At 58.5% G+C, this 113,131-nt stretch carries 106 protein-coding genes and 1 pseudogene (2 of these 107 only partly in view); 62 read left to right on the top strand and 45 right to left on the bottom strand.

Features of this window, described 5'->3' with window-relative positions:
* A protein-coding gene (locus tag HCI85_RS08185) for an arsenic resistance protein (RefSeq protein WP_167143944.1) crosses the window boundary here: on the top strand, positions 1-199 show its 3' end. It extends 770 nt beyond the left edge of the window; only the last 199 of its 969 coding nucleotides appear in the window; the start codon falls outside the window, past its left edge; it ends in the stop codon at positions 197-199.
* Positions 200-305: 106 nt separating this feature from the next.
* Here the strand turns inward: HCI85_RS08185 and HCI85_RS08180 are convergent, their stop codons facing one another.
* The 4 genes from HCI85_RS08180 to HCI85_RS08165 all read right to left on the bottom strand — a co-directional run bounded on the left by HCI85_RS08180 (position 306) and on the right by HCI85_RS08165 (position 6,806).
* Positions 306-3,428, bottom strand: a complete 3,123-nt coding sequence (locus HCI85_RS08180; RefSeq protein ID WP_090256270.1) for an efflux RND transporter permease subunit — start codon at positions 3,426-3,428, stop codon at positions 306-308.
* A gap of 11 nt (positions 3,429-3,439) precedes the next feature.
* A complete protein-coding gene (locus HCI85_RS08175; protein ID WP_090256271.1) occupies positions 3,440-3,781 on the bottom strand; it encodes a P-II family nitrogen regulator in 342 nt (113 codons plus the stop codon).
* Positions 3,782-3,795: 14 nt separating this feature from the next.
* A complete protein-coding gene (locus tag HCI85_RS08170) occupies positions 3,796-5,385 on the bottom strand; it encodes an efflux RND transporter periplasmic adaptor subunit (RefSeq protein ID WP_167143941.1) in 1,590 nt (529 codons plus the stop codon).
* Positions 5,386-5,537: 152 nt separating this feature from the next.
* A complete protein-coding gene (locus tag HCI85_RS08165) occupies positions 5,538-6,806 on the bottom strand; it encodes a TolC family protein (RefSeq protein ID WP_090256272.1) in 1,269 nt (422 codons plus the stop codon).
* 570 nt (positions 6,807-7,376) lie between these two features.
* Here HCI85_RS08165 and HCI85_RS08160 point away from each other — a divergent pair.
* The 14 genes from HCI85_RS08160 to HCI85_RS08100 all read left to right on the top strand — a co-directional run bounded on the left by HCI85_RS08160 (position 7,377) and on the right by HCI85_RS08100 (position 24,802).
* Positions 7,377-8,051: a heavy metal response regulator transcription factor gene (locus tag HCI85_RS08160; protein WP_090256273.1), complete on the top strand. Its 675-nt coding sequence runs from the start codon at positions 7,377-7,379 to the stop codon at positions 8,049-8,051.
* Positions 8,048-9,451: a heavy metal sensor histidine kinase gene (locus HCI85_RS08155; RefSeq protein WP_167143938.1), complete on the top strand. Its 1,404-nt coding sequence runs from the start codon at positions 8,048-8,050 to the stop codon at positions 9,449-9,451. Before HCI85_RS08160 ends, HCI85_RS08155 begins: the two co-directional genes overlap by 4 nt.
* 128 nt (positions 9,452-9,579) lie before the next feature.
* Positions 9,580-10,839 (top strand): OprD family porin, encoded by a 1,260-nt coding sequence (locus HCI85_RS08150; protein WP_167143935.1) that lies wholly within the window; start codon positions 9,580-9,582, stop codon positions 10,837-10,839.
* Positions 10,840-11,052: 213 nt separating this feature from the next.
* A complete protein-coding gene (locus HCI85_RS08145) occupies positions 11,053-11,952 on the top strand; it encodes a LysR family transcriptional regulator (RefSeq protein ID WP_090256319.1) in 900 nt (299 codons plus the stop codon).
* Positions 11,953-12,309: 357 nt separating this feature from the next.
* Positions 12,310-12,954, top strand: coding sequence for a DUF6088 family protein (locus HCI85_RS08140; protein WP_167143932.1), 645 nt, complete (start codon positions 12,310-12,312; stop codon positions 12,952-12,954).
* Entirely contained in the window at positions 12,903-13,922 is a 1,020-nt protein-coding gene (locus HCI85_RS08135) for a nucleotidyl transferase AbiEii/AbiGii toxin family protein (RefSeq protein ID WP_167143929.1), read from the top strand. Before HCI85_RS08140 ends, HCI85_RS08135 begins: the two co-directional genes overlap by 52 nt.
* Before the next feature lie 174 nt (positions 13,923-14,096).
* The gene (locus tag HCI85_RS21155; RefSeq protein ID WP_342636220.1) at positions 14,097-14,375 is read left to right on the top strand and encodes a BPSL0761 family protein; all 279 of its coding nucleotides are present in this window, start codon (positions 14,097-14,099) and stop codon (positions 14,373-14,375) included.
* Between the two features lie 512 nt (positions 14,376-14,887).
* The gene (locus tag HCI85_RS08130) at positions 14,888-16,177 is read left to right on the top strand and encodes an OprD family porin (protein WP_167143926.1); all 1,290 of its coding nucleotides are present in this window, start codon (positions 14,888-14,890) and stop codon (positions 16,175-16,177) included.
* A 189-nt stretch (positions 16,178-16,366) separates the two neighbouring features.
* Positions 16,367-16,852 (top strand): hypothetical protein, encoded by a 486-nt coding sequence (locus tag HCI85_RS08125; protein ID WP_241693740.1) that lies wholly within the window; start codon positions 16,367-16,369, stop codon positions 16,850-16,852.
* A 90-nt stretch (positions 16,853-16,942) separates the two neighbouring features.
* Positions 16,943-18,205: a TolC family protein gene (locus HCI85_RS08120; protein ID WP_167143923.1), complete on the top strand. Its 1,263-nt coding sequence runs from the start codon at positions 16,943-16,945 to the stop codon at positions 18,203-18,205.
* Positions 18,202-19,662: an efflux RND transporter periplasmic adaptor subunit gene (locus HCI85_RS08115; protein ID WP_167143920.1), complete on the top strand. Its 1,461-nt coding sequence runs from the start codon at positions 18,202-18,204 to the stop codon at positions 19,660-19,662. The genes HCI85_RS08120 and HCI85_RS08115 overlap by 4 nt, the downstream gene beginning before the upstream one ends.
* Complete coding sequence (locus tag HCI85_RS08110; RefSeq protein ID WP_167143917.1) at positions 19,659-22,787, top strand: efflux RND transporter permease subunit; 3,129 nt, start codon at positions 19,659-19,661, stop codon at positions 22,785-22,787. The genes HCI85_RS08115 and HCI85_RS08110 overlap by 4 nt, the downstream gene beginning before the upstream one ends.
* A 186-nt stretch (positions 22,788-22,973) precedes the next feature.
* On the top strand, positions 22,974-23,306 hold the full coding sequence (locus HCI85_RS08105; RefSeq protein ID WP_167143914.1) for a DUF2790 domain-containing protein: 333 nt from the start codon (positions 22,974-22,976) through the stop codon (positions 23,304-23,306).
* Positions 23,307-23,479: 173 nt separating this feature from the next.
* A complete protein-coding gene (locus HCI85_RS08100) occupies positions 23,480-24,802 on the top strand; it encodes an OprD family porin (protein ID WP_167143911.1) in 1,323 nt (440 codons plus the stop codon).
* 386 nt (positions 24,803-25,188) lie between these two features.
* On the opposite strand, the gene HCI85_RS08095 is transcribed toward HCI85_RS08100, so the two are convergent.
* The 7 genes from HCI85_RS08095 to HCI85_RS08065 form a co-directional block, all read right to left on the bottom strand.
* On the bottom strand, positions 25,189-25,674 hold the full coding sequence (locus tag HCI85_RS08095) for a toll/interleukin-1 receptor domain-containing protein (protein WP_241693762.1): 486 nt from the start codon (positions 25,672-25,674) through the stop codon (positions 25,189-25,191).
* Between the two features lie 543 nt (positions 25,675-26,217).
* Positions 26,218-26,673 carry a DUF411 domain-containing protein gene (locus HCI85_RS08090; RefSeq protein WP_167143908.1) on the bottom strand — a complete coding sequence of 152 codons (456 nt, stop codon included), beginning with the start codon at positions 26,671-26,673 and terminating at the stop codon, positions 26,218-26,220.
* Entirely contained in the window at positions 26,663-27,526 is an 864-nt protein-coding gene (locus HCI85_RS08085; RefSeq protein WP_167143905.1) for a c-type cytochrome, read from the bottom strand. The genes HCI85_RS08090 and HCI85_RS08085 overlap by 11 nt, the downstream gene beginning before the upstream one ends.
* Before the next feature lie 9 nt (positions 27,527-27,535).
* Positions 27,536-28,570, bottom strand: a complete 1,035-nt coding sequence (locus HCI85_RS08080) for a copper resistance protein B (RefSeq protein WP_167143902.1) — start codon at positions 28,568-28,570, stop codon at positions 27,536-27,538.
* Positions 28,560-28,859, bottom strand: coding sequence for a hypothetical protein (locus tag HCI85_RS08075; protein WP_090250704.1), 300 nt, complete (start codon positions 28,857-28,859; stop codon positions 28,560-28,562). Before HCI85_RS08075 ends, HCI85_RS08080 begins: the two co-directional genes overlap by 11 nt.
* Before the next feature lie 12 nt (positions 28,860-28,871).
* The gene (locus tag HCI85_RS08070) at positions 28,872-30,749 is read right to left on the bottom strand and encodes a copper resistance system multicopper oxidase (protein WP_090250702.1); all 1,878 of its coding nucleotides are present in this window, start codon (positions 30,747-30,749) and stop codon (positions 28,872-28,874) included.
* 197 nt (positions 30,750-30,946) lie between these two features.
* Positions 30,947-31,153 (bottom strand): co-regulatory protein PtrA N-terminal domain-containing protein, encoded by a 207-nt coding sequence (locus HCI85_RS08065; protein WP_090250699.1) that lies wholly within the window; start codon positions 31,151-31,153, stop codon positions 30,947-30,949.
* 314 nt (positions 31,154-31,467) lie between these two features.
* Between HCI85_RS08065 and bufA2 the strand changes: the two genes are divergently transcribed.
* The 3 genes from bufA2 to HCI85_RS08050 are packed head-to-tail and all read left to right on the top strand — an operon-like array spanning position 31,468 to position 33,386.
* The gene (gene bufA2, locus HCI85_RS20970; RefSeq protein ID WP_090250697.1) at positions 31,468-31,728 is read left to right on the top strand and encodes a BufA2 family periplasmic bufferin-type metallophore; all 261 of its coding nucleotides are present in this window, start codon (positions 31,468-31,470) and stop codon (positions 31,726-31,728) included.
* Between the two features lie 45 nt (positions 31,729-31,773).
* Positions 31,774-32,616 (top strand): MNIO family bufferin maturase, encoded by an 843-nt coding sequence (gene bufB, locus HCI85_RS08055; protein WP_167143899.1) that lies wholly within the window; start codon positions 31,774-31,776, stop codon positions 32,614-32,616.
* Positions 32,607-33,386 (top strand): HvfC/BufC N-terminal domain-containing protein, encoded by a 780-nt coding sequence (locus tag HCI85_RS08050; protein WP_167143896.1) that lies wholly within the window; start codon positions 32,607-32,609, stop codon positions 33,384-33,386. Before bufB ends, HCI85_RS08050 begins: the two co-directional genes overlap by 10 nt.
* Positions 33,387-33,575: 189 nt before the next feature.
* Here HCI85_RS08050 and HCI85_RS08045 read toward each other — a convergent pair whose 3' ends face one another.
* Positions 33,576-33,968, bottom strand: a complete 393-nt coding sequence (locus HCI85_RS08045; protein WP_167143893.1) for a VOC family protein — start codon at positions 33,966-33,968, stop codon at positions 33,576-33,578.
* 56 nt (positions 33,969-34,024) lie between these two features.
* Positions 34,025-36,595 carry a heavy metal translocating P-type ATPase gene (locus tag HCI85_RS08040; RefSeq protein WP_167143890.1) on the bottom strand — a complete coding sequence of 857 codons (2,571 nt, stop codon included), beginning with the start codon at positions 36,593-36,595 and terminating at the stop codon, positions 34,025-34,027.
* Positions 36,596-36,979: 384 nt separating this feature from the next.
* On the opposite strand from HCI85_RS08040, the gene HCI85_RS08035 reads away from it, so the two are divergent.
* The 3 genes from HCI85_RS08035 (at position 36,980) to HCI85_RS08025 (ending at position 41,210) form a co-directional block, all read left to right on the top strand.
* On the top strand, positions 36,980-37,585 hold the full coding sequence (locus HCI85_RS08035; protein ID WP_167143887.1) for a DUF6088 family protein: 606 nt from the start codon (positions 36,980-36,982) through the stop codon (positions 37,583-37,585).
* A gap of 104 nt (positions 37,586-37,689) precedes the next feature.
* Positions 37,690-38,673, top strand: a complete 984-nt coding sequence (locus tag HCI85_RS08030; RefSeq protein ID WP_167143884.1) for an AAA family ATPase — start codon at positions 37,690-37,692, stop codon at positions 38,671-38,673.
* Positions 38,674-38,861: 188 nt separating this feature from the next.
* Entirely contained in the window at positions 38,862-41,210 is a 2,349-nt protein-coding gene (locus tag HCI85_RS08025) for a S8 family peptidase (protein ID WP_167143881.1), read from the top strand.
* A 97-nt stretch (positions 41,211-41,307) separates the two neighbouring features.
* Here the strand turns inward: HCI85_RS08025 and HCI85_RS08020 are convergent, their stop codons facing one another.
* The 6 genes from HCI85_RS08020 to HCI85_RS07995 all read right to left on the bottom strand — a co-directional run bounded on the left by HCI85_RS08020 (position 41,308) and on the right by HCI85_RS07995 (position 46,149).
* Positions 41,308-41,508 (bottom strand): heavy-metal-associated domain-containing protein, encoded by a 201-nt coding sequence (locus HCI85_RS08020; protein ID WP_167143878.1) that lies wholly within the window; start codon positions 41,506-41,508, stop codon positions 41,308-41,310.
* A gap of 157 nt (positions 41,509-41,665) precedes the next feature.
* Entirely contained in the window at positions 41,666-44,032 is a 2,367-nt protein-coding gene (locus HCI85_RS08015; RefSeq protein ID WP_167143875.1) for a heavy metal translocating P-type ATPase, read from the bottom strand.
* Between the two features lie 5 nt (positions 44,033-44,037).
* On the bottom strand, positions 44,038-44,283 hold the full coding sequence (locus HCI85_RS08010; RefSeq protein WP_167143872.1) for a DUF2933 domain-containing protein: 246 nt from the start codon (positions 44,281-44,283) through the stop codon (positions 44,038-44,040).
* Between the two features lie 103 nt (positions 44,284-44,386).
* The gene (locus tag HCI85_RS08005; protein WP_167143869.1) at positions 44,387-44,920 is read right to left on the bottom strand and encodes a cupredoxin domain-containing protein; all 534 of its coding nucleotides are present in this window, start codon (positions 44,918-44,920) and stop codon (positions 44,387-44,389) included.
* A 148-nt stretch (positions 44,921-45,068) separates the two neighbouring features.
* A complete protein-coding gene (locus tag HCI85_RS08000; protein ID WP_167143866.1) occupies positions 45,069-45,626 on the bottom strand; it encodes a cupredoxin domain-containing protein in 558 nt (185 codons plus the stop codon).
* Positions 45,627-45,789: 163 nt separating this feature from the next.
* A complete protein-coding gene (locus tag HCI85_RS07995; RefSeq protein ID WP_167143863.1) occupies positions 45,790-46,149 on the bottom strand; it encodes a co-regulatory protein PtrA N-terminal domain-containing protein in 360 nt (119 codons plus the stop codon).
* Between the two features lie 206 nt (positions 46,150-46,355).
* Here HCI85_RS07995 and HCI85_RS07990 point away from each other — a divergent pair, with 206 nt between their 5' ends.
* From HCI85_RS07990 to HCI85_RS07970, 5 genes are all read left to right on the top strand, one after another.
* Positions 46,356-47,039 carry a heavy metal response regulator transcription factor gene (locus tag HCI85_RS07990; protein ID WP_167143860.1) on the top strand — a complete coding sequence of 228 codons (684 nt, stop codon included), beginning with the start codon at positions 46,356-46,358 and terminating at the stop codon, positions 47,037-47,039.
* The gene (locus HCI85_RS07985) at positions 47,036-48,427 is read left to right on the top strand and encodes a heavy metal sensor histidine kinase (protein WP_167143857.1); all 1,392 of its coding nucleotides are present in this window, start codon (positions 47,036-47,038) and stop codon (positions 48,425-48,427) included. Before HCI85_RS07990 ends, HCI85_RS07985 begins: the two co-directional genes overlap by 4 nt.
* Positions 48,424-48,621 (top strand): hypothetical protein, encoded by a 198-nt coding sequence (locus tag HCI85_RS07980; RefSeq protein ID WP_167143854.1) that lies wholly within the window; start codon positions 48,424-48,426, stop codon positions 48,619-48,621. Before HCI85_RS07985 ends, HCI85_RS07980 begins: the two co-directional genes overlap by 4 nt.
* A 9-nt stretch (positions 48,622-48,630) precedes the next feature.
* Positions 48,631-49,365: a helix-turn-helix domain-containing protein gene (locus tag HCI85_RS07975; protein WP_167143851.1), complete on the top strand. Its 735-nt coding sequence runs from the start codon at positions 48,631-48,633 to the stop codon at positions 49,363-49,365.
* A 129-nt stretch (positions 49,366-49,494) separates the two neighbouring features.
* On the top strand, positions 49,495-50,352 hold the full coding sequence (locus tag HCI85_RS07970) for a sterol desaturase family protein (RefSeq protein ID WP_167143848.1): 858 nt from the start codon (positions 49,495-49,497) through the stop codon (positions 50,350-50,352).
* 67 nt (positions 50,353-50,419) lie between these two features.
* Here HCI85_RS07970 and HCI85_RS21095 read toward each other — a convergent pair whose 3' ends face one another.
* The 3 genes from HCI85_RS21095 to HCI85_RS07960 all read right to left on the bottom strand — a co-directional run bounded on the left by HCI85_RS21095 (position 50,420) and on the right by HCI85_RS07960 (position 51,388).
* Entirely contained in the window at positions 50,420-50,626 is a 207-nt protein-coding gene (locus tag HCI85_RS21095; RefSeq protein WP_167143845.1) for an MbcA/ParS/Xre antitoxin family protein, read from the bottom strand.
* Positions 50,627-50,696: 70 nt separating this feature from the next.
* Positions 50,697-50,864 carry a CopG family transcriptional regulator gene (locus HCI85_RS20960; RefSeq protein ID WP_241693739.1) on the bottom strand — a complete coding sequence of 56 codons (168 nt, stop codon included), beginning with the start codon at positions 50,862-50,864 and terminating at the stop codon, positions 50,697-50,699.
* A gap of 290 nt (positions 50,865-51,154) precedes the next feature.
* Positions 51,155-51,388, bottom strand: a complete 234-nt coding sequence (locus HCI85_RS07960) for a helix-turn-helix domain-containing protein (protein ID WP_167143841.1) — start codon at positions 51,386-51,388, stop codon at positions 51,155-51,157.
* 102 nt (positions 51,389-51,490) lie between these two features.
* Between HCI85_RS07960 and HCI85_RS07955 the strand changes: the two genes are divergently transcribed.
* Positions 51,491-52,081: a hypothetical protein gene (locus tag HCI85_RS07955; protein ID WP_167143838.1), complete on the top strand. Its 591-nt coding sequence runs from the start codon at positions 51,491-51,493 to the stop codon at positions 52,079-52,081.
* The gene (locus HCI85_RS07950) at positions 52,078-53,478 is read left to right on the top strand and encodes a DEAD/DEAH box helicase (protein ID WP_167143835.1); all 1,401 of its coding nucleotides are present in this window, start codon (positions 52,078-52,080) and stop codon (positions 53,476-53,478) included. Before HCI85_RS07955 ends, HCI85_RS07950 begins: the two co-directional genes overlap by 4 nt.
* 711 nt (positions 53,479-54,189) lie before the next feature.
* Here HCI85_RS07950 and HCI85_RS21260 read toward each other — a convergent pair.
* Positions 54,190-54,933 carry a response regulator transcription factor gene (locus tag HCI85_RS21260; RefSeq protein WP_167143831.1) on the bottom strand — a complete coding sequence of 248 codons (744 nt, stop codon included), beginning with the start codon at positions 54,931-54,933 and terminating at the stop codon, positions 54,190-54,192.
* Between the two features lie 371 nt (positions 54,934-55,304).
* On the opposite strand from HCI85_RS21260, the gene HCI85_RS07940 reads away from it, so the two are divergent.
* Positions 55,305-55,697 (top strand): helicase, encoded by a 393-nt coding sequence (locus HCI85_RS07940; protein WP_167143828.1) that lies wholly within the window; start codon positions 55,305-55,307, stop codon positions 55,695-55,697.
* Positions 55,698-55,776: 79 nt separating this feature from the next.
* Positions 55,777-56,514, top strand: a complete 738-nt coding sequence (locus HCI85_RS07935; protein ID WP_160086040.1) for a hypothetical protein — start codon at positions 55,777-55,779, stop codon at positions 56,512-56,514.
* Between the two features lie 56 nt (positions 56,515-56,570).
* Here HCI85_RS07935 and HCI85_RS07930 read toward each other — a convergent pair whose 3' ends face one another.
* From HCI85_RS07930 to HCI85_RS07920, 3 genes are all read right to left on the bottom strand, one after another.
* Positions 56,571-57,977 (bottom strand): aminoacyl-tRNA deacylase and HDOD domain-containing protein, encoded by a 1,407-nt coding sequence (locus HCI85_RS07930; RefSeq protein WP_167143825.1) that lies wholly within the window; start codon positions 57,975-57,977, stop codon positions 56,571-56,573.
* 352 nt (positions 57,978-58,329) lie between these two features.
* Entirely contained in the window at positions 58,330-60,405 is a 2,076-nt protein-coding gene (gene recG / locus HCI85_RS07925) for an ATP-dependent DNA helicase RecG (RefSeq protein ID WP_176600619.1), read from the bottom strand.
* An 8-nt stretch (positions 60,406-60,413) separates the two neighbouring features.
* Complete coding sequence (locus HCI85_RS07920) at positions 60,414-61,340, bottom strand: hydrogen peroxide-inducible genes activator (RefSeq protein ID WP_090250610.1); 927 nt, start codon at positions 61,338-61,340, stop codon at positions 60,414-60,416.
* 266 nt (positions 61,341-61,606) lie between these two features.
* On the opposite strand from HCI85_RS07920, the gene HCI85_RS07915 reads away from it, so the two are divergent.
* From HCI85_RS07915 to HCI85_RS07850, 14 genes are all read left to right on the top strand, one after another.
* Positions 61,607-62,020: an NADH-quinone oxidoreductase subunit A gene (locus tag HCI85_RS07915; RefSeq protein ID WP_090250607.1), complete on the top strand. Its 414-nt coding sequence runs from the start codon at positions 61,607-61,609 to the stop codon at positions 62,018-62,020.
* A gap of 10 nt (positions 62,021-62,030) precedes the next feature.
* Positions 62,031-62,708, top strand: coding sequence for a NuoB/complex I 20 kDa subunit family protein (locus HCI85_RS07910; RefSeq protein ID WP_090250605.1), 678 nt, complete (start codon positions 62,031-62,033; stop codon positions 62,706-62,708).
* Positions 62,709-62,764: 56 nt separating this feature from the next.
* A complete protein-coding gene (nuoC, locus tag HCI85_RS07905) occupies positions 62,765-64,546 on the top strand; it encodes an NADH-quinone oxidoreductase subunit C/D (RefSeq protein ID WP_090250602.1) in 1,782 nt (593 codons plus the stop codon).
* A 2-nt stretch (positions 64,547-64,548) separates the two neighbouring features.
* Positions 64,549-65,043 carry an NADH-quinone oxidoreductase subunit NuoE gene (nuoE, locus tag HCI85_RS07900; protein ID WP_446730774.1) on the top strand — a complete coding sequence of 165 codons (495 nt, stop codon included), beginning with the start codon at positions 64,549-64,551 and terminating at the stop codon, positions 65,041-65,043.
* Complete coding sequence (gene nuoF / locus HCI85_RS07895; protein ID WP_167143819.1) at positions 65,040-66,395, top strand: NADH-quinone oxidoreductase subunit NuoF; 1,356 nt, start codon at positions 65,040-65,042, stop codon at positions 66,393-66,395. The genes nuoE and nuoF overlap by 4 nt, the downstream gene beginning before the upstream one ends.
* A 96-nt stretch (positions 66,396-66,491) precedes the next feature.
* A complete protein-coding gene (gene nuoG, locus HCI85_RS07890; RefSeq protein ID WP_167143816.1) occupies positions 66,492-69,212 on the top strand; it encodes an NADH-quinone oxidoreductase subunit NuoG in 2,721 nt (906 codons plus the stop codon).
* Positions 69,209-70,201, top strand: a complete 993-nt coding sequence (nuoH, locus tag HCI85_RS07885) for an NADH-quinone oxidoreductase subunit NuoH (protein WP_167143813.1) — start codon at positions 69,209-69,211, stop codon at positions 70,199-70,201. Before nuoG ends, nuoH begins: the two co-directional genes overlap by 4 nt.
* A gap of 13 nt (positions 70,202-70,214) precedes the next feature.
* Positions 70,215-70,763: an NADH-quinone oxidoreductase subunit NuoI gene (gene nuoI, locus HCI85_RS07880; protein ID WP_160086025.1), complete on the top strand. Its 549-nt coding sequence runs from the start codon at positions 70,215-70,217 to the stop codon at positions 70,761-70,763.
* A gap of 9 nt (positions 70,764-70,772) precedes the next feature.
* Positions 70,773-71,282 carry an NADH-quinone oxidoreductase subunit J gene (gene nuoJ / locus HCI85_RS07875; RefSeq protein WP_090250589.1) on the top strand — a complete coding sequence of 170 codons (510 nt, stop codon included), beginning with the start codon at positions 70,773-70,775 and terminating at the stop codon, positions 71,280-71,282.
* Positions 71,279-71,587 (top strand): NADH-quinone oxidoreductase subunit NuoK, encoded by a 309-nt coding sequence (gene nuoK, locus HCI85_RS07870; protein ID WP_167143810.1) that lies wholly within the window; start codon positions 71,279-71,281, stop codon positions 71,585-71,587. Before nuoJ ends, nuoK begins: the two co-directional genes overlap by 4 nt.
* Positions 71,584-73,434, top strand: a complete 1,851-nt coding sequence (gene nuoL / locus HCI85_RS07865) for an NADH-quinone oxidoreductase subunit L (RefSeq protein ID WP_167143808.1) — start codon at positions 71,584-71,586, stop codon at positions 73,432-73,434. The genes nuoK and nuoL overlap by 4 nt, the downstream gene beginning before the upstream one ends.
* A 15-nt stretch (positions 73,435-73,449) precedes the next feature.
* On the top strand, positions 73,450-74,979 hold the full coding sequence (gene nuoM / locus HCI85_RS07860) for an NADH-quinone oxidoreductase subunit M (protein WP_167143805.1): 1,530 nt from the start codon (positions 73,450-73,452) through the stop codon (positions 74,977-74,979).
* Between the two features lie 7 nt (positions 74,980-74,986).
* Positions 74,987-76,462, top strand: coding sequence for an NADH-quinone oxidoreductase subunit NuoN (nuoN, locus tag HCI85_RS07855; protein ID WP_090250578.1), 1,476 nt, complete (start codon positions 74,987-74,989; stop codon positions 76,460-76,462).
* A 29-nt stretch (positions 76,463-76,491) separates the two neighbouring features.
* Positions 76,492-77,343 (top strand): SDR family oxidoreductase, encoded by an 852-nt coding sequence (locus tag HCI85_RS07850; RefSeq protein ID WP_167143801.1) that lies wholly within the window; start codon positions 76,492-76,494, stop codon positions 77,341-77,343.
* A gap of 18 nt (positions 77,344-77,361) precedes the next feature.
* Here the strand turns inward: HCI85_RS07850 and HCI85_RS07845 are convergent, their stop codons facing one another.
* From HCI85_RS07845 to HCI85_RS07820, 6 genes are all read right to left on the bottom strand, one after another.
* Complete coding sequence (locus tag HCI85_RS07845; RefSeq protein WP_167143799.1) at positions 77,362-78,096, bottom strand: hypothetical protein; 735 nt, start codon at positions 78,094-78,096, stop codon at positions 77,362-77,364.
* Between the two features lie 48 nt (positions 78,097-78,144).
* Positions 78,145-78,525 carry a RidA family protein gene (locus HCI85_RS07840; protein WP_090250570.1) on the bottom strand — a complete coding sequence of 127 codons (381 nt, stop codon included), beginning with the start codon at positions 78,523-78,525 and terminating at the stop codon, positions 78,145-78,147.
* A gap of 146 nt (positions 78,526-78,671) precedes the next feature.
* Complete coding sequence (spoT, locus tag HCI85_RS07835) at positions 78,672-80,780, bottom strand: bifunctional GTP diphosphokinase/guanosine-3',5'-bis pyrophosphate 3'-pyrophosphohydrolase (RefSeq protein ID WP_090250567.1); 2,109 nt, start codon at positions 80,778-80,780, stop codon at positions 78,672-78,674.
* A 60-nt stretch (positions 80,781-80,840) separates the two neighbouring features.
* Positions 80,841-81,104 carry a DNA-directed RNA polymerase subunit omega gene (gene rpoZ, locus HCI85_RS07830; RefSeq protein WP_090250565.1) on the bottom strand — a complete coding sequence of 88 codons (264 nt, stop codon included), beginning with the start codon at positions 81,102-81,104 and terminating at the stop codon, positions 80,841-80,843.
* A 114-nt stretch (positions 81,105-81,218) separates the two neighbouring features.
* The gene (gmk, locus tag HCI85_RS07825; protein WP_090250563.1) at positions 81,219-81,839 is read right to left on the bottom strand and encodes a guanylate kinase; all 621 of its coding nucleotides are present in this window, start codon (positions 81,837-81,839) and stop codon (positions 81,219-81,221) included.
* Between the two features lie 49 nt (positions 81,840-81,888).
* Positions 81,889-82,752, bottom strand: a complete 864-nt coding sequence (locus HCI85_RS07820) for a YicC/YloC family endoribonuclease (protein ID WP_167143796.1) — start codon at positions 82,750-82,752, stop codon at positions 81,889-81,891.
* Between the two features lie 140 nt (positions 82,753-82,892).
* On the opposite strand from HCI85_RS07820, the gene rph reads away from it, so the two are divergent.
* Both rph and HCI85_RS07810 read left to right on the top strand, forming a co-directional pair.
* Positions 82,893-83,615 (top strand): ribonuclease PH, encoded by a 723-nt coding sequence (rph, locus tag HCI85_RS07815; RefSeq protein WP_090250558.1) that lies wholly within the window; start codon positions 82,893-82,895, stop codon positions 83,613-83,615.
* Positions 83,616-83,655: 40 nt separating this feature from the next.
* Positions 83,656-84,027, top strand: a complete 372-nt coding sequence (locus HCI85_RS07810) for a DUF4870 domain-containing protein (protein ID WP_160086001.1) — start codon at positions 83,656-83,658, stop codon at positions 84,025-84,027.
* 60 nt (positions 84,028-84,087) lie between these two features.
* Here the strand turns inward: HCI85_RS07810 and HCI85_RS07805 are convergent, their stop codons facing one another.
* On the bottom strand, positions 84,088-84,867 hold the full coding sequence (locus tag HCI85_RS07805; protein WP_090250555.1) for an exodeoxyribonuclease III: 780 nt from the start codon (positions 84,865-84,867) through the stop codon (positions 84,088-84,090).
* A 93-nt stretch (positions 84,868-84,960) separates the two neighbouring features.
* Between HCI85_RS07805 and pyrE the strand changes: the two genes are divergently transcribed.
* Both pyrE and HCI85_RS07795 read left to right on the top strand, forming a co-directional pair.
* On the top strand, positions 84,961-85,602 hold the full coding sequence (pyrE, locus tag HCI85_RS07800) for an orotate phosphoribosyltransferase (RefSeq protein ID WP_167143793.1): 642 nt from the start codon (positions 84,961-84,963) through the stop codon (positions 85,600-85,602).
* A 23-nt stretch (positions 85,603-85,625) separates the two neighbouring features.
* On the top strand, positions 85,626-86,219 hold the full coding sequence (locus HCI85_RS07795) for a DUF4124 domain-containing protein (RefSeq protein ID WP_160085997.1): 594 nt from the start codon (positions 85,626-85,628) through the stop codon (positions 86,217-86,219).
* A 2-nt stretch (positions 86,220-86,221) separates the two neighbouring features.
* Here the strand turns inward: HCI85_RS07795 and HCI85_RS07790 are convergent, their stop codons facing one another.
* The 5 genes from HCI85_RS07790 to coaBC all read right to left on the bottom strand — a co-directional run bounded on the left by HCI85_RS07790 (position 86,222) and on the right by coaBC (position 92,075).
* Positions 86,222-86,668 (bottom strand): acyl-CoA thioesterase, encoded by a 447-nt coding sequence (locus tag HCI85_RS07790; RefSeq protein ID WP_167143790.1) that lies wholly within the window; start codon positions 86,666-86,668, stop codon positions 86,222-86,224.
* Between the two features lie 133 nt (positions 86,669-86,801).
* Positions 86,802-87,707, bottom strand: a complete 906-nt coding sequence (gene argB, locus HCI85_RS07785) for an acetylglutamate kinase (protein WP_090250547.1) — start codon at positions 87,705-87,707, stop codon at positions 86,802-86,804.
* 31 nt (positions 87,708-87,738) lie between these two features.
* Positions 87,739-90,339 (bottom strand): phosphomannomutase/phosphoglucomutase, encoded by a 2,601-nt coding sequence (locus tag HCI85_RS21255; protein WP_167143787.1) that lies wholly within the window; start codon positions 90,337-90,339, stop codon positions 87,739-87,741.
* Between the two features lie 45 nt (positions 90,340-90,384).
* Complete coding sequence (gene dut / locus HCI85_RS07775) at positions 90,385-90,840, bottom strand: dUTP diphosphatase (protein WP_090250542.1); 456 nt, start codon at positions 90,838-90,840, stop codon at positions 90,385-90,387.
* A 26-nt stretch (positions 90,841-90,866) separates the two neighbouring features.
* On the bottom strand, positions 90,867-92,075 hold the full coding sequence (gene coaBC, locus HCI85_RS07770; RefSeq protein ID WP_167143784.1) for a bifunctional phosphopantothenoylcysteine decarboxylase/phosphopantothenate--cysteine ligase CoaBC: 1,209 nt from the start codon (positions 92,073-92,075) through the stop codon (positions 90,867-90,869).
* Positions 92,076-92,265: 190 nt separating this feature from the next.
* Between coaBC and radC the strand changes: the two genes are divergently transcribed.
* Positions 92,266-92,940, top strand: coding sequence for a RadC family protein (gene radC / locus HCI85_RS07765; protein ID WP_167143781.1), 675 nt, complete (start codon positions 92,266-92,268; stop codon positions 92,938-92,940).
* On the opposite strand, the gene HCI85_RS07760 is transcribed toward radC, so the two are convergent.
* Positions 92,937-94,526, bottom strand: coding sequence for an ABC transporter substrate-binding protein (locus HCI85_RS07760; protein WP_167143778.1), 1,590 nt, complete (start codon positions 94,524-94,526; stop codon positions 92,937-92,939). The genes radC and HCI85_RS07760 overlap by 4 nt on opposite strands.
* A 347-nt stretch (positions 94,527-94,873) precedes the next feature.
* Here HCI85_RS07760 and rpmB point away from each other — a divergent pair, with 347 nt between their 5' ends.
* Positions 94,874-95,110 (top strand): 50S ribosomal protein L28, encoded by a 237-nt coding sequence (rpmB, locus tag HCI85_RS07755; protein ID WP_090240685.1) that lies wholly within the window; start codon positions 94,874-94,876, stop codon positions 95,108-95,110.
* A gap of 10 nt (positions 95,111-95,120) precedes the next feature.
* Positions 95,121-95,276, top strand: a complete 156-nt coding sequence (gene rpmG, locus HCI85_RS07750; protein ID WP_022960960.1) for a 50S ribosomal protein L33 — start codon at positions 95,121-95,123, stop codon at positions 95,274-95,276.
* A 136-nt stretch (positions 95,277-95,412) separates the two neighbouring features.
* On the opposite strand, the gene HCI85_RS07745 is transcribed toward rpmG, so the two are convergent.
* Positions 95,413-95,778: a cupin domain-containing protein gene (locus HCI85_RS07745; protein ID WP_160085985.1), complete on the bottom strand. Its 366-nt coding sequence runs from the start codon at positions 95,776-95,778 to the stop codon at positions 95,413-95,415.
* A 260-nt stretch (positions 95,779-96,038) separates the two neighbouring features.
* Between HCI85_RS07745 and HCI85_RS07740 the strand changes: the two genes are divergently transcribed.
* Positions 96,039-97,532 carry an aldehyde dehydrogenase gene (locus HCI85_RS07740; RefSeq protein ID WP_167143775.1) on the top strand — a complete coding sequence of 498 codons (1,494 nt, stop codon included), beginning with the start codon at positions 96,039-96,041 and terminating at the stop codon, positions 97,530-97,532.
* A 236-nt stretch (positions 97,533-97,768) separates the two neighbouring features.
* Positions 97,769-98,917, top strand: coding sequence for an MFS transporter (locus tag HCI85_RS07735; RefSeq protein ID WP_167143772.1), 1,149 nt, complete (start codon positions 97,769-97,771; stop codon positions 98,915-98,917).
* Here HCI85_RS07735 and HCI85_RS07730 read toward each other — a convergent pair.
* Positions 98,907-100,364 (bottom strand): aminotransferase-like domain-containing protein, encoded by a 1,458-nt coding sequence (locus HCI85_RS07730; RefSeq protein WP_167143769.1) that lies wholly within the window; start codon positions 100,362-100,364, stop codon positions 98,907-98,909. The genes HCI85_RS07735 and HCI85_RS07730 overlap by 11 nt on opposite strands.
* Positions 100,365-100,546: 182 nt before the next feature.
* Between HCI85_RS07730 and HCI85_RS07725 the strand changes: the two genes are divergently transcribed.
* Positions 100,547-100,789, top strand: coding sequence for a DUF1127 domain-containing protein (locus HCI85_RS07725; RefSeq protein WP_167143766.1), 243 nt, complete (start codon positions 100,547-100,549; stop codon positions 100,787-100,789).
* A 42-nt stretch (positions 100,790-100,831) separates the two neighbouring features.
* Here HCI85_RS07725 and HCI85_RS07720 read toward each other — a convergent pair whose 3' ends face one another.
* Positions 100,832-102,145 carry an NAD(P)/FAD-dependent oxidoreductase gene (locus HCI85_RS07720; RefSeq protein WP_167143763.1) on the bottom strand — a complete coding sequence of 438 codons (1,314 nt, stop codon included), beginning with the start codon at positions 102,143-102,145 and terminating at the stop codon, positions 100,832-100,834.
* Positions 102,146-102,320: 175 nt separating this feature from the next.
* On the opposite strand from HCI85_RS07720, the gene HCI85_RS07715 reads away from it, so the two are divergent.
* The gene (locus tag HCI85_RS07715; protein WP_167143760.1) at positions 102,321-102,674 is read left to right on the top strand and encodes a YkgJ family cysteine cluster protein; all 354 of its coding nucleotides are present in this window, start codon (positions 102,321-102,323) and stop codon (positions 102,672-102,674) included.
* Positions 102,675-102,677: 3 nt separating this feature from the next.
* On the opposite strand, the gene dadR is transcribed toward HCI85_RS07715, so the two are convergent.
* On the bottom strand, positions 102,678-103,166 hold the full coding sequence (gene dadR, locus HCI85_RS07710; protein WP_090250512.1) for a transcriptional regulator DadR: 489 nt from the start codon (positions 103,164-103,166) through the stop codon (positions 102,678-102,680).
* A gap of 155 nt (positions 103,167-103,321) precedes the next feature.
* Here dadR and dadA point away from each other — a divergent pair, with 155 nt between their 5' ends.
* The 5 genes from dadA (at position 103,322) to HCI85_RS07685 (ending at position 107,434) form a co-directional block, all read left to right on the top strand.
* Positions 103,322-104,620 (top strand): D-amino acid dehydrogenase, encoded by a 1,299-nt coding sequence (gene dadA / locus HCI85_RS07705; protein WP_090250509.1) that lies wholly within the window; start codon positions 103,322-103,324, stop codon positions 104,618-104,620.
* A complete protein-coding gene (locus HCI85_RS07700) occupies positions 104,595-104,945 on the top strand; it encodes a RidA family protein (protein ID WP_167143757.1) in 351 nt (116 codons plus the stop codon). The genes dadA and HCI85_RS07700 overlap by 26 nt, the downstream gene beginning before the upstream one ends.
* An 88-nt stretch (positions 104,946-105,033) precedes the next feature.
* Positions 105,034-106,107: an alanine racemase gene (gene alr, locus HCI85_RS07695; protein WP_167143754.1), complete on the top strand. Its 1,074-nt coding sequence runs from the start codon at positions 105,034-105,036 to the stop codon at positions 106,105-106,107.
* Between the two features lie 245 nt (positions 106,108-106,352).
* The gene (locus tag HCI85_RS07690) at positions 106,353-106,901 is read left to right on the top strand and encodes a cupin domain-containing protein (RefSeq protein ID WP_090250501.1); all 549 of its coding nucleotides are present in this window, start codon (positions 106,353-106,355) and stop codon (positions 106,899-106,901) included.
* A gap of 110 nt (positions 106,902-107,011) precedes the next feature.
* Positions 107,012-107,434 carry a c-type cytochrome gene (locus tag HCI85_RS07685; RefSeq protein WP_090250499.1) on the top strand — a complete coding sequence of 141 codons (423 nt, stop codon included), beginning with the start codon at positions 107,012-107,014 and terminating at the stop codon, positions 107,432-107,434.
* Positions 107,435-107,529: 95 nt separating this feature from the next.
* Here HCI85_RS07685 and HCI85_RS07680 read toward each other — a convergent pair whose 3' ends face one another.
* Positions 107,530-108,102 carry a xanthine phosphoribosyltransferase gene (locus tag HCI85_RS07680; protein WP_090250497.1) on the bottom strand — a complete coding sequence of 191 codons (573 nt, stop codon included), beginning with the start codon at positions 108,100-108,102 and terminating at the stop codon, positions 107,530-107,532.
* Between the two features lie 118 nt (positions 108,103-108,220).
* Complete coding sequence (rep, locus tag HCI85_RS07675) at positions 108,221-110,230, bottom strand: DNA helicase Rep (RefSeq protein ID WP_167143750.1); 2,010 nt, start codon at positions 110,228-110,230, stop codon at positions 108,221-108,223.
* A 265-nt stretch (positions 110,231-110,495) separates the two neighbouring features.
* Between rep and HCI85_RS07670 the strand changes: the two genes are divergently transcribed.
* Positions 110,496-112,166 carry a putative bifunctional diguanylate cyclase/phosphodiesterase gene (locus HCI85_RS07670; protein ID WP_167143747.1) on the top strand — a complete coding sequence of 557 codons (1,671 nt, stop codon included), beginning with the start codon at positions 110,496-110,498 and terminating at the stop codon, positions 112,164-112,166.
* A 246-nt stretch (positions 112,167-112,412) separates the two neighbouring features.
* Positions 112,413-113,131: pseudogene (locus tag HCI85_RS21250) on the top strand (Cache 3/Cache 2 fusion domain-containing protein) (its annotated part continues 421 nt past the right edge of the window); the annotation flags it as partial.

The raw sequence follows: 113,131 nt of genomic DNA, 5'->3' as shown, positions 1-113,131 counted from the left end.
CTCGACGGCGAGAGCGGTTACTTTCAGTACCGCCACACGTAACTCGTTGGTGGTTCTTCCGCTGGCCCTGGCATTACCTGAAGAAATACGAGGGCTTGCAGCCGCAGCGGTCATCACCCAGACACTGGTTGAGTTGGTGGGTGAACTTGTCTACATCCGGGCAGTGCCGATTCTCATCTGGCGTAAAAAAAGCCGCTGAGGACGTCACGGCACAGTCACCGCCCACATTGAGCGGTATTTACGGTAAGCAAAAAGCCCCGCTCAAGAGCGGGGCTTTTCAGTTGCAAACGAATAGCGCTGTGAACTTAGCGCAGACGATGGGCCAAGCGGTAGAGCAATGGCAAAACCAGCAGCGTCAGCGCTGTTGAGGACAGAATTCCGCCAATCACTACCGTCGCCAGAGGGCGCTGAACTTCCGCGCCCGTACCGATGGCAGTGGCCATTGGAATAAAGCCCAGAGACGCCACCAAAGCAGTCATCAGCACTGGCCGTAGGCGCGTCAATGCGCCTTCGCGGATGGCCTCGTCCAGCCCCATGCCGTTCTCACGCAAACTGCGAATGAAGGAAATCATTACCAGGCCGTTGAGCACCGCCACGCCCGACAAAGCAATGAAACCCACGCCCGCGGAGATCGAGAGCGGAATATCTCGCAGCCACAAGGCCATGATCCCGCCTGTCAGCGCGAAGGGCACGCCGGTGAACACCAGCAGGCCATCTTTGACATTGCCGAACATCATAAAGAGCAGTGTGAACACCAGCAGCAATGAGACCGGTACGACAATCTGCAGGCGCTTGGCCGCCGACTGAAGCTGCTCGAAGGTGCCGCCCCAGGTCGTCCAGTAGCCTGTAGGGACGCTAACCGCCTGGGCGATCTTGCTCTCGGCCTCGGCGACAAATGAGCCGATATCGCGACCGCGAACGTTAGCGGTGACCACCACGCGGCGCTTGCCACTTTCACGGCTGATCTGGTTCGGCCCCGGTGCGGACACCACACTCGCCACATCAGCCAAGCGCACAAACCCTGGGCCATCCAACCCATCGCCATTGGCCAGACGAATAGGTAGCTGCTGGATCTTGTCGACATCATTGCGCCACTCGTCCGCCAGGCGAACTTGGATATCGAAACGCCGGTCACCTTCAAACAGTGCACCCGCCTCGCGCCCGCCGATGGCGGTGGAAATGGCGTCCTGAATCTCCGAGACATTCAAACCGAATCGTGCGGCTTTCTCACGGTCGATTTGTACGCTGAGCATCGGCAGACCGGTGGTCTGTTCGACCTTCACATCAGCTGCTCCTGGAATACCCTCCAGCACCTCAGCGATTTGCTCGGCGGTCTCGTTCATCACATCCATGTCATCGCCAAACACTTTCACTGCGACGTCACTGCGTACGCCGGAGATCAGCTCGTTGAAGCGCATCTGAATGGGCTGAGTGAACTCATAGTTGTTGCCGGAAACCTGTTCAACCGCCTCCTGCATCGCCGCAACCAAATCGGCTTTGCTGCGATCAGGATCGGGCCACTGGTCGCGCGGCTTTAGCATGACAAAGTTGTCCGCCACGTTCGGCGGCATTGGATCGGTTGCGACTTCAGCAGTTCCAAGCTTGGCGAACACCGTATCAACCTCGGCAAAGGATTTGATTCGTTGTTCGAGTTGCACCTGCATTTCAATTGCTTGCGAAAGGCTAGTGCCAGGAATACGCAGGGCATGCAAAGCGATATCGCCCTCATCCAGGCTCGGCACGAACTCACTGCCCATCCGCGAAGCAGCTAAACCAGAAAGCACCATGATGACTGTCGCAATGGTCAGCACTAACGGCTTGCTGACCATGACCCAATCTAGCAACGGCGCGTAGCCTTGCTTGACCCAGGCCATTAGCCGATTTTCTTTTTCACTGACGTTGCCATTGAGGAACAGTGCAACAGCTGCCGGGACGAATGTCACCGAGAGGATCATGGCTCCGAACAGGGCTGTCACCACGGTGAACGCCATTGGGTGGAACATCTTGCCTTCCACGCCGGTGAGCGCAAATATCGGCAGGTACACCACCATAATGATCAGTTGGCCGAACAGCAGTGGACGACGCGCCTCCTTCGACGCCGCGAACACCTCATGGAAGCGCTCATTACGGGTCAACGTTCGGCCTGCTGCGGCCTGGGCGTGAGCCAAACGACGCACGCAGTTCTCTACGATCACCACGGCACCATCGATGATGATGCCGAAATCGAGTGCGCCAAGGCTCATCAGGTTCGCGCTGACCTTGTTGCTGACCATGCCCGTAAAGGTGAACAGCATCGACAGCGGAATCACCATTGCGGTGATGAGGGCCGCCCGAATGTTACCCAGGAACAGGAACAGGATAGCGATAACCAGCAGAGCGCCTTCGATCAGATTCTTCTTCACCGTATTGATGGCCTTATCGACCAATACAGTGCGGTCATAGACCGTCTTCGCTATGACTCCTTTCGGCAGGTTGCGATTGATCTCCTTTATGCGCTGGTCGACAGCCTGCGATACATAGCGGCTGTTCTCACCAATCAACATAAAGGCAGTGCCGAGCACCACCTCCTGGCCGTTCTCAGTAGCGGCCCCGGTGCGCAGCTCCTTACCCAGGCCAACCTCGGCCACATCACCGATGCGCACAGGAACACCATCGGTGTTCTTGATGATGATGTTGGCGATGTCAGCGATATTGCCGACTTGTCCCGGAGCGCGGATCAGGTACTGCTCGCCGCTGCGTTCGATGTAGCCCGCACCAACGTTGGCATTATTGCTCTCCAACGCAACCACAATGTCCTGCAGGCTGAGGCCATGTGCGACCAGGCGCTCCGGCTTGGGTGAAACCTGGAACTCCTTGGCATAACCGCCAATGGTGTTGATCTCGGTAACACCTTTGACGGTTCGCAGTTGCGGCTTGACGATCCAGTCCTGAATCTCACGCAAATCCATCGGAGTATAGGCGCTGCCATCCGGCTTCTTCGCACCGTCTTGCGCCTCGATGGTCCACATGTAGATCTCGCCCAGACCAGAAGCGATTGGCCCCATGCTCGGCGACAGATCACTGGGTAGATTGCTACGCGCTTCCTGTATCCGCTCATTCACCAACTGACGAGCGAAGTAGATGTCTGTGCCGTCTTCGAAAATGACGGTGACCTGCGACAACCCGTAGCGTGAGATTGAACGCGTTTCCTGTAAGTTGGGCAGCCCAGCCATTACCGATTCAATCGGAAAGGTCACGCGTTGCTCAGTTTCCAGTGGCGAGTAGCCCTTTGCCTCGGTATTGATCTGCACCTGCACGTTGGTGATGTCGGGAACCGCATCAATCGGCAACTTCTGGTAGCTGTAAACACCCAACGCCGCCATGCCGAGCACAGCCAGCAAGACTAGCCAGCGCTGGTCGATGGCGAAGCGAATTAATCGTTCGTACATGTCAATTTCCCCTAAAGCGCAGCATCACCGCGCTCTCCAGTACGGATGCGCAATGCGTCGGTCAAAGGGGCCACGGCGACGATTCCATCACCGGGAACACCTGTGTGGGCGGCCTTCTCGATGGCATGGACGATCTCATCGGCAACCTCATCGGAGCAGAACGCCAGCAGCACGAGATGCTGATGGGCGTCTGGATTCCATTCGTCTGCGATATATCCATGATCCTTGCCGTGACCACGCGGATGACCATGGGCTGGCAGGATGGTGAATCCTGGTAGATGCGGCAGTGCGTGCAGCGCTTGCTCGACGGCTTCAAGCCGGATCGGACGAAAAATAGCTGTAACTTGTTTCATAGCTCGACTCCGAATTAGTGGTCATGGCTCGCGCCGGCTTTGCCAAGCTCAGCTTTGATCAGGAAGCTGTTCTTCAGCGCGTATCGATCGCCCGCCTTCAGACCCGAGATAACCTCGACGAAGTGGCCGTCGGATTTGCCCAGCTCAAGAGGCCGAGCTTCTAGCTGGTTATCGAAGCGGCCGAACACTACCTGCCAATCGCGAACGGTCTGGATCGCTTCGACCGCTACTGCAACGGGAACGTCGTTCTCCTCGGCAATCACCTCGACCGTCACTGGCAAACCAGGCCGCCATATCCGATCTGGGTTGGCTAGCACGATGCGAGCAGTCGCCGAGCGGGTTTGCGCCCCAACCAGAGCGCTGACATAGGAAATGGAGCCCTTAGCCGTGGCGGCGAATGCGCTGGAGCTCACGACAACGTTTTGCCCTTCGGCGATTACGCCCAAGTCTTTCGCCGCGACGGTTGAGTCCACCCATACGGTCGACAAATCCGAGACGGTAAAGACTGCGGAGTCCTCTTTGAGTACTTCACCAACAGAGATGCTTTTGCTGGTTATCACGCCATCGATAGGGGCACGAATCTCGAATTCGGTGAGATTCTGGCCTTTGGCCGGGGCACCGCCCAGCGAAGCGATTTGTTGCTGGACGCGCTGCACTGCGATAGCAGCTTCCTGCATGGCAACTTGCGCCTGCAGGAAGTCCTGCTCGGCGGAAATCTTCTCTTCCCACAATTGCTTTTCACGTGCATAGGTCGTGCGGGCAAGCGCAGAGCGTTGCTGGGCGGCCATTAGCTCGCCACGCAGTTCGGCCAGCGCCTGGCTGGAGATTTTGGCCAATACCTGACCCTTGCTGACCGTATCGCCAGCACTAACCGCCACCGAGTCGACGCGCCCGGCAAGTTGCGGGGTCACCTGAACCGTGCGGTCACCGTTGTAACGAACCTCGCCGAGCACTTGCAGCGTGGAGGCGATTTTCGCTGGACCAGCAGTGGCGAGCGTGACGCCACCCTGCTCAAGCTGCGCATCCGTCATCGTCACGCGGCCCTCAACCTGCTCGTAACCGAACGAATAGCTCTTGCCACTGTGCTTGGCGCTGATGGAAACCTGGAATGAATGCGGCTCTACAACCGCGGCATCGCCACGTAGGTAGTCATTCTCTTTGCTGAAATTGATGATTTGCGCAGGTTGGCCAAGACGCAACAAGGTCACCTGTACCGTGCTTTCAGTAGGATTTAAAAGCTTACCGTCCAGGTAGGTATAGAGCCTGAACTGAGGCTCTACGCCCTCCTCAAAAATCGTCACTTCAAGTGCATAATCACCCTCGGTGAAAAGCTTGCCGCCATGCTCGCCCTTGGTGGGTTCTACAGTTTCATGGTGCTCTTTATCTGCATGCTCATCGGCCTCTTCATGCTCGTCGGCCGAAGCCTCCCCGTGGTGCTCGGGATCTGCGTGAGCCGATACATCCTCATGACTCTCATCATGGCCATGGCCTTCCTCCCCGGACTTACCAGGGCTACCACTTAGAATCAGACCCGCCACGGCTAAACCGATGACGACAACAGCCACAATCATCAGCCACTGCTTTCTGGGAGTTGTTGATGCCATTGGTAACTCCAAATTATCAAAAGTATTGAATTTGACTCATGCCCAGGCGGCGACTAAACGCGCTCAATAAACATGCAGCCGCCAGGAAAGCAGGCGAGGCTTCATGTCGCATGACGCGACCATCTAAGGCGTTATGTAGGTGTGAGAGATGCTTATTTTTTGAATTCGATGTTGAGTTGGGAGCCGTAAATCTTCTCCAAGCTCACCCAGGCCGAAATAGCTTCATCCAGGGTATTCAGGTATTGGGAGCGCATGCTTACGAGGGTGCGCTGAGCATCGAGTACATCGATAAAGGCAAACTTGCCCATCTCGAATCCACGTACTGCGCCCTCTACTGCTTGCTGCGCGGTCGGCAGCAGTGTGCCGCTGATCGAGTCGACTTCACTTCTAGCGCTTTCCCACTGCTCAAATGCCTGCTGGGCTTCCGCGCGCAGGCGGAGCTCTGCGGCATTGCGCAAATCCCGCGCTTGGTCAGCTCCTTGAGCAGCGGCCAGCACATTGCCTTGGTTGCGGTTGAACAACGGAATAGGCATCGACAAGCCGAGCAAATTGACGCGCTCGCCAAGCCCTTCGTCGTACTGGCTGCCAACGCTGACGGTGAGGTCTGGAATGCGCTGCGACTTTTCGAGTTCCAAGGAAGACTCGGCACGCTGGATTTGCGTGTTGGCCAGCCGTAGGTCCGCTGTATCTGTTATGCGTGCAAGCATCTCAGCCTGCGACGGCAGGTACGGCAGGCGCTCAAGATCACCCTCGACATGCGCGAAGTTCGGTGTCTTGGCACCCGTTATGAGCGCCAGTTGCTTGTAGGCATTGCTTTGATTGAGGCGTGCGCGATTCAGCTCCAGTTGAATTTCCGAAAGCTGCACCTGAGCACGCGAAATTTCGATTGGCGAAGCCTTGCCGGCCTTTACGCGCCCTTCGACCACCTGAAGTCCGCGACGGGCAAGGTCTAACGACTGTGTGGAAAGCTGCAGTCCTTCCTGGGCACGCAGAGCTGAGTAAAAGGCCTGGATGACCTCAGCGCGCAAGATGTTTTTCTTACGCTCCAGATCAATCGCCACCGCGTCCTGATCACGCTCAGACACATCAATACGCGCGCTACGCTTGCCGCCCAGCTCAATTGGCTGAGATACCTGAATGCTGGTAACGCGCGACTCACTGCGCGTGTCCTCAACGCTCCAGGACAACTCAGGATTCGGGATCAGCCCAGCTTGAGTACGAGCACCTTCGGCAATACCTGTATTCCATTGTGCTGCAGCGAACTCCTGGTTCTCAGTGAGCGCTTGCGCAAACGCCTCATCAATCGTTATTGACTGCCTTGTTGATTCGGCAGCAGTTGTTGGAACTGGAGCAATTAACAATGCAGCCAGTAGCCCTGAAAATACACAGAATTTACCTATTCCAACTCCATGTCCGGCCATTGTTTTTACATGCACTTAAAGTCCTCCACAGAACTAGCTCTGCTGGAATATAATGAAGGCCTTTATATTTATTAATCCCGAGGGATATCGAGGATTATCGCTTGGGAAAATAAGTAGAAAGCCAATTCCCGGCAGAATGTAGTGCTCCATGCCTATCAGCAAGGTGACTGGAAAATTACAAATACGTTATCCAGCACTTTTCCAAGTAGGCCTGTATTAGTATTGGCAGCGCTCAAGAGAGCAGGCAATTTAGCGCCCAGCAACAACTAGAAACAAACACAGTTAAATAGCGGTTGCCTCGCGGGTAGCGCCCCCGGGCAGCCCTGCCAGTCAAAAGTTGGGTGTTTTGGATAAGGACAAGTACTGCGACATGTTGTCGCTTAACCCCTTTGAGCCATGCGAAATAGGCATTACAGCTTGACCCTAAAGCCGCTTCAGGCTTTAGCCTTGGAGCAACCTGAAAAGCCGTAGGTCATATCCGTGACCGCCGATGAAAGAATTAAAACCACTCCGCAGCCATAACAAAAAAATATCTAAAAATACTGGCCGCATATTTTAAGGTGAATTTTTATGCGAATCCTTATTGTCGAGGACGAGCCCAAGACTGCCGAATACTTACACCAAGGTTTAAGCGAAAGTGGCTATGTAGTTGATAAGGCCGCCACTGGCGTGGACGGTCTCCACCTTGTTAGGCAGCACACTTACGACTTGGTAGTGCTTGATGTAAACCTGCCTGGAATTGATGGTTGGGGCGTGCTTGAGCATATACGCAGTAACAGCAGTACTCGCGTGATAATGCTGACTGCACGCGGGCGCTTAGTGGATAAAATTAAAGGCCTGGATTTGGGGGCGGATGATTATTTAGTCAAACCGTTCGAGTTCCCTGAGTTACTTGCGCGAATTCGTACGTTGCTACGGCGAAGCGAGCAAATTCCAGTACCGGAAGTGCTGCGGGTAGCCGACCTTGAGCTTGATCCGGCGAGGCACCGCGCGTTCCGTGGTGAGCAGCGCATCGACCTGACCACTAAAGAGTTTGCGTTGCTGCACCTACTGATGCGCCGCTCTGGGGAAGTGCTATCGCGCACCCAGATCATTTCGCTGGTCTGGGATATGAATTTTGACTGCGACACCAACGTCGTCGAAGTCTCCATCCGCAGACTACGCGCCAAAATTGATGACCCGTTCGATAACAAGCTGATTCACACCCTCAGGGGTGTCGGGTACGTGCTTGAGGAACGTGCATGAAGCCGACCAGTCTATCCATGCGCCTTGGCCTGTCGGTCAGCGTGATGGGGGCGGCACTGGTTGTTCTGCTAGCAGCACTCGCCTACTTCGCGCTTACCCATGAGCTGGACTCGTTGGCCAAGCAGAGTCTTGACGGCAAACTTGAGCAGATTCAGCACAATCTCGCCGAAGACATGAGCGCACATGCAATTGCCCAGCAACCTCACGAGCTGCTGGATCTGGTCATGGGGCATGACAATCTGCACCTGACGATCTACGGGAAAAAGTCAGGCACCAAATTACTCCTGAATCTGGGTGAGAAATCCAGGGAGCCCATTCTTGCCAACATACCAGCAGGCGATACCCCTATTTACCAAAGCTGGTCGGATGCTGAGGGAAACAACTTCCTGACCGCATCCAAGGTGATGCTGCTCAACGACGGCGACCACGTCAGGGTCTTACTCTCAATTGATCGATCTGCCGACGAAGCACTGCTCAGTGCCTACCTCAAGTCAACGTTGATCGCGCTCCCTCTTCTTCTGGCGCTAATTGGCATGGGCGCATGGTGGATTGTACAACGGGGCCTTTCTCCGCTCCGGCAATTTCGCCAGGTTGCATCGCTGATATCCACGCAGGATCTGACCCATCGGATTTCCGTCGACAAACTTCCACAAGAACTCAGCGCGCTGGCCCACGGCATCAACTTCATGCTGCATCGTCTTGATGGTGGCGTTCAGCAGCTATCGCAGTTCTCTGATGACCTGGCCCATGAGTTGCGCTCACCTATCACCAACCTGATGGGTAAAGCGCAGGTAACGCTCTCAAGAGAGCGTCCACCTGAGGAGTACAAAGCCGTACTGGAATGCTGCACAGAAGAGCTGGAGCGCGTCACCCGAATCGTGTCCGACATGCTGTTTCTCGCTCAAGTCAGCCACCCCGCATCCCTGGTTCCCTTCGAGAAGATTGCACTGGAGGACGAGGCAAGACGCGTTGTGGATCTGTTCAGCATCTCCGCTGAAGAGAAACAGATCAGCCTGAGCATTTCCGGGGCCGGCCGAACCTTCGGTGATCGGCTGATGGTACAGCGCGCCATTTCAAACCTCTTGTCCAATGCGATTCGGCACAGCCCCATTGGCGCAAACATCTCGCTGCTGATCGAGAAGCACAGCGAAACCGTGTCGTTCTCGGTGGGAAACCCGGGGATTGGCATCCCCGCACAGCACATCCCTCATTTGTTCGAACGCTTCTACCGCGTCGATACCAGCCGCTCTCGTGCCGAAGGTGGGACAGGGCTGGGCCTGGCAATTGTTCGCTCGATCATGAGCCTGCATCAGGGCACGGTCGAGGTCAGTAGCCTGCCAGGCAGCTTCACCGTATTCCGTTTGATCTTCCCCAAAGTCCGCAATGGTTCCTCGACCTAGACCTGCAGGCGTACAGGCATAACGACCAGCCGAAGATTGGCCGCAGAGGAACCCGCCCCTATTCGGAGAGCACGGCATACAGCGACGGCTCCCCGATATGCCACCCCCCTGAACATGGATAAACAACAATGAAGAAGACCCTCTTGGCAGTCGCGGTGAGTACTGGGGTACTCAGTCTTAGCCAGCCAGCCGCAGCTGAGTTTTTCGCAGACAGCAAAGCCGGGCTGGAAGCGCGTAACTTCTATTTCAATCGCGACTTCCGCCAAGACTCAGCCAGCCAATCAAAGCAGGAAGAATGGGCCCAGGGCTTCCTGCTGCGCTACGAATCCGGGTTCACCGAAGGGACAGTCGGCGTGGGCATCGACGCCATTGGCATGCTTGGCCTCAAGCTGGACTCTAGCGCCGACCGCTCAGGCTCGGGCCTGCTCAAGCGCGATAAAGAAGCACCTCGTGCCGCGCAGGATGAATATGGTGAGATGGGCTTAACCGCGAAGCTGCGCGCCTCAAACAGCGTGCTGAAACTGGGCACGCTGCAACCTAGACTGCCAACCGTCCAAGCAAACGATTCGCGCCTGCTGCCACAGACCTTTCAAGGCGGGCACCTGAATTCGCTGGAGATTGACGGGCTTACCTTCGATGCAGGCCAGCTCAAGCAAGTAAGTCAGCGCGACTCATCCGATAGCGAAGACCTCAGCATTACCAGCGGCGCAGCCCGCGCTATCAGCGGCGGCGGAACCCAGACGAGCGATGAATTCAACTTCGCCGGGGCGACCTACAAATGGAACAGCAACCTGGCTACCGGCTACAACTACGGCAATCTGGATGACTTCTATAAGCAGCATATTTTCACGGTCCTGCACACCTTGCCGTTGGGTGATAAACAGTCGCTGAAAACTGATCTGCGCTACGCCCGCTCTACCGACGAAGGTAACAGCAACGTCGACAACAAGGCATTCGGAGCAATGTTTACCTACGCCTTTGGTGGCCACGCCCTCGGCGTTGGCTACCAGAGCATGAGCGGAGACACCGGTTACGCCTACATCAACGGCACCGATCCGTTCCTGGTCAACTATGTACAGATCGGCGACTTCGCTAACAAAGACGAAACCTCATGGCAGGCCCGCTATGACTTCAACTTTGCCAGCGTTGGCATCCCTGGCTTGACGTTCATGACCCGTTACCTGACTGGTGACAATATTGATCTAGGCGCAGGCAAAGCCGATGGTAAGGAGTGGGAGCGCAACACTGACATCGCCTATGTCTTCCAGGACGGCGTACTGAAAAACCTGGGCGTGAAATGGCGCAACGCCACGCTACGTTCGACCAATTTCGGCAACGATGTTGACGAGAACCGCCTGATCGTCAGCTACACACTTCCGCTGTTGTAATCATCAAACCTCAGCGCGGAGCTAGTAGTCGAGTGCCGCGCTGAGAACCGCCCGCGCTAATAAAGTGATACTGCTGGAAGTTCAATCCCAAACATAAAGCTCCTCCCTCCATCAGATTACAAATAAGTAATCCTGTTGCGATCCTGGCGTTAGGTTCGTCTCGTTAAGCTCAAAGTACATGCATTTTGCTTGGCACGAGCTTTGATCGCCCCCATGTTCGACCCTCTCACCATCGACCACCAACTAGCACAGATCTTCTTGACCAGCGCGCGCTGCGCCTGCTTTAGGCAGGCTGCACGCAGCCTAAACTTACATATCGTCCCGATGCGCAAAAAACTCAGGAAGCTGGAGGCAACTGTAGGTACCCCGCTATTCCTTTATAAAGGACGCGAGCTCAGCCTGAGCGCAACAGGACGTGAATTACAACAACTACTGACCCAGAAATTCGGTGACCTGCATCCAGAGGACGTCAGTGTCCAGCGAGCTCTGGTACGTCTTGCGGTGCCGACGTCACTGCTCACCGACCTGCTGGCCCGTGATTTGATCTCCTGGCTGCGTAATGACGCGGCCGTGAGACTAGAAATCATCCCACAGGAGGGCGAGCCCGAGAGGCTGGCAGAGGTCATGATTTGGATCACCGATCCCGGCACGGCAAGACCGACTCCAAGCTTTGCAATGACTAAACCATTGATGCTTGCACGAATTCCCTATCGTGCCCATATGGCCAAACGTTATGCAGGTAAACGCCTACCGAGCTCTGTAGCCGACCTCAAAGATTTCATGCTGGTACAGCTCGCGGGAAACGCAACGGTTGACAGTTTCGAACCATGGAATCAGCTGATCCGTCAGCGCCGAAGTGCGGTCATTCAAGTGCATTCACAAGAGTGGGTCGTTGACTTGCTGCGTAACTCCTCCTGCATTGGCCTGCTACCTGGCTACATCTCCCATGTAGACCGTAACCTGCTGCCCCTTGACGAGTTATTCGAGACTGCCTTGGAACGGGTGGTCTGGATTTCAACGTCCCCGCTGGCAGCAGAGCGATCAGAAGTGCAGACACTGGTGTCGCTCATCTACAAAGCCTTTGAAGATCGCCACAACTGGTTCACTCAGTAGCCCTGAGTGTGGAGGCCGGGAGATTTAATACGCTCTGCTGGCTAACGTTGATACCTTGGGCCGGAAAAATATGAACACACTGCTGCTAGTGTTCCGCATCAAGATGTCTGCCACTCCAAGTGGGCGAGGTATGAGGTGGTCCGGGGCTACTATCCATCAGTGGATGCAGGTCGAATTGGGCTGTTTGAAGCTGCGTGAGAGCGGGGTCTATGCTCGTTCTGGGCATGGTGTTCGTCAGAAACACCGCTGCTATTTGTATTGCGCCTGTTGATCAGCTGGAAAGCACGCAGTGTAAGCTTTATAGTAATCATACCTGTCAGGAAATATCTGTATTTCTTCTGACCTTTTGAGGCTCTTATGTCCGTCGCAGAAGCTATTTCGAATCGAATCAAGCACATGCAAAAGGGTAGACCCTTTGCCGGCGCAGTGTTCGCGCAGGTCGGCTCCCGTGCGTCGGTTGATAAAGCACTCTCGCGGCTGGTGCATGCGGGCTCTCTGGAGCGCGTCACTCGCGGCGTCTACATGCGTCCAAAGCTGAGCAAGTACACTGGCAAGGTTCGCCCGAGCCCGTTGGCCGTGATGGAAGTCATCACCAAGGCGAACGGCGAGACGATCCAGATGCACGGTGCAGAGGCCGTTCGCAGGCTGGGCCTCAGCACGCAAATGCAGGTGCTTCCGACCTATTACACCAGCGGTTCGAGTCGCGAAATCAAGGTTGGTAATGCGGTGGTACGCCTCAAACACGTCTCCAGTAATCGCTTGCAGCATGCCGGCACAAAGGTCGGGATGGCGCTCATCGCTCTGTATTACATCGGCAAAGAGGGACTATCCGCCCAGGTGGTTTCCAAGATCACCAGTGCGCTCAGCAGTGAAGAACTGAACAAGCTCCGGGCCTGCAAGATGCCGGAATGGATGCGGTCGGCATTGAGCCTTGCCGCTAAGGAAACAGAGTGCCTGAGTCCTACTTCGACATACCCGCAACTGAGCAAGGCGAACTACTAGGGGTTGCCGCAACGGAGACCGGGCGCTCGCCCAGTGTGATCGAGAAGGACATCTGGCTGTCTCTCGTACTCCAGCACCTCTTTGCAACGCCAAACCGCAAGGCGATGGCGTTCAAAGGGGGCACCTCGTTATCGAAGGTTTACTCGGTGATCAAGCGTTTCTCTGAGGATGTAGACGTGACCATCGACTATCGGCAACTGGGTTGCGAACTCCCATTATCTGAACTCAGCAAGCTGTCCGGTCGGCAGCGTACGCAGATTGGCGACGCCCTCAAGGTCGAGGTATCGCGTTATACCCATGAGGTGGTACAGCCGCATCTTAAATCCGAGCTAGCCAAGCTGGCCTGCGGTGCCGAGTGCGAAGTTAGTATCAGCGAGAATGGGGAGGAACTGCACGTTTACTACCCGTCACGGGTTGCAGACCGGGGCGGCTACATGCGTGATTACGTGCTGGTGGAGTTCGGTGGTCGCAATATTATCGACCCTAACGCAGTTCACACCATCCAGCCCGACGTTGCTGAGTTGTTTCAGGGCGTGGCATTTCCACGGGCCGAGGGAGTTGTAGTATTGGCACCGGAGCGTACTTTCTGGGAAAAGGTGACGTTAATCCATGCCCAGTGCAACAAGCAAATCACAGAAGGCCGTGAGCGGATTTCCCGTCATTGGTATGACCTTGCCATGCTGGCGCAGCATGGGATCGGCAAGCGGGCCATGAACGATCTTGAACTGTTGGCGAATGTGATCGACCTCAAGAACGTGTTCTACAGGAGCGCGACGACGCACTATGAGCGCTGCTTGGCTGGCGAACTGAATCTGCTGCCTGACGGCGACAATCGGGTTCTGTTAGAAAAGGATTACCTCAACATGCAAGAGGCCGGCATGCTCAACGGGCATGTATATCCCATGACGCAAATCCTCGATGAGCTATCGGCGCTCCAAAAGCAGATCAATCAACGTGGATCTCTCTAGCCCTTACGGACACACAAAGGAGATTAGGCTGTCAGTCACAAGCGGATCGAAGTGATCAAGGCGGTTGATTTTGGTCGCTCGTTCTCCATTCAGTACACTGTCCCTCGGGGCCGTAGGACTCGTTGACGGGAAACCGTCTCCCCCCAGCGGAAAATTAGGAGAGTTGCTGTGACCATGGTTCATGAGCGCACCCGTAGCGTGGTGCAGACAAGAGACTTCTTGCGCGACTCATCTAGGGATTCATCCCTGCCTGAATCCATACGCCTCCAGGCTGAACGCCTTCTACGACATTACCCGGAAGCAGCTGATATCTGGCTAGCTGGCAAGCTTGAAGAGCGGCGGAGAGAGGAATTGTCCTTGTTGGCGGACAAGTATGAGCCTCTACATCCGGCATTGGGCTGCTGGTTAGCAGCTGAGCCGCTGTTCTGTGATGAAAGCTCAACCACGAAATAGATTGATTTCTACCTCCAGCAGTAGGCTCTGCCGGCTCCAATTCTTTACTTTTTTCAATGCGACTTTGAGGCACCTGCGTTCATTTTCTGAGCTGCCGCCGGCAAGCCTTCGAGTTTCTGCCTCGAACTGGGATAAGCGTCCGGCTAACAATTCCGGATTGGCCCCGCGCTTCCGCCTTGTTAAATCCGTGTGTTCATAAAAAATGCTGTATCAATTTCACCAGCAGGGTGTCCAGACTTTTTGGGTTCAAGGTGTCAGGTTAGGCCAGCACAGTGTTCAAGTTGGTGCAGTCCCTACACCTGAGTAGTCCACAAGCAGTTAATTCACCAAAAAGTCATCTCGCTGAAACAAACAAAAACTCCCGCTCCTGCATTGAAACCCTCGCGCTGTAAGGCTTCCACTCGATCCCTAATCATCGAAATAAAATTGTCATCAAAAGTATGTGTAAGTGTAATGCATCCACCCGAGCCTGCCCCTCGTCTACCACACATGTTTTCGACGAGGATAATTACATGCTCATTGCTACCCCCAACTCTCAATGGCTTAACCGAATCACGTGCGGGCTCCTGCTGAGCGCTGGAGGACTCGGTCTCAGTCAACCAGCGGCAGCTGATTTTTTGGCAGATAGCAAAGCTGGTCTGGAAGCGCGCAACTTCTATTTCAATCGTGATTTCCGCCAAGACTCAGCAAGCCAGTCAAAACAGGAAGAATGGGCCCAGGGCTTTCTGCTGCGTTACGAATCCGGGTTCACCGAAGGGACCGTCGGTGTTGGCATCGACGCTATCGGCATGCTGGGTCTCAAGCTGGACTCCAGCGCCGACCGCTCAGGCACGGGCCTGCTCAAGCGCGATAAAGAAGCACCTCGTGCCGCGCAGGATGAATATGGTGAGATGGGCTTAACCGCGAAGCTGCGCGCCTCAAACAGCGTGCTGAAACTGGGCACGCTGCAACCTAGACTGCCAACCGTCCAAGCAAACGATTCGCGCCTGCTGCCACAGACCTTTCAAGGCGGGCACCTGAATTCGCTGGAGATTGACGGGCTTACCTTCGATGCAGGCCAGCTCAAGCAAGTAAGTCAGCGCGACTCATCCGATAGCGAAGACCTCAGCATTACCAGCGGCGCAGCCCGCGCTATCAGCGGCGGCGGAACCCAGACGAGCGATGAATTCAACTTCGCCGGGGCGACCTACAAATGGAACAGCAACCTGGCTACCGGCTACAACTACGGCAATCTGGATGACTTCTATAAGCAGCATATTTTCACGGTCCTGCACACCTTGCCGTTGGGTGATAAACAGTCGCTGAAAACTGATCTGCGCTACGCCCGCTCTACCGACGAAGGTAACAGCAACGTCGACAACAAGGCATTCGGAGCAATGTTTACCTACGCCTTTGGTGGCCACGCCCTCGGCGTTGGCTACCAGAGCATGAGCGGAGACACCGGTTACGCCTACATCAACGGCACCGATCCGTTCCTGGTCAACTATGTACAGATCGGCGACTTCGCTAACAAAGACGAAACCTCATGGCAGGCCCGCTATGACTTCAACTTTGCCAGCGTTGGCATCCCTGGCTTGACGTTCATGACCCGTTACCTGACTGGTGACAATATTGATCTAGGCGCAGGCAAAGCCGATGGTAAGGAGTGGGAGCGCAACACTGACATCGCCTATGTCTTCCAGGACGGCGTACTGAAAAACCTGGGCGTGAAATGGCGCAACGCCACACTACGTTCAACCAACTTCGGCAACGACGTTGATGAGAACCGCCTGATCGTCAGCTACACACTTCCACTGTTGTAATCACGTTCATTGAGGAGACGCAGGACGCGCTTGGATCAAGGAAGATCCAACATCGCGAGCCTCACCCACACTGTGCTGCACTGCAGAGCTTGATATGCAAGTGTTAGTTAACTGAAAGAAAAACGCTTGACCTTGCCGCCGTGGAAAGGTTGAAGATATGTCCAAGCCCAAGCAGAGCCCGCCCGCCCGATGCTGGCTGGCACTACCAGTGCTCTAAATCGCCACAGTGACCAGACAATCCAGTTTATTGATCAAGTGTTCCATGGCACGTTTTATCGCTGTGTTGAGCAAAAGAGCTCTGCTAATGTTTATTCAGACACGCTAACGGCAACCGCTATGTATCGGTTTTTCTCGGTCCTGGTTTTGGTACTCAGCCTGATGCTGCCAGCTTTTGGCAGCATGCCGGCAGCTGAACCTTGCCCGATGCAAAGTGCCATGGCCGATATGGATCATGCCGGCAGTGAGGCTCCTTGCTGTGAGGACATGAGCGACACATCCAGCTCAGGCAGCAAATCGCCCTGCAAAGCCGGCCAGGAATGCAAAACCAGTGGTCTGCTGCAAACTGTGGTGATCAAACTCTTCGCTCCATTGCATGCTTCCCCGCAAACAGCGCTGATACAGCCGCTACTTCAACGAGAGCCCGCCGGTCTTTGGCGTCCACCCCGCGTCTCCTGATGCTCTGATCTGAAATGCGCTCCGCTAAGAGAGCGTTCTGTTGTCGCCTGCATTTAGGCGGCATCGATCAACGTCATTGGAGACGAAAGCATGCCTGCTTTCCTTTTCGCACGCCGTGGCTGTTCGGGCGTGCTGGCTGCTGTGCTGTGGGTGAGTTCATTTCTCACCGCGCAGGCGGAGCCACTTACGTTCGCCCGTGCTCAAGCCCTTGTCGAACGTACGGCCCCAGAGAATCTTGCCAGGCAGGCCCAAGTCGAGTCGGCACAACAGGCTGTGCTTCCGTCGGATGCTCTACCTGATCCCAAGTTGATCCTGGGCGTGGATAACCTGCCGATTGAAGGCCCGGATCGCTACTCGCTTAATCGCGACTTTATGACCATGCGCCGCATTGGCCTGATGCAGGAAGTGCCCAACAGCGATAAGCGCCAGGCTCGCCGGCAACTGGCTGAGGCCACTGTTACCCGTGCCGAAGCAGAGCAACGCGCGATGGTCTTGGAGACCAAGCGGCAGACGGCGCTGAGCTGGCTCGATGTCTATTACGCAGAGCGTCGCGTTGAGCTTTTCTCTGAGTTGGATGAACAGATCACCCTGCTGCGCTCAGCTATACAGGCATTGATCGCTGGCAACTCCGCGCGATCCAGCGAGCTTCTTCAGGCCGATCAGGAAGCACTAACGCTTGAGGACCGGCGTGATGAGCTGGATCGTGATGTTGCGATTGCACGCGCCACGTTACGCCGCTGGGTAGGCGATGATGCGAGTCAGCCACTGGCCGGGACTCCACCTGCGCTTAGCTTGGAAGTACCGCACCTGCAGCATCGCCTGGGGGAACATCCAGATCTGCGGGCTGCGGCCGCCCGTGTGGGCGAAGCTAATGCTGAGCTGGCCGAGGCAGTTTCCGAGAAGAAACCCGACTGGGGTGTGGAGTTCGCCTACAACAACCGTGATAACCAGTTCGGCGACATGGTGATGTTGCAGTTCACCTTTGACCTGCCCATGTTCGTCGGCACCCGTCAGGGACCCAAGATCAACGCCAAGCAACACAGCGTGGCCCAGGTGGAGGCCGAACAGGAGGTGCTGCTGCGCGCTCACCAAGCCGAACTGGAAAGCGGCCTCGCCGAGTTGGCGCAGCTGCGCAAGATGTTGATCCGTACCGAACAACACCTTATCCCCTTGTCGAGCAAGCGCGTGGATCTGGAGCTTGCTGCCTACAAAGCGGGCAACAGTCAATTGGCGGCTGTGATCAATGCCCGTCGTGACCTGATCGAGGCGCAATTGCGGAAAATCGAACAACAGCGCCAGCTCAGCCAGCTCTCCGCAAGTCTGTATTACGCCTATGTGGAGGGCCTGAAATGAAAGCGCTCACTCTGAAGTATTGCCTATTGGGCCTAGCCATCGCGGCGGGTGGAACCGCTGGCGGTTTCTGGCTGGGCCAGCAAAGCTCATCCCATGAGCAGATGCCAGCAGCAAAATCAGAAGATCGCCAGGTGCTCTACTGGTACGACCCGATGGTGCCGACTCAGCGTTTCGAGCAGCCAGGCAAGTCTCCCTTTATGGACATGGAGCTGGTGCCGAAGTATGCCGGCACTGAGCAGGATACGAGCGCTATCAGCGTGCCTGCACAAGCAATCCAGAACCTAGGCATGCGCACGTCGACGGTCGTACGGGCAGTACTACCATCCGGTATCGATGCGGTAGGTTCACTGGCCTACAACCAGCGCGAAGTCGCTACTTTGCAGGCGCGCTCTGCCGGCTTTGTCGAGCGGGTCTATGGCCGTGCCCCCGGAGATGTACTGCCTGCAGGAACGCCGTTGGCTGACCTGCTGATCCCCGAGTGGTCGGCTGCCCAGCTTGAGTTCATCGCGGTATTGCAGAGCGGTGATGCTCGGCTGGTCGACGCCGCGCGTGAACGCATGCGGCTGCTGGGTATGCCAAAAGGGTTGATCGATCATGTGCAACGTACCCTTAAACCGAAGGCATTGCAGACATTGGTCACCCCAATTGGCGGTGAGTTGCTGTCCCTAGAGTTACGCGCTGGCATGGCGGTTTCGGCAGGCCAAGACCTGGCACGCCTCAACGGGCTGTCGAGCATCTGGCTCGACGCGGCCATCCCTGAGTCCCAGGCCGCAGCGGTTCAGCTTGGCGCGCAGATCAGGGCAAGCCTGACGGCTTTTCCAGGCCAAACCCTGAAAGGCCGGGTGATTGCACTATTGCCCAGTGCCGACGTGCAGACACGAACGCTGACGGTGCGCAGTGAACTGCCCAATCCAGAAGGCAAGTTACGCCCCGGTATGTTTGCATCGGTGCGGCTGAATAGCGCAGGCGAGCAGCCGGTGCTGCTTATTCCCAGCGAGGCAGTGATTCGCACCGGTAAACGCGCCCTGGTCATGCTGGCTGAAGGCGAAGGACGCTACCGTCCTCATGAGATCCAGGTCGGGCGGGAGGCCGATGGCCGCTTCGAAGTGCTTGCGGGCCTCTCTGAGGGACAGGCGGTGGTGACCTCGGGGCAGTTCCTGATCGACTCCGAAGCCAGCCTGCAGGGCGTGATGGCGCAGGTCGATGACGCGCTGCCTGAGCCACCCCCGCTGCATGAGGCGCAGGGGGTGATCCGCGAACTTGACGGGCAAACGGTCACGCTTGCGCACGGCCCCTTCAACAGCCTGGGCATGCCCGGCATGACCATGGCCTTTGAACTGGCCAAGCCCGAGGTCGCGACCGGACTGAAGATCGGCGACTCCGTACGCATTGCTGTGCGACAGAGCGATACCGGATTGGTCGTTGAGCAGCTCATTAAACAAGGAGCCAGCCAATGATCGCGCGCCTGATTCATTGGTCGATTGGCAACCGCATGCTGGTCTTGTTGGCGACCCTGTTTATCACTGCCTGGGGCATCTGGTCTTTACGTAGCACACCGCTGGATGCCTTACCGGATCTTTCTGACACTCAGGTGATCATCCGCACCAGCTTCCCAGGTCAGGCCCCCCAGATCATCGAGAACCAGGTCACCTACCCGTTGGCTAGCACCATGCTTTCTGTGCCTGGCGCGAAGACCGTGCGTGGTTACTCGTTCTTCGGCGACTCGTTTGTCTACGTGTTATTCGAGGACGGTACAGATCTCTACTGGGCACGTTCCCGCGTACTGGAGTACCTCAACCAGGCGCAGGATCGACTGCCTGATGGGGTCACCACCACCCTTGGTCCAGACGCCACTGGCGTGGGCTGGATCTACCAATATGCCCTCCTGGATCGCAGCGGCAAACATGATCTCGCGCAGTTGCGCTCAATCCAGGACTGGTTTCTTAAGTACGAGCTGAAAAGCCTACCTAACGTGGCGGAGGTCGCCACGTTAGGCGGCATGGTCAAGCAGTATCAGGTCGTGCTCGATCCGCAGAAGATGGTTGCCTACGGTGTGACGCAGCGGGAGATTGAGGAGGCGTTACAGGGGGCGAACCAGGAAGCCGGGGGTGCCGTCCTTGAGTTAGCCGAGCGTGAATACATGGTGCGTGCCTCAGGCTATCTGGAAAGCCTGGAGGACTTCCGCAATGTGCCGTTGCGCACCTCACAGACCGGCATACCAATTTTGCTTGGCCAGGTAGCCAGCATTCAACTCGGCCCGGAGATGCGCCGTGGCATAGCCGAGCTAGATGGTGAAGGCGAAGTGGTCGGTGGTGTGGTGATCATGCGCTCGGACAAAAACGCTCGCGAAGTGATCAGCGCAGTCAAAGAGAAGCTGGACAGCTTGCGCGCAAGCCTACCTGCGGGCGTCGAGTTGGTGACGACCTATGACCGCTCCCAGTTAATTGACCGGGCCATAGATAACCTCAGCTTCAAGCTGCTGGAAGAGTTTGTCGTCGTCGCCCTGGTCTGTCTGATCTTTCTCTGGCACCTGCGCTCCTCGCTGGTGGCGATCATTACCCTGCCGCTCGGCATCCTTATGGCGTTTATCGTCATGCGTCATCAAGGCATCAATGCCAACATCATGTCCCTAGGCGGTATCGCCATCGCCATTGGTGCCATGGTCGATGCGGCCGTGGTGATGATTGAGAACGCCCACAAGCACATCGAAACGTGGCAAGAGCAGCATCCGAACGAGCGCCTACAAGGCGATACGCATTGGCAGGTGATCGGCAAGGCGGCTGCCGAGGTTGGCCCTGCGCTGTTCTTCAGCTTGCTGATCATTACCCTGTCGTTTCTCCCGGTGTTTACCCTCGAAGCCCAGGAGGGCCGGCTGTTTGGTCCGCTGGCATTTACCAAAACCTATGCCATGGCTGCTGCTGCCGGGCTGTCAGTCACTCTGGTACCGGTGCTAATGGGCTACTGGATACGCGGACATATACCCAATGAGCAGAAAAACCCCCTGAACCGTTGGCTGATCGCGGCCTATCGGCCTGTACTTGAAGCGGTGCTGGCATGGCCGAAGACCACTTTGGCATTGGCATTACTGGTCTTCGTCTCCAGTCTCTGGCCGCTAAGTCGGCTTGGCGGTGAGTTTCTGCCAGCGATGGACGAAGGCGACCTGCTCTACATGCCCTCGGCATTGCCCGGCCTTCCAGCAAGTAAAGCAACTGAGCTGCTGCAACAGACTAACCGCATGATTCTCAGTGTGCCGGAAGTGGCGCAGGTGTTCGGCAAAGCAGGCCGAGCAGAGACCGCCACTGACCCCGCGCCACTGGAGATGTTCGAGACTACGGTGCAGTTCAAACCACGCGATCAGTGGCGCGATGGCATGACAGCGGAGAAGCTGATCGATGAGCTTGATCAAGCGGTAAAAGTCCCCGGGCTTTCGAACATCTGGGTACCACCGATCCGCAACCGCATCGACATGCTCGCCACCGGTATAAAGAGTCCTATCGGGGTGAAGGTTGCCGGCACTTCGTTGGTCGATATTGAGCGCATCACCCGTGAGATCGAAGGGGTGGCCAAACAGGTGCCGGGGGTGAGTTCGGCGCTGGCTGAACGACTGACTGGCGGGCGTTACGTGGATATAAAAATCAATCGCCTGGCCGCAGCGCGTTATGGCCTCAACGTCGATGAAATCCAGGCGGTGGTGTCAGGTGCTATTGGTGGCAGCAACATCGGTGAAACCGTAGAAGGGTTGGCGCGCTATCCGATCAATCTGCGTTATCCCCGCGAGTGGAGAGACAGCCCCGAGGCGTTGCAACGGCTGCCCATCCTTACGGCGGCAGGCCAGCAGATCACGCTCGGTTCTGTGGCCGACATAAGCCTGAGCGAAGGACCACCGATGCTGCGCAGCGAAAACGGACGTCTTTCCGGCTGGGTCTATGTCGATGTCCGTGACCGTGACCTAGCGTCGACCGTACGTGAGCTCCAGCAGCGGGTGTCGGAGTCTGTGCAGCCAGATGCGGGCATGACCATTTCCTACTCGGGGCAGTTCGAGTTTTTGGAACGCGCCAATGCACGCCTAACCTGGGTGGTTCCGGCGACACTGCTGATTATCTTCGTGCTGCTCTATCTGACCTTCAATCGTTTGGCCGAGGCCTTGCTGATCATGGCCACCTTACCGTTCGCCCTGACAGGCGGTGTCTGGCTGCTCTACTGGCTGGGTTTCAACCTATCGGTGGCCACTGGTGTTGGCTTTATTGCGCTGGCTGGGGTGTCGGCAGAGTTCGGGGTGATCATGCTGATCTATCTGCAGAACGCCTGGCATTCCCGAGTTGAAGCGGGGCGCACAGATAATCCTGCTTTGCTTGAGTCAATTCGAGAGGGGGCGGTACTGCGCGTGCGGCCGAAGGTGATGACGGTCGCGGTGATCATTGCCGGTCTATTGCCGATCCTCTGGGGCGAGGGAGCAGGGTCCGAAGTCATGAAGCGAATCGCCGCTCCGATGGTAGGTGGGATGATTACCGCACCATTGTTGTCGATGCTGGTGTTGCCGGCAGCGTATTGGTTGATGCGGCGTAAAGGGGGAGAAGCATGATGTAGCAGGTCTGGGGATGACACAGGGTAACTGGAGAGGAAGTCTGAGTTGCCCCTGTCATTTAATATTTTTGAGCTACTAAAAAGCCCCCTAATACTGCAATTACGAAGATGTAATTTTCGCTTCACTTTGATGACAGGTGCATACGTTTATATTTTCACTACAACCTAAGTAGAGGAATTAAACGTGAACATTCTTAAATCTGTCTTGGCGGTATCTATTCTTTCTGCATCGTCCTTGGTTATGGCCGAAGGCGGCGGTGACCGTGTCTATGGTCGAATGATTCAGGATAATGAAAGAGCGATGCAGGAATACGCTGCTGCTCGTGGCAAGACTCCGCCAGAGGTGACTCACTATCGCTACGGCATGAAGCTGGACATCGCGAAGGTTGTACATACGAGCCCTACAGGCTCTGGTTGCGAGGTAATGCCGGCTCAGATGACCTATGAGGACTCCAGCGGCGATTTGCAGACTGTTGAATATCGGGCAATGGGTACAGCCTGCCAGAATCAAAACTGAGCTACATAGGAGCTTACAGGTCACTGACTTAAAAGTAATTTTCAAGTCACCCTGACGTTATTTGGCGTGTGGAAGTATGGCGTGAGCGCGCACGGGCGATACCTGGCGCGCTACGGCAACTACTACAAGAAATCTCACCGAGATAAAACTGCCAAATAATTCAGGAGCGTCACATGAATAACCCCTTTTTTTGCTTATCGCTGATAGCTCTGAGTATCGGCACCGGACAGGCTGCAATTGCCGCCGAAGAAAAGGCCGAAGGCTTCGTCGAGGGCAGCAGCCTCACTATTCTGAATCGCAACCTCTACTTCAATCGTGACTTTCGTAAGGGGCAGTCGAGCGGCACAGGTAATGGTTACTCGGAAGAGTGGGCCCATGGAATCATCGGGCAGTTTGAGTCTGGATTCACCGAGGGTACCGTTGGCTTTGGTATCGACGCGTTTGCGATGCTGGGCCTGAAACTCGACTCTGGTGATGGGCGATCCGGCGCAGGTGGCTCCGTTGATGTGATGCCTTACAACAGTGCAGGGCAACCCGAGGATGACTACTCCAAGGTGGGAGGTGCGGTTAAAGCCAGGTTCATGGATACAGTCATCAAAGCTGGCGATGTTTTTCCTGTTAGCCCCGTCGTTCAATACGGCGACTCGCGACTCCTGCCCGAAAGCTTCCGCGGTATCACCGTGGCCAACAACAGTATTGACGGCCTGGCCCTGCAAGGTGGCCGCCTGCATTCAATGAGCGAGCCCAACTCAAGCAGCATGCGCGATGGCTTCGCAACGTTCTATGCCGGCTCCGTCGACGCTCCCTGGATTGCCTATTTTGGCGGCGATTACTCGGTCAACGACAACGTCGGCATCAGCCTCTATACCAGCCGTCTCAAAGATGCGTGGAACCAGTACTACGCTGGTACCACGTTGAGCTATCCGCTCTCCGACGATGTTGCCTTGATCGGTGGACTTAATTACTACAAAGCTGTCGATGAGGGAAAACAACATCTGGGCAGCTTCGATAACAACATCTGGAGCGGTAAGGCTGGAGTGCAATTTGGTGCCCATACCGTCATGGTTGGCATTCAGCGCAATAACGGCGATGACGATTTCGATTACCTGCGTCAGTCCGACTCGATCTACCTGGATAACTCCATCCAGTACAGCGACTTCAACTCGCCCAAGGAAAAGTCCTGGCAGGTGCGCTATGACTTGGACATGGAGCCTTTTGGTGTACCCGGCCTGAGCTTCATGACCCGCTACGCGCAGGGCTGGGATGCTGACTACACCAACGCCAACGAGGTTTACATGCGGCGCGACGATGATGGTAATCCGCTGACCGATCAGAAGCGATGGGAGCGCGACATCGAAGCCAAGTACGTCGTGCAAGCCGGCTCAATGAAAGACATGTCCTTCCGTATTCGCCAAGCGACTACCCGTGCAACCGATTTCGAATCGGATCTGGATGAGGTTCGTCTCATCGTCGAATATCCGCTCGAAGTGCTTTAAAGCGTTGTCGGCGAGTGCCTGCGGGCACTCGCCTTGCGCGGCTGTTGTCTCCGTTAGTGCTCCTTTGGTTTGGAGACAGCCTTCGGCACCCTCGGGTGCCTTTTTGGCGCAATTGCAGCGCGTTTGACCACGCACTTCCCCACGACCTGAGCAGTCTTTGTATTGGGCTTGACCGCCGATTGCAGAGAATCTGGCAGACCAGAAGTCGAAGCTAAGGGGCTCATACCGACCCTAAGCTGCCCTGCGCAGAGGGCAAATAGGGGCAAAAAGCGGACACTACCGTTGGAGATAACCGGTCTGCCGGAGGTGGGGCTGGTTGACCGAGGGGTTGGAGCGCATTTTTCCGAACAGCGCATCGGAATTGCGAACATCTGCGAGCAATGGCGCTAGAGCGCGACCAGCTCGGCGATTTTTGCCGCGACTACCGCCATTGAGTCTTCTTCAGTGTCCAGACCACTTCGGGAGGCGAGTAAGGGGCTGACATTGCGGAGAGCTTCATACGTCGTGTTATGCACGATGGGAACGAGCTGATTACCCGCCAGGAGTGCCGAAAGCTCTTTGTCGGCGACGCTCTCTTTGGGGAGGCGGGCCAGCAGCGCAGGGGTCACCAGCACAAGCCCAATTCGAGAATTTGCTAAGCCCTTGTCAATAGCGCGCATCATCGGAACGCCTAGGCCAAGGTCCTTTTCGCTGAACCAAACTTTGACACCAGCCGCCACGAGCAACTCATGCAGCTCTTTGGCCGGACCCTGCCGGTCGTCCCAAGCGTGGCACAGGAAGACGTCACGAAGATCAGGCTGCGCCGCAGCTCGCGCCTCCACGGTTTCGCGGATTGGCGTGAGTGACTGCACCTGGGTAGACGTGTACGACACGGACGAACCCGCTCTCGACCAGCGCGGCCTTGAACTGCTGCTGGATCTGCTGCCATCGCCGCCATTGTTGCCAGAACTAGCTCCGCTGCTACCCGACGAGGAGTAGAATGAAGGCGAATATGCATTTGACCTGTAACCGCTATAGCGGCTACTACATGCGGGGCAGTCCGCTGCTGCGCTTGCTGAGCGATGGCCTCTTGTTGGTGCCGTGCATCTAGCCAAGTCGAAATCCTTCCATTGGTCAGTCCCTTTGCAACACACAGATGTAGGTCTGACTGAACAATAGCCTAGTGCCATGCCTAGCAGAAGAGGAAATTCAGGGCTCAGTATTTCGACGGTGTCGTCCTGGCTGAAACAGGTCTTCATCGAGCGGGCATCGGGATCGCTCAGGGAGATCTGTTTATCCTGTGTTTCATTGACCTGAACCTCGATTTCCTAGGCCAATCGTACTTTATTTGGGGTTTGAAAGAGGGCGCAGGACTGCGCAGTTATGATTCCGAGCACTCATCCTTTTAAAGAGTAAGTGCTCGGTTTTAGCGGGGGTTACTTCGCGGGGTAGTCGGCAATCACTTGGTCAGTACCGGCCTTGGTCAATCCGATCACCTGATAAGCGTGCTGGGTACCGTCAACCTCCATGCCCGGCGAGCCTGCCGGCATGCCAGGAACGGCGATGCCAGCCAGGTCATAGCGCTTGGAAAGTTCGATGACCTGCGCTGCTGGTACATGACCCTCGACAAATTTTCCGTCGATCACAGCGGTGTGGCAGGACGCCAGTCTTGGGGCGACGCCGAGTCGTTGCTTCACCGAGGACATATCGCGCTCGACATGGTCGATGACTTTGAAGCCGTTTGCTTCCAGGTGCGAGATCCACTTCTTGCAGCATCCGCAATTTGCATCACGGTGTACGTCGATTGTCAGGGCATCAGCTGAATGGACTGCTGAGGTCATAAACAAGGCGGCCAGCATCGCCACTCGCGCGCCATTACGTTTAGCTGTCATGTAGGTGCTCTTTGCCATCGGCATGGGTGTGAGTTTTGGGAGCGGGAGCCGGGGGCTGCTCCTGTTGAGCTTGCGCTGGGTCGTGATGATCAACGCCACCCTGTGTCTTCGGGTCATCAGCTGCATGGTGGTCTGCGCCGCTGCCTGATGGCGTCATATCTGCTGCGTGATGGTCCGCACCGCTAGCCGAAGCGCCGTGATGATCAGCACCTGCGTTCGTCACTGAACTATCCGAAGCATGATGATCTGTCGCAGCTTCAGGCTCGGCGTGATGATCCGTCTTGGCGCTTCCATGCTGACCTTCGTGGTTATGCATCTGGGTCTCACCACCGCCATGTTCGTGACCGCCGCTCGATGCAACCAGCGTTTGATACTGATTGGCATCCATTTTCGGCAATTGATCGAGGAACGCGACCATCCCCCAGATGTACTGATCGCCCATGCTCTTGCCCCAGGCCGGCATGCCGGTGGCCTTGATGCCGTGTTTGATTACCCAAAATGCGGCGGCTGGATTGCCATCGATACCCACTTGGGCCAAGTTCGGCGGAGCGGGATACAAGGATTGGCTAAGCTCTGTTTCCGCAACACCTGGTGCCAAATGGCAGCCGATGCACATCGAGTTGTAGTTGCCTGCGCCAGCTTTAATCAGTGCCTCGTCATTGAGGTTAGGCACCTCAATGTCCTTGGAGCGCACTTCGATAGAGCGGTCACGGGCCATCGTCAGGAATGCATGCACTGCTGGGAAGTGAGGATCATCGGCACCCACGTTGACCAGGCCAAAATAGGCCACGGCACCTACCGCGATACTTCCGACTACGCTCGCCGCCACTAAGGTTTTAATTGTTCTTTTCATGTCAGGCTCTCAAAACCACATCCGAATACCGGCAACGAAGCGTGCCTCCTCAACATCCTCCCCCTCATCTCGCGCCAAGTCGGCCGTGTTGCCGAAGGAGCGACTCCAGGAAACGCCGATGTAGGGTGCGAACTGGCGAATGATCTCGTAACGCAGTCGAAGACCGACCTCGGCGTTGGCCAGACCGGAGCCGATGCCTCGCTCCGGATCGTTCTTGCCGTAGAAATTCACTTCAGCGGTCGGCTGAAGGATCAGGCGATTGGTCAGCAGAATGTCGTACTCGCCCTCTAAGCGCGCAGCCGTCTGGCCGTTCTCGCCGACAAAGGCAGTGGCCTCCGCCTCGAAGGCATACAGCGCCATACCCTGGATGCCGAATGCGGCCCAAGTCTGTGGCGACTCTGGCTTGAAGTCTTGGCGAACACCCGCGACCACATCCCACCAAGGACCAATCGAGCGCCCGTACAAGGCCTGCAATTCAGCATCCTCAGTTACGCCATTGGTGCGTTCACCTTCGGAGCGAAGCCAGAGACGATTGATGTCTCCGCCAATCCAGCCGGACGCATCCCAAGCCAAGGTGCTGCCTTCATCGGCATCCTGGTATTCGAGCTGATCGAGTAGGAAAAAGCTGTTGATGGCGCTGTCGTGAACCTTGTGGCCTGGCAAAGGCGGGAACGCTGCTTCACGATCCGCATCTGTCAGTACCGGGATAGGCGTGCGGCTGGTAGTTCTCGTGGCGTCAGCGGAACCATGGTTCATCTTTGAATGATCCATACCCCCCATCTGCCCCTGCATAGCGCCGTGACCCATCTTGCTGTGGTCCATAGTCGGAGCCTTTTGTTGGCTCTGGCCCATCTGGCTATGATCCATGCCCTTCATCGGCTCTTTGGCAGAACCGTGGTTCATCTTGCTATGGTCCATCGGCATGGAACCGTGGCCCATTGCCGAATGATCCATTTCTTCCGCAGCGAGGGTGAGCCCGCTGCCAAGCATGCTCAGCGACACTGCCAGTGCTGTTAGGGGCGGACGTAAAAACCTAGTGGTCATGGTTCGAACCTGCTTCGGCTTCGGTGCCGCCATGCTTATCCATCATGCTTTCGTGATCCATGCCGCCATGGTTCATGTCCCCGTGATCCATCTGCTGACTAGCAGCCCTTTCCTTCGCTTGTGCGGCCTTCTTGTCAGGTACCGATTTGGGAGCCTGTGTCTCAGTAGCATGTTGTTCGTGCTCACTGTGACCTTCGCCGGCCAACAACACCGGGGCTTGTAGGGCAGCCAAAAGGCTCAATAAGGTAGCGCTGCCAACCAGGGCCTTCCGCTTCATAAAAGTACTCATCAGATATCTCCTTTACTCATCCACACGAACTTCACGGAACATGCCCATTTCCATGTGGAGTAGTAGGTGGCAGTGGTAGGCCCAGCGACCCAATGCATCGGCAGTCACTCGATAACTGCGTTTGGAACCTGGCGGCATGTCGATGGTGTGTTTACGAACCATGAAGTTGCCGTTCGCATCCTCCAGATCACTCCACATGCCGTGAAGGTGGATGGGGTGAGTCATCATGGTGTCGTTGACCAGCGTGATGCGGACACGCTCGCCGTACTTAAGGCGCAAAGGCTCGGCATCCGAGAACTTGATGCCGTCGAAGGACCAGGAAAATTTCTCCATGTGCCCGGTGAGGTGCAGCTCAATGGTTCGGCTGGGTTCGCGGCCATCCGGGTCGGGGAAGATGCTTTTCAAGTCGGAATAGGTCAGCACGCGACGACCATTGTCGCGTAGGCCGATACCTGGATCGTTAAGCTTGTGGGTCGGAGTCATGGTTTGCATGTCGACCAGCGGGTTATTGGTTTCAGAGGCCGGATGCGATTGCATTGCTGCGCCCATACCCGCCATACCTGAATGGTCCATGCCGGTCATTTTGCTGTGATCCATACCGGCCATGTCACCCTGCATGGTGCCAGGGCTCATGCCAGCCATCTTGCTGTGGTCCATACCTGCCATATCACCTTGCATTCCGCCAGCGTCCATCCCGGCCATCTTGCTGTGATCCATGCCGCTCATGCCGCCTTGCATGCTGCCGTGGTCCATGCCCGCCATGCTGCCGTGATCCATACCCATGTCGCCCATGGCGATCAGGGGGCGAGGATCGGTTTCGGGTACTGGAGCGCTCAACCCTTCACGTGTAGCCAGAGTGCCGCGGGCATAGCCGGTGCGATCCATGGACTGGGCAAAAATGGTGTAAGCCTCTTGGTCAGCGAGTTCGACAATCACGTCGTAAGTCTCGGCCACGGCGATGCGCAGCTCATCAACGCTGACTGGCTTGACGTGCAGGCCATCGGCCGCAACAACCGTCATCTTCAGGCCTGGAATGCGCACGTCGAAGTAGGTCATGGCCGAGCCGTTAATGAAGCGCAAACGGAGCTTTTCGCCCGGTTTGAAAATACCTGTCCAGTTCCCATTAGGTGCCTGGCCATTCATCAGGTAGGTGTAGGTGTAGGCACTTACGTCGGCTAGATCAGTGGGGCTCATCTTCATCTCGGCCCACATCTTGCGATCAGCAACCGCTGCCGACCAACCTTGCTCGCTCACGTCATTGATAAAGTCGCCAACGGTGCGCTTGTGCTGGTTGTAGTAGTCCGACTGCTTTTTAAGCTTGGCCAATAACCGTGTTGGGTCTTCATCAGTCCAGTCAGTCAGCATCACCACGTAGTCACGGTCATAGCTAAACGGCTCAGGCTCCTTGGCATCGATGACCAGGGCACCGTAAACGCCAATCTGCTCCTGCAACCCAGAGTGGCTGTGGTACCAGTAAGTACCATTTTGATTGACCTTGAACTTGTACTCGTACATGCCATCGGGCGCGATGCCGTGGAAGCTCAAGCCAGGCACACCATCCATGTTCGCGGGCAAAATGATGCCGTGCCAGTGAATCGAGGTGTCTTCGGCCAAGCGGTTTTTCACACGCAGTGTGACGGTATCGCCTTCCCGCCAGCGCAAAATTGGCCCTGGAATGGACCCATTAATAGCCATCGCGGTCCGGGCTGCTCCGGTAATGTTCACTGGCGTTTCACCAATGAATAAGTCGAAGTCGGTACCAGTCAATACGTTGGGCTGACCTGGGCTGGTCACCGCCCAAACGGGAGTGCGCCACAAGCCAAGGCCTCCGAGAATGCCGGTGGCGGCCAGGCCTTTTACGAAGGTTCGTCTTGAGGTTTTGCAGTGCATGCCGTTATGTCCAATCAGTTAGAGGAACCAGGGTAAACAACCGTAACTTCAGGTTGATTGTCAGCTTCATCCTGGGAGGGTTTCCCTATCAGCCTTGCCCACTGCCGTGATTTTTCAAATCGGTTCGACAGCGAGCTTGAGAAATTGCCATATCTCAACCGGCTAAGTGATTACATTTCTGTCAGGTTGGCCGTGTACTAGCAGTTAGCGTGGTCGGCTGTTTGGGTTTTATTACCTGCAACCGGCGACTCTTTTTTCTCTTGCTGGGCCAGTTGATAGGCTTCCATCGATACTTTGCTGGCCTGTTCCATGCGAGCAAAAGTCCGGTCAGCACCGCCTTCGGCCATCGCCAAAGAGGAGGCGGTAAGCGCGATAACCACGAACAGGGTTTTAATTGATTTCATATGGGCGTTCCTCGATTCAGTTCAGTTGGCCCGGTGACCCTGAGTGGGTCGGCATCAGGCATTGAGCTTCAGGCTCGAAGTAACCTTAACCAGAGCGCCCTGTCATAAACCTGAGCTGAACATTACAGTTCTGTCAGGTTGCTACTTCTCTCTTGTCGAGTCTCCACGGGCCTCTGTAGTGTCTACTCATGCCCTTTTATGAAGCCTGCGCGGATTCGTTTTATGGCATGCCTGGCAGCGATGCCTAAGCTTCTTCCGGTCAGTGGCGCTAAATAGTCCTGACCCCCACACAACGCTCAAGAGAGATAGCCACTATGTCGACGAAAAATACCGTTGCTACCGGCGCTGCATTGGCACTCGTTGCCGCCAGCCTATTTGCCACCCTGCCGGTTCAAGCGGCTCAGGACGCGAAAACAGCCGAAGTCAAATGCTTTGGTGTGAATGGCTGCAAAGGCCAAAACGATTGCATGACTGCAAAGAATGCCTGCAAAGGCCAGGGGGAATGCAAAGGCCAGGGTTTCAATTTGATGACCCAAGAAAAGTGCGATGAGGCCGGTGGTAAAACCAGCGAGTAAGTCCATCCGAGGGAGTGCAAGTCACTCCCTTGACTCGGAGTTCTAATGAGCAAAAGCAACACGCTGGGTTTTGGCCTGGGCTTACGTAGCGAGTATTACCAGCAGATTTTGGAGCAACGTCCTGAAGTCGACTGGTTCGAGATCATCTCCGAGAATTACATGGTCGGCGGGGGGAAAGCCCTCTATTTTCTCGACGCGATCAAAGAGCAGTATCCGCTGGTTATGCACGGGGTTTCCTTGTCGATTGGCGGTCCTCATGAGATCGACGCCGACTACTTGCGGCAATTGAAAACCTTGGCCGACCGAGTTCAGCCCTGTTGGGTCGCTGATCATCTGTGTTGGAGTCGGGGTAGTGCCCATCACCTGCATGATCTGCTGCCGCTGCCATTCACCCAGGAAAGCCTGCTGCATGTCGCGTCAAGGGTTCGGCTGGTTCAGGATGTATTGCAGCGCCCCCTGGTGCTTGAGAACGTGTCGGCCTACGTGCAGTGGAAAACCTCGTGTATGAGTGAGTCCCAGTTTCTGGCCGAGCTGAGTAGCCTGACGGGCTGCGAGATATTGCTTGATGTGAACAATGTATACGTCAGTTCACGTAACCAGGGATTCGACCCTTGGCAATTCATCATGGAGTTGCCTCATGGTCGAATTCGCCAGATCCACCTAGCTGGCCACAGCGACTACGGCCACTACCTCATCGACACCCATGATCAGCCGATTGCCGATCCGGTTTGGACTCTGTATAGCAAAACGCTGAGCTATTTGGGTGCTACTGCCACCCTGATTGAGCGAGATGATCATTTCCCGCCCTTTGACGAGCTATTAGCGGAGCTGTTCAAGGCGCGCTCTATCTCCGCCAATGTTCTAGGGGCTGCCGCACCATGCGCCTGAGTGCTCAGCAGGAAGCGCTGGAGCGTTACCTGGCCACAGGCGATAGCGTTATCCCTTCTGAGCTGTTGGTGCAGATTCAAGGTAGCAATACGCTGCCTGCTGCAGATGGCCTGATGATTTACCACAATGCCTATCGCGCCAGGCTTCTCTCAGTCATGAGGGAAGACTTTCCAGCGCTGCATCGTTGGTTGGGTGACGAATCATTCGAACAGCTGGCATTGGCTTACATCAGTGCGTGGCCGCCGAGACATTTCAGTTTGCGCTGGCTGGGTGAAAAGCTGCCAGAGTTCGTCAGTGGCTATATTGCCGAGCCACAGCGTTCTCCGATGCTGGAACTCGCCACACTTGAGTGGGCCTTTACCCTGGCCTTCGACGCACCCGATGCAGTACCGCTGTCGCTGGATGTGATGGGTAGTTTTTCCGCCGATGACTGGGTCTATCTGCGGGTGTGCCTTATCCCCTCGGTTCGTTGGTTGCAGTTGCAGCACAACACTTTGGGCATGTGGGTGGCTGCCAAGGCCGAGGCCGATATTCCTGCTGCCGTTGCGCTATCCGCCCCCCTGGATTGCTTGGTTTGGCGGCATGAGTTGGTGTGCCAGTACCGTACTCTGGAGCCGGGTGAAGCTTCGGCTTTGCGGTTGCTTGCCGATGGCGGCTCATTCGCTTCGCTGTGCGAGGACTTATTGGGTCAACACGGCGAGCAGGCTCCCCAGCGAGCTGTTACCTGGCTGAAGCAATGGGTCTGTGAGGGACTGCTTCAGCGTGGGTAAATAATGCCTTGGATGTGCAGGGCGTGGTGCCACTGGCCGAGAGTTACCTCTTTCACTCGTTGGCGGAAGAGGTAAAAGCCTTAAATCACGCGTTTGATGCTCAGGTAACCGTGGTGCGCTCAGCTCCTGCAACTATCTCTTATTTTCATCTCCATTTCGTTACTGGCACAGGACTGCTGGTACTTGGTTTTACTGGTAGTGCCCGCCTCGCTGGAGAACTTTGATTTTGTAGCCGTCGGGGTCCTGAATAAAAAAGGAGCGGGCCAGCAGCTCGCCTCCTTTTTTAAATTCCTTGATGGGTGCAGGCTTTAAACCGAGGTTGCAAAGCTGTTTGAAATGCAGGCCCAGATCGTCGACGACGAACGCGACCTGACCGTAACCACTGCCGTGGCTGTATTCGGCCTGTCCGCTGTTCCAAGTGAGTTCGATTTCAGCCTCGCTCTCGAAATTGCGCAGATAAACGAGGGAGAAATCGTCAAACTCAATGCGATGGGTTTCCTTGAGTCCAAAGGCTTGCTGGTAGAACCGCAGTGAAATATTGATATCCGTCACCCGGATCTCCGTGTGAATAAGTTTCGGCATGCAGTTCCTTCCTTAACCCGTATTGGTGTTCAGTGCAGAGGTGCTTCGGCCCAAGATCAGTGCTCGGACACCAGGCGTGACTTGGTCGATATCGCTAGGTTTACTGAGTTCGCGGTGCTGGTTTCGACCGTCATAGGTGCCCGGAAGCGTTTGAGTCGGAGCGCGTTACCGAGCACGAAGACACTGGAGAAGGCCATCGCAGCAGCAGCGAAGATCGGCGAAAGCAGCGTGCCGTTTACCGGGTAGAGCGCGCCCGCCGCGACCGGAATCAGCACGGCGTTGTAGGCGAAGGCCCAGAACAGGTTTTGCTTGATGTTGCGGATCGTTGCCTGGCTGATCGCGATGGCGTTCGGCACGCCACGCAGGTCACCCGACATCAGTACTACGTCAGCTGCCTCGATCGCCACATCGGTTCCCGTCCCGATGGCCAGCCCGACGTCCGCTTCTGCGAGTGCCGGCGCGTCGTTGATACCGTCGCCCACGAAGGCGACCCGAGCCCCATTGATCCGGAACTTCTTCAGTGCTGCGACCTTGCCGTCGGGCAAGACCTCGGCAGCGACTTCATCGATGTCGAGCTGCTTGGCGATCGCTGCGGCTGTAGCAGCGTTGTCACCCGTGATCATCGCGACTTTGAGCCCGAGCGCGTGCAGCGCCTTGATCGCAGCGGGCGTCGTTTCCTTGATCGGATCGGCGACCGCGATAATCGCCGCCAGGCGGCCGTCGATCGCGGCATAGAGCGGGCTCTTGCCTTGCTCGCCAAGACGCTGGGCGGTCGGCAGGAAGCTCGACACGTCAAGGCCGAGCTGCGTCATGAACCGGTTCGCGCCGACAGCGACGGTCCGACCGGCGACCTTGGCAGACACGCCGAAGCCTGGTGTTGCGTCGAAGCCTTCAATGGGTGAAAGGGTGATGTCCCGCTGCTTTGCGGCTGCGACGATCGCTTCGGCGATCGGATGCTCTGAGCGAGTCTCGACCGCCGCAACGAGAGCCAGAACCTCGTTGTATTCGAAGCCCTCGGCGGGAATGAGGTCGGTCAGCTCGGGACGTCCTTTGGTCAGTGTGCCGGTCTTGTCGAGTGCGACCACGCTCACATCGCGCAGCGCCTGCAAGGCTTCACCCTTGCGGAAGAGAATGCCGAATTCGGCCGCGCGGCCAGTACCGACCATGATCGAGGTCGGCGTGGCCAGCCCCATGGCACACGGGCAGGCGATGATGAGAACCGCGACCGCATTCACGAGCGCGAAGGTCAGCGCCGGGTCTGGGCCGAAGATCAGCCAGACCAGGAAAGTCAGCGCGGCCGCCGCCATCACGGCCGGGACGAACCACATGGTCACCTTGTCGACCAGCGCCTGTATCGGCAGCTTGGAACCCTGCGCTTCTTCGACGAGGCGGATGATCTGCGCGAGCATCGTGTTCGCGCCGACCTTGGTTACGCGGAAACTGAAAGCGCCCGTCTTGTTGATCGTGCCGCCTACGACCTCTGCCCCCGCTCCCTTCGACACGGGCACCGGCTCGCCGGTGATCATGCTCTCGTCGACATAAGAGGTGCCCTCGACGACCTCGCCGTCGACCGGAATCTTCTCGCCCGGACGAACGAGCACGACGTCACCTGTCGCCACTTGATCAAGGGCAATTTCGATCGTCTCGCCGTTGCGCTCGACGCGCGCGGTCTTGGCCTGAAGTCCGACTAGCCGCTTGATCGCCTGCGACGTTCGCCCCTTGGCGCGCGCTTCCAGCGTTCGTCCGAGCAGGATCAAGGTCACGATGACCACGGCGGCTTCAAAATAGACGTTGGCGGTACCTTGCGGAAGCACTTTGGGTATGAAGGTCGCGACCACCGAATAGCCGTATGCAGCCGCAGTACCGAGCGAGACCAGCGAGTTCATGTCGGGGGCGACACGCAGCAACGCCGGTACGCCCTTGCGGAAGAAGCGCAGGCCCGGACCGAATAGAACGAGGGTGGCAAGCGCGAACTGGATATACCAGCTCGTCTGCTGACCCAGGCCCCCCATCACCCAATGGTGCACGGCTGGAATGAGGTGAGAGCCCATCTCAAGGATGAAGACTGGCAAGGTGAGGATGGATGCAACAAACAGATCGCGCCGCAGCGCCCGTGCCTCGCTCTCACGACGCTCGGCGTCCTGATCTCCAGCAGTCGCCGTTTCGACGGACAAGCGGCGGGACTTGTAACCCGCCTGTTCGACTGCAGCTTCAAGGTCGGTCGTGGTGACAACCCCAGCAAGGTGGCGCACCCGCGCGCGCTCGGTCGTCAGGTTGACCGTGGCTTCGAGTACGCCCGGGATTTTTGCGAGCGTCTTCTCAACCCTGCCCACACATGAAGCGCAGGTCATGTCCTCGATCGCGAGCTCGGTGGTCTCTTCGCGAACGGTGTAGCCAGCACTCTCGATGGCGCGCACAGCCGCCTGCGGACTGGCCAAGCTGGTGAAGGTTATGTCGGCGCGCTCGGTGGCCAGATTGACCGTAGCCGTCTGCATGCCGGGAACCTCTTTCAGCGCACGCTCGACACGGCCGACACACGATGCACACGTCATACCTTCGACGGGCAGGCTCAGGCGAGTGACTGAGGCCATGGATGGATTGACGTCTTGTTGGGCAACGGAAGCCATTGAAATATCCCTTGAATGTTTCTGTTGAAGAGAAGTTTCAAGCTTCCCCGTGTGGGAAGGTCAAGGCATGTGGGCGATTTATTTCACGACGCGCCAGTTCGAACTGCCGTCGGCACTGCCGCAACCCGCATCAGACTCTGGGCTGAGCCCGCACGCTAAGAACTTTTGGGTGACAGCTGCTTGGCTCGCACCTGTACTACATGCGCGAGCACCTGTGCCGCTTTAGCCTTCGCACCGTTGTGACGTTCAGCGCAGCCTCGAATACCTGTAGCTCAGTAAGAAAGAGCCGGTTAGCCCAACTCTGGCGACAAAAGACGAACGGCTGTTGCTCAAATGTCAGAAGTATAATCAAATATCTGACATTGATATGAGCCGAGCTTTCATATGCGATCGATCCCGCAAGCGATCTTGGAACGCAGCCAATCCCTAAGCGAGGGTGGAGTTCTTGCGCCCAAGGAGTTTCTTCATCTTGGTAGTCGTGCGGCGGTTGATCAGGCGTTTTGTCGCTTGGCTAAAGCCGGGCAACTGATGCGAATAGCGCGCGGTATTTACGTTGCGCCGGTGCGTGAAAAAGACCAGGCCAGGGCACCGTCGGCAGAGTCATTGGCGAAATCAATCGCCGCTCAGGGTAAGCAGTGCATCTCGCTCGATGGCGCACAGGCCGCGAGATCAATGGGGTTGACGCGAGCTGCTTCTACTAAAGAGGTGTACCTCACCACAGGGCGCAGTAAGCGGTTAGTAGTCGGCTCCCGGACAATTTACTTCCAGCACGCGCCCTACTGGCTGTTCTCCTTGGGTGCGACGCCGGCCGGGGATGCGCTCAGGGCGATGGCCTGGGTGGGCAAAGATCAGGCTGAAAATTCGGCCCAGAAACTTCGGCGGCACTTAGCGGAGGTGGAGTGGGAAAGCCTAGGTTCGGTCCGTGCGAGCCTTCCCAGCTGGATGGCCACCGCCCTTGGCAGGGCCGCGGTGTTAAATGAGTTGCGTTGAACTCAGGCCAGACACTGATTGCTTGTGTGAATAAAAGTTGACGTATTCAAGGTCAGAAGCGGGTCTTAACGATTAAACTAACCCTTACGGGAAGGTAGATAACCATGGCTAGCGGCGAACAACTGAAAGCGCTTCTGCGCTCGCATATCAAGGGAGATGACACGCATTTCTTTGCCGTTGCTATGCAGATGGCGGCCCATGAGGCTAAGCAGGGGCACGGGAAGCTTGCAGAAGATTTGCGGGCTCTAATTGATTCGGCCAAGAAAAATCGTCTGCCTTCCGGGCAGCCGGTGCCCATAGGCCAGCCGCGCGGCGAGCTGAGCAACCTGCTGTCAGTAGCTCTTCCGAAGACTCGCTTTTCGGAAATGATCCTGGACGAGGCCACTCATGGCCGTCTTGGAAGAATCATCAATGAGCAGCGCAACTTCGAGAAGATCCGCGCACATGGCCTCTCACCTCGCCGCAAGCTGCTTTTGGTAGGGCCACCCGGTACCGGCAAGACCATGACCGCCTCGGCGCTTGCCGGCGAGCTTGGGATTCCGCTGTACATCGTCCGGCTTGATAGCCTCATCACCAAGTACATGGGTGAGACCGCATCCAAGCTGCGTCAGATTTTTGATGCCATTCGCGATACACGCGGCATATATTTCTTCGACGAATTCGATGCCATCGGCTCCCAGCGTGGCCTTGCCAACGACGTGGGCGAAATCCGCCGCGTCCTGAACAGCTTTCTGCAAATGATTGAGCAGGACCAGTCCAATAGCCTGATCATCGCTGCTACCAACCACCCTGAAATTCTTGACTACGCCTTGTTCCGGCGCTTCGATGATGTTGTCGAATACGGACTGCCCAATCAGGAACAGACCAAGGCTGTGCTCAAGAATCGACTGGCGAACTTTTCCAAGTCGATTCGCAGCTGGGACAAACTCTGCAAGGTCGCAGAGGGGCTCAGCCATGCAGAACTGGCGAGGGCGGCAGACGACGCGATCAAGGACACGATCATTCATGATCGTACCGAGATGGCGGTCAAGGACGTGGAAAGACACCTTGAAGAACGGAAGACTTTCCACGGGAGGCGGCACTCCTAACGTAGTAGAGCATTTAGATGACGGAATCGATCAACGGACAACGGCCTCACTTTCATCTCCAGGGACAGGGACTACCCGAACGGTTCCGATCCACAGCATCAGCAACACGAGACCCTCGCTACCCCACGCCAAATCGAGGGGCTCATGGCGGGAAGCTACTCGCTCAACTCCAGCATGTCAGCGGTCAGATGGCCTCTGCAGTGCAGCTGCAGCGCGAAGCATCTGAAAGGCAAATGCGACAAGGGGACAGGCCCGATGGTGGGTACGGCCTGCAAATCGAATTTCGCAGTGAGCCTGGTTACGCGCTTGCATTCGAAGGACTTGCCCGAGGCGCTCAGCGCATCGAGCTTATGAACCTGCGTCATGACCCCGCCACGAATACTGACTTCGCCACTGTGTTTGTTCCAGATGGCCAGCTCAAAGCCTTTGAGAACCTCGTCAGGCAATACCTGGAGGTAGAGACCTCCAAGGGGAGTCCGCGCAACGCTCCACTCCTGAATCCAATCCAAGAAATCCGAGTCGCAGCTTTCAACGCCTTGTGGACCGATGATCCTGCAGTGTTGCCGCCAGATGAAAACGAAACTATTTGGTGGGAATTCTGGCTGCCTATCAGGGACGGCCGTGAAGCAGTGCTGAACCGCTTTAAGTCGGTTGCCGAAGCATGTGGCTTTCATACATCCGAAAAAGTGCTGAAGTTTCCTGAGCGGACAGTCCTCAATGTCTACGCCTCACGAGCAGCCATAACTCGGTCACTCTTGCTGCTCAACGAAGTCGCCGAGATTCGTAGAGCCAAGGACACCGCCGAGTTTTTTGATGCTCTTGCGCCGCTAGAACAAAGAGAATGGGTCGAGAACCTGCTTGAGCGAACCACCCCCGCAGGGGACGACAGTATCCGCGTCTGCCTCCTAGATACCGGAGTCAATCGGGGCCACCCACTCTTGGCTCAGCACATTGACGCGAATGACCTCTATACCGTCGATGCCAACTGGGGGCTCGCGGACACTACGGGTCATGGCACAGAGCTAGCTGGAATCGCACTTTATGGTGATCTGTTTGACCCTCTTAGTGGACAAAGCCCCATTTCGATCGAGCACCGCCTTGAGTCGGTGAAACTGCTTCCCGCTGCCCAAGGAAATCAGAAGGAGCCCTACGGCGCGCTGATGATCGACGCTGTAACCCAACCGGATACTGCCAAGCCAGAAGTGCGCCGGGTCTACAGCATGGCGATCACCAGTCTCGATTACCGGGATCGTGGCCGCCCTTCCGCATGGTCAGCCGCAGTTGATGAGCTCGCATCCGACGTATTGGGGGAGAGAGCCAACCCTCGTTTGATCGTCGTGTCTGCCGGTAATGCGGACAAGAACCAGGCCACCCTCTACCCGCACAACACCACCACAGACGGAATTCATGACCCGGCACAGGCCTGGAATGCGCTGTGCGTAGGTGCTTACACCCAGAAAGTCACTATCGACCCTCCCAATCCTGGATTGCGCCCGATCGCTGCCGCAGGCAGCCTCAGCCCATATAGCACGACTTCTGGGACCTGGACCAACTCGGCCTGGCCCTTGAAACCCGATGTAGTGTTCGAGGGAGGCAACCTGGCCACAGATGGGCATACAGCCTACACCGAGCCATGCCTATCCCTCGTAACCACTGCCCACGAACCAGAGCGACGGCTGTTGACGACGACCAGCGCCACCAGCGCAGCATCCGCGCTGGCAGCTCGTATGGCGGCACAAGTCTCCACCAACTACCCACAGTTCTGGCCCGAAACTGTGCGAGCCCTAATCGTGCACTCGGCTGAGTGGCCTGATCGTATGCGACAGGATTTCCTTGCTGCTGGCACTAAGGCCGGCTACGAAAATCTGGTTAAGCACTGCGGCTTTGGCGTACCAGACCTGAGTCGTGCCCTGTGGAGCGCCGGCGACTCCTTGACCATGATTGTCGAGGATCATCTGAGGCCGTTCATGAGGCAGGGCACCAAGCCGCCCACCGCGCGGGACATGCATCTTCACTTGCTTCCCTGGCCACAGGAGGAACTGCTCAACCTAGGCAACATCGAGGTGGAAATGCGAGTGACCCTTTCCTACTTCGTAGAGCCAAACCCTGGCATAGCCGAACGCGGTATCAAGGGGCGCTATCGCTACGAGTCGCACGGCTTGCGCTTTGATGTCAGTCGCCCAAACGAAGACCGTGACCAGTTCCGCCAGCGCATCAACAAGCGTGCACGGGATGAGGAAGAAGGTGGTTACCAGGGCGGCGGCTCAGATCCGAACTGGCTGCTCGGTACTCAGACACGGCATCGCGGTTCTCTCCACTCGGACATCTGGCGAGGCACTGCAGCCGAACTGGCGGGTCGGGGAATGCTTGGTATCTATCCCGCACTGGGGTGGTGGAAAACTCTCGTTAAGCAGCAGCGATATGACGACACCGTGAGGTACAGTCTGGTGGTGTCGATCAAAACTCAGCAAACGGATATTGACCTCTACGCGGCCGTGGAAACTCTGATCGAGGCCCAGGTAGCGGTGCTGGTCTGATATTAAGAGTTCAAATGAGGTCATGGCCCCGAAGCCATGACCTCAGCGCTCGCAAAAGCTCGGATTGAGGGTGTCTCGATCACCACTCAGTTGGCGCTTACGCGCTGACCTGCGCGGCATAACCCAGGTCTTGAATCACCTTGCGGATAGATTCCGCGGGTTCTTGGCTGTCTACCGATACCTTGCCGGCAGCACGGTCAATCTCCACTTTTGCGGTGTCATCTACCGCCTGAATTGCCTTTGTGATCTTGCTGACGCAACTGCCACAACCCATTCCTGATACCTGTAGAACGAACATAAATCACCTCGTTGGTTAGGCGGCATAGATGCCGTAACCTGAGCATCGACCTTGACACGATGGTAAGGTCAAGCTTGTTTTTTAGCGTTGGTAGATGTTCTTTCGGAATTGATGGAATTACTGATACCTGCCGACTGGCTTTAGATTCACGTTCATTTCAGTCGATGCGGGTTTTCCGCAGCCTCAATGCGTTGAATACAACCGATGCTGAACTGACGCTCATGGCCAGTGCCGCAATCATGGGCGACAGCAGGTGGCCAGTCAGGGGATAAAGAACCCCTGCTGCGAGTGGAATTCCCATGGCGTTATAGATGAAGGCAAAGGCTAGGTTCTGCCGCATGTTTTTCACCGTGGCTACGGACAAGGTTCTTGCCCGTAAGATGCCCATCAGATCACCTTTGACCAAGGTCACCTGAGCACTGTTCATGGCCACGTCAGTACCGGTTCCCATCGCGATACCGACATCGGCACGGGCCAGTGCGGGGGCATCGTTGATGCCGTCGCCAGCCATGGCCACTCGGCGACCGTAGCTCTGCAGGTCGGCCACCAGCTTTTCCTTATCCTGGGGTTTAACCTCGCCATGGACTTCTTCGATACCCAGTTCCTTGGCCACAGCTCTTGCGGTCGTGAGTCCATCACCGGTGGCCATGATGACTTTCACATCGACCTCTTGAAGTCGGATGACTGCTTGCTTGGCGCTCGGTTTGATCGGGTCAGAGACAGCCAGCAGCCCTGCCAGTACGCCATCTACCGCCAAGTAAATAATGCTGATGCCCTCCAGTCGAAGTTGCTCTGCACGGTTGCGCAGAGGGGTGACATCTACTCCGGCCTCTTCCATCAGCGCAGTATTACCCAGTTGCAGTTGTCGACCGTCCACGTGGCCACGCACACCAATGCCTGAGCCCGACTCGAAAGAATCCGGCTTGGCCAACTCAACGCCTTGGGCGCGGGCGTGGTCAACGATTGCATGAGCCAGCGGATGCTCGCTGCCTTGATCGAGGCTTGCAGCAAAGCGCAGCACCTCGTTAGGCGCGAACTGACCGCTACCCTCTGCGCTATGAAATACAGGCCGTCCCTCGGTCAGCGTGCCGGTCTTGTCGACGATCAGCGTATCGATCTTGCACAGGTTCTCTATGGCACTGGCATCGCGGAACAAGACGCCACTGGTGGCAGCTTTGCCTGTCGAGACCATCACCGACATGGGGGTCGCCAAGCCAAGTGCGCAAGGGCAGGCAATGATTAGTACGGCAACCGCGTTGATCAGGCCGAATACCCAGCCCGACTCCGGTCCGAAAAAGCCCCAGCCGAAGAACGTGAGGATCGCGATGGCGATCACGCCGAGTACGAAATAGCCCGCGACTGCATCGGCCATGCGCTGCATGGGGGCCTTGGAGCGCTGTGCTCTGGCGACCATCTGCACGATTTGGGACAACATGGTGTCGGCCCCCACCTTCTGCGCCTGCATTACCAGGCTACCGTGGGTATTCATGGTTGCGCCGATCAGCGTATCGCCAACGCGCTTGGTAACCGGTAGCGGTTCGCCGGTCAGCATGGCCTCGTCGACGGCGCTTTCGCCTTCGAGAACGGTGCCGTCAACTGGGACTTTCTCGCCGGGACGTACTCGCAGATGGTCGCCCAGGTGCACATGGGTCAACGGAATATCTTCTTCCTGGCCGTCAGGGTTAATGCGCCGCGCGGTTTTGGGTGCCAGGCCCAATAGCGATTTGATTGCGGCTGAGGTTTGTGAACGAGCCTTGAGTTCGAGCATCTGGCCCAACAACGTCAGGGAGATGATTACCGCCGCAGCCTCGAAGTAGACACCAATGCGCCCGTCCTGGAAGAAAGCTTGGGGGAACAGCTGTGGGGCCAGGGTCGCAGCAACGCTGTAGAGGTAGGCTGCGGCTGTACCCAGGCCAATCAGTGTCCACATATTTGGGCTGCGATGACGGACTGAGTCGATGCCTCGGGCAAAGAATACCCAGCCGCCCCAGAGTGTCACAGGCGTCGCCAAGGCAAGCTCTACCCAGTTCTGCGTTGCGCCATGAAATAGCGTTAATGAGTGGCCGGCCATAGCCAAGACCGTCACGATAATCGTGAGTGGGAGTGTCCACCAGAATCGCCGGGAGAAATCTTTAAGTTCTGAATTCTCCTCTTCCTCCAGCTCCGGAATCACTGCCTCCAAGGTCATGCCACAGATGGGGCAATTGCCAGGTTTTGGCTGGCGTATTTCTGGATGCATAGGACAGGTGTACTCCGCCGTCCCTGCGGCCCCTGATGAGGGAGGCGCAGCTTCATGATGCTGGTGTTCCGTACTCTTGGGCGGGTTCGAATAGCTGGTAGGTGCTGCCCGGAACTTCTCCTGGCATTTCGCGCTGCAGAAACGGTATGTCTGACCTTCGTGGCTCTCACTGAATGGGCTGTCTGGCTTGACGGCCATGCCGCACACCGGATCGTGCTGACTCCCATGCTGGTCTTCCTGATGCTTGGAATGCTCATGGTCAAGTTGGCGCGATGTGGTGTGCATAGGGCTTACTTCCGGTTGTCGTCCTTGGGAGTATCAGCACCATCCTGATGGGAATGCCCACCATGGTTGTGGCCGAACATGTGCATCAGCGGGCACAACAGCAGAATCAAGTAAGGCAGTGCCTGGGAGATGTGGCCAAAATGCTCGCGGGCCACATAAAAAACGGCGATGACAGCCAACATGATCAGTGCAATGCCAGTTTTGCTTTTCCAGAATGGCAATTCAGAGCCTGGGTGGTGGGAGTGGTCCATAGCTCGATCCTCGTTTGAGTTGAGGCAGTATTGGTGGGACAGCAAATGACAATAGTCTCTACTGCGTCCCAGCAATTGACGTATATCAATCCGAACTCAATGATTAGCGTACGTTCACTTTACCAACCATCCCCGATTGGTAATGGCCTGGGATGTTGCAGGCGAACTCAAGCCCCGTTGCCTTAGTAAAGGTCCATACCAGTTCTTCAGTGGCTCCCGGCTCGATCAAGACGCTGTTTGGATCGTCGTGTTTCATGCCGACCATCTTCATCCCGCCCATAGCATGATCCATGTTGCTCATGTCCTGTGCGCCCGTTGGAGACAGCGTGCCGTTCTGAAACATTGCGGCCATTTCTTTTTGATGTGCTGCATGTGCGGCTGCCATGCCCAGGTTGAATTCATGCAGTAGCGAGCCCTCATTCTTGAGTACGAAGCGGACGGTTTCTCCTGCTTTGATATCAATGCTCTTCGGCTCGAAATAGATATCGCCCATCTTGATTTCGATGATGCGATCAGCTTGCTTGGCGTCTCCTGGTTGGCCTATATCGCTTTTACTATGGCTCGGGTTAGCCATGGCAGCAGAGGCGGAGAAAACCAGGGTTGTGGCGAGAAAAAATGAAGTTAGTTTGGCTTTCATAATGCATCTCGGAAAATGGAGTTGTTAGGAACAACATCAATGCTAATCAGGCGGTGCTGTCAGCTGGCTTACGCGAAAACTACATATCTGAAAGATGCACTGAAATCAGGTGCGGCCCGGCATTGGCCGGGGGCACCTGATTGTTGTCTCAGCGCATTACGAATTCACCGACCATCCCGGCCTGATAATGTCCAGGGAGGGTGCAGGCGAAGTTGAGGTTGGCCGAGTCGCTGAAGGTCCAGACAAACTCCTTGGTAGTTCCGGGCTCAACAAGGATGGCGTTTGGGTCATCATGTATTGCTTCAACGACTTCAGGAATGCCAGGTGGATTGGAGTCTCCAAGGCCCGACCGTTCATGCCAGACGATTGACTTCGCTTTGCCTGTTGGCGTCAGTGTGCCGTCCTTGACCAAAGCAGCCATTTTGCGTTGATGATCCAGTTGCGATACGGCTTTACCGATATTGAATTCGTGCATCAGTGCCCCTTCGTTCTTCAACACGAAGCGGACGGTTTCGCCAGGCTTCACATCGATAGACTTCTGGCCGTAGCTGATGTCATCCATTTTCACGAAAACTGTACGTGTAGCGGGGGTTGCTTTGGCCGGCTGACCAATGTTGCTTTCAAGGCCAAGCGTTTGTGCCGAGGCCTGAGTTGCAGCTGCGAACAGCAGCGCCGTGATCAACAACTGGGGGCGTGAACGTTTCATGATGAGACCTCACTGAGGTGGTTGGAAATCTCATGCTATTCCCCGTTTCCTGCCGGGGGGCTGACCCCAAAACTACAAATTAGTCAGCTTGAAAAAAACGCGGCACCGTCGAGGTGCCGCTAGGCCAAAGGAGCAATCATGAAGGCCTTGAAGATGGGAATTCTTATGGGTGACACTCTTTATCGGCCATCATCAGCTTGTGCTCACGCATCATCTGCGCAAGTACGTCGTCGACCAATTTGTCGTGTCGCTCCATCCACGCAAGATGTTCTTCCGTAGATATGCCGGGAGCAGGATGCTCGCTGTGAAGCTGGTTCATCATCTCGTCGAGCATTTTCATGTGCTCTTTCATATGCACATGGCGCTCGCTGGCGGGAGCCTTTTCCGCCTGAATTAGTACCGCTTCGGCTTTGTCTCGCATGCTCTCGATGCGCTCGAAGACGCGGTCACTCCCGCCCTCTGCCCAAACGGCTGAAGCAAGCAGGAGCGAACCAACCAGAAATAAAGGTTTAAGCAGTTTCATAGGGCAGTCTCCTCAATTGAAGCAGTGACCGGCACCTCTGTTGTTATTCATTAGAGGGCCAAGAGCACAACCTAGTGCTCATGCTTGCACCCTAGACAGGGCCGCCTGACAGAGGCCTGAAGCTAGGATTACATTTTCGTAAGCTTCTGGTTGGGAGGGGGATTTGACTGCACACTCAGGCCACTCAAAATTTGGGAACCGCCCGCATGAAACTTCTGGTCGCTGAAGACGAGCCAAAAACAGGCACTTACCTGCAACAAGGTCTCACTGAGGCTGGCTTCAACGTCGACCGCGTTATGACGGGAACGGATGCACTCCAGCATGCGCTGAGCGAGGCCTATGATCTGTTGATTCTGGACGTGATGATGCCGGGCCTGGATGGCTGGGAAGTGCTGCGGATGATTCGGGCTGCAGGTAAGGATGTCCCGGTGTTATTTCTGACGGCGCGGGACGGTGTCGAGGATCGTGTGAAAGGTCTAGAGCTGGGGGCGGACGACTACCTGGTCAAGCCCTTCGCTTTTTCTGAGTTGTTAGCCCGCGTCAGGACATTGCTCCGCCGCGGCAATAGTTCGCCGACGCAGACCACAATGAAAATAGCCGATCTTGAAGTTGATCTGCTTAAGCGTCGTGCCGTGCGCAGTGGTAAGCGGATTGATCTGACTGCAAAGGAGTTCTCGCTGCTCGAATTACTGCTGCGTCGGCGTGGCGAAGTTCTTCCCAAGTCGTTGATCGCGTCCCAGGTCTGGGACATGAATTTCGACAGCGACACCAATGTGATTGAAGTGGCTATCCGACGCTTGCGGGCGAAAATTGACGATGATTTCGAGCTAAAACTGATTCATACCGCTCGTGGTATGGGCTACATGCTTGATGCGCCGGAGTCTGAATGAAGCACCTGTCACTGACCGCGCGTATGAGTTTGATGTTCATGTTTGCGGTGATTGCAGTCCTAACGGTGGCCGGCCTGAGTTTCAACGAGCTCAGCCGGCATCACTTCATGATGCTTGACCAGCAGACGCTGGACGAGAAGCTAGAATCGACTCAGCAAATCCTGAGTAATACGCGTAGCCATGCAGACCTTGAAGAGGTGCTGCCTCAGCTGAAAGCGCTGTTAGGGGCTCACCACGATTTAGCGGCGATCATCCTTGCAAACGACGGTACCGTGCTTTTTGCCGAGCCACTGCCTTTCAATATTCCCGAGAAATACCGCCTCAATCCTGACCACGGCATGTGGGCGTGGGAGGAAAATGGACACATGTATCGAGGGATGACCGCGCAGGTATCAACCCCTGACCAACCTGCGTTTCTAACGGCTTTGCTGATCCTTGATGTGACCAACCATGTGCATTTCTTTGAAACGTTGCAGCGGTGGTTCTGGATTGGCTTGGTGATTAGCGCACTGGTCAGCGCTGCGTTGGGCTGGGTGGTCGCGCGTAGTGGGTTGAGACCCCTGCGACAGGTGACCCATGTCGCGACGTCGATGTCTGCGCGGTCACTGAAGGAGCGCATTCCACTGGAGCCCGTCCCTCTTGAGCTTCAGCAGTTGGTGACTTCGTTCAATGCGATGCTTGCCAGGCTCGACGATGCATTTGTTCGGCTCTCAAATTTTTCTGCCGATATCGCCCATGAGTTACGCACACCACTCAGTAATCTGATGACGCACACCGAGGTGGTACTCACCCAAAAACGTAACCTCGAAGCCTATGAAGAGAATCTTTACTCGAACCTAGACGATCTGAAACGCATGTCGCGAATGATCGATGACATGCTGTTCCTGGCTAAGTCGGACAACGGCCTGATCATTCCCGAGCAATCGCGCATTGAGCTCAGCGAGGTAGCCACCAAGCTGATTGAGTACTACCACCTATTAGCGGACGAGCAAGGCATCCAGTTGGTTGTGACCGGCTCTGGCAGCGTGCTGGGTGACAAGCTGATGCTGGATCGGGCGATCTCGAACCTGTTGTCCAATGCGTTGCGCTATACAACTGCCGGGAAGACGATATTGGTAACGATCAAGTCGACCGCAAGTGCCGTTACTCTAATTGTCGAGAACCCAGGCGAAACCATCAAGCCGGAGCACCTGGATAAGCTCTTCGACCGTTTCTATCGAGTAGACCCGGCTCGCCGTGAAGGCAGCCCGAGCAATGCCGGGCTTGGCTTGGCCATTACTCGATCCATTGTGGCGGCCCACAATGGCAAGATCTGGTGCACTTCCAGCAATGGCATCACCGCCTTTCACATGGAATTTCCCCCAGCAACCATCCTAGGAGCGCTATGACCAAAGACGAGTTGAGGGCCGAACTTGAGCGACAAGCACAAAGCTTTGTCGCTACCACGGGAGCTGAAGTTGTGTTGTACGCCGCCCAGCGCAAGCCTGACCGCCAGCCTTGGCGCAAGAAGCCGAGCTTGTTAGATGAGGCTTTTCAGGCCGAAATTCGCAAAATCGAACAGCAGCACGACACAAAGGCCTGAGGCGCTTAAATGGCCATTTCCGAGGGCGTCTGCTGGCGTGGAAAAGCCTGGGTATCGCCAGGGCTGGGGATCTTCTTGGGGCATGCTGGCAGCCATGATCTGCACAGCCATATGGCGCACCAAGTGACCATTGGCCTTTGCGGTCAAGTGACGGTGCGAGGTCTGAATCAGGTGCTTACTGCTCCGGCCATCTGCATAAAGGCTGGCACACTGCACCAGATTGAAGGCACTGAAGTGCTTTCGATCTACCTTGATGCGCTGTCGGAAGAGGCCCGTGCCATGAGCTGTATATCGGCCGCCCAGTTGGTCTCGATCCCGGCAGACAATACGGCTGCCATCGAGCAGCTACTTGAAACGCCGGAGGTATCTGCTCAGCTGGTTCGTGAGGAGGTCAGGCGACTACTAGGCCTGAAAACACCGCAGGCGGCTGATCCGCGTATGCGGGCTGTGCTTCAGGCGCTGGAAGAGCGACAAGATGATCGGGTGCGACTGGCCGCGCTTGTGCATCTGTCGCCCACCCGGTTCTCTCATTGGTTTGTCGAGCAAACCGGACTTCAGCTGCGTAGCTATCGCAAATGGAGTCGGCTGGTTGTGGCGCTGCAGTTCGTATCTATCGGACATAATCTAACAGCGGCCGCTCATGCCGCTGGATTTGCCGACGCAGCCCATTTTTCACGTTCTTTTCGTGCGCTGTTCGGACTCGACCCCTCTTCAGCGCTCGGTCATGTGAGGCTACAAAGCTGACATTTACTTCAACCGGGATACTTCTACCGATGCTGTTTGCGTATCCACAGCCCGAGTTATTAGCTCCTTCGTTCAAGCGTATAGCGGGCGAACAGTTCAAAGTGAAACCAACTGCATGGAGGGTTCACAATGGGCAGCGCGTCGAGGTTTTTGCTTCGCTGGTTTAGTTATCCGGCGATTTTCGGTGGTATATCGGCAGCGATGATCTGGCTGCTTTATCAAGGCATCCCTTACTGGCCAAGCACAGCAATCCTGGCGGCCGTGGGAGTCGGCTGTGTAGCTGGTATGGAGCGACTCCAGCCTTTCCGGCAGGACTGGCTCAACGATCACGATGACACTCTAACGGACCTTATTCACCTAGTCGTGAATTTGTCGGTCATCCAGTTCACTGCCGCTGTTCTATCTCGTGTGGGGGACCTTGTGCCTGCTGAGCTGAGTGGGTTTCCTACCGAGCTGCCTCTCTGGCTACAACTGCTCATCGTGGCAGCTATCTTAGACCTGAGTTTGTATTCCATGCACCGCCTCAGCCATCACATCCCCTGGTTGTGGCACCTACACGAGCCCCATCACAGCGCTGAGCGGCTCTACTGGATGAACGGAGAGCGGCGTCATCCCCTGCATGCGGCCATCATGGCAGGACCTGGATTGTTGTTGCTGTTCGCGCTGGGAACACCGTCTTCGCTGGTGGCCACCTGGTTTGGAATACTCACGGTGCATCTGGCTTTTCAGCACTCCAACTTAGATTATTCGATTGGATGGTTGCGGCGCATTATCGGCGTAGCTGAAACACATCGTTGGCATCACAAACGTGATTTTGAGGATGCCCAAGTTAATTTCGGCGAGTTTCTGTTGGTGTGGGATCTGCTATTCAAAACCTTCTACGACAGTGCCAAGCAACCTGGTAGTAATGATGTCGGCCTGCGTGATCGGCGCTACCCCACCGGATATATAGATCAGTTGGCCGAACCATTTAGAGGTAAAGCTTAGAATTGTTCGTGAAAAGAACGGAAGCAATTATTCAAGCGTGCAATCGCGAGCCGCTGCCATAGTTTTGCTAATGATAAATCCCATAGTGCATACGATCTAATAGAGCTTTCACGTCCTCCGCACTATTTGGGCCGAAAATAAGGTCGATCGGACGAGAGCCATTTAGGCCTAAAGCAGGTCCATTCATCCATGCAACAGCCATTTCGCTACTGCCAAGAACTTCTGTGGCTAGTGCAAATAGTTCTTTGTACTGCGGATCACTGTAGTCAAACATAGATACCCTTAGTTCAATTGCAGTTTTTGGGCAGGCAGTAGTCTGCCTAGCGCTATTACTTGAGGGCGTATCAGCGCAGAAGGCGCTGGGTAGGATCTCCGTCACTGAGACTGTCAGCCCAATCTTGGACTGCTTTGTGGTTAATCACACGGCCTGCATCCACCTCGGCCAACGCGTCAAGGGTCAGGGAATGGCGGTCTTGTTCTTGATCAATCCGGGCGGAAAGAGCTTGCTCCATGAACCAGTCCTCGCAGTATGGACCTTGATGCGTCGGGATTTGGTGGGACGAGCAATGGCGGGTTGCTCGTATGAAGCAAGGAACCACAGACTTTGGGTTAGAAAGCCTCGCTCTGATTTCATTATGGAGGGCGTCTCCACTTCCGCCAAGCTTGCGGCACGTTCCCTCAACCCGAATAACCCAGAAAGCATGCGGGTGTAAAAGTTCATGCGCGAGCTGGTGCAGGACGGCACCTTGGAGCCGAAAAACAAATCCGAGCAGTCAGTAGATAACGCCAGGCTTCGCCAGTATCAATCAGGCGGTTGTAGCTCTGACATTTGAGGCAGAAGGCGGGATGGATCGCAGGCCAGCTCGCCTGCGATGCGATAAAGCTTCTCGACGGTGATGTTTACTTCGCCACGCTCGATCCGGCCCATATAGCTACGGTCGATACTGCAGGCCAACGCCAGTACATCCTGAGACATGTGGCAAATCTTCCTTTGTGTTCGGATGCGTTCCCCTAACACTTTCGCCAATTTATCCATGACCGTCTCAATTCCTCTGAGACGGCACTATCGTGCGTTTGCGGACGCAGGAGCCACGGACTATAATCCGCATTTTTCCGCGTTAACTCTTCTGGTGCCTCAATGAAATCGGCCTCGTTTATCTTCGACAGGCGTCTGTATGAGCTGCTTCAGGAAGAAGGGAACACAAGATTCACGACCCGTGAACTGCGTGATGCCTATGCCAAGCGCCTAGATGGCATGACTTTTCGTGTCGCCGATTTACGCCGTTATGTGTATGAACAGATTCGACGATTACTGCGCATGGGCTGGCTTGTGCTAGATGAAGAGCGTCGTCCGCGTGGGCAGGTCTACCACCTGAAGCCGATTCCGGTACATCTGCAATTGCAGCTGATCGATAACGGGTTTGAGAACAGCCTCAAGACTGCTTGTGAGCACGAGCGGGAATCAGCAGCGCATGAAATTGAGGCTGTCCCGCTCGAATCGTCAGCCAGTGCAGATCAGCATTTGGAAACGCTCCACAAAGAAATCCGCTTGGACTTTTTGTCTTCGATGGGCGAGGCAGAGCGGTTCAAACTGCTCCTAGAAGATATGCCGCATTTGCGGGATAAGGTTGAGGACGAGTACCTGGAGGCCAGAGATCGCAGTTCACGTCTGCTAGGACATCTTCGCGCCATCGAAAAGACCCTCAAGACGCTTGCCTCTAAACGATGACCACATCGCTGCGGGACTGGCAACTCAGCTGCATCGACACGGCGTTGGAGCACTTTACTGCCACACCGCACTTCTTTTGCCAGGCGACACCGGGTGCTGGGAAGACGCGCATGGCAGCAGAGCTGGCCAGCAGGCTGCTTAAGCAGGACAGAATCGATCTGGTTATGTGTTTCGCGCCATCCTGCCAGGTTGTCGATGGCTTCCGCTCAACCTTCGCTGAGGTACTTGGTAGGCGACTGGATGGCCAGATAGGTGCTGTGGGAACGGCGTTTACCTACCAGGCCATGGAGTACCGAGATGAAGGATTCTGGCAGCTTCTTGATGACTACCGTGTATTTGTGGTCTTCGATGAAATTCACCACTGCGCTGGCCATGATCTTCTTCTCAGCAACGCCTGGGGGCAACAAATATTGCATCGGATACAAGACCGCGCAGCCTTCACCTTGGCTCTCTCTGGTACGCCATGGCGCTCGGATGACCGGGCTATTGTCTTAGCCCGCTACTCGACACCAGAAGGGTACTTGATCTGTGACTACCGCTACGGACTGAAAGAGGCTATTGCCGACGGGGTGTGCCGTTCTCCTCGTATTGTCTTGCTCGACAATCAGAAGGTGAAACTGACTGAGGAGATGGGGCCTGAGAGTACAGTCAGGATGTTCCCCAGCATTGCCAAACTCTTGGGGGAATCGCCTGTCACCTACGAAGAATTGCTACGCCATGACGACGTGATCAATCAGCTACTCGATCTTGGCTGTAGCAAGCTCAATGAGCTTCGCCAAATCAAGCCGGATGCTGCCGGTTTGGTTGTTGCCACTGACATTGAGCACGCTCAGCAAATTGCCCAGGCTCTGGAGTCCAGGGGTGGAGTTTGCTGCATTGTGACCAACAAAATCCCGGATGCGCAGCAGGTGATCAATGCGTTTAGGCAGAGCGCCTCTCCCTGGATTGTCGCTGTCGGAATGATCAGCGAAGGAACGGACATCCCTCGGCTTCAGGTGTGCTGCTATCTCAGCCGTATTCGCACCGAGCTGCATTATCGGCAAGTGCTTGGGCGAGTGCTTAGGCGTACAGGTGAGTCAGATGATCAAGCTTGGCTGTTCATGTTGGCGGAGCCGACGCTGCAGTGTTTGGCTGAGAGAATTGCGGATGATTTGCCGGAGGACTTGGCGGTACTGAGCGAGGTACAGATGCCAGCTTCCACTTCAGGCTCAACGCCTAGTTCGGCCGAGGCTGCAGACAATATCAATAATCTGGATAACAGTATTGGATGTGGCAAAGAGCAGGCTATTGGGGCTGGAACTACGAGCATCATTTCACTAGAGGGCTTTTCAGTCGAGCCAAGTTATCAGGTGAGTTTTTCCCAGCATTACAGGCAGCAGTTGTTGGCTTGTTTTTGATGTGTTGACGCCTAATGAATCTGGAGTAGTGCGAGTTGCGAATGTGTAGGGTTGGCCGTGTCATTGACTAAGAAATTAGTGGGTGTGAGCATGGAGATTATGACTCAGACGTTGAGGCATGGCTGATGAATGGATCTGCGATGGTTGCAGCGCTTTTACGCGTGCTACTTCGATCGGGCGCGTGTGCCGATTGCGAAGCTTGAGAGATGTTTGCGCGCTCATGTATGCCGAGGATTAACTTGAAGCAAAAAAGAAAGACCCGCAAGTATGCCTTGATAGCTAAGTTCTCACACGAAGCGGCACGCTTGATGACACCCACGCCAGAGTGGCAGCACAGTATGTTCCGCGTTGCGGCGACAAAAGGACGGGAAAATGAGCCCGTTGGCTTCTTGGCCGGGAGCGCTCACCCAGACAATATGGACACAACCGGTCGTTTGGGTCGTCATCGTTCATAACGATCATGGGCAGTTTGACAGCCTTCACCTCATTGAGAAGGGCATCCCGGTCAGAAGAACCGTCTAAGCACTTCCTGCCCTCAGCGTATTAAGTAACGAACAAATCATCGTTAAAGTCGAAGAAATACCTTCATCACCAAGTCCGGCACCCATAGTCGGTGATAGGTGTACTAGGATGTTTTAAACGTTTAATTTGATAAAGTAAATCCGGTAAAGACGCGGCTTTCAATCCCGATATTTCGTAGAGGCTGGATTTTTAGAGCTTCAGAAAATTAACATTTTTTATCGAATTCTGTATTTGGTTAATGGAAGCTCTATACCCAACGCCTCGAACAGATTTTATACTCACATTTGATTCTTCGGCGCGTAGTCTTTTACGTAAATGAAAAACTAAGGACTCTACCGCATTATAAGGATTTATTGGCGGGCTCTTGTGTGAATATAGAACGTCTACGAAACATGCTTTGCTCACAACGCGAGGTGAGTTGCTGACAAGAGCATGAAGCACAATCATCTGTTTAAAAGGAAGGTTGAATTTTGTGAGGTTAATTCCTGTTGTCCCTGTCAATGCGTAGGCTGCGGGGCATACAAGCCTTAAATGCTCGATCTCAACAGAGGTCTTTATTAATTGATGTACATGCTTGGCTAGAGCGCTAGGTTTGAAAGGCTTATACAAGTAATCATCTAAGGTTGTGTTGAAATCTTTATCCGGCTTTCGAATAACCCGAGTTGTTGCAAGTACTATGCACGGGATATTAGAGTTTCCAGTAGCGCTCCGAGCGGAAAGTGGAGATGCAGCCTCATAATCAGCCATATCGTTATCGACAATTATTCCTGCGAAGGTGCAGGTATGCATGATTGCGATAGCCTCTCTACAGCTACCTGCTTCAACCACCGTGTATCCGGATGACTCCAGATGCTTGCGAGCCTGGGCGCGGAGGACGGGATGTTCGTGTATTACAAGCAGCTTTGGAGGCACCGATTTATCAAAACGTATCATTTTCTGGCAGCTCATAGATCGTGTTGGGGGAGTCACCGAGCGGTCGCTGTTTCAAAATCACGGCGATCCTGATCCCTCCGCAACGAATCTAGGGGGCTGAGGGGTTGAATTGAAACGATTAGCGCAGTAGCATGGATTTATACATTGTAAGTGCATGATTATGAATAAATAAATTGCAAAACGTGAATTTTGAAACGGTTTTCTGCGGGTTATTGAAAGACGCGGTTAACTGAGTCCTCAGCCCGGAGCCTTCGGCTCCGGGTCGCTCCTACCGGCTGGCGTGCTCACGCCCTTCTTTCAGCCGGATGTAGTCCCCGCTGCAAACCGCTACAATGCGCCGCCTTTTCCCTACCCTTTGCGAGGCCTTGCGCATGAAATTTCGTTTTCTTCTGTGGATGCTGGGCCGCCTGATGGCCAAGGCAAGCCGTGAAAACCCGGCATTCCAGCAGCAGTTGGTCGATCGCAACATGGTGTTCCAACTGCATACTTTGGATGGCAAAGTTGCCCGTCACTTCATCGTCAAAGATCAGCGCATCACTAGCAAGCGCGGTACGGCCACTGATCCGGCTTTCGCCCTGGGCTTCAAGGATGCTGCCTATGGTTTCGCTACCATGAGCGCAAAGAACAAGCAGCTGGCGTTTATGCAGGGCATCCAGAACAAGGACATCCAAATCCAGGGCAATCCGGCGCTGGTCATCTGGTTCCAGGGCCTGACCAAATACCTGATGCCGAAGAAGAAAGGCGCGGCTAAAAAAGCTGCCTGAGGCTTATCTGCGCGCGCCAGGGCTGGCCGGCGCGCGCTGCTTTCGCTAGGCTGGATACAGCCATCGTGAGAGTTTGCCCATGCGTTTGTTGCTGAGTGCCCTGCTGTTTTCCACCTCCCTTGCCCATGCTACGCCTCCCAAAGCCGAAGCTTTTGCGCCGTTATTCGAGCTGGCAGGCATCCGTTTGCTCTGCGAGCAGAGCGCGCCGCTGGTGCAACGCGGGCTGAGCGATAAACAGCAAGCGCAGTTGGCCAAGGTGTTTGCCGCCGATGGCCTGTGCCTGGACCTGGCCAAGAAGCTGACCGGTAAACTCGATCAAGCCCAGTTGGTTAAGGCCAAGAGCCTGCTGGAAAGCCCGCTGGCGCAGGGCTTTACCGCCGCCGAACGCTCGGTTGGTGAAGGCGGCGCGGAAGGCCTGGCGGCTTACCGCAAACAGCTGGGCGAGCGCCCGCCGCGTGAGGAGCGTCTTGCCTTGGTCCGTCGCCTGGATGCTGCCGCACACACCACGACCTTGGCCACCCTGTTACGCTATGAAGTCGGCAAAACCCAGGCGTTTCTGGCGTTGCAGGGGCGTGGCGAAAGCATCGACGAAAAAGCGCTGAGCACTCAAACCAAGGCCCAGGAAGACGCGCTGCGGGCTTCCAGCGCTCAAGCGGTGGAGTCCTTTATGCTGTATGCCTACCGGCAGATGCCCAGTGAAAAGCTGGCCGAATATGCCGCCCTGTATGAGCAGCCAGCCGTAGCGCAGTTGCTCGATAGCAGTGTGCAGGTGCTGCCGGAGTTGTTTGCCGCGCGGCGCGCGCAGCTGAAGAAATAGTTAGCCGACAGCGATGAAAAAGGGGCCCGTGGGCCCCTTTTTCTGTTCAGCCCGCTTTAGTTCGCAGGGTGAAATTGCGCGGCCAGTTCGCGCAGCGCGACTTCGGCGGCCAGCACCTTGCTCACGGCGTCTTCGGCTTTTTCCCGGCTAATGCCTAGGTTGTCGAACAGGCTTTGTGGAATCTCGCTCTGCGGGCCGGCACCGATACCCCGATTACGCAGCAGGCTGACCGACAGGCACACCAAGTTCGGGTAGGTGGCGTGGGGGCCGGTATATTCCGGGTCATGCTGGAAGCGCAGGGCGCTGGCCAGTTCTTCCGGCATATCCCAGTAACGCATCAGCCAGGCGCCAATCTGTTCGCGGCTGATACCGAGCAGGTGTTGCTCGATATAGCTGTGCGACAGGTGCGGGTTGACCTCCAGGTGCCGGCATATCAGCGAGAAGTGCGGCGGAAACACATGTGCCAGCACCAGATACCCGAAGTTATGCAGCAGGCCGGCAAGGTAGGTCAGGCCGGCTTCCGGGCGCTGCGCGCGCGGGATGGCGCGGGTTAGGCCTTCGATTACGGCTGCGCTGTAGATCGCCTGTTGCCAGTAAGGCGTCGCGTGCTGTGGTTGATCTTTGGGCAGGCTCAGGGTTTTGCCCAGCGCCAGGCCGAGGGCCAGGTTGATCACCAGATCAAAGCCCAGAACACGGACAATGGCATCTTCCACCGAGCGGATCTTACCGGGGGCGGCGTAATAAGGTGAGGCGGCCCAGCTGACCACCTGGGCGGCCAGGGCTGGATCGGTTTCGACCACGCCGGTGATGTCATCGACCGTGGCTTCCGGGTCGACGCGCAATTTGATGATTTTTTGCGCAGTTTCTGGCAGCGGGGGGATTTCAATGGTTTCTTCCAGGCGCTGCTGGATGCGCCTGGCAGTAAAGGCTTGCACCGCCAGGGTGATTTCCGCGCGGTCGTCGTCTGGGCGGTCGAGGTTCAGGCGGATATTGCTCAGCGGCTCACCAAAGCGCGCGGCGCTGGCTTTGCTCAGCAGGCTTTTGAACGCATCAATGGCCAGTTCCAGCAGCACACCAGGCTGGCCCGACTCGATGTACAGGCTTGGCACGTCCAGCAGGCGTTCGTCATACAGGCACGGCGAGCTGGTCAAAGGCGGTAGGCCGGGTAGCACTTTCAGGTTGTGCTTGCCGAGCATGCGCTCCAGGCGCTCCGGCTTCACGGCCGTTAGCTGGCGGCCGGTCAGTTCAGTCAGGCGGTTGAGGTCGAGTAGCTGACTCTGTGGATAGAGCACCAGCAGGGCGCCCACTGCGTCATCCAGCAACACCGCCTGAAGCCGCTGTGCGACCGCCAGACCGGGTAGATCACGGCAGACTTGATAGGGCAGGCCGAGCTTTTCCAGCAACTGCAGAATCACCGCTGGCGGGCGCGGAGCGGTCTCGGGAGCAAGGGCAAGTTCGGTCATGACGGTATCCAGCAGAAGTAGCAATACCCCGAGTATAAACAGCGGGATCAGGAAAATGCGGCGCAGACGACGGTTGTGCCGTTTGTGGCTTTCGGCGTTTCGTTAGCGGCCGCGCTGGGATCTGTTTTAGCACGAGGCAAGGCACGAGACACGAAGTTTGGTGTGCCAAATGAGTGTCGAGAAACGCAGCATCGCGCTAAAACAGACCCTGCCCTTCGGGTTGCGCGGAAAATCTCGCCATGCGCTGTTGGAGGACTTGGCAAGGCAACACCATTACCTGCGTCCTCCGTCTTGCCTGGCGAGATTTTGCGCAGCAACGCAGCCTGCGAACGAAACGCCAGCAGACTCTCGCTCACACTTGTCCGTATTGTTGGCCATGCCGTAGCCAGCGTTCAAGTAGCGGGCTGACATGCTGCGGCCACTGTTCCAGCAGGGTTTGCGCGGCATCGCGCACTGCTGGAAGCAGGTCGGCATCACGCATCAGGTCGGCGACCTTGAACTGCAGCAAGCCGGTCTGGCGAGTGCCGAGCATTTCACCGGGCCCGCGCAATTCCAGATCCTTTTCGGCAATCACGAAGCCATCGCAGGTCTCGCGCATGATGGCCAGGCGTTCACGGCCCAGCTGTGACAATGGCGGGTGATAGAGCAGCAGGCAATGGCTGGCGGCGCTGCCGCGCCCGACCCGGCCGCGTAACTGATGCAGCTGAGCCAGGCCCAGGCGCTCCGGATTCTCGATGATCATCAGGCTGGCATTGGGTACGTCGACGCCGACTTCGATCACGGTAGTGGCGACCAACAGCTGCAGCCGACCCTGCTTGAACTGATCCATCACCGCGGCTTTTTCTGCCGGTTTCATGCGCCCGTGAATCAAGCCCACATTCAGCCCGCCGAGCGCCGCCGATAAATCCTCGAAGGTGGTTTCGGCCGCCTGGCAGGTCAGCTCTTCGGATTCCTCGATCAGTGTGCAGACCCAGTACGCCTGGCGCCCTTCGTTGCAGGCCAGACGTACACGCTCGACCACTTCCAGGCGGCGACTGTCGGCGATGACCAGGGTGTTCACGGGTGTCCGGCCAGGCGGCAGTTCATCAAGGATCGACGTGTCGAGGTCAGCGTAAGCGCTCATCGCCAGGGTTCGTGGGATCGGCGTGGCGGTCATGATCAGTTGGTGCGGGCACATACGCCCGCCGATGCCTTTCTGTCGCAGGGCCAGGCGCTGTTGCACGCCAAAGCGGTGCTGTTCATCGATGATCACCAGCGCCAGTTTGGCAAAGCGCACATCCTCCTGAAACAGCGCGTGGGTGCCCACCACCATTGGGGTGCCGCCAGCAATCTGCTCCAGGGCGCTGGCGCGGGCCTTGCCCTTGAGCTTGCCAGCCAGCCAGGCGACCTCCAGACCTAGCGGCGCCAGCCATTTGCTGAAATTGATGAAGTGCTGCTCTGCAAGAATCTCGGTAGGCGCCATCAGCGCGACCTGATAACCAGCTTCCAGTGCTTGCAGCGCGGCAAAGGCGGCGACCACGGTCTTGCCGGCGCCGACATCGCCCTGCACCAGGCGCAGCATCGGCTCGCTCTGGCTGAGGTCGTAGGCGATTTCCGCGCCGACGCGTTGTTGTGCGCCGGTGGGGGTAAACCCCAGGTTGGCCAAGTATTGCTGCGGCAGGGTTTTCGCCAGGGGCAGTGCTGGGGCTTGTTGCGCGCGAACGCTTTCGCGCAGGCGTTGCAGCGACAGTTGGTGAGTCAGCAATTCCTCGAAGGCCAGGCGGTGCTGGGCCCAGTGGCGGCCTTCGGCCAGTTCTTCCAGGTCGGCATCCGGCGGAGGTCGATGCAAATAGCGAATGGCCTGATCGAGCGGGCTGAGCTGGTAATCGTTGGCCAGCTCACGCGGCAGCCAATCCGGCAGGCTGTGCGGGCCGAGGCGCGCCAGGGCTTGTTCACTGAGCTGACGCAGACGTTGCTGGGTTAGGCCTTCGGTGGTCGGGTAGATCGGCGTCAGGGTCTGTTCCACGGCAATCGGCTCGTTACCAGACAGCGCACGGTATTCCGGGTGATAAATTTCCAGACCCGAGGAGCCAGGTCGCACTTCACCGTAGCAGCGCACCTGTGTGCCGCGTTTAAGGCCTTCCTTTTGCGCCTGACTGAAGTGGTAGAAGCGTAAAGACAGGGTGCCGCTGCCGTCCTGCAAGCGCACGAGCAAGCTGCGCCGCCGCCCCATGACCACATCGGCGCCGGCGACGATGCCTTCTACCACGGCATCCTGACCGGGGCGCAGCGCGCCAATCGGCACTATGCGGGTGCGGTCCTGATAGCGCAGCGGCAGGTGGAACAGCACGTCCTGCAGGGTTTCCAGGCCAACCTTGGCAAGCTTTTCAGCCAGGGCAGCGCCCACGCCTTTCAGCGCGGTAACAGAAACCGCGGCCAATTCGGTCATGGCTTGTGTTAGCTGCTCTTGGGCAGTGGTTTGGCCACCGAGCACAGGCGGATCGAGTCGGTCAGGACTTCGATTGCATTCGGCCGTGGGAAACTGGCGCGCCAGGCGATGGCCACGGTGCGGAACGGTGTGGGCGGGCTGAGCGGGCGTACTTCGATTACCCCAGGGGCGTAATGATGACTGTCGACAGCGGAGAACGGCAGGATCGACACGCCAAGGCCTGAGGCGACCATGTGGCGGATGGTTTCCAGCGAGCTGGATTCCACGGTGGTGTGCTTGGCACTGTCTTCGCCGCCCTTGCGCAGGGTTGGGCAGGCTTCCAGCACCTGATCGCGGAAGCAGTGGCCTTCACCGAGCAACAACAGGCTCTTGTCATTCAGCAGCTTGCTGTCGATGGTCTTCAGTTCCGCCCACGGATGGCCGGCTGGCAGCAGGGCATAGAAGGGTTCGTCGTACAGCGGCTTGGTCAGCACATCGGCTTCGTGGAACGGCAAGGCGATGATGATCGCGTCCAGCTCACCGTTGCGCAGCTTGTCACGCAACACGTGGGTGAAGTTTTCTTCGATATACAGCGGCATCTGCGGAGCGACGCGATGCAGCTGCGGAATCAGATGCGGAAACAGGTAAGGCCCGACGGTGTAAATCGCGCCGATTTTCAGAGGGGCGGCCATCTGGTTCTTGCCAGCTTGGGCCAGTTCGCGAATGCCTTGGGCCTGTTCTAGCACCTTCTGCGCCTGGGTGACGATGCCTTCACCCACAGGCGTAAGGCGCACTGCGCTTTTGCTGCGTTCGAAGATCAGCACGCCGAGCTCATCTTCGAGCTTTTTCACCCCCACCGACAGCGTGGGTTGGCTGACGTGACAACGTTCAGCTGCACGGCCGAAATGTTGTTCCTGAGCGAGGGTGACTATGTAGCGCAGTTCGGTGAGGGTCATAGTCTTTATCCATTGAGATGCAGCCAAGCATAGCGGCTGTATTCAATCGAACCAACTGCTGATGCGGTTCAGCGCCCGTGGTTTATGTGTTGAGAGGGTTTTGGCGATTGGCTACGCATTTTTGTCGCTTTGTGAACAGAAAATAATTAGTTACTAAAACGTTGTGCGCATAGAATTGCGCCATACTTTGCGAGTGACCCGGTTTGGGGTCGCGTTCGCCATAATAAAATTTTACAAGCCGTTCCTTTTGCCTAAGGAGTACCGGCATGCCTGATGCGGTAACGACCATGTCCCATAACTGGGCTTTTGCTGTTTTCCTGCTCGGAGTCTTCGGGCTGATTGGCTTTATGCTTGGCCTTTCCAGCCTGCTGGGCAGCAAAGCCTGGGGCCGCAGCAAGAACGAACCCTTTGAGTCTGGCATGTTGCCCGTCGGCAGTGCGCGCCTGCGCCTGTCAGCTAAATTCTATTTGGTCGCGATGCTCTTCGTGATATTCGATGTCGAAGCCCTCTTTCTCTTCGCTTGGGCCGTTTCAGTGCGCGAAAGCGGCTGGGCTGGGCTAATCGAGGCTACAGTCTTTATAGCAATTCTGTTGGCAGGTCTTGTCTACCTTTGGCGGATTGGGGCGCTCGATTGGGCACCTCAGGGTCGTCGTGAGCGGCAGGCGAAGCTAAAACAATGAGGCTTTGGCAATGCACTACAAACTTACTCGGATCGATCCGGATGCGCCCAATGAGCGCTATCCGGTCGGCGAGCGGGAGACTGTTTCCGACCCGCTGCTAGATGATCAAGTCCACAAGAACATCTATATGGGCAAGCTCTCAGATGTTCTCAATGGCGCAGTGAACTGGGGGCGCAAGAACTCCCTTTGGCCGTACAACTTCGGCCTGTCCTGCTGCTATGTGGAAATGACCACCGCCTTTACTGCGCCGCACGACGTTGCGCGGTTTGGTGCGGAAGTGATTCGAGCTTCCCCGCGCCAGGCTGACTTCATGGTCATCGCCGGCACCTGCTTTATCAAGATGGCCCCGGTCATCCAGCGCCTGTACGAGCAGATGCTGGAACCCAAGTGGGTGATCTCGATGGGCTCCTGCGCCAACTCTGGCGGCATGTACGACATCTACTCCGTGGTCCAGGGAGTCGACAAGTTCCTGCCGGTCGACGTCTATATTCCCGGTTGCCCGCCCCGCCCCGAGGCATTTCTGCAAGGCTTGATGCTGCTGCAGGAATCCATTGGTCAGGAGCGCCGGCCGTTGTCCTGGGTGGTCGGTGATCAGGGTGTTTACCGTGCCGAAATGCCTTCGCAGAAAGAACAGCGTCGCGAGCAGCGGATCGCCGTGACCAATCTGCGTAGCCCCGACGAAGTGTGAGCCTGGGCTCGCTTGAGCCCGCCTACTGACGCCGTTGACCGATAGCGACCGAGACCATGACTGCAGACAGCATTCTGTCCATACCGCCGTACAAGGCTGACGACCAAGATGTGGTCGTCGAACTGAATTCCCGTTTTGGCGCTGATGCCTTTACCGCACAGAGCACCCGTACCGGCATGCCGGTGTTGTGGGTGGCCCGCGAGCGCCTGGTCGAGATCCTGACCTTCCTGCGCAACCTGCCGCGCCCCTACGTCATGCTGTATGACCTGCATGGTGTCGACGAGCGCCTGCGTACCCAGCGTCGTGGTCTGCCGGGTGCGGATTTCACCGTGTTCTATCACCTGATGTCGCTGGAGCGGAACAGCGACATCATGCTCAAAGTTGCCTTGAGTGAGCGTGACCTCAATGTGCCCAGCGTCACCAGCATCTGGCCCAACGCCAACTGGTATGAACGCGAAGTTTGGGACCTCTACGGCATTCACTTCAGCGGCCACCCGCACCTGACGCGAATCATGATGCCGCCGACCTGGGAAGGTCACCCGCTGCGCAAGGATTATCCGGCGCGCGCCACCGAGTTCGATCCGTTCAGTTTGACTCTGGCCAAGCAGCAGCTAGAAGAAGAAGCCGCACGCTTCAAGCCGGAAGACTGGGGCATGAAGCGTGGCGGCGAGCACGAGGACTATATGTTCCTCAACCTCGGCCCCAATCACCCGTCGGCCCACGGTGCGTTCCGCATAATCCTGCAGCTCGACGGTGAAGAAATCGTCGATTGCGTGCCGGAAGTTGGCTACCACCACCGTGGCGCCGAGAAGATGGCTGAACGGCAGAGCTGGCACAGCTTTATTCCCTACACCGACCGCATCGACTACCTCGGCGGGGTGATGAACAACCTGCCGTACGTGCTGGCCGTGGAAAAACTTGCGGGCATCACTGTGCCGCAACGGGTCGACGTGATCCGTATCATGTTGGCTGAGTTCTTCCGCATCACCAGCCATCTGCTGTTCCTCGGCACCTATATTCAGGACGTCGGCGCGATGACCCCGGTGTTCTTCACCTTCACCGACCGTCAGCGCGCCTACAAGGTGATCGAAGCCATCACCGGCTTCCGTCTGCATCCGGCCTGGTACCGCATCGGTGGTGTCGCCCACGACCTGCCGCGTGGCTGGGATCGGTTGGTCAAGGAATTCGTCGATTGGCTGCCCAAGCGCCTCGACGAGTACGAGAAAGCAGCGCTGCAGAACAGCATCCTCAAGGCGCGGACCATCGGTGTGGCGCAGTACAACACCAAGGAAGCGCTGGAGTGGGGCACCACTGGCGCTGGCTTGCGCGCAACCGGCTGCGACTTCGACCTGCGCAAGGCGCGGCCGTATTCCGGCTACGAGAACTTCGAGTTCGAAGTGCCGCTGGCCGCCAATGGCGATGCTTACGACCGCTGCATGGTGCGCGTGGAAGAGATGCGTCAGAGCATCAAGATCATCGACCAGTGCCTGCGCAATATGCCGGAAGGCCCGTACAAGGCCGATCACCCGCTGACCACTCCGCCGCCGAAAGAGCGCACGCTGCAGCACATTGAAACTCTGATCACCCACTTCCTGCAGGTTTCCTGGGGCCCGGTGATGCCGGCCAACGAGTCCTTCCAGATGATCGAGGCGACCAAGGGCATCAACAGCTACTACCTGACCAGCGACGGCAGCACCATGAGCTACCGCACGCGCATTCGCACGCCGAGCTTCCCGCACCTGCAGCAGATCCCTTCAGTGATTCGCGGCAGCATGGTCGCCGACCTGATTGCGTACCTGGGCAGTATCGACTTCGTTATGGCTGACGTGGACCGCTGATTATGAATACGCTAATTCAGACTGATCGTTTCATCCTCAGCGAAGCCGAACATGCGGCCATCGAGCACGAGATGCACCACTACGAAGACCCGCGCGCGGCGTCGATCGAAGCGCTGAAAATCGTGCAGAAAGCCCGTGGCTGGGTGCCGGATGGCGCTGCCGATGCGATTGGCGAAATCCTCGGTATTCCCGCCAGCGACGTCGAAGGCGTGGCCACCTTCTATAGTCAGATTTTCCGTCAGCCGGTTGGCCGTCACATCATCCGCGTATGCGACAGCATGACCTGCTATGTCGGTGGCCATGAGTCGGTCGTCGCCGAAATGCACAAGCAGCTCGGTATCGGCCTCGGCGAGACCACCCACGACAGCCGCTTTACCCTGCTGCCGGTTTGCTGCCTGGGTAACTGCGACAAGGCACCGGCGCTGATGATCGACGACGACACCTTTGGCGACGTGCAACCTGATGGCGTCGCCAAACTGCTGGAGGCCTACGTATGAGCATCAAGACGCTGACCTCCATCGGCCCGGCCAACAAGATTGCCCGCAGTGAGGAAAGCCATCCACTGACCTGGCGCCTGCGTGACGATGCCCAGCCCGTATGGCTGGAGGAATACCAGGCGAAGAACGGCTACGCCGCTGCACGCAAAGCCCTGAGCGAAATGGCTCAGGCCGATATCGTGCAAACGGTGAAAGACTCCGGCCTCAAGGGCCGTGGCGGTGCTGGCTTCCCCACTGGTGTGAAGTGGGGCCTGATGCCTGCCGACGAATCCATGAACATCCGCTACCTGTTGTGCAATGCGGATGAGATGGAGCCGAATACCTGGAAAGACCGCATGCTGATGGAGCAGCTGCCGCACCTGCTGGTGGAAGGCATGCTGATTTCTGCGCGGGCGCTCAAGGCTTATCGCGGCTACATCTTCCTGCGCGGCGAGTATGTCGATGCGGCGACGAATCTGAATCGCGCCATTGAGGAAGCCAAGGCCGCCGGCCTGCTCGGCAAGAACATTCTCGGCAGCGGTTTTGATTTCGAGCTGTTCGTGCACACCGGTGCCGGCCGCTATATCTGCGGTGAAGAAACCGCGCTGATCAACTCCCTCGAAGGTCGCCGCGCCAACCCCCGCGCGAAGCCACCATTCCCGGCCGCCGTCGGCGTGTGGGGCAAGCCGACCTGCGTAAACAACGTGGAAACCCTGTGCAACGTGCCGGCCATCGTCGGTAACGGCGTGGATTGGTACAAGAGCCTGGCCCGCCCGGAAAGTGAAGACCACGGCACCAAACTGATGGGCTTCTCCGGCAAGGTGAAGAACCCCGGCCTGTGGGAGCTACCCTTCGGCGTAAGCGCTCGCGAGCTGTTCGAGGACTACGCCGGCGGCATGCGCGATGGCTATACCCTCAAGTGCTGGCAACCCGGCGGTGCCGGCACCGGCTTCCTGCTCCCCGAGCACCTGGATGCGCTGATGTACGCCGGCGGTATCGGCAAGGTCGGCACGCGCATGGGCACCGGGCTGGCGCTGGCGGTGGACGACAGCATCAGCATGGTCTCGCTGTTGCGCAATATGGAAGAGTTCTTCGCCCGTGAGTCGTGCGGCTGGTGTACGCCATGCCGCGACGGCCTGCCCTGGAGCGTGAAGATCCTCCGTGCCCTGGAGCGCAAGCAAGGCACGCAGCAGGACATCGACACGTTGCTCGGCTTGGTCAATTTCCTTGGCCCCGGCAAGACCTTCTGTGCTCACGCACCGGGTGCGGTTGAGCCGCTGGGCAGTGCGATCAAGTATTTCCGTTCGGAGTTCGAGGCTGGCGTGGCCAGCTCGGCGGCTCCGGCGACGACGGGGCAATTCGTCCCCGCGTAAAACAATGGCGCTCTGGCGGCCACTGACCTGGCCCCGCAGCACAACGTGATTCCATTAGCCAAGCCCGCTTCGGTGGGCAAAGAAGAAACCTGAACCATGGCCACTATCCACGTAGACGGCAAAGATTTCGAAGTCGATGGGGCGGACAACCTGCTGCAGGCTTGCCTGTCCCTCGGTCTCGATATCCCTTACTTCTGCTGGCACCCGGCGCTCGGTAGCGTCGGCGCCTGCCGCCAGTGCGCGGTCAAGCAGTACACCGATGAAAACGATACGCGGGGGCGCATCGTCATGTCGTGCATGACGCCGGCCACCGACAACACCTGGATCAGCATCGACGATGAAGAATCCAAGGCGTTCCGCGCCAGTGTCGTCGAGTGGCTGATGACCAACCACCCGCACGACTGTCCGGTGTGCGAGGAGGGCGGTCATTGCCACCTGCAGGACATGACGGTGATGACTGGTCACAACCAGCGCCGTTATCGTTTCACCAAGCGCACCCACCAGAACCAGCAGCTCGGCCCGTTCATCTCCCATGAGATGAACCGCTGCATCGCCTGCTACCGCTGCGTGCGCTACTACAAGGATTACGCCGGCGGTACCGACCTGGGCGTGTATGGCGCGCACGACAACGTGTACTTCGGCCGCGTCGAAGACGGCGTGCTGGAAAGCGAGTTCTCCGGCAACCTGGTCGAGGTCTGCCCGACCGGTGTGTTCACCGACAAGACCCATTCCGAGCGCTACAACCGTAAGTGGGACATGCAGTTTGCCCCGAGCATCTGCCACGGCTGCGCCAGCGGCTGCAACACCAGTCCCGGCGAGCGCTATGGCGAACTGCGCCGCATCGAAAACCGCTTCAACGGTGATGTGAACCAGTACTTCCTCTGCGACCGTGGTCGTTTCGGCTACGGCTACGTCAACCGCGCGGATCGTCCGCGTCAGCCGCTGCTGGTGAATAAAGACAGTGGCGAAAAGCTCGGCATCGATGCCGCGCTGGACAAGGCCGCCGAGCTGCTCAAAGGCAAACGCGTAATCGGCATCGGCTCGCCCCGCGCCAGCCTGGAAAGCAACTTCGCCCTGCGCGAGCTGGTCGGCGAGGCCAACTTCTATTCCGGTATCGCTGCGGGCGAGCTGGAAAATATCCGCCTGATCCGCGACATCCTGCAGAACGGTCCGCTGCCTGTGCCGACTCTGCGTGAAGTGGAGCAGCACGACGCGGTGTTTATCCTCGGCGAAGACCTGACCCAGACTGCTGCACGCATGGCTTTGGCCCTGCGTCAGGCGGTCAAGGGCAAGGCCACTGAAATCGCCGCGTCGATGAAGATTCAGGACTGGCATATGGCCGCCGTGCAGAACGTCGCTCAGGACGCGCTGCATCCGCTGTTTATCGCCAGCGTCACCGCTACGCGCCTGGATGATATTGCCGAAGCTTGTGTGCATGCCGCGCCGGCCGATCTGGCCCGTATCGGTTTCGCCGTGGCCCACGCCATCGACCCAAGCGCCCCGGCGGTTAACGGCCTGGATGCAGATGTCGGCGAGCTGGTGCAGTTGATTGCCGAAGCGCTGCTTGAAGCCAAGCGTCCGCTGATCGTCTCTGGTACCTCCTTGGGCGAGAAGAGCCTGATCGAAGCCGCAGCCAATATCGCCAACGCGCTGAAGAATCGCGAAAAGAACGCCTCCATCAGCCTGGTGGTGCCGGAAGCCAACAGCATGGGCTTGGCCCTGCTGGGGGGCGAGTCCGTTGATGCGGCGCTGCAGGCGCTGACGTCCGGCCAGGCCGATGCCGTGATCGTGCTGGAAAACGACCTCTATCGTCGAGCCGATGCAGCCAAGGTCGATGCCGCTTTGACGGCTGCCAAGTTGGTGATCGTCGCCGACCATCAGCACACCGCCACCAGCGAAAAAGCCCACCTGCTGCTGCCAGTGGCCAGCTTCGCCGAAGGCGATGGCACCCTGGTCAGTTTTGAAGGCCGCGCCCAGCGCTTCTTCCAGGTGTTCGAGCCGAGCTACTACGACGCCAATATCCTGATTCGTGAAGGTTGGCGCTGGCTGCATGCCCTGCACAGCACCCTGCAGGGCAAGCCGCTCGACTGGACCCAGCTGGATGCGGTGACCGCTGCCGTTGCTGCCAGCAACAGCTTGCTGGCACGCATCGGCGAAGCCGCGCCCAATGCCACCTTCCGCATCAAGGGCCTCAAGCTGGCCCGTGAGCCGCACCGTTACAGCGGTCGCACTGCCATGCGCGCCAATATCAGCGTGCACGAGCCGCGTCAGCCGCAGGACCAGGATTCAGCTTTTGCCTTCTCCATGGAAGGCTATTCCGGCAGCAAGGAAGACCGTCAGCAGATTCCATTCGCCTGGTCGCCGGGCTGGAACTCGCCGCAGGCCTGGAACAAGTTTCAGGACGAAGTCGGCGGCCATCTGCGCGCTGGTGACCCCGGTGTGCGTCTGCTGGAAGCCAAAGGCACGGTGCTGCCTTGGTTCAGTGTACCGGCCGCCTTTAACCCGGCTCCGGGTACCTTGCAGGCCGTGGCGCTGCATCACCTGTTCGGCAGTGAAGAAACCTCGGCCGGCGCCGCGCCGCTGCAAGAGCGCATTCCCGCACCTTACGCGCTGCTGGCCAAGGCCGAAGCGGATCGCTTGGGCGTTAATGACGGCGCGCTGCTGAGCCTGACAGTCGCCGGGCAGACCCTGCGCCTGCCGCTGCAGATCACCGAAGAGCTGGCCATTGGTGTGGTCGGTTTGCCCGTCGGTTTGGCGGGCATGCCGGCGCTGATCGCAGGTAGCGTGGTCACCCGCATTGAGGAGGCCGCGCAATGAGTTGGCTGACCCCCGAAGTGCTGGACGTGCTGATCGCCGTACTCAAGGCCATCGTGATTCTGCTGGTGGTGGTGGTTTGCGGCGCGCTGCTGAGCTTTGTCGAGCGGCGTTTGCTGGGCTGGTGGCAGGACCGCTACGGCCCCAACCGGGTCGGGCCGTTCGGCATGTTCCAGATCGCAGCGGACATGATCAAAATGTTCTTCAAGGAGGACTGGACGCCGCCGTTCGCCGACAAGTTCATCTTTATCCTGGCGCCGATGATCGCTTTTGCCGCCATGTTGATGGCCTTTGCGATTATCCCGATCACCCCGACCTGGGGCGTCGCGGACCTGAATATCGGCATCCTGTTCTTCTTCGCCATGGCTGGGCTGTCGGTGTATGCCGTGCTGTTCGCCGGCTGGGCAAGTAATAACAAGTTTGCCCTGCTCGGTGCGTTACGCGCCTCGGCGCAGACGGTGTCCTACGAGGTGTTTCTGGCCCTGGCGCTGATGGGCATCGTCGCTCAGGTTGGCTCGTTCAACATGCGCGATATCGTCGATTACCAGGCGGAAAACCTCTGGTTCATCATTCCGCAGTTCTTCGGCTTCTGTACCTTCTTTATCGCCGGCGTGGCGGTTACTCACCGTCACCCCTTCGACCAGCCAGAAGCCGAGCAGGAGCTGGCCGACGGTTATCACATCGAATATGCCGGGATGAAATGGGGCATGTTCTTCGTCGGTGAATACATCGGCATCATCACCATCTCGGCGCTGCTGGTGACCCTGTTCTTCGGCGGTTGGCACGGGCCGTTTGGCATCCTGCCGCAGATTCCGTTTTTTTGGTTCGCCCTGAAAACCTGCTTCTTCATCATGATCTTCATCCTGCTGCGCGCCTCGATTCCGCGCCCACGGTATGACCAGGTCATGGCCTTCAGCTGGAAGTTCTGCCTGCCGCTGACCCTGATCAACCTGCTGGTGACCGGCGCATTCGTGCTGGCCGCGGCCCAGTAAGGAGAACCACAGAATGTTCAAATACATACGGGATGTGGTGCACGGCACCTACACCCAACTGCGCAGCATGGTCATGGTCTTCAGCCATGGCTTTCGCAAGCGCGACACCCTGCAATACCCGGAAGAGGCGGTGTACCTGCCGCCGCGTTATCGCGGGCGCATCGTCCTGACCCGCGACCCCGACGGCGAAGAGCGCTGTGTGGCCTGCAACCTGTGTGCGGTGGCCTGCCCGGTGGGCTGTATCTCGCTGCAGAAGGCGGAAACCCCAGATGGCCGCTGGTACCCGGATTTTTTCCGCATCAACTTCTCGCGCTGCATCTTCTGCGGCCTGTGCGAAGAAGCCTGCCCGACCACGGCGATTCAGCTCACTCCTGATTTCGAGATGGGCGAGTTCAAACGTCAGGACCTGGTGTACGAGAAGGAAGACCTGCTGATCAGCGGCCCGGGCAAGAATCCGGACTACAACTTCTACCGCGTCGCCGGTATGGCCATTGCCGGCAAGCCGAAAGGCGCCGCGCAAAATGAAGCCGAACCGATCAACGTCAAAGGCCTACTGCCCTAAGGAGGGGACATGGAATTCGCTTTCTACCTTGCCGCCGGCGTTGCCGTGGCGGCCACATTCAGGGTGATCACCGCGAGCAATCCGGTGCATGCCCTGCTGTACCTGATTCTCTCGCTGCTGGCCGTGGCGATGACCTTCTTCGCCCTCGGCGCCCCGTTTGCCGGCGCGCTGGAGATCATCGTCTACGCCGGCGCGATCATGGTGCTGTTCGTCTTCGTGGTGATGATGCTCAACCTTGGCCCGGCGGCGGTCGAGCAGGAGCGCCAATGGCTGACGCCGGGTATCTGGACCGGCCCGGCGATTCTCTCAGCGTTGTTGCTGGGGCAATTGCTCTATGTGCTGTTCCAGTCGCCCAGTGGCGCGGCCCTCGGTTTGCAGACCATTGATGCCAAGGCCGTCGGTATCGCCCTGTACGGGCCTTACCTGCTGGCGGTGGAGTTGGCTTCGATGCTGCTGCTCGCTGCGCTGGTCGCGGCCTATCACCTCGGCCGTCACGATGCCAAGGAGCCCACGGCATGAATGCGATTCCCCTGGAGCACGGCCTGGCGTTGGCCTGCGTGCTGTTCAGCCTCGGCCTAATAGGCCTGATGGTACGGCGCAATATCCTGTTTGTGCTGATGAGCCTGGAAGTGATGATGAATGCCACCGCCCTGGCTTTTGTGGTGGCCGGCAGCCGTTGGGCCCAGCCTGACGGCCAGGTGATGTTTATCCTGGTGATCACCCTGGCCGCCGCCGAAGCCAGTATTGGCCTGGCGATCCTGTTGCAGCTGTATCGCCGCTTCAACACCCTCGATGTCGACGCTGCCAGCGAGATGCGCGGATGAACCTTCTATTCCTGACCTGTGTATTTCCGCTGCTGGGCTGGTTTCTTCTAGCCTTCTCGCGCGGGCGTTTCTCCGAGAACCTCTCCGCGCTGATCGGCGTCGGTTCGGTGGGCCTGTCCGCGCTGACGGCGGCCTGGGTTATCGTGCAGTTCAACCTTAATCCGCCGGAAAACGGCGTGTTTACCCAGGTGCTGTGGCAGTGGATGAGCGTGGCCGGTTTTGCGCCGAGCTTCACCCTGTATCTCGATGGCCTGTCGCTGACCATGCTTGGCGTGGTTACCGGCGTAGGCTTTTTGATCCACCTGTTTGCCAGCTGGTACATGCGTGGTGAAGAGGGCTACTCGCGCTTCTTCGCCTACACCAACCTGTTTATCTTCAGCATGCTGCTGCTGGTGCTGGGCGATAACCTGCTGGTGCTGTACTTCGGCTGGGAAGGCGTGGGGCTGTGCTCCTACCTGCTGATCGGCTTCTACTTCAAGCACACCGCCAACGGTAACGCGGCGCTCAAGGCCTTTATCGTCACCCGTATCGGCGACGTGTTTATGGCCATCGGCCTGTTTATCCTGTTCCTCCACCTGGGCACCCTGAATATTCAGGAGCTGATGGTGCTGGCGCCGCAGAAGTACGTGGAAGGCGATAGCTGGCTGTGGATCGCCACGCTGATGCTGCTCGGCGGCGCGGTGGGTAAATCTGCGCAGCTGCCGCTGCAAACCTGGCTTGCCGACGCCATGGCCGGCCCGACCCCGGTTTCTGCGTTGATCCACGCCGCGACCATGGTCACCGCTGGCGTTTATCTGATCGCGCGGACTCACGGCCTGTTCCTGCTGACCCCGGAGATTCTCGAGCTGGTCGGTATCGTCGGCGGCGTCACCCTAGTGCTGGCCGGCTTCGCCGCGCTGGTGCAGACCGACATCAAGCGCATCCTCGCCTACTCGACCATGAGCCAGATCGGCTACATGTTCCTCGCTCTGGGCGTTGGCGCCTGGGACGCAGCGATCTTCCACCTGATGACTCACGCGTTTTTTAAAGCCCTGCTGTTCCTCGCGTCCGGTGCGGTGATCAACGCCTGCCACCACGAGCAGAACATCTTCAAGATGGGTGGCCTGTGGAAGAAGCTGCCACTGGCCTACGCCAGCTTTATCGTCGGCGGCGCGGCCCTGGCGGCGTTGCCGCTGATCACCGCCGGTTTCTACTCCAAAGACGAAATCCTCTGGGAAGCCTTTGCCAGTGGCCACTCTTGGTTGCTCTACGCAGGTCTAACCGGGGCCTTCCTGACCTCGCTCTACACCTTCCGCCTGATCTTTATCGCCTTCCATGGCGAGCAAAAGACCGAAGCCCATGCCGGCCATGGCGTCGCTCATTGGCTGCCGCTGGTGACGCTGATTGTGCTGTCGACCTTTATCGGCGCGCTGATCAGCCCACCGCTGGCCGGTGTGCTGCCGCAAAGCGTCGGGCATGCCGGCGGCGAGGCTAAGCACAGCCTGGAAATTGCTTCTGGGGCTATCGCGATCATTGGCATCGTCCTGGCCGCGCTGCTGTTTCTCGGTAAGCGGCGGTTTGCCACGGCGGTGGCGCAGAGTGCGCCAGGGCGCTTCCTCTCGACCTGGTGGTTCGCGGCCTGGGGCTTTGATTGGCTCTACGACAAGCTGTTTGTGCAGCCGTACCTGTTGCTGTGCCGGTTGCTCGGGCGCGACCCGATTGACCGCAGCATTGGCCTGATTCCGCGCTTGGCGCGAGGCGGCAACGCCTTGCTGGCCAGCAGCGAGACCGGCCAGGTGCGCTGGTACGCCACTTCGATAGCCGGGGGCGCCGTGCTGGTGCTCGCCGTTCTCCTGTTTCTGAATTAAGGAAAATAGCCCGTCATGATTCTGCCCTGGCTAATCCTGATCCCTTTTATCGGTGGCCTGCTGTGCTGGCAGTGCGAGCGCTTCGGCAACATCCTGCCGCGCTGGATCGCCCTGCTGACCATGGCCTTGCTGTTCGGTCTGAGTCTGTGGCTGTGGGCCACTGGCGACTTCAGCTTGGCGCCTGCGCCGGGTGCTGCGCCGCAGTGGGCGGCCGAGTTCCAGGTGCCATGGATCGAGCGTTTCGGCATCAGTGTGCACCTGGCACTGGACGGCCTGTCGGTGCTGATGATCAGCCTCACCGGCCTGCTCGGTGTGCTCTCGGTGCTCTGTTCGTGGAACGAGATCCAGAACCGCGTCGGCTTCTTCCACCTCAACCTGATGTGGATTCTTGGCGGCGTGGTCGGCGTGTTCCTTGCCGTTGACCTGTTCCTGTTCTTCTTCTTCTGGGAAATGATGCTGGTGCCGATGTATTTCCTCATCGCGCTCTGGGGTCATAGTGGCAGTGACGGCAAGACCCGCATCACCGCCGCCACCAAGTTCTTTATCTTCACCCAGGCCAGCGGCCTGATCATGTTGCTGGCGATTCTCGGCCTGGTGTTTGTGCACTTCGACCAGACGGGCGTGCTGACCTTCAACTACGCCGATCTGCTCAACACCAAGATGGCGGCCGGTACCGAGTACATCCTGATGCTCGGCTTCTTTATCGCCTTCGCGGTGAAGTTCCCGGTGGTGCCATTCCACTCCTGGCTGCCGGACGCCCACGCCCAGGCGCCGACCGCAGGCTCCGTAGATCTGGCCGGTATCCTGCTGAAAACTGCCGCCTATGGCCTGATGCGCTTTGCTCTGCCGCTGTTCCCCAATGCCTCGGCCGAGTTTGCGCCGATCGCCCAGTGGCTTGGCGTGTTCGCCATCATCTACGGCGCGCTGCTGTCGTTTGCGCAGACCGACATCAAGCGCCTGGTGGCCTATTCCAGCGTGTCGCACATGGGCTTCGTGCTGATCGCCATCTACTCGGCCAGCGAGATCGCCCTGCAGGGCGCTGTGGTGCAGATGCTCGCCCACGGCCTGTCTGCCGCGGCGCTGTTTATCCTCTGCGGTCAGCTGTACGAGCGCCTGCATACTCGCGATATGCGTGAGATGGGCGGCATTTGGGCGCGTATGCCCTGGCTGCCGGCGCTGAGCCTGTTCTTTGCCGCTGCGGCGCTGGGCCTGCCGGGTACCGGTAACTTCGTCGGTGAGTTCCTGATTTTGATCGGCAGCTTCCAGAGCGCGCCATGGGTCACCGTATTGGCTGCCACTGGTCTGGTGTTCGGCTCGGTTTACTCGCTGATCATGATTCACCGCGCCTACTTCGGCCCGGCCAAGGCGGACACTGCCTTGCCTGGCCTGCAGCTGCGCGAGCTGAGCATGGTGCTCGGCCTCGCTGTGCTGCTGATCCTGCTCGGTGTTTACCCGCAGCCGGTGCTCGACACCTCCGCCGCCAGCATGCAAGGCGTGCAGCAGTGGCTGGGTAGTGCCCTCAATCAACCTGTTCCGGCCCGGTAAGTAGCGTATGGAATTCACGACTCAACACTTTATCGCGCTGCTGCCGCTGCTGATCACCAGTGCCACGGTGGTGCTGGTGATGCTGGCAATCGCCTGGAAGCGCAACCACACGCTGACCTTCGGCCTCTCGGTGCTGGGCCTCAACCTGGCCCTGCTGTCACTGCTGCCGGCCCTGGGCGTAACGCCCATCGAGGTCACGCCGCTGCTGCTGGTGGATAAATTCGCCTGCTATTACATGGCTCTGGTGCTGGCCGCGACCCTGGCCTGTGTGACTTTGACTCACGCCTACCTGGGTGGCGAGTCCGGCAAGGGTTACCCGGGCAACCGCGAAGAGCTGTACCTGCTGATGCTGCTGTCTGCTGCTGGCGGTCTGGTGCTGGTCAGCGCGCAGCATCTGGCGGGCCTGTTTATCGGCCTGGAGCTGCTCTCGGTGCCGACCTACGGCATGATCGCTTACGCCTTCTTCAACAAGCGTTCGCTGGAAGCCGGCATCAAGTACATGGTGCTGTCCGCCGCCGGTTCGGCATTTTTGCTGTTCGGCATGGCGCTGCTGTATGCCGAGTCGGGCAACCTGACCTTCGCTGGCATCGGCGCCAAATTGGCCGCCGACGGCCTGCCGAGCATGCTGGCGCAGTTGGGCGTGGGCATGATGCTGATTGGCCTGTCCTTCAAGCTGTCGCTGGTGCCGTTCCATTTATGGACACCGGACGTTTACGAGGGCGCGCCGGCGCCGGTGGCGGCCTTCCTCGCCACGGCCAGTAAGGTCGCCGTGTTTGCCGTGCTGTTGCGTCTGTATCAGATGTCGCCGGCCACCGCAGGCGGCTGGTTGAATGAGCTGCTGACGCTAATCGCCATCGCTTCGATCATCTTCGGCAACCTGCTGGCGCTGTTGCAGAACAACCTCAAGCGTCTGCTCGGTTATTCCTCCATTGCCCACTTTGGCTACCTGCTGGTGGCGTTGATCGCCAGCAAGGGCTTGGCCGTGGAAGCGGTTGGCGTATACCTGGCCACCTATGTGCTGACCAGCCTGGGTGCATTCGGCGTAATTACCCTGATGTCGACGCCCTACAGCGGCCGTGATGCCGATGCCCTGTATGAATACCGTGGGCTGTTCTGGCGCCGCCCTTACCTGACCGCGGTGCTCACCGTGATGATGCTGTCGCTGGCTGGCATTCCGCTGACGGCCGGGTTTATCGGCAAGTTCTACGTAGTCGCTGCTGGTGTGCAATCGCAGCAGTGGTGGCTGCTCGCCGCCCTCGTGATCGGCAGTGCTATCGGTGTGTTCTATTACCTGCGGGTGATGGTCACCCTGTTTATGGTCGAGCCGAACCTGCGCCGCCATGACGCGCCTCTGCATTGGGGGCAGCAGGCGGGTGGTGTGATGTTGCTGTTCGTCGCGTTGCTGGCGTTCTTCCTCGGTGTGTATCCGCAGCCGCTGCTGGAGCTGGTGCAACAGGCCAGCTTGGTGGCACTGTTGCCCTAATAAGCAACAGCCCTAAGGAATACGCAACGATGAGTAAGACACTGATGATTGCCGGCTGTGGTGATGTCGGCGGCCGTCTGGGTCAGCAGCTAAGCGCTGCAGGCTGGACGGTGTATGGCCTGCGCCGCAGTGTGGCGCTGCTGCCACAGGGTATTCGTCCGGTAGCCGGCGATCTGCATGCCGATGCCTGTCCGGCCGCCTGGCCGAGCGAACCGCTGGATTACCTGGTGTATTGCGCGGCCGCCACCGACCATGATGAGGCCGGTTACCGCGCCGCCTATGTCGATGGCTTGCGCCGCGTGCTCACCTGGCTGGCACAATACAGCCAACGGCCCAAGCGCCTGCTGTTTGTTTCCAGCAGTGGCGTCTATGGCCAACAACTCGGTGAATGGGTGGATGAGCAGTCCCCTGCAGAGGCTGACAGCTATTCCGGCCGTATCATGCGCGAGGCTGAACAGCTGGCGTTGAACAGCGGGCTGCCCGCCAGCCTAGTTCGCCTTACCGGCCTGTATGGTCCCGGCCGCGAGTGGTTGCTCAAGCAAGTGCGTCAGGGTTATCGGGTGGTCAGTGAGCCGCCGTTGTATGGCAACCGCATCCATGTCGATGACGCGGCTGGGCTACTGGCCTATCTGCTGCAGGCCGATGCCCGTGGTGTGGCGCTGGATAACTGCTATATCGGCGTCGACGATCAGCCTGCGCCGCTGCATGACGTGGTGGTGTGGTTGCGTGAGCAGCTGGAAATCAGTCATTGGTCCGACGACTCAACGGTGCGCCGTTCCGGCAGCAAACGCTGCAGCAACGCCCGTGCTCGCGCCTTGGGTTGGACGCCGCAGTACCCGAGCTACCGCGAGGGTTACCGGGCGATTTTGCAGCAGCTGTAGCTTGGCATTTCGCGCGGTTTAGCGTTTGACCAACAGCCAGCGCTGCTGGCCTTTGTAGTAGTTGGGCATTTCATCGATCTGTGAGCGATTGAGCGCTTCAAAGACGCGCAACTGGTCGCCTTCACGCTCGAACAGCCAGCTCTGCCCTTGGTCGCCCAGCTGCAGCCAGAGGCTGTCGAACTCGCCGCTCATGGCCGCGCAATCACCTGCGAGACACAACGCATAACGCTCAGCGCCTGGCAGGCCCTGCAAGCTGCCGTCGGCCTGGAACAGTACCAGACCGCCTTGGCCCAGACCTTCCTCAATCAACCAGGTGCCGCCCAGGTAGGCGCTGTACAACGCCTGCTCGAAGCTGCTCCCTGGCGGTACAAGTGGACCTGGGGCTGTCGGTGCGCGGACAAAGCGCTGCTCCGGCCAGGTATCGCTCTGCGCCTGAATCAGCTCGTCATTGTTGAGGCTTAGGCTTTCTTCAAAGTCGCCGTAGAAGTGCACACGCAGTTCGCCATCTGCCTGGCGTGTAAAACGCCCTTCACCACGTTCAAAACCATTGCTGAAGCTGGCCAGCTGGCGTGGGCTGTCGAGCTGCCACTCCAGGTTAGGCCCATAAGCCAGCAAGGCTTCGCGCAGGTTGCCGCTTTCGACGGCAGCATCAATGGCGGCCTGGTTGATCCAGGTGCCGCTTGGGTCTTGCGGTGTGCTGGCGCAACCACTGAGCAGGACACCGGTGAGCAGGGCAACAAACAGGCAACGCATGCGGCGTCCTCAAGAGAGAAGGGCGGGACAGCGGCCCCGCCGAGGGGCTTATTCGAGAACCAGAATAGCGTCCATTTCTACCTGCGAGCCACGTGGCAGGGCGGCTACGCCGATGGCGGCGCGGGCCGGGTAGGGCTGCTCGAAGTAACGGCCCATGACTTCATTGACCTTGGCGAAGTGCGACAGGTCGGTGAGGAAGATGTTCAGCTTGACGATGTCCTTAAACGAACCGCCAGCGGCTTCGGCTACGGCCTTGAGGTTCTCAAATACCTGCACGGTCTGGGCTTCGAAGCCTTCCACCAGCTCCATTGTTTTCGGGTCCAGCGGGATCTGTCCGGACATGTACACGGTGTTGCCCGCTTTGATCGCCTGGGAGTAGGTGCCGATTGCGGCTGGGGCCTTGTCGCTGGTGATAACGCTCTTGCTCATGGGAACTCCTGTAAAGCTGATGTGGGGGAACACTGCAGCGCCATCGGCACGCTGCCAGTTAGATTGCCTAGGTTGGGTGAAAGCCACAGCGGCTGTCAAAGTACAGCTGGCGGCTGATTGCGCTGTTCAATTCGGGTATTCGCCGATCAGGCGCGCGCGCGGGTGATGCGGATCACCCCGGTCAGGGCGCGCAGCTTCTTGATCACGCGGGCTAGATGTACGCGGTCATGCACGCTGACCACCAGCTGCACGACGCTGATGCGGCCATCGCGCTCGTCCATGCTGATCTTCTCGATATTGCCGTCGGCGGCATTCACGCTGCCGGCCAGCAGGGCGATCAGACCGCGCTGGTGCTCAAGCTCGACGCGCAGCTCGACATTGAACTCGCCGGTAACGTCCTTGGCCCAGGACAGCTGGATGCATTTTTCCGGGTTGTGACGAATCTCGCCGATGTTCTTGCAGCTGTCCAGGTGCACCACCATGCCTTTGCCGGCAGACAGGTGGCCGACAATCGGGTCGCCCGGAATCGGCGTGCAGCATTTGGCGTAGCTCAGCACCAGGCCCTCAGTGCCACGGATCGCCAGCGGCCCTTCGCTGCTCGGCAGCGCTTCGTTGCTGTCACTGAGCAGGCGGCGCGCCACTACATAGGCCATGCGGTTGCCCAGGCCGATGTCTTCCAGCAGGTCTTCGATGACGTCCTGATGGTATTCGGCGAGCACCGCCTGCACCCGCTCGGGCGAGAGCTTGTCGACGCGGCTGTCGAAACCGGCCAGAACTTTGTTCAGCAGGCGTTCGCCAAGGCTGATGGATTCCGAGCGGCGCTGCAGTTTCAGGGCGTGACGAATATGCGTGCGGGCCTTGCCGGTGACCACGAAGCTCAGCCAGGCCGGGTTTGGTCGTGCACCAGGCGCGGTGACGATTTCCACCGTAGAGCCACTTTCGAGGGCTTGCGACAGCGGCGCCAGGCGGCGGTTGATGCGGCAGGCGATGCAGGTGTTGCCGACATCGGTGTGTACCGCGTAGGCGAAGTCGACCGCCGTGGAGCCTTTTGGCAGCTCCATGATGCGGCCCTTGGGCGTGAACACGTAGACCTCGTCGGGGAACAGGTCGATCTTTACGCTCTCGATAAATTCCAGCGAGTTGCCGGCGCGTTGCTGCATCTCCAGCACGCCCTTGACCCACTGCCGCGCACGGGCGTGGCTGCCCTTGGGCTGGTCTTCCTCGTTGGATTTGTACAGCCAGTGCGCGGCAATGCCGTTGTTGGCCAGCTCTTCCATCTCACGGGTGCGGATCTGAATCTCGATCGGTACGCCGTGCATGCCAAACAGCGTGGTGTGCAGCGACTGGTAGCCGTTGGCCTTGGGAATTGCGATGTAATCCTTGAAGCGGCCGGGCAGGGGCTTGTACAGGTTATGCACGGCACCGAGCACGCGGTAACAAGTGTCGACCTTGTCGACGACGATGCGGAAGGCGTAGACATCCATGATTTCGTTGAACGCCCGGCGCTTGCCACGCATCTTCTGGTAGATGCCGTAAAGGTGCTTCTCGCGGCCCATCACCTCGCCTTCCATGCCTTCGCGGGCCAGGCAGTGGGTGATCGACTCTTCGATCTTGTTGACGATTTCCTTGCGGTTGCCCCGAGCACGCTTGACCGCGGTGCGGATGCGCTCGGAGCGCATCGGATGCATGGCCTTGAAGCCCAGGTCTTCGAACTCGATGCGCATGCTGTGCATGCCCAGTCGGTTGGCAATCGGTGCGTAGATTTCCAGGGTTTCCTTGGCGATGCGCCGGCGTTTTTCGCCGGATAGCACTTCCAGGGTGCGCATGTTGTGCAGGCGGTCGGCCAGCTTGACCAGAATCACCCGGATATCGCGGGCCATGGCCATGGCCATCTTCTGGAAATTCTCGGCCTGGGCCTCGGCTTTGGTCTCGAAGTTCATCTGGGTCAGCTTGCTGACCCCATCAACCAGTTCAGCTACGGATTCGCCGAACTGCGCGTCCAGAGCTTCTTTGGCGATACCGGTGTCTTCGATCACGTCATGCAGCATCGCAGCCATCAGGCTCTGATGGTCCATGTGCATGTCAGCCAGGATGCTCGCCACTGCCAGGGGATGGGTGACATAAGCTTCGCCGCTGCGGCGGCGTTGGCCGTCGTGGGCTTGTTCGGCGTAGAAATAAGCGCGGCGAACCAGATTGACCTGGTCGCCATCGAGGTAGGTCGAAAGTCTGTCGGCGAGGGCGTCTATGCTCGGCATGGGCGTTCCCCTTGCCGATTCAGATGACCCTGCGCCTGACGACGTCGACCCGGCATAGGCTTACAGAGGCTCGTTAGCCTCTTCCTCGAATGCAGCAAACAGTGGTTCTTCTTCAACGATATCGTCTTGCGCGATGACGTCGTAGCTCATCAGGCCAGCAGCGATTTCGCGCAGCGCGACTACGGTTGGCTTGTCATTTTCCCAAGCCAGCTTCGGCTCTTTGCCACCGGTAGCCAGTTGGCGCGAGCGCTTGGTAGCGAGCATGACCAGCTCGAAGCGGTTATCAACGTGATCCAGGCAATCTTCGACGGTAACGCGGGCCATGGTGTTCCTCGTAGCAAATGCGTAATAGAGCTGGGCCCAAATGGGCGAGCGGACTAGATAGTCTAAAAAATCACCAGCATTAAGGGAAGCTTTGATTTGCCGCAGCGTAATAAGTCAGACCAGTAACTCGCTGAGTAAGCCGCTGTGGCGTTGCTGTTGCGGGCCTTGCAGCAGCTGATTGGCGCGGAAAATCGCCTTCAGATCGCTCAAAGCGTGGGCGAAGTCATCGTTGATCAGCAGGTAGTCGTATTCAACGTAGTGGCTCATCTCGCTGACGGCTTCACGCATACGTCGCTCGATGATCTCGCCGCTGTCCTGGCCGCGGTTGGTCAGGCGGTGGCGCAGCGCTTCCTGGGTCGGCGGCAGAATAAAGATTGATTTGGCTTCCGGCATCAGCCGGCGTACCTGCTGCGCGCCTTGCCAGTCGATCTCCAGAATCAGGTCGAAGCCGTCGCGCAGGGTCTGTTTAACCCATTCCTGCGAGGTGCCATAAAGGTTGCCGAAGACTTCCGCGTGTTCGAGGAATTCGGTCTTGTCGAGCATGGCGTGAAACTGCTCGCGGCTGACGAAGTGGTAGTTCACCCCATCCACTTCGCCCGGACGCATGGCGCGTGTGGTGTGCGACACGGACACGCGAATCTGCGCCTCGCTGTCGATCAGCGCCTTGACCAGGCTGGTCTTGCCCGCGCCGGACGGGGCGGAAATGATGTAGAGGGTGCCGGTGGTTATGCTCATGGATCAATCCTGGAACGCGTTGTTCAGAGAGTAGCAGTGGCGGTCGGGCTTATTCGATGTTCTGCACTTGTTCGCGCATCTGCTCGATCAGCACTTTAAGGTTTACCGCCGCCTGGGTGCTGCGGGTGTCAAAGGCCTTGGAGCCGAGGGTATTGGCTTCGCGGTTGAGTTCCTGCATCAGAAAGTCCAGGCGGCGACCGGCCTGGCCCCCAGTTTTCAGTACGCGGCGCACTTCGCTGACGTGGGTGCTGAGGCGATCCAGCTCTTCGGCCACATCGCTTTTCTGCGCCAGGATCACTAGCTCTTGTTCCAGGCGCTGCGGGTCCAGCTCGGCCTGCATCTCGGCGCAGCGGTCGAGAATCTTCTGGCGTTGCCCAGCGAGCATCTGCGGCACCAGTTCGCGCAGGGCGACGACCTGTTCGAGGATGCTGTCCAGGCGTTCATTAAGCAGCTTGGCCAGCTCGCTGCCTTCGCGCTCGCGGCCGTTTTTCAGTTCGTTCAACGCCTCGGTGAACAGGCTCAGGGCGCTCTGATTCAATGCTTGTGGGTCAACTGCATCGGCCACCAGTACGCCTGGCCAGCCCAGCACTTCCAGCGGGTTGAGTGCGGCAGGTTGCTTGATCAAGCCGGCCACGCTTTCGGCGGCGGCGACCAGTTGGGCGGCGCGTTCCAGATCGACTTGCAGGGCTTTGCCGACATTGTCGTCGCTAAAGCGCAGGGTGCATTCGACTTTGCCGCGCGACAGGCCGTTGCGCAGTGCTTCGCGCACCGCACCTTCGAGGTCGCGGAAGCTTTCCGGCAGGCGCAGATGAGGTTCCAGGTAGCGATGGTTGACCGAGCGCAGCTCCCAGCTCAGGGTGCCGTTGGCGCTCGCCTGTTCGGCGCGGGCGAAGGCAGTCATGCTGTGGATCATGGGTGAACCTCGCGAAAAGTCGGAACGAAAGGCGCAGGATTGTAGCGCAGTGCGTCGGCCGCTCCCAATTCGGCACACCCGCTACGGGCTTACGGCCCTATAATGCCGAGCAGATTTTTATTCAGAGCAGGAATTCCTAGATGAAACGTCCTAGTGGCCGCGCCGCCGATCAGTTGCGCTCGATCCGCATCACCCGCAACTACACCAAGCATGCCGAGGGTTCGGTACTGGTGGAATTTGGCGATACCAAAGTGATTTGCACGGTCAGTGTCGAGTCGGGCGTTCCACGCTTTCTCAAAGGCCAAGGCCAGGGTTGGTTGACCGCCGAGTACGGCATGCTGCCGCGCGCCACTGGTGACCGTAACCAGCGTGAAGCCAGCCGTGGCAAGCAGGGCGGCCGCACCCTGGAAATCCAGCGCTTAATCGGCCGTTCGCTGCGCGCCGCATTGGATATGTCGAAGCTGGGCGAGAACACCCTGTACGTCGACTGCGACGTGATCCAGGCTGACGGTGGCACTCGCACCGCGTCCATCACCGGCGCCATGGTGGCTCTGGTCGACGCGCTGAAAGTGATCAAAAAACGTGGCGGTCTGAAAGGTGGTGATCCGCTCAAGCAGATGATTGCCGCCGTATCGGTAGGCATGTATCAGGGCGAGCCAGTGCTGGATCTGGATTACCTGGAAGATTCCGCCGCCGAAACCGACCTCAACGTGGTGATGACCAGCGCCGGTGGTTTTATCGAAGTGCAGGGCACTGCCGAAGGCGCGCCGTTCCAGCCGGCCGAGCTGAACGCCATGCTGGCGTTGGCGCAGAAAGGCATGACTGAGCTGTTCGAGTTGCAACAAGCAGCACTAGCAGACTGATTGAGCTGTATTACACGCCCATCACGCACGGAGAAGCACCATGAGCGACGAGTCCCAAGCGCCACAACCGGTTCCCGGTCCTGAAGCCCGTCAGTGGGCTATGTTTTGCCACTTCGCGGCCTTTCTCGGGCTGGTGATTCCCTTTGGCAACCTGCTTGGGCCGTTGATCGTCTGGCAGATCAAGAAGGACCTTGATCCGTTCGTCGATGCTCAAGGCAAGGAAGCGCTTAATTTCCAGATCAGCGTCGCTCTGGCTGCGCTGCTGTGCTTCTTGCTGATGGTGGTGGTAATCGGTTTCCCGCTGTTGCTGCTGGTTAGCATCGCGGCGCTGGTGCTGACGATTATTGCCGGGATCAAAGCCAATGAAGGCCAGGCCTATCGCTATCCATTCGCCTGGCGCTTGGTGAAATAAGCGATCTGCAGACAATAAAAAGCCGGCTAAAGGCCGGCTTTTTATTGTCTGCAGATCAGGCTATACGCTGAGCATCCAGTCGTAATCGACTATCAGCGGCGCGTGCTGCGAGAAGCGTGGCTGACGCGGCAGGCGGGCACTGCGGATGCTGCGGCGCATGCCGGGCGTGAGCAACTGGTAGTCGAAGCGATAGCCGAGGTTAAGCATCTCGGCCTGCTCGCTGTCCGGCCACCAGCTGAACTGGTCGCCTTCGCGGCTGACTTCGCGCAGCGCGTCGACATAGCCCATGGTGCCAATCACTTCATCCAGCCAGGCGCGTTCAGGGGCGAGGAAGCCGGGTGATTGCTGGCAGTCGCGCCAGTTCTTCACGTCGAGCTTCTGGTGTGCCACATAGAACGAGCCGCAGTAGATGTACTCGCGGCGCTTGCGGCGCTGCTTGTCCAAATAATGAGTGAAGTCGTCCATAAACTTGAATTTCTGATTCAAGCTTTCATCACCCTGCTGTCCCGAAGGCATCAGCATGGTGGCAATACTTACTTTGTCGAAATCGGCCTGCAGGTAGCGCCCGTAGCGATCGGCCATTTCAAAGCCGAGGCCGCTGATTACCGCCTTGGGTTGCAACCGCGAATACAGCGCCACGCCACCTTGGCTGGGCACTTCTGCATCGCAGGCATAGAGGAAATAGCCATCCAGTTGGAGGGCTTGGTCGTCCAGTTCAAAGGCGGAGGCGCGGGTGTCCTGCAGGCAGATGACGTCGGCATTCTGTGCTTGCAGCCAACTGAGCAAACCGCGCTCGACTGCAGCATGAATACCATTCACGTTCACACTGATGATCCGCATAAATGGCCCCCAAAATCACGTGCGTGTATGATACCCGAGCTCACCTCTATTAGCTAAATTACCTAGTAAATCCGTGCTGTCCGGGGCTTTTTAATGCAAGCGTATCAACGTGATTTCATCCGTTTTGCCATCGAGCGTGGGGTTCTGCGCTTCGGTCAGTTCACTCTCAAATCCGGGCGCATCAGTCCTTATTTCTTCAATGCCGGGCTGTTTGACAGCGGTTTGGCCCTGGCCCAGCTCGGGCGTTTCTACGCCGCCGCAGTGGTGGACAGCGGTATCGACTTCGACGTGCTGTTTGGCCCGGCCTACAAGGGTATTCCGCTGGCAGCGACTACGGCGGTGGCGCTGGCTGAGCACCATCAACGTGATATGCCCTGGTGTTTCAACCGCAAGGAAGCCAAGGATCATGGCGAAGGCGGCACCTTGGTGGGCGCTCCGCTGGCGGGTCGTGTGCTGATCATCGATGACGTGATTACCGCGGGTACGGCGATTCGTGAAGTGATGCAGATCATTCAGGCTCAGGGCGCGCAAGCCGCCGGCGTGTTGATCGCACTGAACCGCCAGGAACGTGGCAAAGGCGAGTTATCGGCAATTCAGGAGGTCGAGCGCGACTACGGCATGCCGGTGGTGAGCATTGTGTCACTCGAACAGGTACTGGAATATCTGGCAGAGGATGCTGAACTCAAGCAGTATCTGCCGGCGGTACAAGCTTACCGCGCCGAATACGGAATCTAACCTGTCGATAAGGTGCTGCATCGATGCATAGACCTGCCCTGACCTGCTGTTCGCTGTTGCTAGGCCTACTGCTGCCGGTTGTGGCGGGTGCGGCTGAGTTGTACCGCTACGTCGATGACAAGGGCACCACGGTGCTTAGCCGTCAGGGTGTGCCGCCGGAGCACATCAGCAAGGGCTATGAAGTGCTGAATGACCAGGGACGAGTGGTTCAGGTGATCCCGCCGGCGCCCAGCCCGGAGGAAATGAAACACATCCTTGCTGAAAAGGCCCGCGCCAGCTCTGATGCACAGCTGCTGCGCCTATACAGCACGCCAGACGATGTCGAGCGCGCGCGTGAGCGCAAGCTGGCCGAGTTGGATGGCTTGATTGGTGTGGCGCGCGGCAACCTGCAGTCGGTGCGTACGCAGCAGGCCAACCTGCAAAGTCAGGCCGCTGACCATGAGCGTGCGGGGCGTGCAGTGCCGGCGCATTTGCTGGCGCAGATCGATAACCAGAAAGCCGAACAGGAACGTCTCAAGGACGACATCCTGCGTTATCAGGCTGCACGTAAAGAGGCGGACAGCAGTTTCAATGCTGATCGTGATCGCCTCAAGGAACTGCTGGGCCGCAACCGGTAGCTTTATTGCTCGGGCGCGCAGCGCTCAAAGGCCAGAATCTTCTCCCTCAACCATGCCGGTAGCGGACTGCTGCTGCGGTTTACGCTGTCCGCGTGCACATAAATCACTTCGCCGGCGGTCAGCGCCTGCTCGCCACACCAGATGCCCATGGCAAAGCTCAGGCTGGAGCGGCCCAGGCGTGCGACGCGGATGCCAATGTTCAACTCGTCATCAAAACGGGCGGGGGCCAAGTACCCCAACACGGTCTTGATGGCGAAGAAATCCCCGCCGTCGCGGCTCAAATCTTCCGGATAGCGGATGTCCAGGGCACGGAAATATTCGGTGATAGCGACATCGGCATAGGTCAGGTAGTGACCGTTGAACACGATACTCTGCGGGTCGACTTCGGCCCAGCGAACGCGCAGCGTGTGGAAAAAGCTGAAGATTTCACGGGATGGCGCGGTTGGCATGCGGTACACCTCTGGCTGGCAGTGGGATCACTGAGCTTCGGTGTTGCGGCGCCCTGCTGCAAGGGTTGCAGCAGGCTATCAAGCGGCTGAATCAGCCAGGATTACCCGGCTGATTCACATTGTTGGCAGGCGCTTAGTGGCGTTTTCGGTTGCAGATCAGGGTACCCACACCGCTGTCGGTGAAGATTTCCAGCAGCACGGCGTTCGGTACGCGACCGTCGATGATATGTGCGCTGGTCACCCCGCCTTGCACCGCTTCCAGGGCGCAGCGGATCTTCGGCAGCATACCGCCATAAATGGTGCCGTCGGCGATCAGGCTATCGACCTGTTCTGTGGTCAGGCCGGTGAGCACCTGGCCTTGCTTGTCCATCAGGCCGGCGATGTTGGTCAGCAGCATCAGCTTTTCGGCTTTCAGCGCTTCGGCCACCTTGCCAGCCACCAAGTCAGCGTTGATGTTGTATGACTCGCCATCCTGACCGACGCCAATCGGTGCAATGACCGGAATAAAGTCGCCCTTGACCAGCATGTTCAGCAGGTCGATGTTGACCCCGGTGACTTCGCCGACATGGCCGATATCGATGATTTCCGGCTGGGTCATCTCCGGCGTCTGCCGGGTCACGGTAAGTTTCTTGGCGCGGATCAGCTGGGCATCCTTACCGGTCAGGCCGATGGCGCTGCCGCCGTGCTGGTTGATCAGATTGACGATGCTCTTGTTGACCTGGCCGCCGAGGACCATTTCCACCACGTCCATGGTCGCGGTATCGGTGACGCGCATGCCGTCGACAAAATGGCTTTCGATGGACAGACGCTTGAGCAGATCACCGATCTGCGGACCACCGCCGTGGACGACTACCGGGTTGATGCCCACCGCTTTCATCAGCACGATGTCGCGGGCGAAGCCTTGCTTGAGCTCTTCGCTTTCCATGGCGTTGCCGCCGTATTTGATCACCAGCGTCTTGCCGACGAAGCGGCGGATATACGGCAGCGCTTCGGACAGTACCTTGGCGACGTTGGTGGCGGCATCACGTTCGAGGGTCATGCAGGGCTCCAGTAGAAAATTCGCTAATCAATCAGAACGGCAGGTCGAGGTCGGGCACCGTGCTGTACAGCTGGGCGCGGAAGACTTCCTTGATCCGTTCAAGTTCTTCTTCGGTTTCCGCCTCGAAGCGCAGTACCAGCACCGGCGTGGTGTTGGACGCGCGCACCAGGCCCCAGCCTTTGGGGTAGTCGACGCGTACGCCATCGAGGTTGGTGATATTGCCTTCACCCCATACACCGTCGCGCTGCAGGCGCTCGATGATGCTGAACTTGCTCTGCTCGGTGACCTGGATATTGATTTCCGGGGTGGCAATGTCATTGGGGAAGGCGCTGAACACGTGTTCAGCGTCGCGGCGATCCTGGCTGAGGATTTCCAGCAGGCGGGCGGCGGCATAGATGCCATCGTCAAAGCCGAACCAGCGCTCCTTGAAGAAGATATGCCCGCTCATTTCGCCGGCCAGCAGCGCGCCGGTTTCCTTCATTTTTTTCTTGATCAGCGAGTGGCCGGTTTTCCACATCACCGGGCGGCCGCCGTAACCGCTGATCAGCGGGGTCAGGCGGCGCGTGCATTTGACGTCGAAGATGATGTCCGCGCCGGGATTGCGTGACACCACGTCTTTGGCGAACAGCATCAGCAGGCGGTCGGGGTAGACGACGGTGCCGGTATTGGTTACCACGCCGACGCGATCGCCATCGCCATCGAAGGCCAGGCCGATATCGGCTTTCTCACTTTTCACCTTGGCAATCAGGTCCGCCAGGTTTTCCGGCTTGCCGGGGTCAGGGTGATGGTTGGGGAAGTTGCCGTCGACTTCGCAGTACAGCGGAATGACCGAGCAGCCTAGGGCCTCGATCAATTGCGGCGCGATCACTCCGGCTACGCCGTTGCCGCAATCGACTACCACGCGCATGGGCTTGGCCATGGCGATGTCGTCGCGGATCTGCTTGAAGTAGCGCTCCAGCACGTCAACCTGCTCGACCGTGCCGACGCCACTGGCCAGATCGTTGTTGTCGATGCGTGCTTTCAGCGCCTGGATCTGTTCGTTGGCCAGGGTGTCGCCGGCTATGACGATCTTGAACCCGTTGTAATCGCGTGGGTTGTGGCTGCCAGTGAGCATCACCGCTGATTTGCCGGTGAGGATATGCCCTGCGTAATACACCACAGGCGTCGGCACCATGCCGACATCGCTGACGTTACAGCCGCAGTCGAGCAGGCCCTGGATCAGCTGTTGCGCCAGTTCCGGGCCGGACAGACGGCCGTCGCGGCCGACGGCGATGTTCGGCTCGCCCTGGGCCAGACTTTGTGAGCCGATGGCGCGGCCGATCCAGTAGGCGGTTTCGGCATTCAGGGTGCGACCGACTACGCCACGAATATCGTAGGCGCGGAAGATATCGGCTGGCAGTTTGGGTGCTTTCGTCTGCAAGGGGGCTGGCGTCGGTTCATCGAGGCCGAGCAGGTCCTGGTCTTCATCGAGAATATCGATATCGAGGATGTCGGTGTCCTGAAACAGGGGGTCGACCATGGCGCTGGCAGGCGTCTGCATAGCGGCGACGCCTGGATTGACTGCGCCTGCATTATTAGTCGGGGCGGCGGCCTGTTCCGTAGCGCGGCGCGGCATGCGTGCAAGGTTTTGCGCCAGAATATCCAGGGCAGGCAGGCTCAGGCTGAACGCCTTGACGGCCTTGCCGGCGGACAGCTCCTTGAGCATCTGCCCCAGCTGCAGCACGTCGTCACGCAGGTGGCGTTGCAGGCTGCTCTGCAGCAGGTAGAGGCCGGTAATGGCGCCAGCCAGAGCCAGTAGCCCGGCGATGGCCAGCAGCAGCGGCGAGAACACCGGGTTGGTCAGTGACGGGCCAGGGGTAAAGCTGACCGTCCAGTTGGGGTTGCCAGTGCTGAATGACTGCGCGTTGCCTTGCGCGTCACCGCGCTGGGCCAGGACCTGGGCAGCGGTGTTATTGAATTGCTGGATCAGCTGGATCTGGCCGATTTCGGCAGGCATCACCGGTAGGCTAGCGAGCAGACGCTCCAAGTCTACAGCCAGCAGCAGGGTGCCATGCAGCGGCTCACCTTCGCTTAGACGCAGCGGCGCGGCGCTATACACCAGCCAGCGTTGGCCGACCTTGTAGGCCTCGGGTGCAGGCGTCTGGCCGTTTTCGGCGCGGCGCAGCATGTCCAGCGCGGCGAAGTTCATCGGCGCGCTGCGGCCCATGTCCTGCACAGCCTGGCCGCGGGCATTGAGGTGCGCGTCGACTACCCCGTACCAGTAAGTGAGGTTGCGTTCGGCTGCGCGTACCTGAGTGATGTCCTGACTTTGTAGGGCCTGCAACAGTTGCGGGTTGCGCGCAGCCGCCTGAGTGTCGGCGCTCAGTTGTTGCAGGGCTTTCTGCAGCACAGTCGCCTGACCACCGCCCCACGCCTGACTGAGTTGTTGCAGTTGCTGCTGGTAAGCGCTGTTAAGCGGGCCAAACCACAGCAGTGCACCGGCCAGGATGATGCCGATCAAGGCAGCCAGCATGCCCGGTAACAGGGCGTTGGGGCTGTTCTTGGTCGCTTTGGCCTCGGCGGGGGCGCTGGTCAGTTGGGCGCTGGCGGTTGTCTCGTCAGTGTCCTTGGCCGTGCGCTTGAAGAGTTTCATGCAGCGTCTCCTCGGCAATTCATCCTGGAAATTAGATTAAGGCAATCAATGGCTACCGGAGTGGCCAAAGCCGCCTGCGCCACGCTGACTCTCATCGAACTGTTCAACCAGTTCGAAATGCGCTTGCACCACCGGGACCAGAATCAGCTGGGCGATTCGTTCGCCGATGGCGATGGTGAAGGCGCTTTGTCCGCGGTTCCAGCAAGACACCATCAATTCGCCCTGGTAGTCCGAGTCGATCAGGCCGACGAGGTTTCCCAGCACGATGCCGTGTTTGTGACCCAGGCCCGAGCGCGGCAGGATCATCGCGGCAAGACCGGGGTCGCCGATGTAGATCGACAGGCCCGTGGGGATCAATACGGTTTGCCCCGGCTCAAGCACCAGCTCCTGCTTGAGCATGGCGCGCAGGTCGAGGCCGGCGGAGCCCGGTGTGGCGTAGTGCGGCAGCGGAAATTCGGTGCCCAGGCGCGGGTCAAGGATCTTGGCTTGTAAGGCGTGCATATCGGGCTCTATTCGGTAAGTGGGCGTCAGCAGCTGGCCATGCGCTCGGCAATAAAGCTCACCAGCTGGCGGGCAATCTTGCTCTTGCTGGTCTGGGCAAAGCTGCTTTGTTGCAGTTCACGGTCGATGATGGTGATGGCGTTTTCTTCGCTGTTGAAGCCGATGCTGGGGTTGGCCACGTCATTGGCGACAATCAGGTCGAGATTCTTGTCGCGTAGTTTGCGCGAGGCGTACTCCAGCAGATTTTCGGTTTCGGCGGCAAAGCCGACGCTGAACGGCCGATCACTGCGCCCCGCCAGGGTGGCGAGAATATCCGGGTTGCGGACCATTTGCAGGAGCAGGCCATCACCACTGGTGGGGTCTTTTTTCAATTTGTGCTGGGCGACCACTTCCGGGCGGTAATCGGCCACCGCAGCGGCGGCGATCAGCAGGTCGCAGGGCATCGCGGCTTCGCAGGCGGCGAGCATGTCGCGGGCGCTGGTGACGTTGATGCGGGTAACGCGCTCAGGTGTTGGCAGATGTACTGGGCCGCTGATCAGGGTGACTTTGGCGCCGGCTTCGGCGGCTGCTTCGGCGAGGGCGAAGCCCATCTTGCCGGAGCTGTGGTTGGTGATGTAGCGCACCGGGTCGATGTTTTCCTGGGTCGGGCCCGCTGTGATCAGTACATGCTTACCGGTCAGTGCTTGGTGCTGGAAGCAGTCGGCGGCGCACTGCACCAGCTGTTCCGCTTCGAGCATACGCCCCAGGCCGACATCGCCGCAGGCCTGGCTGCCAGCAGCAGGACCAAAGAGGTGCAGGCCACGCGCGCTGAGCAGCTCTGCGTTGGCCTGGGTCGCCGGGTCGCGCCACATGGCCTGGTTCATTGCTGGTGCGAGAGCGACGGTGGCGTCGGTGGCCAGCACCAGTGTGGTCAGCAGGTCATCGGCGACACCCTGAGCCAGGCGCGCCATGAGGTCGGCGGTGGCGGGGGCGATGAGGACCAGGTCGGCCCAGCGCGCCAGCTCGATGTGGCCCATGGCCGCTTCGGCCTCGGGGTCGAGCAGGTCGAGGTGCACCGGATGCCCGGACAGGGCTTGCAGGGTCAGTGGCGTAATAAACTCACGGCCGCCTTTGGTCATGACCACGCGTACATCGGCGTCCTGGTCCTTGAGTCGGCGAATCAGCTCAGCACTTTTATACGCGGCAATACCGCCGCCCACGCCAACAATGATGCGTTTCCGATACAGCCGCTGCATAGGCCTGCCTTTTATAGAGATGGGTATACACCGCGACGCTGACACCTCCCCAGGCCGGTCGCCGCGTAAAAGTTGGGCTACGATAGCACAAGGGTTGTATGCGAGTAGCGCTGCCAAGTGCTTGCCTGGCTTGGCTTTGCGCTCGCTGACGTGGCGCTTTGTCGCGCCTTTTAGCACACATGGAGGTGTGATGAGTATTCGTGATTGGCCGGCGGCCGAGCGCCCACGGGAAAAACTCCTCGCTCAAGGTGCCGCCACGCTCACCGACGCTGAGTTGTTGGCAATTTTCTTGCGCACCGGAGTGGCCGGGCAGAGTGCTGTGGATCTGGCGCGTCATCTGTTGGGCGACTTCGGCAGCCTGCGGGCGTTGTTACAGGCCGACCTGTCTTCGTTCAGTCAGCGGCTAGGCCTGGGGCCCGCCAAATTCGCCCAGCTGCAGGCGGTGCTGGAGATGGCACGTCGGCACCTGGCCGAACAACTGCGCCGCGATTCCGCGTTAGAAAGTCCGCAGGCTGTGCGTGATTACCTGAAGGCGTTACTGCGGCATGAGCCGCATGAGGTGTTCGGCTGTCTGTTTCTTGATTCCAAGCACCGAGTGCTGGCCTTTGAAGCGCTATTTCATGGCTCCATCGACAGTGCCAGTGTCTACCCCCGTCAGGTGGTCAAGCGCGCCTTGGCGCACAACGCGGCCGCGCTGATTCTGACCCATAACCATCCGTCCGGTGTCGCCGAGCCCAGTCAGGCGGATCGGGTGCTGACCCGCCGCCTGAAAGAGGCGCTGGAGCTGGTGGATGTGCGCGTACTCGACCACTTTATCGTCGGCGACGGTGAGCCGCTGTCGATGGCCGAGTACGGTTGGCTCTAAGGCGCCAGGCGCACTTTGGAAAAGTCCTGGCGACCGAATGGACTGACCTGATAACCCTCGACCTGCTTGCGCGTCAGCGCGTAGGCGGTCGGGTGGGCCAGCGGCAGCCACAGCGCTTGTTGCTGGATGATTGTTTGCGCCTTTTTATACAACTGGCTGCGCTGCGCCTGGTCGCTGGTGCTTTTGCCATCGGCGATCAGCTGGTCCAGTTGTGGGTCGCAATAGCGCGCGAAGTTCAGCCCGGATTCGAGCGAGGCGCATGCAAACTGCGGGGTGAGGAAGTTGTCCGGGTCGCCGTTGTCGCCTGCCCAGCCCATAAACAGCAGGTCATGCTCGCCGGCTTTGGCGCGGCGAATCAGCTCGCCCCATTCGATCACGCGGATTTCTGCTTTTATGCCGACTTTGGTGAGGTCAGCCTGCAGCAACTGCGCGCCCAGGCTCGGGTTGGGGTTGAGTACGCTGCCGGTGGGGCGGGTCCAGATGGTGGTGCTGAAACCATCGGCCAGGCCGGCCTGCTTGAGCAACTCGCGGGCTTTCTGCGGGTCGTGGGGGTAGCCGGCCAGTTCGCTGGCGTAGCTCCAGGTATTCGGTGGATAGGGGCCGTTGGCGGCCTCGGCGCTATTTTCGAATACCGCTTTCAGGTAGCTGGCCTTATCGAAAGCCAGGTTGATCGCCTGGCGTACGGCGGGTTGATCCAGCGGTGGGTGCTGGCTGTTGATGCCGACGAAGGCGGTCATAAAGGCTGCGGTGTGGGTGCCTTTCAGGTTGTTATCAGCGCTGATCGCCTGAACATCCTGTGGTTTCGGCGACAGTGCGATATGGCACTCACCGCGGCGTAACTTCTGCAAGCGCACGTTGGCGTCGGGTGTGATCGCGAATACCAGATTGTCCACAGCAGGCTTGCCTGCGAAGTAGCTTGGGTTGGCGCTGTAGCGCACGCTGGCGTCCTTCTGGAAGCGCTTGAAGACAAACGGCCCTGTGCCGATGGGCTGGCTGTTGAGGGTTTCCGGCGTGCCGGCTGCCAGTAATTGCGCGGCGTACTCGGCGGAATAGATAGACGCGAAGCCCATGCTCAAGGTGGCGAGAAAGGTGGCATCCGGGCGATTAAGGCTAAAACGCAGGCTGTGTTCGCCGGTTTTTTCGATGGATTTGATCAGGCTGGGCAGCTGCATCGACTGGGCGTGGGGATAACCACTGGGGGCGACCTTGTGCCACGGGTGCGCCTGATCAAGCATGCGCTGAAAGCTGAACAGCACGTCATCTGCATTTAGTGGGCGGGTGGGGGTGAAGTACTCGGTCTTGTGGAACTGCACGTCCGGGCGCAGGGTGAAACTGTAACTCAGGCCATCCGGGCTGACTTCCCAGGCTTGCGCCAGGCTCGGCTGCAACGTGCCGCTGGTCGCATCGAAATCCACCAGGCGGTTCATCAGCACGTCGGCTGATGCGTTGGTGGTGGTCAGCGAGTTGTACTGCACCACATCAAAGCCATCTGGGCTGGCCTCAGTGCAGACGCTGAGCGTACTGGCCAGGGTCAGGGCGGGCGTAATCAGTGGAACGAGCAGTAGCGGTAGGGCGGCGAGACGCATGGCAAACTCCTTGGTCGCGTGGGGACGCTGGCGCAGGTCTTACCCTAGGCTATTAAATGAGGGCAGGGCAATCAGTCTCGGCGACGAGCGGTCGATCTGCGCTATTGCTGTTGCTGGCAGGTCTGGAAGCGGAAATTGCAGTGCGAAGCTCGCCGGGGAATGTGCGTTTAACCTTGTTGCGCTGGGGGCTTTCTGGTATAAAGCAGCGCTCTTTTGTAGGGGCCCGGTTCTTGCGCTTTCAGGTACGGCCGGTAAGACCCTCGAGATACGCGGCGCTGAGCGCCAAGATTGAATAATTAGCGGCCAACCCATGCCGGGTTGGGCATGTGGTTTTAGAGGGCTGAGGCATGTCGAGAGTCTGTCAAGTTACCGGTAAGGGTCCGGTAACCGGGAATAACATTTCCCACGCAAACAACAAAACCCGTCGTCGTTTCCTGCCGAACCTGCAGCATCACCGCTTCTGGGTCGAGTCTGAGAACCGTTTCGTGCGTCTGCGCGTTTCTGCCAAAGGCATGCGTTGCATCGACAAGCGTGGTATTGACGTCGTTCTGTCCGAGCTGCGTGCTCGCGGCGAAAAGGTTTAAGGAGAAAGTCATGCGTGAATTGATCCGTTTGATCTCGAGTGCCGGTACTGGTCACTTCTACACTACCGACAAAAACAAGCGCACCACTCCGGACAAAATCGAAATTAAAAAATTCGATCCGGTTGTGCGTAAGCACGTGATGTACAAGGAAGGCAAGATCAAGTAATTGATCTGGCGCCTTGCCGAAAAAGCCCGCTTTTATAGCGGGCTTTTTCTTGCCTGCGATTTACTGTCGTGATGTGCAGGCCACAAAAAGCCCGCCATAAAGGCGGGCAAAGGGTGACGCATGAAGAGTGACCTGATCAGCGGCTGGCTTGCTCGAAGATCACATAGACCTTGCGGCAGGGCTCCAGCACTTCCCAGGTACCGGAGAAGCCGGCCGGGATAACGAAACGGTCGCCGGCGCGCAGGGTCTTGGCGTTGCCGTCCTGGTCGCGCAGCACCGAGACACCCTGCAGAATCTCGCAGTATTCGTGTTCGGTGTAGTTGATGGTCCAGTGGCCGACGTCGCCTTCCCAGATCCCCGTATTGAATTGGCCACACGGGCTGCCGTAGTGGTTGCGCACGCTTTGCTCGGGGTCGCCCTTGAGCACTTTCTCTGCAGCCGGACGGTAATGTTCCGGCGTGGTAGTGGCGGTGGCGAAGTCGACGATCTTTTCGATGTTCATAAGCATGTCCGGTAGGAATTGAGCGCCGGTTTAGGCCAGGCTTGTTGTCGGTTTGGGTGGTAATTTCGGCAGTCTATGTTTAATAAAGCACACATAACAAGGCGGCTTTGCCAGTTTTTGTAAAAAATATTGGAAGTGTGCAGGCCGCTGGTTTAGTGTTGCCGGCAGGATTGGGTGAGCAGGTTCTTGCGGCCCCATGCAGAATAATTGACAGCGCAGCGACCACCAGCGGCGCTTTACTAGCGATAGAGGATGTTCGAATGACTAGCCTGACTCGTGCCGACTGGGAGCAGCGCGCCAAGAACCTGAAGATCGAAGGCCGCGCCTTTGTTCATGGCGAGTACCGCGCCGCCGTCTCCGGGGCCACCTTTGAGTGCATCAGCCCGGTCGACGGACGCCTGCTCGGCCTGGTAGCCAGCTGTGACCTGGCCGATGCCGAGTTGGCCGTCGCGGATGCCCGCGCCACCTTCGAGTCTGGCGTTTGGTCGCGTATGGCGCCGGCGCAGCGCAAGCGCATCATGATCCGTTTTGCCGACCTGATGGATCAGCACGCCGAAGAGCTGGCCCTGCTGGAAACCCTCGACATGGGCAAGCCGATCAGCGATGCCCTGGGTGTCGACGTGCCGGGTGCCTCGCGGGCGATTCGCTGGAGCGGCGAAGCGGTCGACAAAATCTATGACGAAGTGGCCGCCACCCCGCATGACGAGCTGGGCCTGGTTACCCGTGAGCCGGTTGGCGTCGTTGCGGCCATCGTGCCGTGGAACTTCCCGATGATCATGACCGCCTGGAAGCTCGGCCCGGCGCTGGCCACCGGCAACTCGGTGATCGTCAAACCGTCCGAGAAATCCCCGCTGACCGCCCTGCGTATGGCGCAGCTGGCGCTGGATGCCGGTATCCCGGCTGGCGTACTTAACGTGCTGCCAGGTTACGGCCACACCGTTGGCAAGGCGCTGGCGCTGCATATGGATGTCGACACCCTGGTGTTCACCGGTTCGACCAAGATCGCCAAGCAACTGATGATCTACGCTGGCGAATCGAACATGAAACGCGTCTGGCTGGAAGCCGGCGGCAAGAGCGCGAATATCGTCTTCGCCGATGCGCCGGACCTCAAGGCCGCAGCCGAGGCTGCTGCTGCAGCGATCTGCTTCAACCAGGGCGAGATGTGCACCGCTGGCTCGCGCTTACTGGTGGAACGCTCGATCAAGGACACCTTCATGCCAATGGTCCTGGAAGCTATGCAGGACTGGAAAGCTGGCTACGCTCTTGACCCAGATACCAAGGTCGGTGCACTGGTCGATGCGGGTCATCTGAATGCGGTGCTCGGTTATATCGACGCCGGCCACAAGGATCAGGCCAAGCTGCTTTGCGGCGGCAAGCGCACCCTGGAAGAGACTGGCGGCCAGTACGTTGAGCCGACCATCTTCGATGACGCGCACAACGCCATGCGTATCGCCCAGGAAGAGATCTTCGGCCCGGTGCTGACGGTGATTCCGTTCGACAGCGCCGAAGAAGCGATCCAGATCGCAAATGACAGCATCTACGGCCTGGCAGCCGCCATCTGGACCAGCAACCTGTCCAAGGCGCACCTGGCAGCGAAGGCGCTGCGTGTTGGCAGCATGTGGGTCAACCAATACGACGGCGGCGACATGACCGCACCGTTCGGCGGCTTCAAGCAGTCCGGTAACGGCCGTGACAAGTCGCTGCATGCCTTCGACAAGTACACCGAGATTAAGGCGACCTGGATCAAACTGTAACGCTACCGGGACGACCTCCGGGCCGTCGGCCATGCTGCGTTGCGTCCTCGCTTTTAATGCTCACGTACTGCAGTACGCTGCGCTTAAAAGCTCCGGGGCGCCTTGCCTGGCCTTAGTCCTGTAGCTCTGACGGGTTTGGCTCCACTAAATCCATTTGCGGCCGGGTTCCTATGGAGCCCGGCCGTTTTGCATCTATGTGGCGGGTGCTGAGCGAGCCAGGGAATGGAGTGAGAAAAATGAACTGGATGACCTATTTCGCCGTCAGTGCGGCGGTGGTGATCGTCGGGTTGGCGCTGGGCGTGACGCTGCCGCTGGTGTCGTTTCGCCTTGAGTCCTGGGGTTATGGCCCCTTTGCCATTGGCGTGATGGCGGGCATGCCGGCCGTTGGTGTGTTGCTCGGCGCGCGGCTGACTGGGCACCTGGCCGGCTGGTTTGGTACGCCGCAGACCCTGCGCCTGTGTCTACTGGCCAGCGCCGTTTCGGTGGCGCTGCTGAGCGTGATGCCGAGTTATCCGCTGTGGCTGCTGTTGCGTCTGCTGATTGGCATCTCCTTGACCGTGGTATTTGTGCTCGGCGAAAGCTGGATCAATCAGCTGGTCGAGGACCGTCTGCGCGGCCGTCTGGTGGCGCTGTATGGCACCGGCTTTGCGCTCAGCCAGCTGTGCGGGCCGCTGCTGCTGACCCTGCTGGGTACGGAAAGTGACCGCGGTTTCTGGTTCTCTGCCGCGCTGCTGGTGGGCGGTAGCCTGCTGCTGTTGGGGCGCGATGGAGCGCCCAAGGTCGATGCGCAGAGTGCGTCCGGGCGCGGCATCCTGGCGTTCTGCCGCACTTCGCCAGCGATTGCCTGGGCGGTGGTGCTGTTTGCCGCGTTCGAGGCGATGGTGCTGACGCTGCTGCCGGTGTATCTGGTGCGCGAAGGCTTTGCCCAGCAGATGGCATTGATCATGGTCAGTGCGGTGGTGGTGGGCGATGCGGCGCTGCAATTGCCGATTGGCTGGATGGCCGACCGGGTACCACGGCAGACGCTATTCCGCTGCTGCGGGGTGGTGCTGCTGCTGTCGAGCCTGAGCATTCCGTCATTGCTGCACACGCCGCTGATCTGGGTCGTGCTGGTGCTGTTTGGCGCCAGCGCGGGCGGCCTGTACACCCTGTCGCTTATTCTGGTCGGGCAGCGCTATCGTGACGATGCGCTGGTGCGCGCCAACTCGCATATCGCCCTGCTCTGGGGCGCGGGTTGTCTGCTCGGGCCGCTGTCGACCGGTGCCGCCAGTCAGTGGGTCAGCGGTCATGCGCTGCCGATCCTGATGGCGATTGGCGCGGCGCTGTTTGTCTGGCTGGCGTTTCAGCGGGGGGCATTCAGCGAGGTGGCGGCCATCAAGGCGTGAGCGCAACCTCTGCGCTGTTGTGTGGGAGCTGTTGCTCGGTGAGCAGCGCGGCCACGCATTCGCCGACCTGGCGAATCGCCTGTTCAAGCGCTGGAGTGGGCTGCCCGGCGTAGTTGATGCGCAGGCAATTGCGGTATTTGCCGGCGGCGGAAAAGATGCTGCCGGGGGCGATCTGGATGTTGTGTGGCAGCAGTGCGCGGTTCAGGCGCTGGCTGTCAAAACCCTGCGGCAGCTCCAGCCACAGCATAAAGCCACCCTGGGGCCGGCTGACCCGCGTGCCGGCGGGGAAATAGCGGCTGACCCAGTCGATCATGCAGTCGCGGTTGCGCGCGTACTGGCTGCGCATGCGGCGTAGGTGCGGTTCGTAATGGCCGCTGGCGATAAATTCGGCCATGGCCAGTTGTGGCAGCTGCGCGGCCATGCCGGTGCTCATGTATTTAAGGTGCAGCACCTGTTGCAGGTAGCGGCCCGGGGCAATCCAGCCGGCCCGCAGGCCGGGCGCCAGGGTCTTGGAAAACGAGCTGCAGAACAGCACGCGACCGTCCTCGTCGAATGATTTGATGCTGCGCGGGCGTGGGTAGCTGTAGGCCAGCTCGCCGTAGACATCATCCTCGATAATCGCCACGTCATAGCGCTGCGCCAGGGCCAGCAGGGCGCGCTTGTTGGCCTCCGGCATGATGTAACCGAGCGGGTTGTTGCAGTTGGGGGTGAGCTGGATGGCCTTGATCGGCCATTGCTCCAGCGCAAGCTCCAAGGCTTCCAGGCTGATGCCGGTGAGCGGGTCGGTGGGCAGTTCCAGGGCCTTCATGCCGTAGCCCTTGAGTGCCTGCATCACGCCATGAAAGCTCGGTGAATCCACGGCCACGATGTCGCCCGGCGCGCACACCGCGCGAATCGCCACGGACAGGGCTTCGTGGCAGCCGGTGGTGGTGACGATCTCCTCAATGGCGATCTGGCAGCCGGAGTCGAGCATCAGCCGCGACAGTTGTGCACGCAGGCCGGGGTCACCATACAGGCTGCCATAGCTCAGTTCCTTGACCTCCTGGCGGCGGCTCATGCGTGACAGGGTGCGCAGCAGTGGTTTCAGGGTTGGGCTGCTGATATCCGGCATGCCGCGCCCCAGTTGCAGCACATCACCGCCAGGCGGTCGGCTGATCAGATCCAGTACCTGGTCCCACTGGGAAATATCTACCGGGCGCTGGGCGGCGCGGCTGACCATCGGCAGCGCCGGCTGCTGGCGCGCTTGGGGCACAAAGTAGCCGGACTTGGGCTTGGGCGTGGCCAGGCCCTGATCCTCCAGGTGGCGGTAGGCCTGCTGCACCGTGCTCAGACTGACGCCATGTTCCAGGCTGAGGGCGCGCACGGAGGGCAGGCGATCACCGGGGCGATACAGGCCCTGCTCGATACGCGCGCCGAGCAACTCGGCCAGGTTGACGTAAAGCGTCATAACAGTTGCCTCGCAATTTCTCGGTGTGCCGCGCCAAGCCAGTACAGATAGGTGATAAATCCACCATTCAGAGTCTGGCTTCTGAAATCTGTATGGATTTAAAAGTGTATTTTTGAATCTGTCATGCTTTTTCCGTGTCACTCATCATGATCTCCCATCAGGCTTACGGGCAGGAGCAGGCGATGAACGGGTTGAGTGATGTCAGGCTGACAATTAAATCAGGCGAGTTGCAGCAGTCTGCGGGCGGGCATCTGTATGCTCAAAAGGATGCGGCGAAGCCAGCTGTACGTCGCTGGAACACATTCTGGCAACGCCTGACGACTCGCCGCGCGCTGCTGAGGCTGACCGATGAACAGCTCAAGGATATCGGCCTGAGCCGCGGGCAAGCCCTGCGCGAGGCGCAGCTGCCGTTCTGGAAGCTGTGAGGAGAATCCGCAGCAGGTCGTTGTGGCCTGCTGCGTAGAACGTCAGACCAGTTCTTTCATCCGGTGCCAGAGCATGCCCAGGGCGAGCAGCGGCGAGCGCAGGTGTTTGCCGCCAGGGAAGGTCATGTGCGGCACCTTGGCGAACAGGTCGAAGCCGCTGCTGGCCTGGCCGGCGATGGCCTCGCCGAGCAGCTTGCCGGCCAGGTGCGTGGCGTTGACGCCATGGCCCGAGTAGGCCTGGGCGTAATACACGTTGGGCTGTTCCTTGAGCCGGCCGATCTGTGGCAGGCGGTTGGCGCCGATGCCGATCATGCCGCCCCACTGGTAGTCGATTTTCACGTCGCTCAGGTGCGGGAAGACTTCCAGCATTTTTGGCCGCATATAGCCGGCGATGTCAGCAGGGTCGCGACCGGAATAGTGGCAGGCGCCGCCAAACAGCAAGCGCCGGTCGGCGGACAGGCGGTAGTAATCCAGGGCAACACGCTGGTCACACAGTGCCATGTTCTGCGGAATGATCGCCCGCGCTTCGGCTTCGGACAGCGGTTCGGTCGCAATCACGTAGCTACCGGCCGGCAGCACCTTGCCGCCCAAATTGCTGTTCAGGCCATTCAGATAAGCGTTGCAGCCGAGTACCAGGGTAGTTGCGCACACCACGCCCTGAGCAGTGTGCACCTTGACCTCACTGCCATAGTCGATGCGCGTCACTGCCGAATTCTCGAACAGTTGTACGCCCAGGCTCTGCGCTGCAGCGGCTTCGCCGAGGGCCAGGTTGAGCGGATGCAGGTGGCCGGAGCCCATGTCGATCATGCCGCCAACATAGCGGTTGGAACCGACCACTTCGTGCATCTGCTCCGGTTGCAGCAGGCGCATTTCATGGCGATAGCCCAGCTGCTTGAGTTCGGCCATGTCTTCGGCGAAGTCGGCGAGGTGGCCGGGTTTGTTGGCCAGGTCGCAGTAGCCCCAGGTCAGGTCGCAGTCGATGTTGAACTGCTCGATACGCTGGCGGACGATTTCCACCGCTTCCAGGCCCATCAGTTTCAGTTCGCGCACGCCCTGCGCGCCAATCACCGATTCAAACTGCTCCACGCCATGGCCGACGCCGCGAATCAGCTGGCCGCCGTTGCGCCCACTGGCGCCCCAGCCAATCTTGTGCGCTTCCAGCAGCACCACCGAGAGGCCTTTCTGTGCCAGCTCAATGGCTGTGTTAAGGCCGGAAAAACCACCGCCGACGATGCACACATCGGCACGCAACTCACCGCCCAGGGCGGGGTAGTCGAGCTGGCGATTGGCGCTGGCGGCGTAATAGGAGTTGGCGTGCTGGCTGCTGTGAACCGGCTGGTGAACGCGGGCGTTCATGTGTGGAATCCTGATTATTATGTTTGGAAAATTTTACGAAGAATAAGCGTGAGATTTGCCAAACGCCAAGAGGCAATCGCGAAATAAGCGGATTTTCGTCGGTTAGCCGCTGCTCCTGTCGCGATTCAACTTTGGCCACGGTTACTATGCCGACCTGTGTTTCAGGATCACGTCCATGAGTTGCACCAGTCGCAAGATCGATCAGCTGCGTTTGCAGATTCCCAGTTTTGCCTGTGTGCCGGGCTGCCACGATTGCTGCGGCCCTGTCACCGCGTCATCCGAAGAGATGTCGCGGCTGCCGGTAAAGAGTGATGCCGAGCATGACGCCGCGCTGGCTGAGTTCAATTGCGTGCACCTGGGGCCGCAGGGTTGCGAGGTGTACGACCAGCGCCCGCTGATCTGCCGGCTCTTCGGCACCACGCCGAGCCTGCCATGCCCGCGTGGCCAGGGCCCGGAGCAGATGATCGAGCCGGCGGTGGCAAAGCAGGTGCATCAGCTGATTGCCACTACCCGTCAAGTTCTAGTCTGACGGCTAGTCGGCAATCGGCAGGCTCAGGCTCTCTTTCACCTCTTCCATGACGATATAGCTCTTCGACTCGCGCACATGCGGCAGCTTGAGCAGGATGTCGCCGAGCAGCTTGCGGTAGCTGGCCATCTCGTTGATCCGCGCCTTCACCAGGTAGTCGAAGTCGCCGGACACCAGGTGGCATTCGAGCACGTGCGGCAGCTTGAGTACCGCGCGGCGGAACTCCTCGAAGGTGTCGCCGGACTTGTAGTCCAGGCTGATCTCGACGAATACCAGCAGGCTGGCCTTGAGCTGCTGCGGGTTGAGCCGGGCGTGGTAGCCCATGATGATCCCTTCGCGCTCCAGGCGGCGTACGCGCTCGGTGCATGGCGTGGTCGACAGGCCGACCCTCTCGCCCAGTTCGGTAAAGCTGATACGCCCGTCTTCCTGCAGGATCCGCAGGATATTGCGGTCGATCTTGTCCAGTTCGCGGCGGCTCTGATGTTGGGTGCGCACGGTGGATACCCCTCTGTAGAAGGCGATTTTGCCAAGAATTGTCGCCAAATATAGCTATTTATATAGTGAAAAGCACTGCTGATCTCTTCCTATACTGCGCTCAATTGTGATCTCAGGAATTATCCGTCGCGCATTGTCGCGGCGAGGAGAGCGGCATGCGGGTTTTAGTTCTCGGCAGCGGTGTGATTGGTACAGCCAGTGCGTATTACCTGGCGCGTCAGGGTTTTGAAGTGGTGGTGGTCGACCGGCAGCACGCCCCGGCCATGGAAACCAGCTTCGCCAACGCTGGCCAGGTGTCCCCTGGCTACGCCTCGCCATGGGCTGCCCCGGGCGTACCGCTGAAAGCGATCAAGTGGCTGCTGCAAAAACACGCACCGCTGGCGATCAAGGCCACTGCGGATATCGACCAGTACCTGTGGATGGCGCAGATGCTGCGCAACTGCACCGCCAGCCGTTACGCGGTGAACAAGGAGCGCATGGTGCGTTTGTCCGAGTACAGCCGCGACTGCCTCGACGAGCTGCGCGCGGAAACCGGCATCGCCTATGAAGGCCGCAGCCTGGGCACCACTCAGCTGTTCCGCACCCAGGCGCAACTGGACAACGCGGCGAAAGACATCGCCGTGCTGCAGCAATCCGGTGTGCCCTATGAAGTGCTCGACCGCGCTGGCATTGCCCGCGTTGAGCCGGCCCTGGCCGCCGTTACCGACAAGCTGGCTGGCGCGCTGCGTCTGCCGAATGACCAGACTGGCGATTGCCAGCTGTTCACCACCAAATTGGCTGAGATGGCCAAGGCGCTGGGTGTGGAATTCCGTTTCGGTCAGGACATTCAGCGCATCGACGCCGTGGGCGATCGGGTCAATGGCGTGTGGATCGACGGCAAGCTGGAAACCGCCGACCGCTACGTGCTGGCGCTCGGCAGCTTCAGTCCGCAACTGCTCAAGCCACTGGGCATCAAGGCGCCGGTTTACCCGCTCAAGGGTTACTCGCTGACCGTGCCAATCACCAATGTGGCGATGGCGCCGACCTCGACCATCCTCGATGAAACCTACAAGGTGGCGATCACCCGTTTCGACAACCGCATCCGCGTGGGTGGCATGGCGGAAATCGCCGGCTTCGACCTGAGCCTCAACCCGCGTCGTCGCGAAACCCTGGAAATGATTACCGCCGATCTCTACCCGCAAGGCGGCGATCTGCGCCAGGCCGAATTCTGGACCGGCCTGCGCCCGGCCACCCCGGACGGCACGCCGATTGTCGGTGCCACCGGCTTGCGCAATTTGTTCCTCAACACCGGTCACGGCACACTGGGCTGGACCATGGCCTGCGGCTCCGGTCGCCTGCTTGCCGATCTGATGGCGAAAAAGCGTCCGCAGATCAGCGCCGAAGGCCTGGATATTTCCCGTTACAGCCGTTCCCAGGAGAGTCACAAGCATGTCAGTACAGCGCCTGCACACTGAAAGTCGTTACAGCGAAATCGTCATCCATAACGGCACGGTCTACCTGGCCGGGCAACTGGCGGACGACTACAGCGGCGACATCGTGCAGCAAACCCGCGAAACCCTGGCCAATACCGACCGCATGTTGGCCGAGGCCGGCAGCGACAAGTCGAAGATCCTCTCCGTGACCATCTACCTGAAGGACATGGAGCGCGATTACGCCGGGCTTAATCAGGTCTGGGATGCCTGGGTCGCGCCAGGCGCGGCGCCTGCACGGGCTTGCGTCGAGGCGAAGATGTACAAGCCTGAGGTGCTGGTGGAGATGATGATCGTGGCCGCCCTGTAAATCGGCCCGTCCCGTTTGCGATAAGTGTTTGCCCGGCCATCACACCGGGCTTTTTTACTTCTGAAAACTGCTGATAGCCGAGAACGTCATGCGTCCTGCCCGCGCCCTGATCGACCTGCAAGCCTTGCGTCACAACTACCAACTGGCCCGTGAAGTCAGCGGCGCCCGCGCCCTGGCGGTGATCAAGGCGGATGCCTACGGCCATGGCGCGGTGCGTTGTGCCCAGGCGTTGCAGGAGCAGGCCGATGGTTTTGCCGTGGCCTGTATCGAGGAAGCGCTGCAGCTGCGCGAGGCCGCTATTCGCGGGCCGATCCTGTTGCTGGAGGGTTTTTTCGAAGCCGACGAATTGCCGCTGATCGAGCAGCACGAACTGTGGTGTGTGGTGCATTCGCTGTGGCAGCTGGAGGCGATTGAGCGCAGCGCGGTACGCCGTCCGCTGACGGTGTGGCTGAAGATGGACAGCGGCATGCACCGCGTCGGTCTGCACCCGGCCGACTACCAGGCGGCCTATCAGCGCCTGCTGGCCAGCGGCAAGGTGGCGAAGATTGTGCTGATGAGCCACTTCGCCCGTGCCGACGAGCTGGATTGCCCGCGCAGTGCTGAGCAGTTGGCGGTGTTTCAGCAGGCACGCCAGGGCATAGTCGCCGAGGTCAGCCTGCGCAACTCGCCTGCCGTATTGGGCTGGCCGAGCGTGCCGAGCGACTGGGTGCGCCCTGGCATCATGCTTTACGGCGCCACCCCGTTCGAACAGGCGCAGGCAGTGGCCGCGCGGCTGCAACCGGTCATGACTCTGGAATCGAAGATCATCAGCGTGCGCGAACTGCCGGCCGGCGAGCCCGTGGGCTATGGCGCACGCTTTGTCAGCGAGCGGCCAACCCGCGTTGGCGTAGTTGCCATGGGCTATGCCGACGGCTACCCACGTCACGCGCCTACCGGTACGCCCGTGGCGGTGGACGGCCAACTGACCCGCCTGATCGGCCGCGTGTCGATGGACATGCTCACCGTCGATTTGACTGATCTGCCGCAAGCGGGCCTGGGTAGCCGGGTCGAGCTGTGGGGCAAACAGGTCCTCGCCAGCGACGTGGCCACCCATGCCGGCAGTATTCCTTATCAGCTTTTCTGCAACCAGCGAAGGGCGCCGCTGCTCTACCTCGGGAGCTGAGAGCCTGTTCAAAGGCTGCTGCGCGTCGGCCCTGCTGCGTTAAAAACAGGCTCGGACTGCTCATTTACAACCCGTAAACTCCGCGTCCTCGCCTGTTTTTGCCTTGCATGGCTCTAGCTCGTAAGCCTTTGAATAGGCTCTAACACGCATGCTGTAGACGAGTTTGAACGCGAGTGTTGTAAATTCTGAACGCTATGCCATGATACGGCGACTTTTCCGTATCACTCCCAAGGGGGACTCCAGCATTGGACGTCGGTGTTCGACTGCAATCCATTCGCAAACTCAAAGGCCTTTCCCAGCGTGAACTCGCCAAACGGGCGGGCGTCACCAACAGCACCATTTCGATGATCGAGAAGAACAGCGTAAGCCCTTCGATCAGTTCGTTGAAAAAGGTGTTGGCGGGTATCCCCATGTCCCTGGTGGAGTTCTTCTCCCTGGATGTGGAGCAGGATAGCCAGGCTCAGGTGGTCTATCGCGCCGCCGAACTCACCGATATCTGCAGTGGGGCCATCACCATGAAACTGGTGGGTAAGGCGCATCCCAGCCGGGCCATTTCCTTCCTCGATGAAACCTACCCGAGCGGCACTGACACCGGCGATGAGATGTACGCCCACGAAGGTGAAGAGGCCGGCATGCTGGTTGAAGGCAAGCTGGAACTGACCGTCGGCGACGAGGTGTTTATCCTTGAACCGGGTGACAGCTACTACTTCGAGAGCAGCAAACCGCACCGTTTCCGTAACCCATTCGAACAGCCTGCCCGGCTGATCAGTGCGACTACGCCGGCCAATTTCTAAATAACCCTGCGACAATCTGGGTTGTTTCGGCCAGCCCGGCTTGCCGTTATACTGCTACCCGCTCGCGAAACCGTGGCCGCGAGCGTGACTAGCCACGAAGAGGGTGTACCGTGAACCTGATTAAAAAGCTCCTGGTAGCACCGGCTACCGTATTGGCCCTGTGGGCAGTGACTGCTCAGGCCACGACCGACGATGCCATTGCTGACCGACTGAAGCCGGTTGGCCAAGTCTGTGTGATGGGTGAAGAATGCAAGGGCGTGGGTGCTGTAGCCGTTGCTGCTGGCGGTGGTGCGCGTACTGCCGATGACATCATTGCCAAGCACTGTGGTGCCTGCCACACCCCAGGTATCCTGGGTGCGCCGAAAATTGGCGACACCGCTGCCTGGAAGGCACGTGCTGATAAAGAAGGTGGTATCGACGCTATCTTGAAAACCGCGATTGCCGGCATCAACGCCATGCCGCCGAAAGGCACTTGTGCCGATTGCTCGGATGACGAGCTGCGTGGCGCAATCCAGAAGATGTCCGGCCTGTAAGTCGCCTGACGCTGCTGTGAAAAAGCCGCCTGAAAAGGCGGCTTTTTTGTGGGCGCTAGAAACGGCTCAAGGCAATTCCCGGTGGGCTACGGCCTTTAATCGATAAAGCTGACCTGACCATCCTTGAGTGAATCAATACGCGCCAGCGACTCGACCCGGTAGCCCTGTGCGTCCAGCTCGGCGCGGCCGCGTTGGAAGGACTTTTCGATCACCACACCGATACCGGCGATGCTTGCACCGGCCTGGCCGATCAGATCAATAAGGGCGCGCGCGGCATGGCCGTTGGCGAGAAAATCGTCAATCAACAGCACATGGTCGTGGGCGCCCAAGTGCTTGGCCGAAATGGCCAGCGTGCTTTCGGTCTGCTTGGTGAAGGAAAACACCTTGGAAATGTACAAGTCGTCCTTGAGCGTCAGTGACTGGTACTTGCGCGCAAAAATCACCGGTACGCCTAATTCCAGGCCTGCCATCACTGCCGGAGCAATGCCCGAGGCTTCGATGGTGACGATCTTGGTGATGTTCTGGCCGGCAAAACGCTGGGCAAACTCATGACCGATCTGCTGCATCAGCTTGGGGTCGATCTGGTGATTGAGAAAGGCATCAACCTTGAGTACATGCTCCGAGAGCACGGTGCCTTCATCGCGAATCTTCTGTTTCAGCGCTTCCACGCGGTTACCCTCGTCGTTCTTTCTGATACCCGGTCTGCGCCGGGATGTAATGGTGCAGCGTAGCGCGGATGCAGGCGGTGACGAAATACGTCTATCTGTGCCCGCGCGGTGTTGCCGGTTATTTTTTTAGCAGGGCGCGCATATTGGCCAGCGCCGAGTTGCCGGTGGCGGCCTTGACCTCCGGTGCAGCGTCTTCCAGGCCTTCCCAGACCAGATCTTCAGGCGGCAATTCATCAAGGAAACGACTCGGCGAGCAGTCGATGACTTCACCGTATTGTTTGCGCTTAGCGGCAAAGGTCATGGTCAGGTTGCGTTTGGCGCGGGTGATGCCGACATAGGCCAGACGCCGCTCTTCCTCGACCGTATCGGCCTCGATACTGGAACGGTGCGGGAGGATTTCTTCCTCCACGCCGAGAATATAAACCGATGGGTATTCCAGGCCCTTGGACGCGTGCAGGGTCATCATCTGCACACCTTCGGCGCCTTCCTCTTCTTCCTGCTGACGTTCGAGCATGTCACGCAGCACCAGTTTGCCGATGGCGTCCTCGATGGTCATCTCGCCGTCTTCGTCGCGCTCCAGGGTGTTCTTCAGCGCCTCGACCAGGAACCAGACGTTGCCCATGCGTGCGTCGGCGACTTTGTCGCTGGAGGCGTTCTGCCGCAGCCAGTTCTCGTAGTCGATATCCATCACCATGCTGCGGATCGCCGCAATCGGATCGTTCTGCGCGCATTCCTGGCGCACCCGGTCCATCCATTTGGTAAAGCGCGCCAGGCGCTCGGTGTAGCGTGCATCCAGTTGCTCGCCCAGGCCGATTTCGCCGGCGGCAGCGTACATGCTGATCTTGCGGTTGGTGGCATAGTTGCCGAGCTTTTCCAGGGTGGTCGAGCCGATTTCGCGGCGCGGCACGTTGATCACGCGCAGAAAGGCGTTGTCATCATCTGGGTTGACCAGTAGGCGGAAGTAACTCATCAGGTCCTTCACCTCCTGGCGGGCGAAGAAGCTGGTGCCGCCCGAGAGGCGATAGGGAATCTGATGGTGCTGCAGCTTCAGCTCCATCAGTTTGGCCTGGTAGTTACCGCGGTAGAGGATGGCGTAATCGCTGTAAGGGCGCTGGGTGCGCAGGTGCTCGGTGAGGATTTCCAGTGCCACCCGTTCACACTCGGCGTCTTCATTGCGGCAACGGATCACGCGGATCTCGTCACCCATGCCCATCTCGCTCCACAGCTGTTTCTCGAAGGCATGCGGGTTGTTGGCAATCAGGATGTTGGCGCACTTGAGGATGCGGCTGGTGGAGCGATAGTTCTGCTCCAGCATCACCACCTTCAACGAGGGGTAGTCCTCTTTCAGCAGCATCAGGTTTTCCGGGCGCGCGCCGCGCCAGGCATAGATCGACTGGTCATCGTCGCCGACCACGGTGAACTGGTTGCGCATGCCCACCAAGAGCTTCACCAGTAAATACTGGCTGGCGTTGGTGTCCTGGTATTCGTCGACCAGCAGGTAGCGGATGCGGTTCTGCCATTTTTCCAGGATGTCGGCATGTTCCTGAAACAGCATCACCGGCAGCAGGATCAGATCGTTGAAGTCCACCGCGTTGTAGGCGCGCAGGGTGCGCTGGTAGTGCAGGTAGACGATGGCCGCCGTCTGCTCCTTGGGGTTGCGTGCGCCGGCCAGGGCTTGCTCGGGCAGGATCAGGTCATTCTTCCAGCTGTCGATGATGTTCTTGATCTCGTCCGCACCGTCATCACCGGCATATTCTTTCTGCATGATGTCGGTGAGCAGCGCCTTGATATCGCCGTCATCGAAGATCGAGAATCCCGGCTTGTAGCCCAGGCGCGCGTATTCCTTGCGGATGATGTTCATGCCCAGGTTGTGGAAGGTCGAGACCGTCAGGCCGCGGGCTTCGGGGCCCTTGATAAGGGAGCTGACGCGCTCTTTCATCTCGCGCGCGGCCTTATTGGTAAAGGTCATGGCGACGATATGGCGGGCCTGGATGCCGCAGTTCTGCACCAGGTGGGCGATCTTGCGGGTAATCACGCTGGTCTTGCCGGAGCCTGCGCCGGCGAGCACCAAAAGTGGGCCGCCGACATAGTTCACGGCTTCCTGCTGCCGGGGGTTCAGTCGGGACATGGAATCAATCGTCAGGTGAAGTGGGCGCGCATTTTAACAGGCCTGGCGCATTGTGCCGTGACCATCTGGAAGTGTGTCGCAGTGCACATAATGGCAAACCGCCAGGCTTGGTTAATTTTCCTATTCCAGTACTCTGGTGCCACTTTCGGGTCCAGCCTCGCCGCAGGACACGCGCCACTGACACAAGGATGTGCGTGATTAGACGTCGATTACGACGCATCCGAGCGGTTGTAATGCTCTTTATTTGTGCTGTGGGGGAAGTTGTTTGTCCGCGTTCGTCGAACCATTACGCTTGCTGTTGCTGGCGGAAACGCCGGGCTGGGCGCAGTTGCTGCGTGAACGTCTGGGGGCGCTCGGCAGCGGTTATGCGCTGATCACCGCACCGTCCTGGGAGGCGGCCAGCGCGCTGTTCGATAAACCCAGCAACGCCTTGCTCCTCACCACCCCCCAATACTTGCCTGCCTCCGGGCGCTGTTCCCTGCCGATTGTCCTGCTGTTGGATGCCGAGCCCGACGTCGAGCCCGATGGTGTCTGCGACTGGCTGGTGCGTCATCAGCTCAGCAGTGAAGTGCTGCGTCGCTGCCTGCGCTATGCCCGTGAGTACGGCAAACTCAACGACACCTTGCACCGCCTGGCGGATCAGGATGCCCTGACCGGCATTGCCAATCGCCAAGGATTCCAGACCCTGCTGGCTGCGCGCCTGACCGAGTATGAAGGCCGTGGCCTGACCCTCGGCCACCTCGATCTGGACAACTTTCGCCACGCCAACGATGCCCTCGGCTACCAAGGTGGCGACAGTCTGATTCTGCAAGTGGTGGCGCGGATCAAGGCGCAGCTGCAGGCAGGCGACCAGGTGGCGCGCCTGGGCAGCGATGAATTTGCCTTGCTGATCGACAGCCGACGCGACCCGCAACGCGCAGAGCGCTTAGCCGCGCAGATTACCGAAGCCCTTGGCGAGCCCTACTGGATTGACGGCGAAAGTCTGCTGATCGGTTGCAGCCTCGGCCTGGCCCATTCCCGCGCCACAAGCAGCGCCGACCCACTGATGTGGCACGCGCATATCGCCATGCAGCAGGCAAAGAGCCAGCAGGGCTGCTCTTTTCATGTTTATGACGAGCGGATCAACCGCAGTGCGCGCAACCAGGCTGACCTGGAAAGCGAACTGCGTCGCGCCCTGCGCCGTGACGAGCTGGAGCTGCACTACCAGCCGCGTCTGTGTTTACAAACCGGACGCATCCTCGGCCTGGAAGCGCTGGTGCGCTGGCGCCACAGCGTGCACGGCTTGCTGGCGCCCAACGAGTTTGTACCGCTGGCCGAGGAAAGCGGACTGATCGTACCGCTCGGTTATTGGGTGATCAGCCGTGCGCTGCGCGATATGCAGTGGCTGCGCGGGCGTGGTCTGCCAGCGCTGCATATGGCGGTCAACCTGTCATTTCGTCAGTTTCAGGACAGCCAGCTGCTGCCAACCCTCAGTCGGCTGATCGAAGAGCGTGGCGTTGATGCGCAGTGGCTGGAGTTCGAGCTGACCGAAACCGCGGTGATGCGCCGCAGTGATCAGGTGCAGCAGACCATGTTGGCCCTCGGTCGTCTCGGCGTGCGCTTCTCGCTGGACGACTTCGGCACCGGCTTCTCTTCCTTTGTGCACTTGAACAACTTACCGATCACCCTGCTGAAGATCGACAAGAGCTTTGTCGGCGGCATGTGTGAGCGTGCGGAGAATCGCCAATTGGTGCGGGCGATGATCAACCTGGCGCACAACCTCAACCTGCAGGTGGTGGGCGAGGGCGTAGAAAATGCCGAACAACTGGCACTGCTGCGCCAATACGGCTGCGATCAGGTGCAGGGCTATCTGATCAGCAAGGCGTTGCCGCTCCCTGAGCTGGCGCGCTTTCTGGTGTTCGGCACACGTCAGCCATTGTTTGGACTAAGCAGCTAGGCATCGCCTGGATCAGGTCTGCGGGATAGCTTGAAACGTATCTGGGCGCTCACTCCAGCAATTTCAGGACGCCGGTAATCCTGGTGCGATGAAATAGGCGTGTCTTCTTGGTGCGGCCCTCTATCGGCAAGCGAAAGCCGATCAATTTTGGTTGGCTATATTCTTAGTTCTCCGCTCAAGTATTCTGTGCGGTCGCCGAGTAAATGAGGGCGATTACGCCTTTCATGGCTCTTTAACTGCCGTTTTATGCCCTTGGAGGCATGCATGACCTCTCCACGCTCTCGTATTGCTTGGCAGTTGGCCACAGCATTGGCCTTGGTTCTGGTTCTACTGATCAGTGTCAGCACCGTATTCGCTCTGCGTTCGTTGAACGAGGCCAACCTAGTTACGCGACAGGAGCACTTAGGCAGCGAAGCGCGTTTGCTTGCTGATCAGCTGAGCACTTTTCATGACAGCCTGCGTGAGAGCACTCAGCGTCTTGCCGGTCTGTTTGAGCGGCGTTTCAGTGGCGGTTTGAGTGTGCAGGGGGCCGAGCGAATAGCTGTGGCCGGCATGCAAACCCCGGCGCTGTACCTGGGCTCGAGCCTGTTGAACAACGACTTCACTCAAGTCGATGAGTTTAATCAGCTGACTGCAGGCGTGGCCACGGTGTTCGTGCGCGATGGCGATGAGTTTGTGCGCATCAGCACCTCGCTGACCAAGCCCGATGGCACCCGCGCCATCGGTACGGTGCTCGACCATCTGCACCCCGCTTATAAACGCCTGCTTGCGGGTGATGGTTATGTGGGGCGGGCGTTGCTGTTTGAGCGCTTCTACATGACGCAATACACCCCGGTGCGCGACGTTAGCGGGCGGGTAATCGCGGTGCTGTTTGTCGGCTTCGACTACACCGACGGACAGAACGCGCAGTTTGAGAATCTCAAGCGCTTCCGCATCGGCACCACGGGGTCGCTGGCGTTGCTCGA

It is taken from the genome of Pseudomonas sp. OTU750018, from assembly GCF_011636575.1.
GTDB classification, from domain to species: Bacteria; Pseudomonadota; Gammaproteobacteria; order Pseudomonadales; family Pseudomonadaceae; genus Aquipseudomonas; species Aquipseudomonas peli.
Note: the sequence above shows the minus strand (reverse complement) of the source record. Positions and strands in the feature narration are given on the sequence as shown.

Excerpts from the sequence above, each read along its gene's own strand:
- HCI85_RS08040 (WP_167143890.1), bottom strand. The coding sequence starts at position 36,595 with ATGGCTTCCGTTGCCCAACAAGACGTCAATCCATCCATGGCCTCAGTC.
- HCI85_RS07725 (WP_167143766.1), top strand. The coding sequence starts at position 100,547 with ATGAACGGGTTGAGTGATGTCAGGCTGACAATTAAATCAGGCGAGTTG.
- HCI85_RS07810 (WP_160086001.1), top strand. The coding sequence starts at position 83,656 with ATGAGCGACGAGTCCCAAGCGCCACAACCGGTTCCCGGTCCTGAAGCC.
- bufA2 (WP_090250697.1), top strand. The coding sequence starts at position 31,468 with ATGTCGACGAAAAATACCGTTGCTACCGGCGCTGCATTGGCACTCGTT.
- rep (WP_167143750.1), bottom strand. The coding sequence starts at position 110,230 with ATGTCCCGACTGAACCCCCGGCAGCAGGAAGCCGTGAACTATGTCGGC.
- HCI85_RS07715 (WP_167143760.1), top strand. The coding sequence starts at position 102,321 with ATGAGTTGCACCAGTCGCAAGATCGATCAGCTGCGTTTGCAGATTCCC.
- HCI85_RS07795 (WP_160085997.1), top strand. The coding sequence starts at position 85,626 with ATGCATAGACCTGCCCTGACCTGCTGTTCGCTGTTGCTAGGCCTACTG.
- HCI85_RS08025 (WP_167143881.1), top strand. The coding sequence starts at position 38,862 with ATGGCCTCTGCAGTGCAGCTGCAGCGCGAAGCATCTGAAAGGCAAATG.
- HCI85_RS07730 (WP_167143769.1), bottom strand. The coding sequence starts at position 100,364 with ATGACGCTTTACGTCAACCTGGCCGAGTTGCTCGGCGCGCGTATCGAG.
- HCI85_RS07915 (WP_090250607.1), top strand. The coding sequence starts at position 61,607 with ATGCCTGATGCGGTAACGACCATGTCCCATAACTGGGCTTTTGCTGTT.
- HCI85_RS08125 (WP_241693740.1), top strand. The coding sequence starts at position 16,367 with ATGCTGGCTGGCACTACCAGTGCTCTAAATCGCCACAGTGACCAGACA.
- nuoG (WP_167143816.1), top strand. The coding sequence starts at position 66,492 with ATGGCCACTATCCACGTAGACGGCAAAGATTTCGAAGTCGATGGGGCG.
- HCI85_RS07700 (WP_167143757.1), top strand. The coding sequence starts at position 104,595 with ATGTCAGTACAGCGCCTGCACACTGAAAGTCGTTACAGCGAAATCGTC.
- HCI85_RS08130 (WP_167143926.1), top strand. The coding sequence starts at position 14,888 with ATGCTCATTGCTACCCCCAACTCTCAATGGCTTAACCGAATCACGTGC.
- HCI85_RS08065 (WP_090250699.1), bottom strand. The coding sequence starts at position 31,153 with ATGAAATCAATTAAAACCCTGTTCGTGGTTATCGCGCTTACCGCCTCC.
- HCI85_RS07840 (WP_090250570.1), bottom strand. The coding sequence starts at position 78,525 with ATGAGCAAGAGCGTTATCACCAGCGACAAGGCCCCAGCCGCAATCGGC.
- HCI85_RS07920 (WP_090250610.1), bottom strand. The coding sequence starts at position 61,340 with ATGACCCTCACCGAACTGCGCTACATAGTCACCCTCGCTCAGGAACAA.
- HCI85_RS08085 (WP_167143905.1), bottom strand. The coding sequence starts at position 27,526 with ATGAAAAGAACAATTAAAACCTTAGTGGCGGCGAGCGTAGTCGGAAGT.
- HCI85_RS08115 (WP_167143920.1), top strand. The coding sequence starts at position 18,202 with ATGAAAGCGCTCACTCTGAAGTATTGCCTATTGGGCCTAGCCATCGCG.
- nuoN (WP_090250578.1), top strand. The coding sequence starts at position 74,987 with ATGGAATTCACGACTCAACACTTTATCGCGCTGCTGCCGCTGCTGATC.
- HCI85_RS08170 (WP_167143941.1), bottom strand. The coding sequence starts at position 5,385 with ATGGCATCAACAACTCCCAGAAAGCAGTGGCTGATGATTGTGGCTGTT.
- rpmB (WP_090240685.1), top strand. The coding sequence starts at position 94,874 with ATGTCGAGAGTCTGTCAAGTTACCGGTAAGGGTCCGGTAACCGGGAAT.
- HCI85_RS08020 (WP_167143878.1), bottom strand. The coding sequence starts at position 41,508 with ATGTTCGTTCTACAGGTATCAGGAATGGGTTGTGGCAGTTGCGTCAGC.
- HCI85_RS07745 (WP_160085985.1), bottom strand. The coding sequence starts at position 95,778 with ATGAACATCGAAAAGATCGTCGACTTCGCCACCGCCACTACCACGCCG.
- HCI85_RS07740 (WP_167143775.1), top strand. The coding sequence starts at position 96,039 with ATGACTAGCCTGACTCGTGCCGACTGGGAGCAGCGCGCCAAGAACCTG.
- HCI85_RS08180 (WP_090256270.1), bottom strand. The coding sequence starts at position 3,428 with ATGTACGAACGATTAATTCGCTTCGCCATCGACCAGCGCTGGCTAGTC.
- HCI85_RS07960 (WP_167143841.1), bottom strand. The coding sequence starts at position 51,388 with ATGGATAAATTGGCGAAAGTGTTAGGGGAACGCATCCGAACACAAAGG.
- HCI85_RS07845 (WP_167143799.1), bottom strand. The coding sequence starts at position 78,096 with ATGCGTTGCCTGTTTGTTGCCCTGCTCACCGGTGTCCTGCTCAGTGGT.
- HCI85_RS07975 (WP_167143851.1), top strand. The coding sequence starts at position 48,631 with ATGGCCATTTCCGAGGGCGTCTGCTGGCGTGGAAAAGCCTGGGTATCG.
- HCI85_RS08070 (WP_090250702.1), bottom strand. The coding sequence starts at position 30,749 with ATGCACTGCAAAACCTCAAGACGAACCTTCGTAAAAGGCCTGGCCGCC.
- HCI85_RS08015 (WP_167143875.1), bottom strand. The coding sequence starts at position 44,032 with ATGCACACCACATCGCGCCAACTTGACCATGAGCATTCCAAGCATCAG.
- nuoJ (WP_090250589.1), top strand. The coding sequence starts at position 70,773 with ATGGAATTCGCTTTCTACCTTGCCGCCGGCGTTGCCGTGGCGGCCACA.
- HCI85_RS07980 (WP_167143854.1), top strand. The coding sequence starts at position 48,424 with ATGACCAAAGACGAGTTGAGGGCCGAACTTGAGCGACAAGCACAAAGC.
- radC (WP_167143781.1), top strand. The coding sequence starts at position 92,266 with ATGAGTATTCGTGATTGGCCGGCGGCCGAGCGCCCACGGGAAAAACTC.
- HCI85_RS08090 (WP_167143908.1), bottom strand. The coding sequence starts at position 26,673 with ATGACAGCTAAACGTAATGGCGCGCGAGTGGCGATGCTGGCCGCCTTG.
- dadA (WP_090250509.1), top strand. The coding sequence starts at position 103,322 with ATGCGGGTTTTAGTTCTCGGCAGCGGTGTGATTGGTACAGCCAGTGCG.
- HCI85_RS08075 (WP_090250704.1), bottom strand. The coding sequence starts at position 28,859 with ATGAGTACTTTTATGAAGCGGAAGGCCCTGGTTGGCAGCGCTACCTTA.
- HCI85_RS07955 (WP_167143838.1), top strand. The coding sequence starts at position 51,491 with ATGAAATCGGCCTCGTTTATCTTCGACAGGCGTCTGTATGAGCTGCTT.
- HCI85_RS07760 (WP_167143778.1), bottom strand. The coding sequence starts at position 94,526 with ATGCGTCTCGCCGCCCTACCGCTACTGCTCGTTCCACTGATTACGCCC.
- HCI85_RS08080 (WP_167143902.1), bottom strand. The coding sequence starts at position 28,570 with ATGACCACTAGGTTTTTACGTCCGCCCCTAACAGCACTGGCAGTGTCG.
- HCI85_RS07820 (WP_167143796.1), bottom strand. The coding sequence starts at position 82,752 with ATGATCCACAGCATGACTGCCTTCGCCCGCGCCGAACAGGCGAGCGCC.
- HCI85_RS08005 (WP_167143869.1), bottom strand. The coding sequence starts at position 44,920 with ATGAAAGCCAAACTAACTTCATTTTTTCTCGCCACAACCCTGGTTTTC.
- HCI85_RS07990 (WP_167143860.1), top strand. The coding sequence starts at position 46,356 with ATGAAACTTCTGGTCGCTGAAGACGAGCCAAAAACAGGCACTTACCTG.
- nuoI (WP_160086025.1), top strand. The coding sequence starts at position 70,215 with ATGTTCAAATACATACGGGATGTGGTGCACGGCACCTACACCCAACTG.
- HCI85_RS07950 (WP_167143835.1), top strand. The coding sequence starts at position 52,078 with ATGACCACATCGCTGCGGGACTGGCAACTCAGCTGCATCGACACGGCG.
- argB (WP_090250547.1), bottom strand. The coding sequence starts at position 87,707 with ATGACCCTCGAACGTGATGCCGCCACCAACGTCGCCAAGGTACTGTCC.
- HCI85_RS08155 (WP_167143938.1), top strand. The coding sequence starts at position 8,048 with ATGAAGCCGACCAGTCTATCCATGCGCCTTGGCCTGTCGGTCAGCGTG.
- HCI85_RS08035 (WP_167143887.1), top strand. The coding sequence starts at position 36,980 with ATGCGATCGATCCCGCAAGCGATCTTGGAACGCAGCCAATCCCTAAGC.
- bufB (WP_167143899.1), top strand. The coding sequence starts at position 31,774 with ATGAGCAAAAGCAACACGCTGGGTTTTGGCCTGGGCTTACGTAGCGAG.
- HCI85_RS08145 (WP_090256319.1), top strand. The coding sequence starts at position 11,053 with ATGTTCGACCCTCTCACCATCGACCACCAACTAGCACAGATCTTCTTG.
- HCI85_RS08110 (WP_167143917.1), top strand. The coding sequence starts at position 19,659 with ATGATCGCGCGCCTGATTCATTGGTCGATTGGCAACCGCATGCTGGTC.
- nuoF (WP_167143819.1), top strand. The coding sequence starts at position 65,040 with ATGAGCATCAAGACGCTGACCTCCATCGGCCCGGCCAACAAGATTGCC.
- HCI85_RS08150 (WP_167143935.1), top strand. The coding sequence starts at position 9,580 with ATGAAGAAGACCCTCTTGGCAGTCGCGGTGAGTACTGGGGTACTCAGT.
- HCI85_RS21095 (WP_167143845.1), bottom strand. The coding sequence starts at position 50,626 with ATGTTTGACTACAGTGATCCGCAGTACAAAGAACTATTTGCACTAGCC.
- rph (WP_090250558.1), top strand. The coding sequence starts at position 82,893 with ATGAAACGTCCTAGTGGCCGCGCCGCCGATCAGTTGCGCTCGATCCGC.
- nuoC (WP_090250602.1), top strand. The coding sequence starts at position 62,765 with ATGACTGCAGACAGCATTCTGTCCATACCGCCGTACAAGGCTGACGAC.
- HCI85_RS07805 (WP_090250555.1), bottom strand. The coding sequence starts at position 84,867 with ATGCGGATCATCAGTGTGAACGTGAATGGTATTCATGCTGCAGTCGAG.
- spoT (WP_090250567.1), bottom strand. The coding sequence starts at position 80,780 with ATGCCGAGCATAGACGCCCTCGCCGACAGACTTTCGACCTACCTCGAT.
- HCI85_RS08000 (WP_167143866.1), bottom strand. The coding sequence starts at position 45,626 with ATGAAACGTTCACGCCCCCAGTTGTTGATCACGGCGCTGCTGTTCGCA.
- HCI85_RS07910 (WP_090250605.1), top strand. The coding sequence starts at position 62,031 with ATGCACTACAAACTTACTCGGATCGATCCGGATGCGCCCAATGAGCGC.
- HCI85_RS07930 (WP_167143825.1), bottom strand. The coding sequence starts at position 57,977 with ATGACCGAACTTGCCCTTGCTCCCGAGACCGCTCCGCGCCCGCCAGCG.
- HCI85_RS08120 (WP_167143923.1), top strand. The coding sequence starts at position 16,943 with ATGCCTGCTTTCCTTTTCGCACGCCGTGGCTGTTCGGGCGTGCTGGCT.
- rpmG (WP_022960960.1), top strand. The coding sequence starts at position 95,121 with ATGCGTGAATTGATCCGTTTGATCTCGAGTGCCGGTACTGGTCACTTC.
- HCI85_RS21155 (WP_342636220.1), top strand. The coding sequence starts at position 14,097 with ATGGTTCATGAGCGCACCCGTAGCGTGGTGCAGACAAGAGACTTCTTG.
- HCI85_RS07735 (WP_167143772.1), top strand. The coding sequence starts at position 97,769 with ATGAACTGGATGACCTATTTCGCCGTCAGTGCGGCGGTGGTGATCGTC.
- HCI85_RS08045 (WP_167143893.1), bottom strand. The coding sequence starts at position 33,968 with ATGCCGAAACTTATTCACACGGAGATCCGGGTGACGGATATCAATATT.
- nuoE (WP_446730774.1), top strand. The coding sequence starts at position 64,549 with ATGAATACGCTAATTCAGACTGATCGTTTCATCCTCAGCGAAGCCGAA.
- HCI85_RS08030 (WP_167143884.1), top strand. The coding sequence starts at position 37,690 with ATGGCTAGCGGCGAACAACTGAAAGCGCTTCTGCGCTCGCATATCAAG.
- alr (WP_167143754.1), top strand. The coding sequence starts at position 105,034 with ATGCGTCCTGCCCGCGCCCTGATCGACCTGCAAGCCTTGCGTCACAAC.
- HCI85_RS08010 (WP_167143872.1), bottom strand. The coding sequence starts at position 44,283 with ATGGACCACTCCCACCACCCAGGCTCTGAATTGCCATTCTGGAAAAGC.
- HCI85_RS08160 (WP_090256273.1), top strand. The coding sequence starts at position 7,377 with ATGCGAATCCTTATTGTCGAGGACGAGCCCAAGACTGCCGAATACTTA.
- HCI85_RS07995 (WP_167143863.1), bottom strand. The coding sequence starts at position 46,149 with ATGAAACTGCTTAAACCTTTATTTCTGGTTGGTTCGCTCCTGCTTGCT.
- dut (WP_090250542.1), bottom strand. The coding sequence starts at position 90,840 with ATGCACGCCTTACAAGCCAAGATCCTTGACCCGCGCCTGGGCACCGAA.
- nuoL (WP_167143808.1), top strand. The coding sequence starts at position 71,584 with ATGAACCTTCTATTCCTGACCTGTGTATTTCCGCTGCTGGGCTGGTTT.
- nuoK (WP_167143810.1), top strand. The coding sequence starts at position 71,279 with ATGAATGCGATTCCCCTGGAGCACGGCCTGGCGTTGGCCTGCGTGCTG.
- HCI85_RS08140 (WP_167143932.1), top strand. The coding sequence starts at position 12,310 with ATGTCCGTCGCAGAAGCTATTTCGAATCGAATCAAGCACATGCAAAAG.
- nuoH (WP_167143813.1), top strand. The coding sequence starts at position 69,209 with ATGAGTTGGCTGACCCCCGAAGTGCTGGACGTGCTGATCGCCGTACTC.
- HCI85_RS07790 (WP_167143790.1), bottom strand. The coding sequence starts at position 86,668 with ATGCCAACCGCGCCATCCCGTGAAATCTTCAGCTTTTTCCACACGCTG.
- HCI85_RS08175 (WP_090256271.1), bottom strand. The coding sequence starts at position 3,781 with ATGAAACAAGTTACAGCTATTTTTCGTCCGATCCGGCTTGAAGCCGTC.
- HCI85_RS08050 (WP_167143896.1), top strand. The coding sequence starts at position 32,607 with ATGCGCCTGAGTGCTCAGCAGGAAGCGCTGGAGCGTTACCTGGCCACA.
- HCI85_RS07935 (WP_160086040.1), top strand. The coding sequence starts at position 55,777 with ATGCGTTTGTTGCTGAGTGCCCTGCTGTTTTCCACCTCCCTTGCCCAT.
- HCI85_RS21260 (WP_167143831.1), bottom strand. The coding sequence starts at position 54,933 with ATGATACGTTTTGATAAATCGGTGCCTCCAAAGCTGCTTGTAATACAC.
- HCI85_RS21255 (WP_167143787.1), bottom strand. The coding sequence starts at position 90,339 with ATGAAACTCTTCAAGCGCACGGCCAAGGACACTGACGAGACAACCGCC.
- HCI85_RS07985 (WP_167143857.1), top strand. The coding sequence starts at position 47,036 with ATGAAGCACCTGTCACTGACCGCGCGTATGAGTTTGATGTTCATGTTT.
- nuoM (WP_167143805.1), top strand. The coding sequence starts at position 73,450 with ATGATTCTGCCCTGGCTAATCCTGATCCCTTTTATCGGTGGCCTGCTG.
- HCI85_RS07940 (WP_167143828.1), top strand. The coding sequence starts at position 55,305 with ATGAAATTTCGTTTTCTTCTGTGGATGCTGGGCCGCCTGATGGCCAAG.
- gmk (WP_090250563.1), bottom strand. The coding sequence starts at position 81,839 with ATGAGCATAACCACCGGCACCCTCTACATCATTTCCGCCCCGTCCGGC.
- HCI85_RS20960 (WP_241693739.1), bottom strand. The coding sequence starts at position 50,864 with ATGGAGCAAGCTCTTTCCGCCCGGATTGATCAAGAACAAGACCGCCAT.
- coaBC (WP_167143784.1), bottom strand. The coding sequence starts at position 92,075 with ATGCAGCGGCTGTATCGGAAACGCATCATTGTTGGCGTGGGCGGCGGT.
- HCI85_RS07970 (WP_167143848.1), top strand. The coding sequence starts at position 49,495 with ATGGGCAGCGCGTCGAGGTTTTTGCTTCGCTGGTTTAGTTATCCGGCG.
- pyrE (WP_167143793.1), top strand. The coding sequence starts at position 84,961 with ATGCAAGCGTATCAACGTGATTTCATCCGTTTTGCCATCGAGCGTGGG.
- HCI85_RS08165 (WP_090256272.1), bottom strand. The coding sequence starts at position 6,806 with ATGGCCGGACATGGAGTTGGAATAGGTAAATTCTGTGTATTTTCAGGG.
- rpoZ (WP_090250565.1), bottom strand. The coding sequence starts at position 81,104 with ATGGCCCGCGTTACCGTCGAAGATTGCCTGGATCACGTTGATAACCGC.
- HCI85_RS07720 (WP_167143763.1), bottom strand. The coding sequence starts at position 102,145 with ATGAACGCCCGCGTTCACCAGCCGGTTCACAGCAGCCAGCACGCCAAC.
- recG (WP_176600619.1), bottom strand. The coding sequence starts at position 60,405 with ATGACCGAATTGGCCGCGGTTTCTGTTACCGCGCTGAAAGGCGTGGGC.
- HCI85_RS07850 (WP_167143801.1), top strand. The coding sequence starts at position 76,492 with ATGAGTAAGACACTGATGATTGCCGGCTGTGGTGATGTCGGCGGCCGT.
- HCI85_RS08100 (WP_167143911.1), top strand. The coding sequence starts at position 23,480 with ATGAATAACCCCTTTTTTTGCTTATCGCTGATAGCTCTGAGTATCGGC.